The following is a 109,812-nucleotide window of genomic DNA, read 5'->3' as shown; positions in this document are numbered from 1 at the left end:
GCACCAGCCCGACCTGGCCGGCATCCACTTCACCGGCTCCACCGGCACCTTCCAGCACCTGTGGCGCACGGTCGGGGAGAACATCGCGAACTACCGGAGCTACCCGCGGCTGGTCGGCGAGACCGGCGGCAAGGACTTCGTCGTCGCTCACCCGTCGGCCGACCCCGCCGCCCTCGCCACGATCCTGGTCCGCGGCGCCTTCGAGTACCAGGGCCAGAAGTGCTCGGCCGCCTCCCGCGCGTACGTCCCGCGGTCGCTGTGGAACGGCATGCGCGACGACCTGCTCGCCACCGTCGAGTCGCTGACGATGGGCAACGTCGCCGAGGACCTGTCGGTGTTCATGGGCGCGGTCATCGACGACCGGGCGTTCGCCAAGCACCGCGAGGCGATCGAGCGCGCGAAGGCCCACGACGGCATCGACGTGCTCGTCGGCGGCGGCGTGGACGACTCCGAGGGCTGGTTCGTCCAGCCGACCGTGCTGGAGAGCTCCGACCCGGCCGACGACATCTTCACCAAGGAGTACTTCGGCCCCATCCTCGGCGTGCACGTCTACGACGACGGCGACTACGACACGATGCTGACGCAGATGGAGAACGCCGCGCCGTACGGCCTGACCGGCTCGATCGTCGCCCGTGACCGCGCGGCCATCGCGGAGGCCAGCGACAAGCTCCGCTTCGCGGCCGGCAACTTCTACATCAACGACAAGCCCACCGGCGCGGTCGTCGGGCAGCAGCCGTTCGGCGGCGCGCGGGCCAGCGGCACCAACGACAAGGCCGGCTCGATCTTCAACCTGACCCGGTGGGTCAGCACCCGGTCGATCAAGGAGACGCTCGTCCCGCCGACCGACCACCGCTACCCGCACATGGGCTGACCACGACACACGTGGACGAGGGCGATGCCGTGGTGGTAGCCGGTCGCGGTGGGGCTCCCACACGGCGTCGTCGTCCACCCCAGATCGTATGGGGCGGAGTATGTGAGGTGAGAAGGAATGGCTATGAACCGACGTACGTGATGAACTTCTGCATCTCATCGAGAGATTCATCGCTAGCGATCATCTTTGAGTAGAGCTCGGTGAGCTGACCCATGACCTTGTTGAAGTCTGCGAAGTTCCCCGCCACTGTTGAGTCGTAGGTCTTCTGCATTTTTTGGTCGAACTCCGCGACCATGGCGCGGGCGCGTCGGTCGATCTCCGCGTTCTTGTCCGAGAAAAACCAATCCGACACCAGCCAGGCCCACTTTTCGTTCTCGGCCAAGTCTTGCTGGAGTGGGATTAGTCGCGTGTATGCCAGACCTCGGTATGCGGCAATGGTGGATGCCACAATTTTAAAGGCGATGCCGATCTTCTTGAGTGAAGCCTTGATCTCGTCGATATTTCGTTCGGGGGTTTTCCAAAAGTCGAGGCAGCTATCGATCGCGGGCCCCTCATTGACCTTCTTCAAGGTTTTGACGCCATACCTCTGTTTTCCGTTGTCGGCCGCCTCCTTCAGGTCGCCAATAAGCTTTTCCGCTTGCGCGGGCGATGTCCCCTCTATCCCTCCCCATGCTGCTGCGGCTAGTGCGATCGCGTCGGTGTCATCGGCTGGCCACCGGAATTTCATCACTCCCTTGGATGTCCATTCCTTCAAAATGTCGCGGATGTCATCGGGCAATTCTTGTGTCATCGTCCTCATCACTTCTTTAGTTGTTTTGCGACGGTTTCGATATCGCCGATATTGGCTTCTTCGGCATTCTTGATGGTTTTGGCCATGTATCGGAGGCATGCGGCGACGTATTTCATCTCTACGACCGTTGATTGCATGGCATAGGATTGTTTTTGCTTCATGGTGCTGAACGGGGCGTTCAGTGTGCTTGCCATGTTTTGCTCATACGATTCACACTTGTCGCCGAGTAGGGCGTAGTAGCCGTCGGGGTTCTCTGCTCCTTCTCCCATGTCCACGCCTATATCGAGGTAATTTGTAGCTTGGTAATAGTGATCTAGTGCCGCGTTGACTCCGTCTGCTGCCTCTATTAGTGATGTTGAATTGTATTTCACTTCTTGGTGCCCTTCTGTTGTGATAGAGATTCAGCTCTCATGGCTATGCAGTTCGGCCATCATCTGGCGGAGCTCCTCCATGCGCCGTTCGAAGGTGGCTTCGACCTCTGCCAGATCCTTTCGGTGCCTGTCCTGACCGGGGCCTGCGCCGGGCCCCTTGGCGAGCTTCTCCCGGAACCAGGACGTCTGCGCCTCACGCACGGTCGCCAGAACCAGCTCGGCGAGCTCCTCGGATCCGTTTCTCATCGCTCGGGGAGCTATGGATATGGCGTTCACAAGGCCGTTTTCTTCGACAGTGACGCGAATCCGGCCGTCCTCGGTCTCGGCGTGGCTCCAAAGCGACGCTTCAGGCTCGCGATGTGGTTCAGGGGTCATTGCTCTCCCTTCTCTCCTCGCCCGTATCTCTTGCTGTCACCCTGCGTGCCGCATGGCGGGAACCGGACCGATGATTTCGTTGAGGCGATCGGAGAGGCTCGCGCGAGGCATCCGCAACTATCGGTGCGAATCAGAGTACCCCGGGTGATCGCGGCGGTCCCGGGAAAACTTCATTGGTTCGTGAAATGGCGGCGGGCCCGGCACTTTTCGGTGCGTGACCTCGCCGGAGCCCGGCCCGGTTCGGACGGTCTCCGGCGGCGCGCCCGCCATCAAGCCGCGCGACGCTGTGCGCCTTGGTCGTGGGTGGGGTGGCGTGAGCGGGCCGCGATGATGGCGCTGCTCTCCCCGGTTGAACAGCGGGTTTGCGCACACAGTGGCGTTACCACGACGATTGACCTTCGCCCCGATTCACCGCAGGAGTCCGTCATGCCCCGTCTCGTGCTGTGGAACGTCGATCACACGCTCGTCGACGTCGGCCGGGTGACGCGGGAGGCGTACGCCGAGGCCTTCCAACAGGTGACCGGGCGCCCGCTCGTACGCCTGGCGCCGACCGTGGGCCGTACCGAATCGGAGATCATCTTCGAGACGCTGGCGTTCAACGACGTCGTGACCACCGAGGACCACCTCGGGCGGTTCATGGCGGCGCTGGGCGAGGCGTTCACCGCCCGCCGCAAGTCCATCCGCAAGGACGGCCGGGTGCTGCCGGGCGCCCGCGAGGCCCTCGCCGCGGTGGCTCGCCAGCGCGACGTCGTCCAGTCCGTCCTGACCGGCTCGATCGAGCCGAACGCCATCGCCAAGCTGACCGCGCTCGGGCTGGACAAGCACCTCGACTTCAAGGTCGGCGGGTACGGCTCGGAGACCTATCCCAAGGCCGCGCTGGTCGAGCTGGCCCGCACCCGTACCGCCGAGAAGTACGGCGCCCCGATCGCGGAGTCCGCGACCGTGCTCATCGCCGACTCCGCGAACGACGTGCGCGCCGCCCAGATCGCCCGCGCCCGTACGATCGCCGTCGCCACCGGCAACGCCACCCAGGCCGAGTTGCGCGGCGCCGGCGCCGACGTCGTACTGCCCACCCTCGCCGAGACCGACCAGGTCGTCCGCGCGGTGGAGTCGCTGACCACCTCCTGAACGCGTCGCCACGATCGACGTGACCGGTCCGTACGACCGCGACTGACCAACAGGACCATTTTGGTCAGTTGGTACCGTGAGCCGACACGGCAGGAAGGGGTCGTCATGACGGACACGGTCGGGCATGGCCGCGCGCTGGTGGTCGGGCTCGGGATCGCGGGCATCGCCACCGCGTTGCGGCTACGGCAGGTGGGCTGGCAGCCGGTGCTGGTGGAGAAGGCCGCCGCCCGCCGCTCGAGTGGGTACTTCATCATGTTGTTCGGCACCGGCGTCGCCTCCGCGCGGCGGCTGGGCGTGCTGGACACGATCGGCGACCGCGGCCACCCCCGGCTCGTCAACCACGAGGTGAACCGGGCCGGGCGCCGCACTCCCGGCATCAACCCGGCCGCCCTGCCCGGCCGGCCCCGGCAGTTGCTGCGCGGTGATGTGGAGCAGGGACTGTTCTCCGCGCTGCCGGCCGACGTGGAGATCCGCTATTCGACCGTGCCCACCCGCATCGTCCAGGACGACTCGGCGGCGGAGGTCACGCTGCACGACACCGTCTCGGGCGCCACGGTCACCGAGCGCTTCGACCTGGTGGTGGGCGCCGACGGCCTGCGCTCGACCGTACGCGAGCTGGCCTTCGGCCCCGGGGAGTACCTGCGTCCGCTCAACTACATGATCGGCGTCACCGCGCTCGACGCGCCGATCGAGGGCTTCGGACCGCATGAGGGCCTGGTTCTGGCCGAGCCGGGCCGCTCGGCATGGACCTTCCCCTTCCACGACCATGCCCCGAGCCTGCTGTTCTCCTACCGCACCGACGACATCGACGCGGAGTTCACCCGTCCGCCGATCGAGTCCATCCGCGCCGCGTTCGGCCCGGAGCCACCGGGGCCCCTGCTGGAGCACCTGTTCACCCGGTTCGCGCAGGCCCCGGATCACCTGTTCGACTCGGTGCAGCAGGTCAGGATGCCCAGCTGGCACCGCGGCCGGGTCGTCCTGATCGGCGACGCCGCCTGGTGCGTGACCCTGTACGCGGGCATGGGCGCCTCCAGCGGCATCGCCGGGGCCGAGCTGCTGGGCAGCATGCTGCGGCGGCACCCAGGCGACCTGCCCGGCGCGCTCCGGGCGTGGGAGTCCCGGATGCGGCCGTTCATCCACACCGAGCAGCAAGGCGCACTGGCCATGCGCAGGCTCTTCACGCCCCACGACCGCAGGGAGAAGCTCGTGCGGACCGCGATGCTCCGCCTCATGCGAATGCCGGCCCTGGGGCCGACCATTGGCAGGATGGTGAACGGCCCCGCCATGCGGAACAAGCAGTTCGACGTCGCCGCCGTCTGATCGGTCCCGCGTACGAAGGAAGAGGACAGTCCCGGTGAGTCAGCTGATCGAACACCACTCGCGCAAGGCCGCCCGCATCCTGGACAGCGCGCGGGAGCTGGTGCTCGACCACGGCGTCCGCAAGGTCACCGTCGGCGAGATCGCCCGGGCGGCAGGGGTCGGCAAGGGCACCGTCTACCTCTACTGGCCGGCCAAGGAGAACCTCATCCTCGGGCTCTTCGCCCGCGAGCTGCTGACCTTCCTGGACGAGGTCATCTCCCGCATCAGCGCCGACCCCGCCGCCGTGCTGCCGCGCCGCCTGGCCCCGCTGCTGATCCGTACCGGGCGGGGCCTCTCGCTGGCGCCCCGTCTGAACGACGGAGAGCTGCGGACGCTCACGCCGCAGGCGGGCGACCGCGAGCTGTTCGCCCGCACCAGGCCCAGCGCGCTGTGCGACGCCGTCATGCCGATCCTTCGCCGGCACGGCCTGATCCGCGATGACCGCCCCCTGGCCGGCCAGGCGTACGCCCTGCACGCCGTGCTCACCGGGTTCGGCACGGCGATGTCCGACCCGGCCACCGCACCGCTGCACGTCGACGACCCTTACGAGGTCCTCGCCGACACCGTGGCCCAGCTGCTCGAACCCTCCGTCGCACCTGGTGAGGCGGCCATCGCCGCGGCCGCGGCCGAGACCGTCGCCGTCTTCCGCGAGACCAGGGACGCCGTCCTGGACCTCATCGGCCGCGGCCAGACCTTCCAGTAGCGCGCGTCATGCCCTCGCCACCGCGACCCGCGTCTCCGGCAGGCGGGTGGACACCGCCAGGGCGATGAGCGGGAGCACGAGCAGGAGGGCCAGCGCCGTGCGGATGCCGTACGCGTCGGCGACCAGGCCCAGCAGCGGTGCGACCATCCCGCCCACGGACACCGCGAGGCCCAGGGTCACGCCGCTGGCCGTGCCGATCCGGCCGGGCAGGTACTCCTGGCCGAGCGTGGTGTGCACGGCGAACGGCACGTACAGGCCGAGGCCCAGCACGAACGCGGCGGCGAACGCGACCGCCGGATCCGGGGCGAACAGCAGGCCGAGCAGGCCCGGAACGGTCAGGACGTAGCCGGTGCGCACGGCCCTGAGCCGCCCGGCACGGTCCGCGAGCCGCCCCCCGAGCACCGTGCCGACCGCACCCGTCCCGGTGAAGACCGTGAGGGCGGCCGACGCCGCGCCCTTCGACAGGCCGAACCGGTGGATCAGCAGGAGCGCCAGGAACGAGGAGATCCCGAAGTAGGCGACCGACCGGCACATGACGACCACCGTCAGCCAGCCGAACGCGCGCCAGTCGTCGGTCGCCGGGTCACCGGCGGCGCGTCCGCGGGCGGGCACGGGTTCGCGGCTGCGCCAGGCCGCCGCGAGGACCAGGGCGGTCACCACGGCCGGGAGGGCGAGCAGGGGAGTGCCGGCCAGGCCCGTCGCACCCAGGATCGGGGCGGCGATCAGCGGCGCGACCGCGATGCCCGCGTTGCCGCCCACCGCGAAAACACTCATGCCCTGGGCCGAGGCCCCCGCCGCCTGCCGCGCCGCCCGCGCGGCCTCCGGATGGTAGGCCGCGACCCCGACTCCGGACAGCGCCACCGCGAACCAGGTCGTCCAGTAGCCGCCGCCCAGCCCGCACAGCCCGATGCCGACGCCCGCGGTCAGCAGCCCGGCCCCGACCAGCCAGGGCGCGCGGCGCCGGTCGGTCAGCACGCCGAACCCCGGCTGCAGGATGCTCGACAGGAAGGTCGCGGCGAGCGTGATTCCGGTCGCCTGCGCGTAGCCGTAGTGCCGCTCGGCCACCAGGAAGGGCAGCAGCGCCGGCACCGCGCCCTGGTACAGGTCGTCGACGACGTGGGTTCCCACCAGCAACGTCAGCGTCCGTCGTCCCGAAGTCATGATCACGACGCTAGGAGACCAGGGCGATGACGGGAACAAGCCACCATGCCGATCCGTATCGCGATTCGGCCGTTCGTAGAGTGGCCCTGTGGAGCTCTGGGAGTACGCGAGCCACGACGCGGTCGGGCTGCGGGGGCTGATCACGTCCGGGCAGGTCACCGCCGCGGAGGTGGAGGACGCCGCCCGGCGCGCGCTGGAGGCGGCGAACGAGCGGGTCAACGGGCTGGCCCTGCCGATCTTCGACCCGGCGCTCGACCACGCGGACGACGGGCCGCTCGCGGGAGTGCCGTTCCTGATCAAGGACAGCGGGCCGATGGCCGAGGGCGTGCCGTTCTTCCTGGGCAGCCGGGCGATCCCGGGAGTGACCCCGCGGCACGACACCGACCTCATGAGACGCGTCCGCGCCGCCGGGCTGGTCACGCTGGGCCTCACCACGGTTCCCGAGCTGGTGGTCAGCTTCGCCACCGAGTCGCTGCGGTACGGCCCCACGCGGAACCCCTGGCGGCCGGACCGTGGCGTGGGCGGGTCGAGCGGCGGGGCCGCCGCGCTGGTCGCCGCCGGGGCGGTGCCGGTGGCGCACGCCAACGACGGTGCCGGCTCGGTCCGGTTGCCCGCCTCGTGCTGCGGGCTGGTCGGCCTCAAGCCGAGCCGCGGCCGGACGCCGTGCGGGCCGGACCTGGGCGAGCCGGGATTCGGCATGGCGGTCGAGTCGGGGCTGACGCGGACCGTCCGCGACGCCGCCCGCTACCTCGACGCGATCCGGGGCCCGGCGGCGGGCGACAAGTACACCGCGCCGCCTCCGCCCCGCCCGTACGAGGAGGAGCTCGCGGCCGATCCGCCCCGGCTGCGCGTGGCGGTGACCACGCGTGCCTGGCCGGGCGTCCCGGTCGACCCGGAGGCGGCCGAGGCGACGGCACGCACCGGCCGGCTGCTGGAGGAGATGGGACACGCGGTCGCGGAGGCGAGCCCGCAGGTCGACCGGGACGCCGTGCTGCGCACGATCATGACCCAGATGGTGGCGCTCGTCGCCCCGTTGCTGCTGGCGCCGAGACGGCCGGACCCCGCGAGGATGGAGGCCGTCTCCCGGCGGATCCTGCGGATGGCCGAGGAGCGGAGCGCGCTCGACTTGATCGCGGGCCTGGACGAGCAGAACCGCCTCACCCGGACGGTCGGCGCGTTCTTCACCGAGTACGACCTGCTGGTCACTCCCACGCTCGCGCGTCTCCCGGCGCCGCACGGCACGCTCCGCTACGACGACCCCGACCACACGGTGGAGAGCTGGCTGCGGACCGAGTTCGACTACGGCCCGTTCACCTCACTGTTCAACATCTCCGGGCAGCCGGCGGTCAGCCTGCCGCTCGCGCAGAGCCGCGACGGCCTGCCGATCGGCGTTCAGCTCGTCGCCCCGTACGGGCGGGAAGACCTGCTGTTCCGCGTCGCCGCCCGGCTGGAGGAGGCCGTGCCCTGGCGCGACCGCGTCCCGCCGGAGGGGATCAGGCGGGCCGGCGGGCGGTGAAGTGCGCGCGCCCGGACGTCGGGGTGACGCGTACGTCCGTCAGGCCGGCCGCCTCGCTCACGGGTCGTCACACCCATGCCGGGGCCGAGTTCCAGCACGTCGTCGCCGAGATCGACATCCTTGAGCACCACCGGGAACAGGCCCGTACGCATGGAGTTCGCCCACCCGGCCGAGCCACGGACCGGTTGTGAATCAGGTTCATGCTCGTGCAGATTAGGGACGGACGACGATGGCGGGAACGACCAAGGCGGTCAGGTGATATCGCGAAACAGCCAGCTTCGCGTGCGCGGCGACGGAGCGATCCTGGTCGCGGAGTTCTCTTCGGCGCGTCACCGCTTCGACACGCACTGGCACACCGGCCACCAGCTGGCCTGGGCCTCCTCGGGCATGCTCACCGTCTCCTCGACCGGCGGCACGTGGGTGCTGCCGCCGGCCCGTGCCCTGTGGATCCCGGCGGGCGTCGAGCACGCCATGGACGCCGACCGTCACACGACCGTCTGCTGCCCCTACTTCGCCGCCGACCGGGGGCCGGGCTGGACCGCCCCGACGGTGGTCGCGATCAGCCCCCTGGCGCGGGAGCTGATCCTCCACCTGGCCGCCACCGAGCCGCCCACGGCGGCCCGCCGCCGGGCCGAGAGTGTCCTGTTCGACCAGCTCGCGCCGGTGCCGGTGACCACCATCGCGGTGCCGATGCCGCGCGACCCGCGCGCCCTCGACGTGGCCCGCGCCGTGATCGAGAACCCTGCCGACGACGCGACGCTGGACATCTGGGCCCGGCGCACCGGCACGAGCACCCGCACTCTCGCCCGCCTGTTCACGGCCGAGACGGGCATGCCCTTCGGCCGCTGGCGCACCCAGGTACGCCTGCGAGCGGCGCTGCCGCTGCTCGCTGAGGGGCTGCCGGTCGCCACCGCGGCCCGACGCGTCGGCTACACGACCCCGAGCGCCTTCGTCGCCGTGTTCCGCAAGGCCACCGGCGTGCCCCCGGGCGCCTACTTCACCAGCCGCTGAGCCCGCACCGGCCTACAGCGGCGTGTCCGTGTCGATCACGGCGGCGCGGAGCGCGGCGGCGAGGCGGGCGGCGGGTTCGGGCAGCGGCCGGGGGAGGTGGGCCAGCAGGATGCGCCGCTGTTCGCTCGGCCCGCCGCGGACCGGCAGCACCCGGACCCCGGTGGGAACGGTGGCCGCGAGCGCGGCCGGGACGGTGGTGATGCCGCAGCCGGCGGCGACGAGATGCAGCTTGGCCAGCCAGTCGCGGGCGGTGTGGACGATCTCGGGCCGCTCGTCCAGGCCGGGCCAGACGCCCATCACCCGGTCCCCGCCCGACCCGGCGATCCAGCGCTGGCCGTGCAGGTCGGCGACGTCCACGAAGTCGCCCCGCGCGAGCGGATGGGCGGCGGGCACCGCCAGGCACAGGCTTCGTTCGGTGAGCGTGCGCAGCTCCAGGCTCGGCGTCTCGGTGTCGAGCGGGCGGAACGGCGGCGCCGACGCGACCAGCGCGAGGTCAAGAGTGCCGGCGCGCAGCGCGCGCACCAGGGCCGGGGTGCCGCCCTCGCGGCTGATCACGGTGATGCACGGATGCGTGCGGCGCAGCGCGGCCAGCGCCCGTGGGAGCAGCCCGGCCCCCGCGCTGGCGAACCAGCCCAGCCGGACGGTGCCGCGCTCGTCGGGCAGACCGGCCAGCTCCCGCGCGGTGGCGTCGACCTGGTCGACCACTGTGGCGGCGCGGCGCACGACGACGTGCCCGGCGGGTGTCAGCCGCACGCCGTCGTGGCGCCGTTCCAGCAGCGGCGTGCCCGCCGCGCGTTCCAGCGAGGCGATCTGGCGGGAGACGGCGGACTGGGTGTAGCCGAGCGCGGTGGCCGCGGCGGTGAGCGTGCCGCGCTCGGCCACTTCGCGGAATACACGCAGCGCGGTGAGCGAGGCATCGGTGAAGGCCATGACACTTACGCATACCCCACTTGAGGAACTTACGCTGGTGGAATGGGTTGCCGATTCCTAGCGTGGTCGGCATGAACCTCATCCAGACACCGTTCGGTTTCGCCGACACCGCGGCCGAGGTCGCGGCGGGTATCGACCTGACCGGCCGGCGCGCCGTCGTGACCGGCGCCTCCTCCGGCCTCGGCGTGGAGACGGCACGTGCCCTCGCCGCCACGGGCGCCGAGGTCACCCTGGCGGTCCGCGACACCGCCGCGGGGGAGCGCGCCGCCAAGGACATCGCGGACAGCACGGGCCGTACGGCGCCGCACGTCGCACCGCTGGACCTGACCGACCCGGCCTCGATCACCGCGTTCACCGCCTCCTGGCGCGGGCCGCTGCACATCCTGGTGAACAACGCGGGCGTGATGGCCTGCCCCGAGCGGTACACCCCGCAGGGCTGGGAGTGGCAGTTCGCCACCAACCACCTCGGCCACTTCGCCCTGGCCGCCGGGCTCCACGCGGCGCTGGCCGCCGACGGTACGGCGCGGATCGTGGTGGTCAGCTCCAGCGGGCACCAGCTCTCGCCGGTGGTCTTCGATGACGTGAACTTCGCCTTCCGCCCGTACGACCCCTGGCTCGCCTACGGCCAGTCCAAGACCGCGAACGTGCTCTTCGCGGTCGAGGCGACCCGGCGCTGGGCCGGTGACGGGATCACCGCGAACGCGCTCATGCCCGGCGCGATTCACACCAACCTGCAGCGCCACACCGGCGGCCGCGGCAGCGGCACGGTCCCGCCCGAGCTGATCAAGACGCCCGCGCAGGGCGCCGCCACCTCGGTCCTGCTCGCCACCTCGCCCCTGCTGGCGGACGTGGGCGGCCGCTACTTCGTCGACTGCCAGGAGACCGAGACCGTCGACCGCCGCGGTGAGGCGCCGCGCCTGCACGGCGTCGCCCGCTACGCCCTCGACCTGGCGGGCGCCGAGCGCCTGTGGGACCTGTCCCTCGCCGCCACCGAAGGAGCGGCATGAACACCACACCGAAGGTCGCCCTGGTCACCGGCGCCACCCAGGGCCTGGGCCTGGCCCTGGTCGAGGGACTCGCCGGGCGCATGGCCCCGCAGGACACCGTCTACCTCACCGGCCGCGACGTCGACCGCGTCACCCAGGCCGTCGACGCCATGCCCGGCGGCGGAGCCCGGGTCCGCGGCGAACTCCTCGACGTGGCCGACCCCGAGGCCGCCGGCCGGCTCGCCGCGCGCCTGAAGGAACGGCACCAGGGCGTCGACATCGTGTTCGGCAACGCCGTCATGCGGGTGGGCCCCGGCGACGACCCACGCGAGATCGTCGACGCCTACACCGAGGTCAACAACTTCGGCACCACCCGGGTGCTGCGCGCCTTCGCCCCGCTGCTGCGGGACGACGGGCGGCTGATCGTCGTGGCCAGCTCGCTGGGCACCCTGCACCACCTGGCGCCCGTACTCCACGACCGCTTCGACGGACCGGCGTCCCTGGACGAGGTGGACGAGCAGGTCGCGGCCTGGCGTGACGCGGTCAAGGACGGCAGCGCCCGCGGCGGAGCCTGGCCCGGCTTCGTCAACATCCCCTCCAAGATCGGCCAGGTCGCCGCCGTCCGCGCGCTCGCGCACCAGCGCCGCGAGCCGGACCTCGCCCGCGGCATCCTCCTCGCCGCCGTCTGCCCCGGGATGATGAACACGCCGACCTCCGGCCTGTGGTGGGACGTCAGCGGCGCCCCCAGCCCGGCCGAGGCGGCCCTCGCCCTCCTGGATCTCGCCCTCGACCCCGTCGACCCCGACCACTACGGCCGGCTCGTCCGCCATGGCCAGGTCCTGCCCTGGTCACCCTGAGCGCCGATTACCTTGGGCGGATGGTCAAGATGCACGCCGACGAGGCCGACACCGACCCGGATCTCGTCCGGCGGCTGGTCCGGGGGCGGTTCCCGCAGTGGGCGGACCTGCCGGTCGAGCGGCTCGCCTCCGGGGGCACCGTCAACGCCGTCTACCGGCTCGGCGAGGCGCTGACCGTCCGGCTTCCCCTCACCGCGGGCGGCGTCGCGGACCTGGAGTGGGAGGAACGGTGGCTGCCCAGGCTCGCGCCGGCGCTGCCCGTGACCATCCCGGCCGTCGTCGGGCGTGGCGAGCCCGCCGAGGGATACCCGTGGGCCTGGTCGGTGCACCGCTGGATCGACGGCGAGTGCCCGGTCGAGGGCCGGGTGGCCGAGCCCGACCTCCTGGCGCGTGACCTGGCGGCGTTCGTCACCGCGTTGCGGAAGTTCGACGCCGACGGCGGGCCCGCCGCCTACCGTGGGGTTCCGCTGGCGACCGTCGACGCGTCCACGCGTGCCGCGATCGAGGAGCTCCGCCACACCGACGAGCCCTTCGACGCCGCGGCGGCCACGGACGCCTGGGAGCGATCGCTCGCCGCACCGCCGTGGACCGGCGCGCCGTGCTGGGTGCACTCCGACCTCATGCCGAGCAACCTGCTCACCAGCGGCGGGCGGCTCACCGGCGTCATCGACTTCGCGACCGCCGGGGTCGGCGACCCCGCCTGCGACCTGATCGTCGCCTGGAACCTGCTGCCGACCTCGGCCAGAGAGACGTTCCGGGACGCCGTGGACGTCGACGAGGCGACCTGGGCGCGGGGCCGCGGCTGGGCCCTGTCCATGGCGCTCGGCCAGCTGCCGTACTACCGGAACACCAACCCGGTCATCTCCGCCAACGCCCGCCACGTCATCCGCGAGATCCGGAGAGACACTCGGCCCTGACGAGTCCCCACGGTATCGCCCGGTCACATGGTTCCCAGGCGTTTCGTGGTGGTGTTCTATGTTGCACAGCGTGGCCGCCGTGCTGAAGCTGGGATGGCCATCACTAGTGCTTGGAGGCCATGACGTGTCGGTGACCGAGGGTGACCTGCTGTGGGAGCCGTCCGAGGACGCGCGGCGGCGGGCCCGCGTCGGCAGGCTCATGGACGAGCGAGGCCTCGGTTCCTACGACGAGCTGTGGCGCTGGTCGGTCACCGAGGTCGACGCCTTCTGGGACACGGTGTGGTCGTACTTCGGCGTGCTCGGCGAGCGGGGCGACGGTCCGGTGCGCGAGGGCGCCGGGATGCCCGGCGTGCGCTGGTTCCCCGGTGCCACGATCAACTACGCGCGCAACGCCCTGCGGGCCGACCGCGACCAGGACGCCACGGCGGTGATCTTCCGGTCGGAGACCGGTGACCAGCGCACCCTGACGTACGGCGAGCTGGCCACGCAGGTCGCCGAGGTACGCCAGGGGCTCCGCGAGCTCGGCGTGACCAGGGGCGACCGGGTGGCCGCGTACGTGCCGAACATCCCCGAGGCGCTGGTGCTCTTCCTCGCGACGGCCTCGCTGGGGGCGATCTGGTCCTCCTGCTCGCCCGACTTCGGGGCGCCGAGCGTGATCGACCGGTTCACCCAGATCGAGCCGAAGGTGCTCGTCGCGGTGGACGGCTACCCCTACAACGGCAAGCGCTACGACCGGCGCGACGTCGTACGCGACATCCAGGCGGCGCTGCCCACGCTGAGCGCCACCGTGCTGATCCCGTACCTGGGCACCGACGGCCACGAGGGCACGATCGGCTACGACGACCTGCGCCGGCCCGGCGCCGAGCCCGGTTTCGACGACGTGCCGTTCGAGCACCCCCTGTGGATCCTGTACTCCTCCGGCACCACCGGGCTGCCCAAGCCGATCGTGCACGGCCACGGGGGCATCGTCCTGGAGCACCTCAAGTCCCTCGGCTTCCACCAGGACCTCGGCCCCGGCGACGTCTTCTTCTGGTTCACCACGACCGGCTGGATGATGTGGAACTACCTGGTCGGCGGCCTCCTCGCCGGCGCGACGATCGTCATGTACGACGGCGCGCCGAACGGCGACACGCTCTGGCGGCTGGCCGCCGAGACCGGGGTGACCTACTTCGGCGTCGGCGCGCCGTACATCCTGGCGTCGATGAAGGCCGGCCTCGACCCGGGCAAGACCTTCGACCTGTCGCGGATCCGCGGGATCGGTTCGACCGGCTCGCCGCTGCCGCCCGAGGGCTTCGCCTGGCTGTACGAGCACGTCGGCCGGGACCCGCTGGTCGGCTCGTTCTCCGGCGGCACCGACGTCGCCACCGGGTTCGTCGGGCCGTGCCCGCTGCTGCCGTTGCGCGCGGGCGTGATCCAGTGCCGGGAGCTCGGGGCCAAGGTCGAGGCGTACGGCGACGCGGGCGAGCCGGTCGTCGACGAGGTGGGCGAGCTGGTGCTGACCGAGCCGATGCCCTCGATGCCGATCTACTTCTGGAACGACGAGAGCGGCGAACGCTACCGGGAGTCCTACTTCGCCATGTACCCGGGCGTGTGGCGGCACGGCGACTGGATCAAGATCCTGCCCGACGGCGGCAACGTGATCTACGGCCGGTCGGACTCGACGCTCAACCGGGGCGGGGTGCGCATGGGCACCGCCGACTTCTACCGCGTCGTGGAGGCGTTCGACGAGATCGCCGACTCGCTGGTGGTCGACACGGGGCAGCTGGGGCAGGAGGGGCGGCTCCTGCTGTACGTGCAGCTCGCCGACGGCGTCGAGCTGTCGGAGGAGGTGACCGGGCGGATCCGGGCGGCGCTGCGGTCGACGCTGTCGCCACGGCATGTGCCGGACGAGATCCGCGCGGTGCCGGGCGTCCCGCGCACGCTGTCGGGCAAGAAGCTGGAAGTGCCGGTGCGCAAGATCCTGCTCGGCACCCCCGTGGAGAAGGCCGCCAACCCCGACGCCATGGCGAATCCCGAAGTGCTGACGCACTTCATGCCCACGTCAGGACACTAGTGCCACGGCGAGCCGTCCGTCCACGAGTCGGCGAAACCCGGTTTTCGAGTTAATGTGGCGCCCGTGAGCGCAACACCACAACGGCGTGGTGCGGCCGCTTCCGCGTCCGGTATGCCCGGAAACGGATATGGCGCACCGGGGCGTAACTTCGGTGAAGAAGGGGGGCGCCTCACCTACGGCGCCTACCTCAGGCTGCCGACCCTGCTCGACCAGCAGGTCCTCGAGTCCGAGCCCCCCGCCCGCGACGAACTGCTCTTCATCACGATCCACCAGGTCTATGAGCTCTGGTTCAAGCTGCTGCTGCACGAACTGGGCGAGATCCGCCGGGCCATGATCGACGACGAGGTCTGGCTGGCCCGGCACCTGTTCCGGCGCGTACACGCCGTCGAGCGGGTGCTGGTCGACCAGATCCCGGTGCTGGAGACGATGACCCCGCAGGACTTCATGGCGTTCCGGGAGAAGCTGGCGCCCGCCAGCGGCTTCCAGTCCGTGCAGTTCCGCGAGATGGAGTTCCTCTCCGGCCACAAGGACCCCGGCTTCGTCAAACGGTTCCGCGGCCTCACCGACGACGAGCGGGAGCGCCTCGACCGCCGGCTCGCCGAGCCGACGCTCTGGGACGCCTTCGTCACGCTGCTGCGCGGCCGCGGGCTCGCGGCCGGCGACGATGACGAGATCCGGGAGTCGCTGGTCACCGTGGCCCACGACCGGGAGCGTTACGACGATCTCTGGCAGCTGTCCGAGGATCTGCTGACCCATGACGAGATGGCGGCGCTCTGGCGCCAGCGCCACGTCCAGATGGTCGAGCGGCAGATCGGCACCAAGTCGGGCACCGGTGGCTCCACCGGCGCGCCTTACCTCCGAAGCAGGCTTGACCTGCGGTATTACCCGTTGCTGTGGGAATTGCGAACCCTGCTCTGAGAAGGCACTGAGGGAGATTTGTAGATGAGCGGCGAACCGACCGGCCGGCCGGACGACGAAGCGGAGCGGGCCAAGGACGATCTCCTGCGCCGTGCGGCGGAGGCCTGTGCCCACCACACGTACGGCGCCCGGCAGGAGACCGACGACATTCTCGGCTTCCTCCGGCTCTACTATCGGCATGTCGCGGTGGAGGACCTCGACTCCCGCGACCCGGCCGACGTCTGGGGCCCGGCGATGTCCCACCGCCAGCTCGCAGAGGACCGCCCGCAGGGCCGGGCGAACGTGCGCGCGTTCACGCCCACCGTTGACGACCAGGGCTGGGACCCCGGGCACAGCGTCGTGCAGGTGGTCACCGACGACATGCCGTTCCTGGTCGACTCGGTGACGATGGAGCTCAACCGGCACCAGCTGTCCACCCACCTGATCGTCCACCCGCAGCTGAACGTCCGCCGGGACGTGGCCGGCCACCTGTGGGGCACCGACGACGGCGACGGCCTGGTGCTCGAGGAGTCCTGGATCCACCTGGAGATCGACCGGCAGACCGACCGCACGCTGCTGCAGGATCTGGAGAAGGACATCCGCCGGATCCTCGACGACGTGCGCGCCGCCGTCGAGGACGAGGACAAGATGCGGTCCCTGTCCCGTACGATCGCGGCCGGGCTGCGGGAGAAGCGGCCGCCGCTGTCGGAGGAGGAGATCGGCGACGGCGTCGCGCTGCTCGACTGGCTTGCCGACGACCACTTCACCTTCCTCGGCTACCGGGAGTACACCCTGGAGTCCGGCGAGGACGGCGAGCGGCTGCGGGCCGTGCCGGGCACCGGCCTGGGCATCCTGCGCTCCGACCAGCCGGAGTCCACCAGCTTCGCCTCGCTGCCGCCGGAGGTGCGCGCCAAGGCGCACGAGCCGCGGCTGCTCGTGCTGACCAAGGCCAACTCCCGCGCCACCGTGCACCGCCCCGCCTACCTCGACTACGTCGGCGTCAAGCGGTTCGGCGACGATGGCAAGGTGGTCGGCGAGCGCCGCTTCCTCGGCCTGTTCACCCACGCCGCGTACAGCGAGAGCATCGAGCACATCCCGGTGCTCGACCGCAAGCTCCGGACGGTCCTGGAGCGCGCCGGGCTCGCCCCGGACAGCTACGACGGCAAGGACCTCATCGAGATCCTGGAGACCTACCCGCGCGAGGATCTGTTCCAGATCTCGGCCGACGAGCTGTTCCCGATCGCGACGAGCGTGCTGCGGCTGCGCGAGCGCAAACAGCTGCGGCTGTTCGTCCGCAAGGACGCCTACGGCCGCTACATGTCGTGCCTGGTCTTCCTGCCCCGCGACCGGTACACCACGCAGATCCGGCTGCGCATCCAGGAGATCCTGCGCAGCGCCTTCGACGGCACGAGCGTCGACTACAGCGCGATGGTCGGCGACTCCGCGCTCGCGCGCCTGCACGTCGTCGTCCGCGGCGAGCGCGGCCGCCCGCTGCCCGACGACGTCGACCTGGCCGAGGTCGAGGCTCGGCTCGTCGCCGCCACCCGCTCGTGGGCCGACGACCTGGTCGAGGCGATCGTCGAGCAGTGCGGCGAAGAACGCTCCGGGGCGCTGACCCGCCGCTACACCAACGCCTTCCCCGAGGGCTACAAGGCCGACTTCCCCGCCCGTACGGCCTGCGCCGACCTCAAGCGCCTGGAGGCGCTGACCGAGCCGGGTCAGATCTCCATCAACCTGTACGAGCCGTACGGCGGCGAGCCCGGCGAGCGCCGGCTCAAGGTGTACCGGCTCGGGCCGCCGATCTCGCTGTCCCACGTGCTGCCGCTGCTGCACGACATGGGCGTCGAGGTGGTCGACGAGCGGCCGTACGGCATCGACCCCGAGGGCGGCCGCCGCTCCTGGATCTACGACCTGGGCCTGCGGTACGTCCCGTCGCCCGATGTGGACGAGGCCGATGTCAAGGACCTGTTCCAGGACGCCTTCACCGCGCTGTGGCGCGAACAGGTGGAGAGCGATCCGTTCAACACCCTCGTGCTGCGGGCGGGGCTCGCCTGGCGGCCGGTCATGGTGCTCCGGGCGTACGCCCGCTACCTGCGGCAGACCGGCACGACCTTCAGCGAGCGGTACATCGAGCAGGTGCTGGTCGACAACCCGCGCATCGCGCGGCTGCTGGTGCGGCTGTTCGAGTCGCGGTTCGACCCGGCGCTGAGCGCGCGCTCGGACGCCGCGCCCGACGCGCACGAGGAGCTCGGCTCGGCCATCGCCGAGGAGATCGAAGGTGCGCTCGACGCGGTCACCAGCCTGGACGAGGACCGCATCCTCCGCAGCTTCCTGTCGATGATCCGCGCCACGCTGCGCACGAACTACTACCAGCGGACCGGGGGCGGCACGCCCAAGCCGTACCTGGCGCTGAAGCTGGACCCCGAGGCGATCCCGGACCTGCCGCAGCCCCGCCCGCAGTTCGAGATCTTCGTGTACTCCCCGCGGCTGGAGGGCGTGCACCTGCGGTTCGGGCCGGTCGCGCGCGGCGGCCTGCGCTGGTCCGACCGGCGTGAGGACTTCCGTACGGAGATCCTCGGCCTGGTCAAGGCGCAGGCGGTGAAGAACACCGTGATCGTGCCCGCCGGCGCCAAGGGCGGCTTCGTGTGCAAGCGGCTGCCCGACCCGAGCGACCGGGAGGCGTTCCTCGCCGAGGGCGTCGCGTCGTACAAGCAGTTCATCAGCGGCCTGCTCGACATCACCGACAACCTCGTCGGCGGCGAGGAGGGGGCGGGCCCCCGTAAGGGGGTCGGTGGAATGCGCGTGGTGCCCGCGCCGAACGTCGTGCGGCACGACGGCGACGACACCTACCTCGTCGTGGCCGCCGACAAGGGCACCGCGACCTTCTCCGACATCGCCAACGAGGTGGCCGCCTCGTACGGCTTCTGGCTCGGCGACGCCTTCGCCTCCGGCGGCTCGGTGGGCTATGACCACAAGGGCATGGGCATCACCGCGCGCGGCGCCTGGGAGTCGGTGAAGTACCACTTCCGCTCGCTCGGCGTCGACGTGCAGAAGGAGGACTTCACCGTCGTCGGCGTCGGCGACATGTCCGGCGACGTGTTCGGCAACGGCATGCTGCTGTCGGAGCACATCCGGCTCATCGCCGCCTTCGACCACCGGCACATCTTCCTCGACCCCGACCCGGACCCGGCCTCCTCGTTCCGTGAGCGCAAGCGGCTGTTCGAACTGCCGCGCAGCTCGTGGGCCGACTACGACACCTCGCTGATCTCCAAGGGCGGCGGGGTGCACCCGCGCTCCGCCAAGAAGATCCCGCTGACCCCGCAGGTGCGCGAGGCGCTCGGCATCCCGGGCGGCGTCAACGCGCTGACCCCGCACGAGCTGATCCACACGATCCTCACCGCGCCGGTCGACCTGATGTGGAACGGCGGCATCGGCACGTACGTCAAGGCCTCCGGCGAGACGCACGCCGAGGTCGGCGACAAGGCCAACGACGTGCTGCGGGCCGACGCGACCGAGCTGCGCTGCAAGGTCATCGGCGAGGGCGGCAACCTCGGCCTGACCCAGCGGGCCCGCATCGAGTTCGCCCTCGGCGGGGGCCTGGTCAACACCGACTTCATCGACAACTCCGCGGGCGTGGACACCTCCGACCACGAGGTGAACATCAAGATCCTGCTGGACCAGGTCGTCCGCGACGGCGAACTGACCGACAAGCAGCGCGACACGCTCTTCATGGAGATGACCGACGAGGTCGCCGGCCTGGTCCTGCGCGACAACATCGCGCAGAACGTCGCGCTCGCCGCCTCGCGCAGCCAGGCGTCGTCCATGCTGCACGTCCACGGCCGCTACCTGCGCAAGCTGGAGCGCGACGGCAAGCTGAAGCGGCGCCTGGAGTTCCTGCCGAACGACAAGGTGCTCGCCGAGCGCCGGCAGTCCGGGAGCGGCCTCACCGGCCCGGAGTTCGCCACGCTGCTCGCCTACACCAAGCTCACGCTCGAGGAGGAGATCCGCGACTCGGACCTGCCGGACGACCCCGACCTGGCCAGCCGCCTCGTCGAGTACTTCCCGACGCCGCTGCGCGAGCGGTTCCGCGACTACATGGACCGGCACCCGCTGCGCCGCGAGATCATCGCCACCTCCGTGGTGAACAGCATGGTCAACGACAGCGGCATCACCTTCGCGTTCCGCATGGGCGAGGAGACCGGCGCGTCCGCCTCCGACATCACCCGTGCCTACCTCGTGGCACGCGAGGTGTTCGGTATGGAGGCCTTCTGGCGGTCGGTGGACGAGCTGGACTACCAGGTCGACACCGCGACGCAGATCCGGATGCGGCTGGAGGCCCGCAAGCTGACCGAGCGCGGCGCCCGCTGGCTGCTGCACAACCGCCGCATGCCGTTCGACATCCGCGACACCGTCGACTTCTTCGCCGCCGGAGCGGCGGCACTGGCGGCGCACATGCCCAAGCTGCTGGTCGGCCTCGACCTGGACGGCTTCGAGGAGCGCCGCGACCGCTTCGCCGAGGCCGGCGTGCCCGACCAGCTCGCCGAGCAGGTCGCGATGATGGTCCCGGCGTTCTCCACGTTCGACCTGGTGGAGATCGCCCACAGTGCCGGCCGGCCGCCGGAGGAGGTCGCCGAGGTCTACTTCGACCTGGCCGAACGCCTCCAGCTGTCCCGCCTGCGCGAGCGCATCATCCAGCTCCCGCGCGACGACCGCTGGAACTCCATGGCCCGGTCGGCCCTCCGCGACGACCTGTACGCCGCGCACGCCGCCCTGGCCCGCGACGTGCTCGTCATCAGCGAGCCGGGGGTCGCGCCGGAGCAGCGGCTGGCCATCTGGACGGAGAAGAACAGCGCCGCCGTCGCCCGCGCGGCGCAGACGCTGAGCGAGATCTGGGAGAGCGACAACCTGGGCGTCGCCACGTTGTCGGTGGCCCTGCGCGCGATCCGTACGCTGGTGACCGCCTCGACCCTCCCCGCCTGACCCGGCGGAGACCGGCCGGCCCGCGTACGGGCCGGCCGGTCAGCGAGGCTCGACCGCCCGGCGCGGCCCCGGCAGGACGACCGGGTCGTCGTCGGTGCCGCCGGGCCACAGCCACAGGTGCGCCTCGCCCGGATCGCCGTCCTCCCGCAGGTGGTGCAGCACCGCCTCGCGACGGGGACGGAAGGCCAGCCGGGCCAGCCGCCGGCGCGCCTCCGCCGCCGGCACCCACGCCGCCTCCAGGACCGACCCGTCCGGGTCGGCGGGCGCCAGGTCCCGCACCGTCGTGGCGAACTCGAACGTGAAGACCGTCCAGACCCCGGCCCAGCCGGGGTCGTCGGTGACCGTGTACTGGCAGAGGAAGGCCAACCGGCCCGGCGCGGCCCGCAGGCCGGTCTCCTCCCACAGCTCGCGCACGGCGGCCTCGTCCACCAGCTCTCCGGGCTCCACCTGGCCCCCGGGAAGGACCCAGCCGGGCTCCGGATCGTCGCCGAGCCGCTCGCGCACCATCAGCACGTCCGTGCCGTTGCGGACCAGAGCCGCCACGAGCAGTCCACTGCGAGCCGCCTGGGGGAGTGGCACGACGGTGTCCTTTCTGATTGTGAATTCGCACAGTAGTGGATCAGTCACTGTGCGAATCTGTCGGCATGCGACGACGACTGGCCGCGCTGACGGCCGCCATCCTCCCAGTTTCCGCGTGCGGTTCCCTCGGGGCCGCGCATCCGGCCATCACCAAGAGCCAGGCCCAGCAGGTCCTGGCCAACTACCAGACCGTCAACAACCGGGCCAACGCCGGCCTCGACGGCGACCTCCTGGCCACCGTGGAGACCGGTGACCAGCTCGAGATGGACCGGGCCGGCTACCGCCTGCGGCAGGCCAAGAAGGACAAGTACACCCCGTTCACCTACTCCCACCCGGCGTTCTACATTCCGCGCCAGGACCGCTACCCCAAGTGGTTCGCGGTCGAGGCGGTCTCCGGGCAGACCCGCCACGCCCTGCTGTTCACGCAGGAGCGCGCGGGCGGCCCCTGGCTGCTGGCCGCCGACCCGTTCCCCTCATCGCCGCTCAGCGGCATCGCCCTCGACAAGGACGGCTTCGCCACGGCCGTGAACCCGGCCGACACCAACGCCGCGCTCCAGCCCCGCAAGGTGGCGAGCACGCACGCGGCGACGCTGTCCACCGGGGCCGGCGGCATGGCGCCCGGGCCGTACACCTCCGAGTCCCGCGACGCGCTGACCAAGGTCCAGGCCGAGCTGCGGCAGCGCGGCGTGACCCTGACCTCCGACTTCGCGCCCGACCAGCAGCGCACGTACGCCCTGCGGACCACGGGCGGCGGCGCCCTGGTCTGGTACGTCGTCCGGCAGAGCGAGCGCTACGACATGGTCGACCCCGGCACGGTCAACACCAACGGCGACCTCGCCGGGCTGGTCACGGGGAGGGTGGGCCACCACCTCAGCTCCGTCGCGCTCATCCAGTACCTCGCGGTCGTGCCCGATCACGGCGACACCCAGGTGATCGGCACCTACCGCAAGGCCGTGCAGGCCACGACGTCATAGCCGATGCCGGGCTCCATGCGGACCACGACACCCCGCGGGGGCGGTCTCTCGTACGGCCGGGGGTCGCCCCCGCGCTCACTTGGCGGGGACGTTCGCCTTGATCGTGCCGCCGTCGGCGGCGATGATCACGGCCTTCTCCTGGCTGGTCGCGCCCTTCTTGGGCGCGGGCGGCACCACCGTGGCGAACTGCAGCGTCTGGTTCACGTCCAGCTCGTTACGCACGAGGTGCGATTCGACGAACGGCGCCGCGTCCTCGGGCACCGGCACGTGACCGGGCTTCTTCTTGCTCTTGGTCGACACGGCGTCGCGGCTCAGCGCGTACAGGACGATGCCGCCGCCGTCGGTCGTGGCCAGCGGGAAGATCGGGAACGACGTCGTGGCGTACACCGTGTCGACCCGCAGCCCGGAGCCCTTCTTCGGCTTGGTCGCCTTCTGGTCGGAGGTGTAGTAGCCCGTGGTGTGCTTGCCGGCCGCCATGACCTTGGCGGCGACGTTCCCCGGGCCCTCCTCGGCGAGCGTGGCCTGGATGGAGGGCACGTCCCGCGGGGGGATCAGCAGGCCGGTGTCGAACGTCGCGAGCGGCTTGGCGTATCCCTGGTCATCGACGAGGATCTTGGGCGGCTTCTGCTTCTTGTCCAGCAGCGAGGCCAGGCTGAGGCGCCACCGCATGGTCGGCTTGCTCTTGACGAACCCCATCAGCACGGTGTGCGGGTCCTTGCCGTCGGCCAGGCTGCGCCGCACGCTCGCCACGAACCACTGCTGTCCCTCGGGTTTCAGCTTCGGGACGTACAGCGTCGGGGTGCCGTACCGGTAGCGGGGCACCGGGTCGCCGGCCGTCATCGCCCGGCGGAACGCCGCCGCGGTCAGCTGCGACTGCCCTTCGCTGGTCCACCACAGGGCCAGCCTCTCGTCGCCGCTGGCCCTCGCCACGTCGTCGTTGGTGACGAACGACTGGAACGCCTTGCGGGCCACATCGAGCGTCAGCGGCACGGGAGGAGGAGAGGTGTCGGGGCTGGACTCCGCCGCCACGGGCTTGGTGCGGGCCTGCTCGTGAGAGCCTCCCGAGCATCCCGTCAGCGCGGCGAGGGCCACTGCCGTCGCCAGAGCCGACGCAACCGCTGTCCTCATGCTCCCCGGCCGATCATGTGTCATCGATGTGGGGCAGAGTATGCCAGGCGCGCCGGAGTGCCCGAACGCGAGGCCGATCAGGTGGCGGCTCGCGTACCTCGCGGACCGTGCCCCAGGTAGGCTTTCGATCGTGGCAGCCATCGATCCGTCAGAAGAGATGAAGGAGCTCGGCGCGATGCTCGGCGGCGTCGAGGCCGTGCTCGACCTCGACGGCATGCGCCGTGATATCGGCGAGCTCCGTGAGCAGGCTGCCGACCCCGACCTGTGGAGCGACCAGGAGCGGGCCCAGGAGGTGACCCGGCGGCTGTCCTACCTCGAGGCCGAGCTGGGCAAGGTCGAGGGCCTGAGGGGCCGGCTGGACGACGCGGGCGTGCTGCTGGAGCTGGCCGCCGAAGAGGGCGACGACGACACCCGCGGCGAGGCGGAGCGCGAGCTGGGAGCCCTCCGCAAGGAGATCGAGCAGCTCGAGGTCCGCACCCTGATGTCGGGGGAGTACGACGCGCGGGAGGCGCTCGTCACGATCAACTCCCAGGCCGGCGGCGTCGACGCGGCCGACTTCGCCCAGATGGTGCAGCGGATGTACCTCCGCTGGGCCGAGCGGCACGGCTACCCGACCGAGGTCTATGAGACCTCCTACGCCGAAGAGGCCGGCATCAAGTCGACCACGTTCACGGTCAAGGCCCCCTACGCGTACGGCACGCTGCGCGGCGAGCACGGCACCCACCGCATGGTGCGCATCTCGCCCTACGACAACCAGGGCCGCCGGCAGACCTCGTTCACCGGCGTGGACGTCGTCCCGGTGGTGGAGCAGACCGACCACGTCGACATCCCCGAAGACGACATCAGGGTCGACGTCTACCGCTCCAGCGGGCCGGGCGGCCAGGGCGTCAACACCACCGACAGCGCGGTGCGCATCACCCACCTGCCCACCGGCATCGTGGTGTCCTGCCAGAACGAACGCAGCCAGCTGCAGAACCGCGCGACCGCCATGACGGTGCTCCAGGCCAAGCTCCTCGAGCGCAAGCGTCAGGAGGAGGCCGAGCGGATGAACGAGCTGCGCGGAGAGTCGACCAGCTCGTGGGGCACCCAGATCCGCAACTACGTGCTGCACCCGTACCAGATCGTCAAGGATCTGCGCACCGGTGTGGAGGCGGGCAACCCCACGGCCGTGCTCGACGGCGACATCGACGAGTTCATCGAGGCCGAGATCCGCTGGATGCGCCGCCAGGAGGCCGGCGACGGGCAGAACAACTAGCTCAGGCCGAACTTAAGCGCGATCAGAAGGGTCAGCGCCAGGATCAGGGCGCCGATCAGCACCGGAGAGATGCCGAACGTCCCGGGGTAGTGGACCTCCGCCCGGGCGGCCCTGCAGGTGGGGCAGCGGCCCTCGACGACCGGTCCCGCACACCGAGCACAGATCAGGTGTTCGCAGCTCATCTGGCTCCTCTCCATGTTGATCGGGGCTTGTGATGCTCGGTTGCACCTATGGGTGTACCCAAGTTGGACGTTTCATGCCAGTCTCCCCCTTAGACTGCTCCTTGGCCAATCGGCCCCTGAGCCGCGAAGCCGTTGCGGGGCGCCTGTCCCACGAAAGTTCAGCCGCCCCCGTCCCCCACCCCCTAGACTGACACGTCGTGATGCAGCCGTGATCCACTTTGATAACGTCACCAAGGTCTACTCGCACCAGAGCCGGCCGGCCCTGCAGGGTGTCAACGTGGCCGTCGAGAAGGGTGAGTTCGTCTTTCTCGTGGGTCCCTCCGGGTCCGGCAAGTCGACGTTCCTGCGCCTGATCCTCAAGGAGGAGCGGCCGACGCAGGGCGGCATTCACGTCGCCGGCAAGGAGCTGAGCAAGCTCACCAACTGGAAGGTCCCCCACCTGCGCCGTCGCATCGGCTGTGTGTTCCAGGACTTCCGGCTGCTGCCGAACAAGAATGTCTATGAGAACGTCGCCTTCGCGCTGGAGGTCATCGGCAAGCCCCGGCGCTTCATCCGCAAGGTCGTCCCCGAGGTGATCGACCTCGTCGGCCTCGAAGGCAAGGCGCACCGCATGCCGGACGAGCTCTCGGGCGGTGAGCAGCAGCGCGTCGCGATCGCGCGGGCGTTCGTCAACCGGCCGATGATCCTGCTCGCCGACGAGCCCACGGGCAACATCGACCCGGCGACCAGCATCGGCATCATGAAGGTGCTCGACCGGATCAACCGGACCGGCACCACCGTGGTGATGGCCACCCACGACGCGGCCATCGTCGACGCGTTCCGCAAGCGAGTGGTGGAGCTCGAGGACGGGCGAGTGGTCCGTGACCAGTCCCGCGGAGTGTACGGCCAGGCGTACGGAGGCGTGTAGCCTCTAGCCTCCGCGGGAGATCGAGGCTCCCCATATCGGCCCATAACGGACGACCAAGGACAGCGAGGCATGCGCGCACAGTTCGTTCTTCAGGAGATCTGGATCGGTCTCCGCAGGAACCTCACGATGACCATCGCGCTCGTCGTCACCGTCGCGATCGCCATGGCGCTGTTCGGCACCGGCGTGCTGCTCAAGATGCAGGTCGACAAGTCGAACAACTACTGGTCGGACAAGGTCGAGGTCTCGGTCTACCTCTGCAACAAGCTGAGCGCCAACCCCGCCTGCCACAAGACCGAGCCGACGACCGACGAGAAGAACCAGATCAAGTCGCAGCTCCAGTCGATGCCGCAGGTGGCCAAGGTCACTCCGGAGACTCAGCAGGAGGCGTACCAGCGGGCCAAGGAACGCTTCGCCAACACTCCGGGGTTCTCCGACACCATCCAGCTCGGTGACATCCCCGACTCCTTCCGGGTGAAGCTGAAGGACCCCAAGCAGTACGCCGCGGTCGTCGCCCAGATGACGAACCGCCCGGGCGTCGACCAGGTGATCAACGAACGGGCGATCCTGGAGAAGTTCTTCAAGATCCTCGGCGGTCTCCAGTGGGCGGCACTGATCATCGCCGCGATCCAGGTCATCGCGGCCGTGCTGCTGGTCGCCAACACCATCCGCCTCTCGGCCTTCAACCGCCGCCGAGAGACGGGCATCATGCGGCTGGTGGGGGCCTCCAACCTCTATATCCAGCTGCCGTTCGTCCTCGAAGGCGCCATCGCGGGCCTGATCGGCGGTGTGTTCGCGGCCATCCTGCTGGGCTTCTCCAAGGTGTTCCTCCTGGGGCGCCTGACGAAGAACCTGCAGTTCGCCACCCCACTCGACTGGTTCGCGGTCGCGGAGGTCATCGTGTTCGCGGTGTGCTTCGGCGTGGTGCTCTGTGCGCTGGCGTCCTTCCTCACCCTCCGCCGCTACCTGAAGATCTGAGGCACGATCGCGCGGTGATCGTCGGATCGCGTACCTTCGGGAGGGGACCGGTGCCCGGCCCGCCGGGATCGGCGGTGATCGTGGCCGGTCCCGACGTCGCGGCCGACCGCGACCGTCCGTACGGGGAGAAGGACCGAGGCTGAGTTCCAGTGCCACGCGAAGAGGGGCGCAAGCTCATCGCGCAGAACAAGCGCGCGCGCCACGACTACCACATAGAGGACACCTACGAGGCGGGCCTCGTACTCACCGGCACCGAGGTGAAGTCACTACGGGCCGGCCGGGCCAACCTGACCGATGGATTCGCGCACATCCGCGACGGCGAGGTCTGGCTCGAGGGCGTCCACATTCCCGAGTACACGATGGGAACGTGGACCAACCACGCCGCCCGGCGGCCCCGTAAGCTGCTGCTGCACCGGCGCGAGATCGGCAAGCTGAGCGGCGCGACGACCGAGTCCGGGCGCACCATCGTCCCGTTGTCCTTGTACTTCAAGGACGGAAAGGCCAAGGTCGAGATCGCGGTGGCGCGAGGCAAACGCGCGTACGACAAGCGGCAGGCCATCGCCAAACGGGATGCCGAACGCGAGATGCAGCGCGCTCGGGCGGCACAGCTGAGAAGGCGCTGAGGGTGGTCATGCGACGGGTCCGCGGAGTGGCGGCCATCACGGGGGCGCTGCTGGCCGTCTCCGGCTGCAGGATGTTCGCGGAGCCCTCGCCGCTGCCCACGGTGCGAAACTTCCTGGTGGCCTGGCAGAACGGCAACTACTCCGGCGCCGCCAAGCAGACCAACGGCGACCGCAAGGCGGTCGCCGGCGCGCTCCAGGCGCTGCCGGGCCAGCTCGACCTCGCCTCCCTCCACCTCGCGCTCGGCCACGTGCGCAAGGACGACGACGACGCGACGGCCCAGTTCGAGGTCAGGATCGACCTCGGCGACAACGGCCCGCCCTGGGACTACGGCAGCCAGATGCGTCTGCACCGGTCCGGCGGCCAGTGGAAGGTCGTGTGGAGCCCGTCGATCATCCACCCGAAGCTCGGCCAGGGTGAGCGGCTCGCCGTCGTCACCGAGACGCCGCAGCGGGCGTACGTCCAGGACTCCAAGGGCCGCGCCCTGACCAGGCAGACCAAGGTGGAGATCTTCGGCGTCCTGCCGGGCCAGCTGACCAAGCCGGACGCCACGCTCGACAAGCTCTCCAAGATCACCAATCTGGACAAGGACCGCGTCCTCGGGCGCGTACGCTCCGCGCCGCCGCAGGAGTTCCTGCCGCTGGTGACGCTCCAGCTGCCGGCCCAGGCCACGGTGGCCGCCCAGCTCCTGCAGGTGCCCGGCGTGCAGGCCCGCACGCGGTACCTGCCGCTCGCACCCGCGACCGCCGCCGACGTCGTCGGCCAGCTGGGCCCGGCCACGGCCGAGCTCCTCCAGCAGGTCGGCGCGCCGTACCAGCCGGGTGACACGATCGGCGTCTCCGGCCTGCAGGTGCTCGACCAGCGCCGCCTCGCCGGCACCCCGACGGTGAAGGTGGTCGCCCAGAACCCCTCGGGCGCGTCCAGCCAGGTGCTGTACGAACTGCCGGGCGCGCTGAGCCGGCCGGTACGGACGACGGTGGACCGGCGGGTGCAGGAGGCGGCGGAGAACGCCCTGAAGGGGCTGCACGCGCCCGCGTCGCTGGCCGCCGTGCACCAGGCGACCGGTGAGGTCCTGGCCGCCGCCGACCACCAGACCGACGGCAAGAACCAGGCGTTCGAGGGCCGCTACCCGCCGGGGATGACCTTCGGCATGATCACCACCCAGGCGCTCCTGGGCTATGACCAGAAGATGAACGCCGCCCTGTCGTGCCCGCCGACGTACAAGGTCGGCGACCAGGTGTTCCACAGCTCCTCCTCGCGCGGCAAGACGTTCCAGAGCAACTTCGTCCGCTCGTGCCCGACGGCGTTCGCGTCGATGTACCGGTCGCTGGCGTACCAGGACCTCCGTACGAGCGCGGCCCGCTTCGGGATCGGCCTGCCGTGGACCCTGCCGCTGCCGTCGTTCTCCGGCACCGTGCCGCCGCCGTCGAACGACGCCGAGCGCGCCGCGTCGATGGTCGGCCAGGGTCGCATCGAGGTGAGCCCCCTGGCGATGGCGCTCGCCGCCGCGACGGTGGAGAGCGGCACCTGGAAGCCGCCGAGCCTGATCAAGGACCCGGCGCCGCCCCAGGCGATCCAGCCGCGGTCGCTCGACTCGGACTCGATCTCGACGCTGCAGCCGCTGCTGCGCGAATCGGTCACCTCCGGCGCGGCCCGCTCGGCCAACCTGGCGGGCAACAAGGTCAGCGGCGTGGTCGCCCAGGTGCCGTACGGCTCGGGCAAGACGGTCTCGTGGTTCGTGGGCTTCCGCGGCAACGTGGCCTTCGCCCTGGCCGTCGAGGGAAAGGTCAACGCGGCGGCGGTCGCGGCGAGGTTCCTGCGGAACGTACCGGGCTGATCCGCCGTACGGGCAGGGCGTTCGCGACTTTGTCATCTCTTGACCCAACGGGCACAACCTTCGCCGGGGTCACCGACGTCTTAACAGATGACTGAGACACCGCTTGGGGGGTTGCGGACTCAGTCGCCGTGATGAGACCAGAGCCTCGTCTCGGGGGAGGCTCTGCCGTCCGGACCGGCCCGACCCTGCCGGTCACCCCCGTGGGTGTGCCTAGTCCACGCCCACGGGGGTTCTCATCTTCTCTCTCTGTGTTCGGTGTCCACGGCCGGGAATCACGTTGGCGTGGGGTGCGTTGTACGTGTACGGTCGGTCTGGTGGGTGCCTGCGGGTGCCCGTTGACAACTGAACATGGGGGTGATCGGTTTCGACTTCGGTATGTCGAGACATGGGGAAGCGGGCCGAGGGTTGCGGTTGTGACCTCGTAAATCCTGTAACCGCAAAACAACAAGTGCCAACTCTAAGCGCACTCAGTTCGCCCTCGCCGCCTGAGGCTAGGTAGCGAACTTGTCAGCCCGAGAGCGTCTCCGACTCGGGACCTGGCATCGTAAGGAGACTCAACCTGTAGTCCCGGCCGCGGGAACAACAGGGAAACCAAACAGCGGCTGAGCCTGTCGGCGACACGCCTGCGTGAGCGCCGGGGCTGAGAAAACGCCAAGCAGGCTGCGCCCGGAGAAGCCCTGTCTTGGTACCGAAGGACGCGGGTTCGATTCCCGCCACCTCCACCGACTTTGAAGCCGCTGGTCAGAGAAGATCTGATCGGCGGCTTCTCTGTTGTACGCCCGGTTTACGCCCACCTTATGAGTCCCTTCTGTCGAGGATCTTGGCCGCCTCGGCGGACGCCACGTTGCGCCCCATGTAGACGTCCTGAGTCATGGACGGCTTCGCGTGGCCGAGGTGATCGGCGATCGCGCGGGCGCTCAGACCCGCCTCGTCCAGCCGGGTCGCCACCGTCCGCCGGAAGGTGTGGGACGTCACCCACGCGAACCTCTCGGCGTCGACGCGGCCCAGCACTTCCTTCAGATCCCGGTTCGCGTTCGACGGGTTCCGCACTCCGCCGAACAGGCCGGGGAACAGCAGGCCCACGTCCCAGGCCGGCCGCTGCGTCGTCTCGTCGTCCGCGCCGATCACCGTGATCTCCCGGTCGGCGTGCGGCCACGACATCGCCATCCGACGGCGGCACAGCTCCACCAGGCGATCCGGCAGCGCGATCACCCGCCAGCCCGCCTCGGTCTTCGGCCGGAGCTGGAGCACCGTGCCCAGGCCCTTCAACCTCGCCACGGTCGCGTTGACCTCCAGCACGCCGGCGTCCAGGTCGACGACCTCGGCGCGGACCCCGAGGGCCTCACCGATCCGCATGCCCGTGCCGTCGAGGAACTCCACCAGGTCCGGGACGTCCAGCTCGCGCGCCTGCTCGTCCGCCGAGACCTTCAGCAGCATCGCGGTCTCGTCATCGACGGTGAGCGCCCGCGGCCGAGATCGTCGGCCGGCCGAGATCTTCGCGACGTCTCGGACGGGGTTCGCGGCCAGAGCGCCGTGGCGGACAGCCATCCCGAGCAGGAGTGACAGCACACCCTTGGCCGTCTTCGCCGCGCTGGGGCCGTGGTTCTTCCGCACAGCCTTGATGAACCGGTCGCATGTCGGCACGTCGACCTCGCGCATCAGCAGGCCGCCGAGCGCCGCGAGGACGCGGTCCAGTGCCCGCTCGTAGATCTCCTTGGTCTGCTTGCTGTGGTCCGCGGAGTCTTCCACCTCGGCCCACCACAGCTTGGCCGCGTCACGAAGCCTGGTGTCCGCCGTGATCTCCCCATCGGCCGGCGCCCCCGTGCGATCGCGTAGAGCTTCCTTCAGCCGCCGCTCGGCCGCCGCCTGGGTTGGGCCGAATCGGGTGACCTCGCGGGTTTCGCCGTCGTAGTCCCGGACGTTCACCCGGGCGCGTACCCGGTGCTTACCCAGCTTCTGGAAGCGGATCTTCCCGGCCGTGCCTACAGGGAGAGGGGGACGCGCCACGGTCAGCCCTCCCGGTTCCCGGCGTTCGCGTCAGAGTGGTGGTCGGATTCCTCGGAGTCTTTGAGCTTCCGCGCCTCGGCGATCATCTCTTCGACAACCGAAGGGACTTCTCCCAGCTTCTCGGCGATCGTTTCAACCGGCATCCCGGAAGCGTGAAGCTCGCGTACGGCAATGAGGTGTCGCTCCCACTTGAACAGAGCATCCTGCCTGCTGTCCTCGTAATTCGGTAGCACACCCACCCGGTAAGCGAATTCTATATTCGCCTTATCCCTTGCGGATCGCTCCCCTTCGCCCTCCTCCCATCGATGCCTTTCTTCATAAACGTTCTTCCCGTCTGAGATCATTCTCTCGACGTTTTCCGGATCCTCGTTGATCAGCTCCGCAATCTCTTCAGTCGAATACCCGCCGTCGCTGAGTGCCGCCACCATGACAAGGTGCCGGGCCAGGAAGGTACGCGGGTCTCGCCACAGACGGCGGTAGTCGTGAGTCAGGCTCGACAACATCCGGTTGAGCTCGCCCCCGAGCCATGCGAGCCGCTCGATCGGCACGCGAGTGCGACGAGGGTATGCGACCCCCATCTCGCGGTCGACATCTCTGTCATCTCGTGCGCGAATGGCCTCGGCCGATAGCTCCTCGATTGCTCTCGCCAACGCCGCATCCGGCGTCAACTCCAACGCGTTCCGCGCCATTCGGAGGTTCCGCTCTACCCTCAGCTTGTGGTCGCCGTCGTAGTAGTCACGTCGGGTTGCCATCCCAACGCGACTCCCCAGATCGGCTTGCAGGGTCAGCAGCTCCTTCGACTCGTCCACGAGTTTCTTGTAGAGCTCGCCGGCCTTCCTGCTCATGATGAAGAGTTCGCGTGCATCCAGGGCAGCCCGGCTCGGAAAGGCCAAGAGATCGACGTTGGTGTCGAGGATCCGGGCGAGCGCAACCGCCTCACCAAGGCGGACGCTTCGAGAGCCTTTCTCGATCTTCGCGACGGTCTGTTGATGGAACGGGTGACCGAACTCCTTCGACATGCGCTCGGCGACTTCCGTCTGCGAGAGACCCATCATCTCGCGACGTGTGCGGATGTTGTCCGCGAAGCGCTCATCGACCGTCTCGCGCGGCGGCTCAACCTCTGCGTTCTCGTCGATACCCACGGCAGCACACTACACCAAATCAGTGTAGTTGCCCAGAGTGATTCGGTGTGGCAAGCTTGGTGTGGCCAGCAACACCAAACGAATGTAGGCGTGAGATGGGGTGCGTCTGTGAACTGCGAGCCTGACTATCGGCGTCACCCCTCGCTGCGCCCTGACGTTCATGAGGCGGTGCCTTCGAGATCCCTCCTGGCGCTCGCGAGTCGCGCCTGGATCCCTCGCACGTGGGTGTCGATCCTCTCCAGATCGGTTGTGAGTTCTTGCACCCGCTGCCGGCTGGCAAGCAGCGCCTGCATGGCGTCATGGGCGTGCGCCTCATGCTCGGCGCGCTCGGCTTCTGCGTCCCTTAGCCTGGCACGCGCCTCTGTGCTCGCTTGGACATACGCATCGTGTTCGCGCTCTAGGGCCGCGATCACGGCCGGATCCGTCTCCGGCTGGAGAAGCCTCTCAAGCTCCGTGCTGAGGATCGCCGCGATCGACGCGGCCTCGCCGAGGCGAGCTGGGCGCTTGGCCGACTCGACGCGCTGGACCGTCGTGTGGTGCCACTCGAAGCCCTGGCTTCTCATGCGCGCCGCGAAGGTCCGGGTGCTGATGCCCAGCTCCTCGCGTCGGCGCCGCATTCGCCGCCCGAAGACCTCTTCGATGCCGTCTGGTGGTGCTGCCATGTTTCCACACTGACATCACTAATCGGCGGTGTCTAGTTGCCACCAACGATAGCCACATGGGATCATGTGTTCGAAGGAAGCTCTGCTGGTGTCCTACCACCGGCGAAGGCGTCCGGAGGACCGAAAGAAGAAAGAAGCCTCGGCCGGTGTCCTACCACCGACCGAGGCCATCAGAAGACCTGCCCCTCACCGCATCACCAGCTCAGAGAAGGCTTCGACGTTGAAGACTACCCAACGACAGCCAACGCCCTCACGCAAGGGTGACCGGCTTCTTCAGCTCCCCGAGATCAGCGAGACCTCCACGCTCACCGAGGCCACGCTCCGCTACATGCGCCACCGCGGCGAGGGGCCGCCGATCTTCAAGCTCGGCCGCCGCCTCGTCTGCTGGGAATCGGACCTGCACACGTGGATCGAAGGCGAGGCCGCGAAGGATGCCGAGGCCAGAGCGTCATGACCTCGCCTACCACGGCCGCCGGCAACGCCGGGCGACCTGATGACGCTGCCCACGACACGTTCGAGGCCTCGGTCGAGCACCTCGCCGACCAGGCCGTGACCGCGCGCAGCGTCGCGCTGTCCACACTGACGCACCACGTCTACTGCGCCGCCGAGGTGATCCACGCCCGGGTCACCGAACGCGGCGGCAGCAGCGAGGAGCGCGATGCCGAGGTCGCCGGGATGATCGAGGCGATCCGCGCCGAGGTCCACGCCCACCTCGACCGGCTCGCTGCCAAGAAGCCCGGGAGCTGAGCGCGTGGCCCGTCGGGGGCCAGACCGCTGGGATGTGGAGACCGCCGTCAAGCGGTCGACGCTCCCGGCGCCGTCACGCCTGCTCATCCACACCCTGTTGACACACGTCACGAACGGAACGCTGAAGGTGCCCGCAGAGTTCGCGCCGTCCCTGACCACCCTCGTGCAGGAGACCGGCCTGGGGCGCGGCACGGTGGCCGAGCATCTCAACCGCCTCGAAGCCGACGGCTGGCTGAAGCGCACTCGGCCGACGACGCGCGAGGCGCTGAAGCAGCACGCCCGGACGGGCTACACGATCTCCGCCCCCGTCCGGCTGCTGGACCAGTCCGAGAGCCGGACTAGTCCGGGAGCCGGACGGGGTGACGAGAAACCGCAGGACACGACTAGTCCGAGAGCCGGACTAGTCCGGGAGCCGGACGGGACTAGTCCGAGAGCCGGACACAATCCAATGTCTTTCCCAACGTCTTCTTCTCCTACGGAGAAGAAGACCGAGGGGGGTGTGGGGGGAACAACGATCCGCACCAAGGCCAACAGCGAGCACCCCGACTTCGCCGCCTGGTACGCGGAGTATCCCGCCAAGAAGCAGCGAGGGCAGGCCGTCAAGGCCTTCCCCAAGGCGCTCGCCAAAGCGGGCGGCGACGTCCAGGTGCTCATCGACGGCGTGAAGCGCTACCGCACCACCGACAAAGTCCGACGCGGCTACATCCAGAACCCCGCCACGTGGCTGAACGGCGAGTGCTGGCTCGACGAGCCCGAGCTGGCTGCCACCGGCACCGATGGCGTACCCGGCCACGGACCGCGCGCCCGGGTGAACGACCAATGGACCAACGGACAAGGAATCGAGCTGTGACCACCCCTGACGACTCGGCGGAGCTCTTCGAGCAGTGGCTCGCCGAGGACCGCGAGCGGCGGCTGAACCGCTTCTACTCCCGCCGCCCTGCCGCCTTCACGGCGCGCGGGAAGCTCGACGCCCGTGTGCATGCCTGGCTGGAGGCGCTCGTCGGCCGGCAGGCCCGGACGCTGCTGCTCGGCGGCCCGACCGGCACCGGCAAGAGCTGGTCGATCTGGAAGAGCGTGGAGACGCTGCTCGTCAATGGATGGCGGGGCGAGTGGGAGGTCGTCAGTGCGTACGAACTGAGCCGCATCATCGCCCCGCCGGTCGACGAGGAGCACCTCGACCGGCTCGCCGCCGTACAGCTCTTGGCCGTCGACGACATCGGCTCGGTCAAGGTCACTGACTGGGCCGCGGCCCACCTGCTCGGGCTCGTCGACCACCGATGGAGCCACCACCTGCCGACGATCGTCACGACCAACGCCCCGAAGCTCGGCGAGTTGCTCGGCGAGCGGATCGCGAGCCGTCTCGCCGACGGCGCGACCGTGGTCACCCTCGACGGCCCGGACCGTCGGAGGGCCGCCCAGTGACCACCGACCAGGACAACGGCAGTCTGCCCGGTCTCGCCCCGGCCGACTCCGTCATCGCCGCCGAGCAGGCCGTGCTCGGGCTCGCCATCCAGACCAAGGCCACCGGCGAGGCGATGGCCGACGTCCTCGCCCCCGGGGACTTCTGGCGCTCGGGCCATCAGACGATCGCGGAGACCATCACCGCGCTCGTCGAGGCGGGCGACCCGGTGAACCCGATCTCCGTGCTGGACCACCTGACGACCCGCGGCGTGGCCGGTGCGGTCGGCGGCGGGCTCACCCTGTCACAGCTCGCCGCACGCCGATCGACCAGCATGAGGTACGACGCGCAGATCGTGGCCGACGACGCCTTCCGTCGGCGCGTGCTGATGGCGCTCACGACCGCGCAGCAACTCGCCGCCGAGCCCGGGTTCGAGCCGGAGCGGCACGTCGACGTCATCCGGTCGGCGATCGACGAGGCGACCGCGAAGGTCACCGGCGAACAACCACCGACGATCGGTGAGGTCGTGCTCCGCCGCCTCGAAGACCTGGAGGCCGGCCAGCCCACGGTCGACGCCGTGCCGTTGCCGTGGGCCGATGTGCACCGCCTGCTCGCCGGCCTGCGCCCCGGCCAGCTCGTCGTCGTCGGCGCCCGGCCGGGCGTGGGGAAGTCCGTGACCGCCCTGGACATCGCCCGGTGTGCGGCCGTACGGAACGGCATGCCCGTCTTGCTGCACTCCCTGGAGATGACTGCGGCCGAGGTCGCCGACCGGCTCATGGCCGCCGAGGCGACGGTCGAGCTGGCCCGGCTCCGCGAGGAGAACCTCCAGCCGATGGACTGGGAGCGCATCGCCCGCGCTCAGGACCGCGTGCAGGAAGCCCCGCTCGTCGTCGACGATGACCCGCGCGTCACCCTCGCCCGGGTCCGCGCCCGGCTGCGCGGCATGGCCCGCACCGCCCCGGCGAAGCTCGTGATCATCGACTACTTGGGGCTGATGACGGCGCCGAGAGCCGAGTCGCGGGAGCGCGCGGTCGCGGAGTTGAGCAGGGGCCTGAAGCTCATGGCGATGGAGTTCGGCGTCGCGATCGTCGCGCTCCACCAGCTCAACCGGGAGTCGCTGAAGCGCAACGACAAGCGGCCCACCATGGCCGATCTGCGCGACTCCGGTGCCGTGGAGCAGGACGCCGACGTCGTGATCCTGTTGCACCGCGAGGACGCCCACGACAAGGAGAGCCCGCGCGCGGGCGAGCTCGACCTGATCGTGGACAAGAACCGATCCGGGCCCACCGGCGTGGTCTCGGTCGCGTTCCAGGGCCACTACGCCCGGACCGGCGACATGGCCGGTGGGCACTGGCCCACTGCCCCCACCGACGGCCGCCACCTGCGCGTCGTCGACTGACCGAAGGAGACCGCCCATGTCCACCACCGCCCCGCCGGCCGCGCCGGAGCGCAAGGCGCGGTGCCGGTACCGCGACCGCTTCGACAACCCGTGCGCCAACGAGGTCGCCGACGACGATCCGGCCAGCATCCAGCTCTGCCCGAGCCACGCCCTGCGTGCTGTGCAGATGCTCGCCGAGGCCGGAGTCATCCGCTACCAGCTCGCCAACCCCCGGAGGTCCGCGTGAGTCCCCAGTCCATCGAGAACATGACCGACCTGGCCGCCATCGTCATCGTTGCCGTCGTCGTCGTGATCAGCGTCGGCATGACCGCCCGCACCCGGATGCGCACCGACGCGGCCCGTCGTGCTGATGCCGACGGCAGGGCCGACGCCGCACTGAAGGAGGCCGAGCGGGTCCACCAGGAGTCCGTTCGGAAGCTCGCCGAGGCGCAGCAGCTCGCCGCCGACCTTCGCGCCCACCGCCAGTGGATCGAGGAGAACCCCGAGCGGTTCCTCGCCGCACTCCGCGCCCAGTTCACGACCACCGACCAGTAACAAGCCGGGCCGGGCGCATTGGAGCTGCGCCCGGCCCACGAAGGAGGATCTCATGACCGACACGACCGACCAGCAGCGCACCGAGGCTCTCGCCCGGTACGGCCAGCGCGTCACCGAACTCTGCGAGGCCCTGTACGCCATCGAGGACCCCGACGCCACCGCGACGTACCGCGTCCCCGAGGCGATCCAGAAGGAGGCCGCCTTCCTGGTCGAGGAAGGCCCGGCGGCGTACCTGCACTACGTCGAGAAGCTCGACGACGCGGCCGTCCGCGCCGACCTCGACCGCCACCTCGACGAGGTGCTCGGCGAGCAGGAAGCCACGGATCTGCCGATCGTCCTCAGCGGCGGCGTGCACCGCTGCGGACGGTGCCTGCTCTCCTTCAGCACGCAGACCTACCACGTCATCCACGACCTCGGCACCCGCGACGGCCACTGGCGATACGCCGACATCTGCCGCGGCTGCGCCACCGCCGATCCCGCGCTGTCCCACTGGCAGCGGCTCTGCGACGTCGCCGACGTCATCGACTCGCTGATGCAGGTCGCGCCCGACAAGCGCACCCGCAACCTGTTCGCCGCCCAGCTCAAGGGCACCGCCGACCACTTCGCCCGCTGGCGCTGGCCAGAAGACGACGACGAGCGCTGACCAGACCGTCCGGGGCGCTCGCACGCCGGGCGCCCCGGCCGCCGACTCTCAACCGTCCGACATGGGGGCACGATGACGACCGACCTTCACGAGCTTGGCGACCTGGTCGACGACGCTGTCGCCGAACTGCTGGCCCTGCTCCCCGCCCTCGCGGCCGCGCTCGAACGCGACAGCGGCGCCGGCGAAGGCGAACGCGTCGCCACGTCCACGAACGTCCACGTCCTACCCGTGAACGGTGACGTGCTCACCGCGGCGCTCATGCTCCAGGACGAGGCATGGCCGGCTGCGCACGCCGCCCGCTCGTGGCTGAACGAGCCCGGCGACAACCTCGGCCTGGAGCGCACCCTCGACTCTCTCGGCGTCCTGTACCGCCGTCTCGTCGGTCGGCAGTTCAACAGCCAGGCCCGCCGCCTCGCGGCCACCGTGCTGCGCTGGCATCGAGTCACCCGCCAGGCGATCGGCCTTTCCCGCCGCGCCGTGCCCCTCGCCGGCAGCATGGGCGCCATCACCTGCCCTCTCCACGACGACCCGCTCGTCCAGCTCCGACAGCGCGGCGACGAAGGCACCCTCGACGAGACCGCCCGCGGCGACCGCGAAGCGATCAGGTGGCAGCGCGGCGGCGGCCTCTACTGCCCCTCGCGCGACTGCGACGGCGAGTGGGGCCCGAGCGAGTATGCGTTCCTCGGCCGGCTCGTCGCCGAGCAGCGCCGCCGCCTCGCACCCCAGGAGACCGCATGATCGAGATGGCCGAGCTACGCCAGCGGCTGCACAAAGCGCTGACGCAGGAGCACTATCGCCGCGCGCATGAGCGCATCGAAGCCTCTCCTGAAGAGCACTGTGCAGCCTTCACCGACGTCGCCATGGCGATCTTCGGAGATGTCGTCCTCAACCAGACGGAGGAGCGGAGGACGTGACCCTCATCGACACCGAGTCCGCCGCGCTGATGCTCGGCACCACGCCCAACGCCGTGCGGATCTACGCCTGCCGCTACCCGGAGCGGCTGCCTCGCCGCGACCGGGACGCCCACGGCCGCACGCTCTACGCGATCGAGGACGTCGAGGCCATCCTCGCGACGCGCCGTAACCAGGCAGCTTGATCACCGCTGCTCACGCATGGTGAAATAGAGACCTGCCAGTGGCAGAGCTGTCTTCAGAGCCCGGTCCCCTGCCGGGCTCTTCGCATTGCTACAGGCGGAAACCGTTCGCCGTGCACCAGCTCTCCAGCCGCGGCACGCTCGGCCCGGCAGTCGCCGCCGGGTCCGTCGCGATCTGGTGGACATCCGGCACCGCCGTCTTCAACGCCAGCGTCTGCGCCTGAATCCGCATCGTCAACGCGCGGACATCGTTCACCTGCGCGTACTTCGCGTTCGCTTCCAGTGTCCTGGCCTCGGCCAGCTTGTGGCACATCTCGGTGGCCTGCTCGTCGATCGTCACCTTCGGCGTGGCCGTCACCGTCTTCACCGGCGAGGCTGCCACACCGTGCCCGCCGCACCCGGCCGCGAGCAGCAGCGCCCCCGCGGCGACACACACCCTGAGCATTCGACGTCCCTTCCGTTCGTGGATCCCCCGGTCGCACTGGGACGCTCACACCCGCGCGCCGGTTGCCGCACCTGCCCGGAGGTGGACAGCTGTGGGAAGTGACGGACGTACCGGCCGTCCATGGCGTAGGGCCAGGGCGCAGGTGCTCGCCGCCTCCACGGTGTGCGTGCTGTGCGGGCACGAGGGGGCGGGCGACGTCGACCACGACCCGCCGCTCACCGTGATCAGGGCGCTCGGCCTGGACCCGTGCGACCCGGCGCTGCTGCGTCCCGCGCATGGCTCGCTGTCCCGGTGTCCCACGTGCGGCCGGTGCTGCAACCAGATCAAGGGGAGCCGGGCGGCCATGCCGCCGCCCCTGAACACCTCTCGACGGTGGTAACAGCGCGTGACACTGGCCGGTGAGGCGTTCTCGCAGGTCACGGGCGATCATGGCGTTTCCGCAGGTCAGGGGCTTTTTGATCACCAGGGCGGACCACCCCGCGCCAGCGGCTCCCTTTTTCTCTCCCCGACCTAACAAACGCGCAGGTCAGGTGCCTGATCGGCCAGTTCCTTGATCGTGTACGCAGAGTCATTTTCTGGGGGTCGCGGTGGCTGCTGAAGGCGATTACGGGCCCATCGAAGCCAAGACGCGTGAGGCCGTCGACGAGCTCGGCTCGCTGGAGGGTTTCCAGGCGCCGCTGGCCGAGCTGGCGTTCGCGCTGGCGCAGCGGATCGACGGCGGCGCCACCGGTATGGCGATGTCGGCGAACGCCCGGGAGCTCCGGGACACCATCAAGGCGATGACGGAGGCGGCCGATGTCAGCGATGCCACTGCCGAGCTCCTCCGTCAGCTCGCCGCCCCTGTCGTGTCCCCCGAGGTTCGGGACCCCGCGACGTCTTGACCGGCCGACGCTCGGTCCGAAGGTCGCGGAGGTTGCGCGGCTGTTGGGCATGCCGCTCATGCCGTGGCAGCAGCACGTCGCCGACGTGGCGCTGGAGGTCGACCCGGACACGGGCCTGCTGGCGTACCGCGAGGTCGACCTGACCGTCCCCCGGCAGAGCGGGAAGACCTCGCTGCTGCTGGCCGTGATGGTGCACCGGGCGCTCGGCTTCGGCCGACGCCAGAACATCGTCTACACCGCGCAGACCCGCAACGACGCGCGCAAGAAGTGGGAAGACGACCATCTCCCGATCCTCGACGCCTCGCCGCTGCGGGCGATGTACGAGGTCCGCAAGACCAACGGCAACGAGGCCATCAAGTGGTCGAACGGCTCGATGCACGGCATCACCAGCTCGACGGAGAAGGCCGGCCACGGCGCCACGCTCGACCTCGCAGTGATCGACGAGGCGTTCGCGCATGAGGACGCCCGGCTCGAGCAGGGCCTGTCGCCGACGATGATCACGCGGCCTCAGCCGCAGCTGTGGGTGCCGTCGACGGCTGGCACGGCACGGTCGGCGTACCTGCGGCAGAAGGTCGACACCGGCCGCGTGCGCGCCGAGCTCGGCCTGACGGACGCGGTGGCCTACTTCGAGTGGTCCGCGCCGCCCGACGCCGACCCGGCGGATCCGGCGACGTGGCGCGGCTGCATGCCGGCGCTCGGCCACACGATCAGCGAGGCCGCGATCCGCGCGGAGCACGAGCGGCTGCCGCTGGCGGAGTACCGGCGGGCGTACCTGAACATGTGGCCCGATGACGCGCCGGAGGAATGGCAGGTCATCCCGAAGGGGCCGTGGGAGGACCGGTGCGATCCGGAGTCCCAACCGGCCGGCCTGTTCGCGTTCGCCGTCGACATGACCCCGGACCGCTCGTACGCCGCGATCGGTGTGGCCGGGTACCGCGCGGACGAGCTGCTACACGTCGAGGTCGCCGAGCACCAGCGCGGCGGCGGCTGGGTGGTCGAGCGGATCCGGGAGATGCGGGACCGGTGGCGGCCGTGCGCGGTCGTCGTCGACGGTGCGGGGCCGGCCGGTTCGCTGATCGCCCCGCTGGAGGCCGCCGGCATCGAGGTCGTCAAGCCGAGCGCCCGTGACGTGATGCAGGCCTGCGGCCAGTTCTACGACGCGGTGTGTGACTCCGGTGAGCTGCGGCACCGCGGGCAGGCGCCGTTGAACGCCGCGCTGGCCGGCGCGGCGAAGCGACCGCTCGGCGACGGGTGGGCGTGGAACCGGCGCGGCCTGTCCGTCGACATCTCGCCACTCGTTGCGGTGACGAACGCCGCCTGGGGCCTGGCGACCCACGCCCACCTGGCCCGGAACTCCGATCCGCTGGAGAACATCTGGTGAACCGTCTGAACAGGCTGCGCCTGCTGGCCGCGACCGCCGCGGGGCACGCCGTCCGGGCCGCGCCCGGCATCGGCGGCCTGGCGCTCGTGTCCTACGGCGCGTGGCTGGCCTACCACCCGGCCGGGTTCATCATCGCCGGCGGCGGGCTGCTCGCCGACCGCGTCGCCGACGCCCGGCGCACCGCCCGACCCCGGGAGCAGTCATGAGCGTGCTGTTCGGTACGCACGCCCGCGAGCAGCGGGCACTGAGCTTCATCTCGCCGCCGATCCCGCGCAACTCCGAGGTCGGCCCCGGCAACGTCGGGTTCGACACCCACACCACCGAGGCCTCGCTGCAGAAGGTCGCCGTCTGGGCGTGCGTCAACCTGATCGCCACGTTCGCCGAGTGCATGCCCCTGGACGCCTACACCGGCCAAGAGCAGGACAAGCGGCAGGTGCCGCTGCCGGCCTGGCTCGCCGACCTGGGCGGTGACGGGCACGGCCTGCCCGACTGGCTCTACCAGCTGGTGTTCTCCCTCATGCTGCGCGGCAACGGCGTCGGTATCGTCGGCGCCCGCGACCAGCGCCTGGGAACACCGACGCTGATCACCCTCGCGCACCCCGACGACGTGTCCGTGCGCCGCGAGCAGAACGGCGCGCTGGACTGGCGCATCGCCGGCCGCCACGTCGACGCCGCGGAAGTCTGGCACGCCCGCGTCCACCCGGTCCCCGGCCGCGTGCAAGGCCTGTCCCCGATCGAGATGCACGCCCTGACGATCGGCACCGGCATCTCGGCGCTGCGGTTCGGCGCGCAGTGGTTCACCGACGGCGCGCACCCCTCCGGCATCCTGGCCAACGAGAACGACCTGAACAAGGCACAGTCCGACACCGCGAAGCGGCGCTTCATGGACGCCGTACGCGGGAACCGTGAGCCGGTCGTGCTCGGTAACGGCTGGTCGTTCAAACCGATCCAGGTCAACCCGAACGAGTCGCAGTTCCTGGAGACGAACAACTACACCGCCGCCGAGTGCTGCCGGATCTTCGGGCCCGGCTTCGCCGAGGTCTTCGGGTACGAGACCGGCGGGTCGCTGACCTACGCGAACGTCGAGCAGCGCTCCCTGGACCTGCTCACCTACGCGGCCGACCCGTGGCTGGTGCGGCTGGAACGGCTGCTGTCCAAGCTGCTGCCCCGGCCGCGGTACGTGAAGTTCAACCGGGCCGCGCTGGTCCGCACCGACCTGCTCACCCGCTACCGGGCGCATGAGATCGCGCTTCGCAACCGGTTCGAGACGCCGAACGAGGTCCGCGAGGTCGAGGACATGCCGCCCGTCTCCTGGGGCGACGAGCCGCTCACCAACCCGACGCCGGCCCCGGCGCCCGTGAGAGTCGAGGAGTAACGACCGTGGACACCAAGGCCGACCGCGGCGCCAAGCGCGGCATCGAACGCCACTCCTACCCCGTGCAACTTCAGGTCCGCGCGGCGAAGGCCGGCGGCGCGACGACGATCGAGGGCTACGCCTCCGTCGTCGAAGAGGTCTTCGAGATGTGGGACATGTTCGGCCCTTACGGCGAAGTCGTGCGCTCCGGCGCGTTCACCAAGACCCTCGCCGAGAACCCCCAGGTGCAGCTGCTGCTGAACCACGGCGGCCTGGCCATGGCCTACACCAAGGCGGGCACGCTCCGGCTGGCTGAGGACTCCACCGGCCTGCACATGTCCGCGGACGTCAACCCGGCCCGCGGCGACGTCAGCGACATGCTCACGGCCCTGAGCGACGGCGACGTGGACGAGATGTCGTTCGCGTTCCGCGTGACCCGCCAGCAGTGGTCACCGGACTACGACCAGCGCGACATCCTCGAGGTCGACCTGCACCGCGGCGACGTGTCCGTGGTCAACTTCGGCGCCAACCCCGCCACCTCCGTCACCCTGCGCGCGCAAGACCTGGACCGGCTCGGCGAGGCGGACGCACGCGCCCTGGTCGAGCGGCTCCAGCGCCGCCTCGCCCCCAAGCCCCCAGCGACCGGCGGGACACCGCTGTCGCTGGCCCTGGCCGAAGCCGAAGCGCTCGGCCTGTAACACCGCCTGCACAACCCCTGACGCGCCGGAGCTCACGCCGGAACGCGCCGCCGCGCGCCACCACCTGAGCCACCACCCGAGCAGGCCGCAGGCGCGACCCACCATCGGCAACGAAGGAAGGACTCCCATGCTGGAGTTTCTGCGGCAGCAGCTCGCCGAGCTGCTGACCAAGCGGGCCGCGCTCAAGACCGAGCTCGACGCGGTCCTGGCCAAGCCCACCGAGGAGAAGCGCAACCTCACCGACGAGGAAACCAAGACGTTCGGTGAGAAGCGCGACGCGATCAAGGCGCTCGACACCGACGCCGAGGGCCTCCAGGCACGCATCGCCGAGCTCGAGGAGATCGAGCAGCGCAGCGAGAAGGCGAACGAGCTGCAGGCCAAGTACGGGCAGGACAAGCCCGGCACCGAGGCCCGCCGCGCCTCGGGCGTGAAGGTGACCCGCGAGCCGCTCACCTACGAGCGCGGCAACGGCCACTCCTACTTCCTGGACCTGGCCAAGGCCCAGCTCCGCAACGACGCCGGCGCGGCCGAGCGGCTCCAGCGGCACGCCGCCGAGCTCGACGTCGAGATGCCCGCCCGCGAGGCCCGGCGCCGCGAGCGCGCGGAGAACGAGATGCGCGGCCTGGACGCCGAGCTGCGCGCCCGCGGCGAGATCCGCAACGGCCAGGCGTCAGCGTTCGAAAAGCGCGTCAACCCGAACCGCACGGACGGCCAGGGCGGCTACTTCGTCCCGCCGCTGTGGCTGATCGACGAGTACGTGGACCTGCCGCGCTTCGGCCGGGCGTTCGCCAACACCGTCCGAAACATGCAGCTCCCGGCCGGCACCGACTCCATCAACGTGCCGAAGATCGCGACCGGCACCGCGACCGGCGTGCAGACCGCCGACGCCGGCAACGTCACGTCCCAGGACATGACCGACACGTTCGTGTCCGCGAACGTCCGCACCATCGCCGGCCAGCAGGACGTCGCGATCCAGCTGCTCGACCAGTCCCCGGCCAGCTTCGACGAGATCGTCTTCGCCGACCTGATCGCCGACTACAACATGCGGCTCGACACCCAGTGCCTCAACGGCTCCGGTTCGTCCGGGCAGCTGCTCGGCGTGCTGAACGTCTCCGGGATCAACGCGGTCACCTACACCGACGCGTCGCCGACGCTGCCGCTGATGTACCCGCCGCTGATGAAGTCGCTCTCGCAGGTCGCCAAGAACCGCAAGATGATGCCCTCGGCGGTGTTCATGACGCCGTCGCGGTGGTTCTGGGCGGCCTCGCAGCTCGACAGCCAGAACCGGCCGCTGATCCTCCCCGAGACCAACGCGCCGTTCAACCCGCTCGCGCTCCAGACCGGCGGCGACGTCGAGGGCCCGGTCGGCCGGCTGCTGAACTTCCCGATCATCGCGGACGGGAACATCCCGACCAACCTCGGCGCCGGCACGAACGAGGAGCGGATCATCACGACCCGCACCTCCGACCTTTACCTGTGGGAGGGCAGCATGCGCACCCGCGTGCTGCAGGAGGTCCTGTCCGGCACCCTCCAGGTCCGCTTCCAGGTCTACAACTACGCCGCGTTCATGCCGAACCGGCGCCCGGAAGCGATCTCCGTCATCTCCGGTACCGGCGTCATCGCCCCGACCGGGTTCTGATCCACCGGGGCGGGCCCGTGCGGTAGCGGGCCCGCCCCGGCCAACCACGAGGAAGGAGACCGGGCGATGCACGACCTGGGCGCCGAATTGCAGGGCTACAAGGACGAGCTCGCCGTCGTCGACGGCGACCGGGCGAAGGCTGTGCGAGGAGAGATCGACCGCGTGTCCAAGGCGATCGAGGAGCGCGCCGCCGAGCTGGAGAACGGGGCCAGCGAGCATGAGGAGGCCGGCCAGGACGTGCCCGCCGCCGAGGCGCGCGTCGAGGCCCGCCGGTACCGCGCGATGCTCGACGACGGCCAGGAGGACACCGCCGAGAGCAAGCCGACCGAGAAGGCCGTACCGGCTCGCGGCCAGGGTCGCAAGCGGGGATGAGCGTCACCAACGGCTACTGCACGGTGGCCGACGTGCGCGAGCAGCTCAACGACGTCGTCAACGAGCAGCTGAGCGAGGCGCTGCTGGAGCGGGCGGTCAACGCCTCCTCCAGGGCGGTCGACCGCTTCTGCCACCGGCGGTTCTGGCTGGACGCCGAGCCGGTCGCGCGCACCTACCGGCCATGTGAGCCGTACCGCGCCGACGTCGACGACATCGGCACCACCGCCGGCCTGGTCATCAAGACCGACACCGGCGGCGACGGCACCTGGGCGACGACCTGGCAGACCGGCGACTACGACCTGGAACCGCTGAACGCCGACGCTGATGGCCCCGCCTACGCCTGGTGGACGATCGTGAGCGTCGGCAACCAGCAGTTCTTCTCGCTGCCGCTGCGTCCCAGCCTCCAGGTCACCGCACGCTGGGGCTGGTCGATCGTCCCGGATGACGTCGAGACCGCGGCCCTGCTGAAGGCGGTCAGCCTGTTCAAACGCAAGGACAGCCCGCTGGGCGTGGCCGGCTTCGCCGAGTTCGGGGCGGTGCGGATCAGCAGGTCCGACCCCGACGTGGTCTCGCTGTTGCAGCCCTACGTGCGGCCGGAGTTCGCGTGAGTACCCCCACGCTCGGCGAGCTCCGCGCGGCCATCGCGGCGACGTTGCAGGTCGAGCTGCCCGAGCTGCGCGTGTATCAGCGGGTCGTCGACTCGCCGAACCTGCCGTGCGTGATCGTCCTGCCGGTCGGCGCCGGGTTCGCGACCGGCCTGGGCGGTGACGACGACTGGGACTTCGACCTGTACGTCCTGGTGTCCAAGGGCGACACCACCGTCGGTCAGGACGCGCTGGACGCCTACATCTCCTCCGACGGCGACAAGAGCATCCGGCGTGTGATCTGGCGCTTCGACGACCTCGGCATCGAGGGCGCCGAGGCGTCGGTGCGGGCCCAGCTCACCACCATGAGCAACTACGGCGGCCAGATCGAGGCGGCCGGCGTCGACCACATCGGCGCGACCCTGCGCCTCAACGTGGCGATCAGCGGCCCGTCGTGAGCGTCGACCGCAGCCAGCTGCAGGTGCTGATCCGGGATCTGCACGAGGTGCCCCCGGCGATCCGTAAGGAGTTCCGGCCGCTGCTGAAGAAGGCGGCCGAGCCGACGCTCGCGCGGATGAAGGCGAACGCGTCCTGGTCCTCACGGATTCCCGGCGCGATCACGATGCGGGCCGCGAACACCACCGCCGGCGTCCGGTTCCGCGTCAACGCCGGCCGCGCACCGCACGCCCGCCCGTACGAGAACCAGGGCGACCCGGGCACGTTCCGCGCGCCTTTGTGGGGCGACCGGGAGCACTGGTTCCCGCACCGCGCACGGCCGTTCTTCTACCGCGCGGTAGAGGCGACCGCCGATCGGGTCCGCGACGACATCGCCGACGGGCTCATGGACATCGCGGCACGACACGGCTTCTGAATCGAGGAGAGCATGGCACTACCTACCCAGGTGATCGGCCAGACCGGAACGGCGATCATCTTCGGCAACGCCAACAGCGGCGGCGACCAGTGCGTGACCGGCGCGGACGTGAAGCTGCTGGTCAAGAACGGCAGCGGATCCAGCATCACCGTCACGCTCGTCACGCCCGGCACGGTCGACGGCGATTTGGCGATCGCGGATCGGCAGATGACGGTCGCCGCGGGGGCGACGAACGGCATCCCCGTCACTGACCGGTACCGCGACCCGGCAACGGGTCTCGCATCCATCACCTACAGCTCGGCGACGACCGTGACCGTGGCGGTGATCCGCTGATGAAGCTCGTCACGATCAAGCACCCCGAGGCCGGGGAGGCGCAGGTCCCTGAGTCTGCCGTATCGCACTGGCGCTCGTCGGGCTGGGAGGTCGCCGAGGACAAGCCGGCCGCGCCGAAGCCGAAGACCGACGAGGACCCGGCCGACAACGAGGCCGGGGCGAGCAAGCCGAGCGGGAAGACGCGTCGGCGCACCAACGAGGGAGAGTGACATGGCGGCTACGCCTCTCGCGACGACCGACCGGTTCTACGCCAAGAAGGTCACAAAGATCGTCTTCGCTGCGACCGTGGCGAACAAGAACAGCCCCACCCGCAGCGAGATCAACGCGGGCAAGGAGCTGTCCGGGCAGTGCAGCGAGGTCAACGGGTTCAACACCACTTCGAACCTGATCGACACGCCGGACTACGGCAGCGACTTCACCGGCAAGATCCCCGGAGACGTCCAGGCCGCAGACTCGAGCCTGAAGTTCTACCAGGACCGCGCGACGGCCGACATCCGCACGCTCCTGCCGCGCGGCACGACCGGCTACATCCTGATCATGTGGGGCGGGGATGTTCCGACCCAGCTCATGGACGTCTTCCCGGTCACGGTCAGCTCGGTTTCCAAGACCATCCCGGACAACGCCGCAGCGGACATGACCGTCTCGTTCGCGATCACGTCCGAGCCGGCCGAGGACGTGACGATCCCGGCATGAGCAACACAAAGAAGGCCGGCCGCCGGGAACGGCTCCTCGCCCGGCGGCGGCCGACGTTCGACTACCAGCTCGCCGTCGAGGACGACACGGCCGCGGTGGCCGAGCTGGCCGCGGCGAAGGAGTCGCTCGAGCTCGCTCGGTTCCGCGAGGACGACGCCGCTGAGCAGGCCGTTGCCGAGGCAGAGGAGCGGCTGGAGAAGGCACGTGCGGCGGTGGCGGCCTGCTATGAGCCGGTGCCGCTGGTCGCGCTGGAGCCGAAAGCGTTCGAGGCGCTGCGGGCCAAGCCGGAGCACGCGCCGAGGGAGGGCGAGGACGAGAAGTGGAACGCTGAGACGTTCCCCCGCGCCTGCTTCCTCGCCAGCGTCGACACTGCCGACCTGTCGGCCGATGAATGGGCCGGGTTCATCGACTCCAACCTGTCGGCGGGCGAAAAGGAGTCGCTGTTCCTGGCGGCCGTCGGGCTGAACGCCCGCTGGCCCTCCGGGAGCATCCCAAACGACTGAAGGCAGACCCGGAGCTGCAACTCGAGCTCCAGGTCTGCCACCACTACCGCATCCCACACTCCACGTTCTTGGAGTGGTCGCAGGACGACCGCGACAAGGCGATCTGGATGCTCGTCCGCGAACGGCAGACCTGCCCGTCGTGCGGCACCCGAGCTGAGGAGTGGGACCCCGAGCAGGGCGGTGACCGCGCCGCTTACCGGGCCGTCGTGGACGTGTGCCGCGGCTGCCAGGAACGCGAGTCCCGCGAAGACACCCTGACCGATGACCAGCGAGGCCGTGGCGTGTTCGTGCGCCTCGAACCGTACGGGAGGTGAGGAATGGCGAACCGTCGCGACCTCACGATCGGTATCGACGGCGACAGCCACGGCCTCGAGGGCGCCTTCGAACGGTCGGAGGAGAAGGCCCGCGGCCTGGACCGCGAGCTGGCGAAGCTGGAGCGGCAGCAGGCCGCCAACGAGAAGGTCACCACCCGCGCCGCGGCGGCGGTGGACAAGTTCGGCCGCGCGGAGGACAAGGCGGCGCTGGCAGCTCGCAAGCTGGGGATCGAGGCCGAGAAGGCCGCCGAGAAGGCGGAGAAGGCGGAGGTGCGCGCCGCCGCTGCCGCCGAGGCCGCCGCCAAGGGTCTCCTCGATGAGGAGAAGGCCGCCCGGGCCGCCGCCCGGGCCGAGGAGCAGATCGAGCGCGCCGCGCTGAAGGCGGCCGAGGCGCAACTGGCCGCCGCGGCAGCGGCCGAGCGGCAGGCCGAGGCGGAGAAGAAGGTCGCCCGCGAGGCCGAACTTGCCGCCGCCAAAGAGCGTCTCGCGGTGATGAAGTCGCGCGGGCAGGTCGAGGCCCACAACGCGACACTGAAGGCCTTGCAGAACCGTTTCGGTGACCTGTCCCGCGAGGGCGATGTCGCGTTCACCGAGATCGAGCGCAGCGGAAGCAAGGCTTTCGGACAGATTGACAAGGTCGGCGTAGGCACGATTCTGAAGGTCGCCGCGGTCATCACGGCGCTGCCGTTCGCGGCCCTCGGCGCCGAAGTTGCGGTCGCCGGCGGCCTCGGCGCCGCTATCGCCGGCCTCGGCCTGGCCGCGACCAAGAGCGACGCCCAGGTCCAGTCCGCTCTCGGCAAAATGACCTCGCACATCAAGGCCGAGACGAAGCAAATCGCGGCGCCGTTCAAACAGACCTGGCTCGCGATCGCCGACGACGGCACACGCGCGTTCGACACGCTCGCCGTCGAACTGGGCTGGGACTTCAAACAGCTCGCACCGGTCATCACCGGTTTCTCGCATGAAGCCAGCTACGCCGTGACCCTGCTCACGCCGTCCTTTGCCGCGGCCACCGATGCCTCAGACAAGCTCTTCACGGCGTTGGGCGGGAAGTTGCCCGAAATCGTGCGCAGTCTCAACAGCGCCATCGTGACCATGTCGAATTCGGCCGGTGACAACGCCGAGGCGTTCGCGAACATCGCCGCGGCGACGGCCGGCGTTCTGCCGCCGCTCGCACGCCTGCTCGCTCTATCGGTGAAGATCGGCCCGTCGATATCGCCGCTGTACGCGCTCATGTCGAGCGGCACGGCGAGCGTCTCCGCGTTCCATGATGGCCTTTCGAAGCTGACGGACGGCCTGGTCAAGATGGACCACAGCCTCCATATCGGCGGCGGCAGCTTCCCGTCCTTCAGCCAGAAAGCCACCCTGGCGGCGGCCTCGGCCGGTCAGCTCATGACCGCCGAGCAGGCCGCGGCGCTCGGCGCCAACCAGCTGAAGACCGCGATGGACGCCCTGACCGGCAAGACGCTGACCGAACGCGAGGCGCTGTATGAGGCCCGCAAGAGTGCTGACGATCTCGCCAAGGCGTTGAAGGCGAACGGCGCCGCGCACGGCTTCAACTCACTGAAGGGCGCCGAGAATGAGCACGCCCTGACGCAGTACGCCGCGGCCGCCCAGGCGGCCGCCCAGAAGATGAGAGACAACGGGCGAGCCACTAAGGACGTGTCGGCGTACCTGGATCAGGCGCGGCAGCGGATCATCGCGGCGGCCGAGAAGATGCACTATTCGGCGGCAGCGGCCCGCGACCTGGCCAACCGACTACTCGGCATCAAGCCGCCGCCGCCTATCAAGCTGTCGATGGACGACGCCGACTTCATGTCGAAGCTCCACAAGGCGCAGGGCCTGCACATCGACCCGAAGACGGGCCTGCTGCTCGGCAACAACTCCGACTACTTCAACAAGTGGTTGAAGGCCAAGGGCCTGAAGATCGATCCGAAGACGGGTCTGTTCCGCGGCAACAACAGCGACTACTACAACAAGTGGCTACAGGCCAACCACCTGCACATCGACACGAAGACCGGAAAGATCACCGGCAACACGTCGGCGTTCTGGTCCGCTGTTCACGCGATTCCGCAGACGGTCGGCACGCGGAAGATCGGTGTCTACTACGTCCCGCTGAACAGCGCGAACGAACCAGGGAAGACGCGTCACGCGGCCGGCGGCATCATCCACCGGGCGGCCGGTGGCCCCGTGCGGCGCTTCGCCGACGGCGGCCCATCTGGTCCGGTTGTCGGCCCAGGCTCCGGCACGTCCGACGACATCCCCGTATGGCTGTCGAACGGCGAGTACGTGATCCGGGCGAAGCAGGCCAAGAAGTACGGCGGGCTGCTGGAGGCGATCAACCAGGGCAAGAACGGCTTCGCCGCTGGCGGCATCGTCGGCTACGCCAGCGGCGGCGACGTGACCTCGATGTCGCTGGCCGACGTCCTTCAGCACTGGACCGAGACCAAGAGCCCGACCACCAAGAGCGATGTGGACAAGGCGATCAAGGCCCGCAAGACGCAGCTCAACCAGCTCAAGAACGCCGAAGACGCGCTGTACCGGGCCCGGCACGCCCGGCACCGCTCCGCCCGCGACATCGCGGCGGCCGAGCGGCGGGTCGCGGCCGAGCGCGACGACGTCGCCGCGGCGACCAAGAAGCTCGCCGACGTCGAAGCCAGGTACAAGTACGGGAAGCTGTCCCCGGCCAACCAGCTCGGCTCGGCGCTCGCCCTGTCGATCAAGGACACCGGCGCGTTCATCAAGAACCTGCAGACCCTCGCCGACCGGGGCTACGGCGTGCTCGCCCAGCACCTGCTCGCCCAGGGCGACACGACCGCGGAGAAGACCGCAGCGGACGCGGTGAAGATGTCGGGCAGCAAGCTCGGCGCCCTGCAGAAACAGGTCCAGCAGGCCGACCAGCAGCAGACCACCCTGGCCGGCCTCGGCAACATCCTGACCGTCAAGACGGCGATGAAGGGCGGCTCGAACACCTGGGACCAGCTCATCAGCGCGACCGGCCTGGCCCCGAACGACCTGGCGGCCACGCTCAAGCTGATGAGCACCGACCTGGCCAAGACCGCGGCCGGCCAAGCACTGCTGGCGATGATGAAGGCGCACGGGTTCGCCCGCGGTGGGCCGATCACCGGCCCGGCCGGTACCGATCAGGTGCCGCTGTGGGGCACCGCCGGCGAGTGGGTCGTCCCGAAGGGCCCGGCGGCCGAGCATCGCCAGCTCCTGGCCGCGCTCACCTACGGCCGCCCGCTCCCGGCCGGGACCGTACGAGGTGGGGACGGCGCCTCAGCGGGCCGGCCGATCGAGATTCACGTGCACGCCCGCGACACCGCCTCGGCGGTCGCGACCGCCAAGGCCGTCTCGCACGAGCTGGGCTGGAAGCTCAAGCAGGGCGGTGTGTCGTGAGCACCCCGCTCGCGGCACACCGCTTCACTCTGGACGGGTGGGCATGCGGAGTCGTTGACGAGTCCGGCGTGCAGTGGCGGCTGCTGACCGTGGACGGCTGGCACGGCCGCTCCGGCGTCGGCGCCCGTACCGCGCGGGCCGACCGGCCCGGCCGGGATGGGCAGTTCCGCGGGCCGGCCTACCGGTCCGAGCGCATCATCACGCTCGGCGGGCTGGCGTACGCGCCGGACGCCGCGTCGCTGGAGGCCGCCGGCGAGACGATCGCCGCGCTGTGCGACGACGCGAGCGTGCTGCACACCCTCGTCGGTACGGACGCCTCCGGCATCGACAAGCAGGCCCTCGTCGAGCTGAACGCCGAATCCAAGTTCGAGCACCAGACCTCCCGGGTCGCGGCCTGGCAGATCCAGCTCGCGGCCCCGGACCCGCGCCGCTACGCCACCACCGCCTCCTCGGCGAGCTGCGGCCTGGCGACCGTCTCCGGCGGCCTGGCCTTCCCGCTGGCGTTCCCGCTGGACTTCGGGTCCGCCGGCGGCGGCGCCATGACGCTGACGAACACCGGCACCACGTCGACCTGGCCGACGTGGACGATCACCGGCCCGGCGCCGAACCCCGTGATCATCAACACCGACACCGGCGAGCGTCTGGCCCTCGCCGGGTTGACCGTCGAGGCAGGTCAGACACTCGTCCTGGACACCGACGCCCGCACCGTCCTGCTCGCCGGCGTCGCATCCCGCCGCGGCGCGCTGGCCACCGCCGACTGGTTCCCGCTGCGCAAGGGCGTGACCCGGGTCGCGTTCCAGGCTGCCGCGTACGACCCGGCGGCGTCGCTGACGGCCACCTGGCGGTCGGCATGGTCATGAACACCAACGAGGAGGGGCCGGATGGCCGAGCGTAATTCCGGGTGGGTCGGCGGTAGCGTCGTCACCGCCCAAGAGGCCCGCCTGGCAACCGGGGCCCTCGCCCAAGCCGGCGCCGGGCCGATCCAGGCCCGCTCGGGTATCAAGCCCGCGGCCGGCACACCCGGCCTGGTCAAGCAGACCGGCACCGCGTCCAAGTCCGTGACCGTCGAGCCGTTCCAGGCGGTCATCCAGGGCAGCCGCGCGACCGCCGCCGGCCCGTATCTGGCCACCCTGGACGCCCAGAAGACTCTGGACCTGCTGACGGCGACCCCCGCTGATGGGACGAACGCCCGCCGTGACCTGATCATCGCCCGCCAGAGCGACACCCAGTGGTCGGACGCCTCCACGGCGATGGTCGTGCAGCAGGTCGTCGGCGCGCCGTCCGGGTCACCGGTCGACCCGACGCCTACGGCTGGGGACTACCTCACGCTCGCGCGGGTCACCATCCCGGCGAACGCGACGACGATCACGGCCGCGATGATCACCGACCTGCGGCCGTACGCCGTGGCGACCGGCGGCATCCTGCCGGTGGCGTCCCAGGCCGAGCGAGACGCGCTGGCCAAGTTCGTCGGGATGAGCGTCTGGCGGATGGACACCAGCCCGAACCAGCTGGAGACCTGGAACGGCACCAGCTGGGTCGTCGTCGGCCCGCAGCCACAGCCGGCCTACGCCGCCGACTTCACCTCCACGGCCCGGACGATCAACACCACCGGCGCCTACAGCGACTACACCGGCCAGCCCTCGGTGACCGTTACCGTCCCGGCCAGCGGCGCCCTGTGGGTGCAATGGGGGTTCCGCGGCTACAACAACAACTCCGCGACCAGCACCGCGCGGCTGGCCCCGGCGATGAGCGGCGCGAACACCGTTAACCCCGTCCCGAACGACAGTGGTGGCGCGACGGTCATCGTCGGCACCACCACAGGCGCGCAGGCGACGAGCCCGCAGTCGGCATCGGCGGCACGCCTGTACACCGGGCTGACGCCCGGCTCGACCACCGTGAAGCTGGTCGCCTACATCTCCTCGGGCAGCTCGTCCACCAACGCATTCGTCGACTCCTGGCTGATGGTGGCCCCGCGGCCATGACCGGCGTCTACACCTACCTCGCCGCGGACCTGGCGACGGGGAACGTCGCCGCTGAGCTGCCCCTCACCGGCGTGTCCTTCTCCCGGGTCCTGAACGACGCCGGGACGTTCTCTGGATCGCTGCAGCTCGGCGATCCCCGCGTCGCGGCGCTGAAGGCCGTACGGGCGACCGAGCCGGCCCGCTCGACCATCCTGGTCTGCCGCGACGGCGTCATCGTCGGCGAGTACATCATCTGGACCACCACCTACGACTCGGCCAGCCAGGTCCTGCAGATCGCCGGCGCCGACCTGCTGTCTTACTTCGACCACCGCAAGATCTTGCCCGTGCTGCCGCCCGTGCTCGACATTCAGACCGTCGCGCGCCAGCAACTGGCGTTCTCCGCCGCCGACCAGCTCGCCATCGCCCGCTCGCTGGTGACCACCGCCCAAGCCCACACCGGCGGCTCCATCGGCATCACCGTAGACGCCACCGTCGCCTCGACGACGCTGCGGGACATCACCTACAACGGGTATGAGCTGAAGAACGTCGGCGACGGGTTGCGGGACCTGTCCACGCTCGCTGGCGGCCCCGACCTGTACTTCGACACCGTCTACATCAACGGGACCGCCACCCGCCGCCTCGTGCTCGGCAATCCGCGTCTGGGCGTGGTCGACCCCGGCAACCTGGTCTTCGAGTACGGCACGAATCTGACCAAGTTCACCGAGCCCCGCGACGGCAGCCAGATGATTACCCGAGCGTTCGCGGTCGGTGACGGTTCCGACGCCGACACCCCCATCGGCATCGCCGAGGACGCCACCCGCTACACCGACGGCTGGCGGCTCACCGAAGACTCCACGTCCTACTCCGGCGCCATCACCCCGGCCGACCTGACCGGCCACGCCGTCGCCGACCAGGCCGCCCGCCGCGGCCCCGTCGTACTGCCCGCCCTGACCGTCCTCGGCGCCGGACCACCGGCCGTCGGGGAGTACCTGCCTGGTGATGCGATCCGCCGCGTCATCCCGCGCGGCGCCGACCCGTACCACCCCGGCGGGGATGACCGGACGCTGCGCCTCGTCTCCTTCGAGGTCACCCCCCTCGGAGACGACGACCTCGAAACCGCGAACCTGACTGTCTCGAACGTCCTGGAGGCCGCCTAGCCATGGGCAAGACCAACCGGCCCGACACGCTGCTGAGCGAAATCGCCGAGCTGAAACGCCGCGTCGCGCAACTGGAGACTCAGCAACGCCTGTCGTCCGCGCGGATCTCCAGCGGCCAGCTCACCGTCGGCGCCGTCGACGCCCCGGACCAGATCGAGATCAGCGCCACCGAACGCCACATCCGGTTTGAGAACGCCGATGGGCCCGCGTGCACGCTGACCTCATACGGGGCTGGTGGCGCGGTCCTGGAAAGCTCCAGCGATGCCGGCACCACCTTCTCCTTCGGGACCCGCGCACTGGTCTGGGACGGCCCCTATTTCACGAACCTCCAGGTCAGCCGAGTCGACGGCGACACCAGCACCGTCCAGGCCGAGGTCTACGCCGACGTCCAGGACTCCGGCGGCGGCAACTCCCGCGGCACCGTCAGCCTCCGGGCCGTCGGCGACGGCGACGCCAACGGCAGCATCATCGACATCAGCGCCGACGGCGGAATCATCTTCGACTCCAACAACCGGACCACCGACCCGCCCGCCCCGCCCATCGGCAGCATCACGCTGTATGTGAAGGGCAGCCCTAGCCGGCTGTACTACCGCGACCCCGGCGGTACCGTCCACGGCCCTCTTTGACGACGGAGGTCTAGATGGCCGATGAGAACGCCGAACTGCGCCTTCTCCGTGAGCGTATCGACCGCAATCACGCCGAGACCTCGGCGGATATCGCACGCGTCGAGGCGCAGGTCGCGGCGATCCCCGCTTCGATGGATCGGTACGTGCTCGCCCAGGTCTACGACGCCGACGAGAAACGGCGTGCAGCCGAACGCGACGCCGACCGCGCCCGGATCAAGGCGCTGGAGACGACCGACACGACGCAGGCCGCGAACGGCAAGGCATGGCTGATCGGCATCAGCTTGATGATCGGCGGCGCCGCGCTCGGCTACATCTCCCAGCTCATGCAGGCAAGGGGCCGCTGAATGAGAACCACCACCGCACTCAAGACCGGCGCGACGTTCGGCGGCCCGGCCGTCTTCGGGGCCGGCGCCGCGATGCTCGCCGCGGCGCTCGTCACCTCAGGCCACGGCCAACGTGAGGCAGCCGTCTCTCCGGCTCGGACCGTCACGGTCACCTCGACGCCCGCGCCGGTCGCTGCGCCACGCCACGGCCGTACGACGGCGCCCAGGCCGAGAGTCTCGGCAAGGAGCCCGAGGCCGACTTCGGCGGTGGCCGTCAGCGACCGCCGGGCGGCGATGCCGCGCACCAGCAGCGGCGGCATGAGCCACGCCGAGGCCCGGCCGCCGTCCGCTCCGCAACCATCCCCGTCCGCTGCGTCGTGCAGTGACGGGGTCCTGTCCGTGCAGGCGCTCCACGCCCTGTGCGTATCTCTTGGGAGGTGACGTGACCGACGTCCTTGACGTGTGTGATGCCCAGCTCGGCCAGCATGAGGCCGCCGACGGCACGACGAAGTTCGGGAAGTGGCTGGACGCCCAGAGTCCCGTGACGCACGTGTACGCCAAGGCGGAGTGGTGCGCGGCCTCGGCGATCTACTGCATCGCGCAGGTCCCCGGCGGCCTGGAGGCGATCGGTGGCCTGCACAAGAGCGACGCCTACGTTGAGAACTGGCACCGCCGCATGTCCGCCCTGGGCCGCGTCTCGATGACGCCGAAGCTGCGCCGGATCGTGTTCTACGACTGGCGGGGCACCGGGCCGGACGACAACCACGTCGGCATCCTGAAGGAGCGGAAGGGCAGCAAGCTCTACGTCTACGAGGGCAACCACCGGAACCGCTACGAGCTCGTCGAGCGGCCGTTCGACAGCCAGGTCGTCGGGTTCGCCGAGTGGTGGTCGTTCGTCGAGCAGCCGGCCGTGGTCGGCGGCGACACGGATTGGTTCATCGAGTCATGAGTCTCCTCCGCGGACACGACATCTCCGCCTACCAGGGCCCGACCGCGCCGGCCGTCGACTTCGTCATCGTCAAGGCCACCGAGGGCCGGAGCTACACCAGCTCGCGGTTCGCCGCCCAGTGGAAGTCTGCGAAGAGCCGGGCGAAGCATCGCGGTGCGTACCATTTCGCCAGGCCAGAGGAGTCCACGGCCACGTCGCAGGCGGCCCGGTTCCTCGACGTGGTGAAGCCGGTCCCTGGTGAGTCGGTGTGGCTCGACCTCGAAGCTTCCGATCTGAGCCAGACCCGCACGAACGCGTGGGCGAAGACGTGGGGCGACTACATCCGCGAGCACGCACCGGGCGTCACGTCCGGTGTCTACATGGGCTCCGGGTACGCCTCGAACGGCACCGGCCGCGATCTCGACCAGCACTTCGACCTGTGGTGGTACGCCCAGTACCCCTCGGCGGCGCGCACCTCGACGTGGCGCACGACCTTCGACCCGTGGCTCCCCTCGGGGCTCACGTGCGGGTGGAAGACACCGCACATCTGGCAGTGGACCGCGAACCTCAACGGTCTCGACGCCAACCTCTCAACTCTCACCCTCGACCAGCTCGCCGGTGCTGCTTCCGGTGACCTGCAACCAGCCGTCAAGGAGGCTGCCGTGTACGGAGGAATCCCGCCGCTCAAGGTCGGCGAGCGGTACACCCGGACCTGCCCGAAGGGTTCGATCAACATCTGGGGCATCGCCTACGACTCGACGAACACCCTGACCTACCGGATCGCCGCGCACTCCAAGAAGGGCGGCGGCGAGGTCAAGGCCGACCTCGTCGTCGGCGGCCCGGCGTCGACCAGAGACAGCTGGCCGGCGAAGCAGACCTGGCAGACGAAACTCGACGACGTCGACTGGTTCTCCATCGAACTGGTCAACGGCGACCCGTCCCAGCCCGACGCCAACGGCCGGGTCGTACAGCCTGGGTGGGACGCCTCCCACACCGCCTGACTGCCCTCGACCTCTGACGCCCGGCCAGCGCGCCGGGCTTTCGCATCTCGGGAGACCTCGTGAAGAAGTACGCCAAGTTCATCGGCGCGGCAGTCGCGGCGGCCGGTGTCGTTGCCTCGTCCGGGCTGCTGCACGGCACGGCCGAGCTCGTGCTGAACACGGTCATCGCTGCGGCTGGGGCCGCGTGGGTGGTGCTCGTGCCGAACGCTCCGGCGGCCGCGCGCCGCCGGTAGACCCTGCCGCCCCCGTCCGCAGGGGCTCACCAGAAAGCCGTCCGGCCCTCGGAAGAGGAGCCGGGCGGCTTTCGTGTTTCCGGGCGCGAACGTGGCTATGTGCTGATCAGGACGCCCGTACGGCGCCGCCGCTGCCACGCACAGTGACATCTTGACCGACGGGCCCGAGCGTCTGGGCGGGCTCGTCGAGCCATAGCGTCTGTCCCCCGGCCGCGACGGTGAGGCCGAACCGGTCGACACCCGGCCGGCCGAGCTCCACCCAGCGCGCGTACGCCGTGGCGTACTCCTCCCACAGCCGGCGCGGTCCGTACTGGGTCACCTCACAGGATCCGTCGCTCGGCTCGTAGTCGCACGCCGCCCAGGAGCCCTCGGGGTGTCCCACCTCGTACATCAGCAGCGAAAACGAGCCGTCCTGGCCGACGCTGCGGAAAGCGCCGACGCCGGGTGCGAGCGCGGTGGCGAGGAGGATGAGCCCGTCGCCGGCGTGGTCGATGGCTCTCGGGTCGGTCGTGGTCGTGGTGACGTCGGCCTGCTCGGTGTGGTGCGCCTTCCACCGGGCCTCGGCGCGGTCACCGCGCAGCATCATGTAGCTGCACCGGCCGTGGAACCGGCCGAACGCCGCCCCGCCGGACCGGGTGAGCCGGACCTTGAACCCGTCACCGCGGCCCGGCTGCCACGGCGCGGCGATGACCCCGCCCTGCCGAGTCTGTTCGACCCAGGCGTACGGGATCTCGGCGACTCCGCATGTGGCGTGGACGTGGGTGAACGGCGCCCGGTCCGGGCAGCCGGCCGCCCCGTCACCGACGACAACGTGCGGCGCGTACCCGGCGGCCGTCAGGTTGACTACGGCCTGGGCGGAGACGTCCGGGTCGACCTCGACGGTCGTCACGTTCTCCTCCCCGACCCGGGCCGCCAGGACCGCCGAGGTGTAGCCGGTGCCGGTGCCGATGTCGAGCACCCGGTCCCCGTGGTTGATCGGGGACAGCAGCGACAGGAAGCCGAAGGCGACCCCGGGCGCGGACAGGCTGGAGGTCGCCAGGCCGGTCGAGTCGTCGACCGGGTCGCCGTGGCCGTCCGCGCGCTGGGTGATGATCGCGGTGTCGGAGTAGACCGCGTCCTTCCACTCGTCCGGCCGGGCCTGCCGGTCGATCGGGTACGGGCTTCCGTCTTCGGGGCACGCCAGCGCGATGGGCGGGACGAACGCCTCGCGCGGAACGCTCAGCATGGCCTCGCGCCAGTCGGTGAGTCCGAGCAGGTCGGCGAGTTTCTCGTTGCTCATGCGACGCCCTTCTCCAGCAAGTCGGCGACCGTCGAGGCGATCGGCGCGCCGGTCTCTGCGGTAAGCCAGCCCCACTCGCCGTTCTGGTTCGTTTCCAGGAACACCCAGTGCTCCCCGTCGAAGATCAAGTCGACGGCGCCGAAGATGAGCCCAAGCCGCTCGTGCACCTCCACCAGCGCCGAGCATAGGTCAGACGGCAGAGTCAGGTCCGTGTAGCTGAGCGCGTCGTAGTCGGACCGCCAGTCACCTCGGGCGGATTCGGACCCGGCGTCGATACGGACCGCGAACACCTCCTGGCCGACGACCACGGCACGCGCCTCGAACTCCTTGGTCACCTTCTCCTGGAACAGCTGCGCGGTCCGGGCAAGACCCGGCTCGAGCAGTTCCTGACGGTCGGTGACCTCGGTGGTGTAGAGCATGCGGAGCTGGTTCTCGTCCGCATGCCAGACGCTGCCCATCGGCTTGTAGATGATCGGCCTGCCCAGGTTCGTCGCCCAGTCGTACGCGCGCTGGGGATCGGAGGTGATGAGCGTCTCCGGGATGGTTAACCCGCAGGCGCTGGCCGCTTCCAGCTGCACAGGTTTGTATTCTGTCCGTGCCGCGGCGATCGGATCATTCAGCCACAGGCAGTGGCGGAGGGCTTGGATGACGCCGCCGAACCCGCGGCGGGCCTCGCGGTAGGCGAAGACCTGTTCCGGGCCGGACATGCCCTCTTCCAGGCGGAACTGGGTGGGGCGGCGGTAGTAGACGGCGCGGACATCGTCGAGCTGGACGAGGTCCTGGCCGGTCTCACGGTCCACGATGACGCCGGACCACGGCCGGGCGGTGCCGACTCCGGCGGTGAGGCTGACCCGCGTGGGGAAGTCGGCAGGGTCGAGCCTCACTGCCGGAACGCCCCGCCCGGCGAGCTCGACGGCGACGCGGTCGCCGGTCCAGTCGCGCTCGTCGGTGAGGATGAGGACGGTCATCTCAGTCGGAGCCCATCTCTTCCGGGTTCTGGCCGTCGCCTTGGGAGCTGGTTTCCGATGTGGCGCCTTCGTGCTTGCCAGCGCGCGGAGTCAACGGCCGCAGGTACCGAAGGCCCCACGGGCGTACGTCGGTGGCGGCTTCGCCGCGGGCCTCGAGCAGGTGTCCCGTCGGGCTGAGGGGGAACAGGTCGCCGACGCGGAACGGAAGTCCGCGCGACTCGCCATCAGGCGAATGGGTCACCAGGTCAGGTCTCGTCGGGGTCATGAGCATGGCGTGGTCCTGCCTTTCTGGTCGCCTCGCGGTCCAGGTGCCGTCATCGTGGCGCGCGCCCCGGCCGCGGGGCTATGTACGGGTCGAATAGACCCATCTGACTTGCGGGGACGCCTCCTCTCCTGATCGCTCGTTGTGGCCGCGGCCCCGGCACCCCCCGCAGGGCAAGACCGGGGCCGCGGGTTTAGCACCCCAGCGGCGGCTGTGGCGGACGACCGGAGGCATCGCCGCCGGGGCGGTCTGGAGGTGCCGGTTACGGCTGCTGGATCATCACCTTGACCTCGATGCACTGGTTGTTGGCCATGCTGCGCGCGCTCTTGCGCCAGTCGAGGTCGAGGTCGGTGGTGGTGTCCGGCATGGCTTTCTCCTTGCTCGGTGTTCGGTGTGGTGCCGCGGCCCCGATGCATCCCGCAACGCACCGGGGCCGCGGGTCTAGTAGGCGCCGCGCCTCTTCAGCCGCGCGGCGATCTCGTCGGCCTTCTCCGCGTCGCCGGCCTTGACGGCCTTCGCGAGTTCCAAGGCGTCCGCGACGTTCTGCTCGTCGGCGGCGTCCAACGCTGCCTGGAGGCGCTCGGCGTTCTGCTTCTGCTTCTTGCTCAGGCCCATCAGGCGTCTCCTTCTAAGGGGCCGTGGCCCCGGCTGGTTGGTCACCGCGGCCCCGGGCACCTCTCCCCAAGGGCTCGGGGCCGCGGCGTCTATGGGCCGCCGGGCGGGCGCAGTGTCGGGGGGGCCGAGTCGCCCGCCCGACGGCCAGGGCTACGGTCGCCGGGTGCTGGCGCCGTCGCCCTCCTCCCCCTCATCCCGCCGTACGGCGGGGGGTTCGCCGGGGCGGGGGTCATGGTCGATCTGGCTGGCCGTCCTGGGGCGCTGGTGAAGGATCGCCATCGCCTCGGCGTACTGCTCGGGTGTGGCCGAACCGCAGGTGCCGGAGTTGCTCATCGCTGACCGCCGCGGGTCAGCGCCTGGGCGATCCGCTCGACCGCCCCACCGATGTCGTTCTCCGCGCCGATGAGTTCCGTCTCGGGGATGCCATCGGCTGCGCCCGGCAGAACGAGATGCCAGCTCAACGCCAGCTCACCGGACGGGTCGGGGGCGAGCTGCACGCGACGTGTACACGCTGGTGCGGCCACGCTCGCAGCGGCCCGAACTTCCAGACTCCAGAACATCACGTCGACCGCGGTGACCGTGAATCCATGCGCGGTGAGGGCTGTCTCCAGCTCGTGCAGGCGGGCGGCCACCTGCCGGCGAACGTCCGCGATCGGGTCGGTTTTTGCGTGCACCGCCCGCCTCCAATGTCTGTGGTGTTTGGACTACAGCCAGTGAAGTGCTGCAAAAGGAGCCGCGACAGGGGACAATCCGGAGCACGACGGAGCACACAGAGAGTGCTCTGAAATGCTCGGCAAGGGTGCACGCAACATGTCTGCCGACGTTCGTAGGGTGTGGGTTGACCGCATCCGAGAGGAGCGCAAGGCGCGGGGCTGGGACAAGCCCGAAATGGCGCGCCAGCTCGCGCATGCCGCCGGTGAGGACCGCAGCAGTCTCCCGAGCCACGAGAGTCTGCTGTCGTACGTCAAGCGCTGGGAGCGCGGCGACGTGGAGCAGATCAGCGAGCGCTATCGGCTCCTGTACGCCCGCGCGTTCGGGACCACCGAAGAGGCGATCTTCGGAGAAGACGAGGACGAGGTGAACCGTCGGGGTTTCGTAGGGTCGTCGCTGGCCGCAACGTTTGGCCTCGCCGTACCGGCCGGCGCGGACACCGCATCCGGCCGCCGCATCGGCGCCGACACGGTTGCGCGCCTACGCCGTCGTACGGCCCGGCTGCGCCGCCTTGACGACGTCTTGGGTGGCGCCGACACCTACCGGGTCTACCTCGCCGAGCTGAAAGCCACGAGCGCGCTGGCCGACGAGGCGAGCTATACCGACGCGACCGGCCGTGCGCTGATGGCGGTCGTCGCCGAGCAGGCGCAGCAGGTCGGATGGTCGGCCTTCGACGCCGGCTGGCACCCGCTCGCGCACCAGCATTTCAAGGACAGCCTGGCCGCAGCGTCCGATGCGGGCGACACGTCGCTGATCGCGAACGCGTTGGCATACCTGGCGTACCAGAAGGTCAGCACCGGCCAGCCGGGAACCGGCGAGGCGGACGCCTCATGCCGCGTCGCCGACAGCAGCGCGACGCCCCGGACCGTCCGGGCACTGCTGTACGAGCGAGCAGCCTGGGCGCACGCGGTCGCCGGGGACAGCGCCGCCGCCGACGAGGCGCTGGATCGCGCCCAGGACGCTCTCGCCGACGGCGGGCGCGCGGCGAGCGAGCCGGATTGGGCGGGATGGGTCGACCAGACGGAGCTGGAGATCATGTCCGGCCGCTGCTGGAGCGCTTTGGGCGACCACGCTCGAGCCGTACCGGCGTTGACGCACGCCTTGGGGCGCTACGACGACACGCACGCCCGGGACAAGGCGCTGTACCTGACGTGGCTGGCCGACGCTCACCTCGATGCGGGCGACGTCGAGCAGGCCGCGGCGGTCACCGGCCGGGCGCTCTCGCTCTGCGCCGACGTCGCATCGGTACGGCCCCAGCGGCGCATCGACGCAGCGCTTCAACGACTTCGGCCGCACCGTACGGTGTCGGGTGTCGCCGACGTCATCGAGCAGGCGGAGGAGCTTCTCAAGAGGTCGCCCGGGTCACCCAGTCCAGATATGCGGCCGAGCCGCCGAGAGGCGTGAAGGACACTTCCGGGTTGTCCCATGGGTGCGCCTCGATCAAGTGGGCTTCCAGCTCGGGGTAGCGGTCCTTGGTCGTCTTCAGGGTGAGGGTCCACTCTTCGCCGTTGCCGAGCTCGCCGAGGTGCCAGAACGCCGTGACGGCCGGGCCTGTCACCTGGCCGCCGGCGGCGAGCCGCGCCTTCACTGCCGAGTTCAGCAACTCGACGGCCGCCTCACGCGTGGGCGCTGCGGTCGATACCTGTACGTGATCCGCCATACGCGGCAGCGTAGTCGGACGTAAGATCGACCTGCGTGCACCACGACGCCCCGCACGGTCCAGGCGACCGGCGGGGCGTCTCTCGTTCAGAGCCGGAACGCTGAGACGTCCCTCCCAGGTTGGGCCAGGGAGGGACGTCTCGGGAACACCCTGCAAGCCGCGACCGAGCAGGGGGTTCGCTGTCGGGGGGCCGTGCCGCGCTCCGGTCGGCGCGGCCTCCGAGTCTCTACAGCGGGTCGCCACACCGCCAGCACGCCGCGCGGTCGGGCTCATTGGTCGTCCCGCACCCGCAGGGCTTGAGTGCGAGGGCCCGCGCGTGGAGCTTCTCGATGCGCTCGAGCAAGTCGTCGAGCTGGTCCAGGGTCCTGTCCGGGTTGGCCTTCAGCTCCTCGAACTCGCGGCGGAGGGCGTCGGATTCGCGCACGAGGTGCGCGGGAGCGGGCCGGTCGGCGGCTGAGGCGGTCATCGCTGCGCCGCCTCGACCTCGGCGACCATCAGGTGCGCGCGGGCGGCCTGCTCGGGGTAGCCCGCACCGCCCCAGACCTCGGCGAGGATCTCCCAGAACGTCAGCGGGTCGCGCTCGCGGACGTCCCAGAGCCAGCAGAACACCTCGACGGCTTGGTCGGTGTCGATGTCGGTGTCGGCGAAGGCCGCGCGGACCTCGTCGGCGAACTGGTCGCGCGTGCGCCCTGTCGACCAGGTGAGCTGGCTCGTAGACTGTTCGGCCATGGGGGTGGCCTCCTATCCAGGTTGTCCCCGTAGGCCCCGGCCGGTGTTGCAGTCACCGCGTCCGGGGCCGCCCTCGTTAGAGGGGGTTTCCGTATGACAGAAACCCTATTGATCGGAATGTAGATACGCAAGTGGTCTAGGGTTCCTGTATGACGAAAAAGAAACCTGGGCGCCCTGCGACCGGAGAGACGAAGGCGCGTAGCGTCCGCATCCCCGACGGCCGTTGGAAGGCCGTGAACGACATCGCCGAGCGCGACGACAAGACGGCCTCGGACGTCGTCAACGAGGCCATCGAGGAGCACATCCAGCGCGACGCCAAGCGCCAGAAGAAGTAGCGGGCCAACCATGGAATCGGACCGATCTGGGCCCTGCGGGACGATGCCGGCCAGTTAGATCCGAGTGAGATTTCGGGGTTAGATCGCCGCGGCCGAGTTACGTTTCTCACTCGGGGGTTCACTCGCCGTCTCGGCCGCTTGACCTGCTGAAAGTCCGGCAAGTTAGGTCGATTAGCCGAGTGGCCGCACCCCTCGCACCCCTCCGTACGGGCTGTTTTCGCAGGGTGCATGTTCGGGCCTAACTGCTAACTCGCCATGGGGAGGCAGCACGCGGCCCAGGGAGTTTTCCCTGGCCTGCTTCCCCGGCCGCTTCCCCGCGCTGACGTGCTCGGCGGTCGCGTTAGGGAGGCGGGGAGGCGGCCGGCGCCGTACTCCATAGGTGCTCTGCCCGTACCTCAGCCCGTACCTGCGCCCGCCTCCCTGCGGTCGCTGAAGCCTGACGGAGTGCGTGACGGGAACGCCCTGACGGGGTCCTCGCCAGGTACCCGTACCGGCGTGCCGAGGCCCCCGAGGTATACGTACCTGGGGGGGCTCGCGGCGGCCTAGGGCCTGTTTTGTGGATCTTGGTTGAGCCACAAGATGAGGCTGGCGATGGTCACCACACTCCGATAATGAGCAGCGAGTTTTTCATAGCGGGTGGCGAGTCCGCGGAAGCGTTTGAGCTGGTTGAAGCAGCGTTCGACGACGTTACGGCGCCGGTAGATCTCCTTGTCGAAGCCGCAGCGGCGCCATCCGCGGCGGGCACGGGCGGCGAGCTGGTCACGGCGTTCGGGGATGGTGTGGGCGATCCGGCGGCGGCGCAGGTAGAGGCGGATCTTGTTGGTGGAATAGCCCTTGTCGGCGATGAGGTGCAACGGCCGGATGCGAGGCCGCCCCACGTGCTTACGGGGAATCCGGATCGCTTCGATGACCTCGATCAGACGGGTGCAATCGTTGATGTTGCCCCCCGTGATCACGAATGACAGTGGCAGGCCGCGGCCATCGCAGGCCAGGTGGATCTTGGTGGTCAGCCCACCGCGGGATCGTCCGAGCGCCCGGTCCGTTTGGTGATCTTGCTGCCCGTTCGTCCCGGCGGTGTCCCCTTTTTGCGGGCGCCGGCGGCGTGCTGGTGAGCGCGCACGATGGTCGAGTCCACGCAAACGCCCGTCATGTCCACTTCACCGATCGCGTCGTCGTGGACCTGGACATGTTCCAACAGGCGATCCCATGTCCCATCGGCTGACCAGCGGCGGAACCGTTGATAGACCGTCTGCCAGGGCCCGTACCGCTCCGGGATGTCCCGCCAATCAGCGCCCGTGCGGATCTTCCACACGATCCCGTTGACCACCTGCCGGTGATCCCGCCACCGTCCGCCCTGACGCGGATGAGCAGGCAACAACGGCTCAATCCGCGCCCACGCGGCATCACTCAGCTCATGACGACGCACCATGACACGCCATCAACCCACACTCCTCGCCCAAGATCCACAAAACACGCCCTAGCAATGGCCGGTCACCTCGCGGCCGGGGTCGCTAGGTCTAGCGGGTGCGCTAGCGACCCCGGCCGTGTTCGTACCTGTTCCTACCTGCGGTGACTCCGATTCCTAGCGCCTAGCGGACGATCTCAGGTATGGCCCGCTTCTCGGCCAGATCGGCGAGGTACGCCTGTACCTCGTACGCACGGCCCTGGCTGCCGCCGAGCGTCCGCTGGAGGCGCTTGATGCCTGGCACGCGGCCGGCTCGTACCTCGTCGGCGAAGAGCCGTACCGCCCGTACCTGATGCGGGTCCGAGGGCACGGGTACGCGCGGCGGTTCCTCGCCGCGCAGCCACGCCATGATGGCCGGGGAGACGTCGTCCGGAAACGGGTCGACGGTCGGCGGTGGCTCGGCCGGCGGCGCGGTCTCGAGCGCGAGTGACCCCGGGTCGGCGATGGCCCACGGCGCGGGCACGTCCATCTCGGCGAGCTCCCGCGCGTGCGCGAGCGCGCCGATCTGGGCGAGCAGCGCCTCCTGACTGTCCTCGTCGTCGGCGAGGTTGGTGTACTCGATCGCGGCCCGCATCGTCGCGTCCAAGCGCCGCTCGGCCCGCCGCAGACGCCGCCGCCGGGCGCCTGCCGTACGGAGCGTACGAAGATGCTGCACGGCCAGCGCGACCCGCGTGAGGCGCCGGTGCGCGTCGACCTCGCCCGCCGTACGGTCGGTCGCCTCGGCGAAGCCCAGGAACACCAGGACACGCTCGGGCGTGACGCGCCAGTTGATCCGGCGCCGCGGCTTGCGCTCGCCGTCCTTCCGCGCCCGGCGCCGCTCACCGGTCAGGCCCCGTTCCCACAGCCACGCCGAGACCGCGGCAGCGGTGTACCGCAGCAGGATGATCCACAGAGAGTCGCCGGCGGTGGACGCGAGCGTCGCGGACCCGAAGGCGATCACCCAGACGGCGGCACCGTCCGCCCCTGCCGTGTGCTCGGGCGTCTCCCGGATGTTCTGCCGGGCCCGCAGCCCGGACACGAACATCGCGATCTCCAGGAACGCGAAGGACTCGATTCGCAGTAGCACGGGGGCGTGCACGATGTCGCGGAAGAAGATCCACATGCCGTCGGCCTGAACGGTCGTCGCGATGAGGGCGGCGATGACCGTTAGGACGTTCTCGGCCCGCTTGCCGCGCACTAGGCGCAGGGCTGCCCGCCAGGCGAGCACGAGCACGAGCAGCGCGAGCACCGCGCCGGCGATGACGTACGCCGGCTTGTCGGTGGGCACGTCTACGATGTCGCCGATCTTCACCGGCCCGCCTCCCTGCACTCGGTGCGCGCCTCGCCCCAGGTGCGATATCCGGTCGCCGGGTACTCGGCAAGCTTCTCGCGCAGGTAGGTCAGCGTCCACGCCGCGCCCCTGCTGGGATCGTCGCGGAGCGCGCGCAGCGAGACGACGAGCTGCATGAGCCGCTGGTCGAGGATCTTGGCGCGGATCTCGTCGTCGCCGGCGGTCGCGGCGTAGGGGATGTCGAGGGCGTCGAGCACGACGTCGAGCACCTCGCGGGCCAGGTCGCTCACGCGTCCACCTCCTCGTCGTCGAAGACGCGGGAGATCTCCCGCTCGATGGACCTGGTCAGGTGGTAGGACCCGAAGTCGGGCGGGGCGGAGTCCGGGTCGAGCAGCATCAGCGCCTCGGCCGCGGTGCCGAGGTCGATGGCGATGTCGCCGGTTCCGGGGCCGTACGAGGAGGAACGCACGCCACCGACGGTGAGCACGCGCGTCCAGGACACGGCGTCGCTCGGCGACATGGTGAGGGTGGCCCCGTGGAACGTGAGCTCGACGTGGGCGGTCGACAGGTCGCCGTCGATCCAGTGGGCGACGACGCGGTACTCCTCGTGCGCGTCGGTGATGACCCGGTGGTGGCGGATCGGGCCGGGGGTGTTTTCGTCATGGTCGGCGCCGCACAGCTCGTGGCGGCATGAGATCGTGCTCATCGGGTTCGGACCTCTCCGTTACAGGGGTTCGGATCAAGGCCCTGGGCGAGCGGTGAGGTCGCTTCGCCCGGGGCCGCCTTGCGTCAGGGGTGGACGGTTGTGGTGTGCACCTCCGGAACAGCGGGCGCCGAGGGGTCGAATGGCGGGGCGAACTGGCCCACGACGACCAGGCCAACGGCCGCGATTACGAGGTACGCCAGAATCCAGAAGAGGCACGTCCGCCAGAGGCTGGAGCCCCGGTGTCGCACCGGCGTTGGCCTTGCGGACGGCTGGAGAGGCGGCGGCCAGTCGGGGCCGTAGTCCATGAAGTAGCTCGGCCGGCAGCGTTCCGGGCTGTACGAGGAGCCGCTCCGACGATGCGTGCCGGTGGGCGTGGACGCGCCCGCTTTACGCCCGAAATATGGCCGAAGGTGACCAACTTTGATCAACGGCGACCAACGGTGAAATGATGCTCTTACGCTGGTCAGGCCGCATTTTCCAATGACGCCCAACGGCAGCCAACCGTGCCGCTTGGAAGGACGCGGGTTCGATTCCCGCCACCTCCACGCGTGCTGGCCCGGGGGGACGACCCCCCGGAACCCCCCGATGTGAGGGGCTCCGCCCCCCACAGCCCCCCGCGGGTTGTTGTCGGAGGAGGGTCACATTCGTTCGACGGCGTTGTTGTCCACTGCTCGTGAGGGCGGTGGGGAGCAGCGCCGTTGTCGTGTGGTTCGGCTCCTGCGCACTGGAAGAGCTAGCGAAAGCGCTGGCCCACAAGCCACGCGCCGCGATCGCGGTACGGTGCTGACCGGCAGACGGTTTGGGGGGGCGGCGTGGCGTGAGCGGAGCGTTCCGAATGGACGCGGTCCAGATGGGGCTGCGCCGGTACTGGCTGGCCCGGGGCGCGTTGAACGGTGGGCGTTTCGAGGTGCCGGACAGTGACCTCGATGTCAGCTTTGCTCGTGCCCGGATGGTCGATGTCGACTTTTCCGGGCTGAGGCTTTTCCGCTTTGCGGCGCACGACTCCGTGTTCGAGCGCTGTGACTTTTCCCAGGCCGCGTTCGACAACGTCAGTTTCGGCGCCACTGCCGCTGATGGGCGGTGGGACCGAGGCACCTGGCCGGCGACGTTGTACCGGGAGTGCGTCTTCGCTCGCACACGGATACCTCCGCAGGCCTTTTTTGGCAACGCCCGGTTCGAGCGTTGCGTATTCGACGGCGCCCGCCTGCGCGACTTGATCCATACACATACGGCGCAGTTCGTCGAGTGCAGGTTCCGCGGCAAGATCCAAGACGCGAACTTCTGGGGTAGACCCACAAAACACACTGCGGCGCTCGGCCGAGACCGCAACGCCTTTACCGGTAACGACTTCACGGGCGCGGACCTGATCGATGTTGGGTTCAGACACATCGACCTGCATGCCCAGAGATTTCCCGGCCTACCCGACTACGCCGTCTTGGATCGCGTTGATCAGCGTGTAAAGGGCGCGCTGGCCGCGATGGCGGATTGGCCGGACGGCGAGGTCAAGACTAAGGCGGCACGGTCTCTGCGGTTCCAGGCCGACTGGGCGATCGCGTACAACAACGGGCACGCCGTGGTGTCTCGGAATTGGGTCGATCGGCGGCTGCCACCCGACGTCCGAGATCAGATCTTCTGGATGCTCGTCGGCGACAGCGAAGAGCAGTAGTAGATATCCCGACCGTTCGCCCTTGCCGCCCTTGCCAGGTCCCGTACCTGGACACGCCAGAGGGCTACCTGCCCGTTCATAAGCTCATCCTCGGCCAACCGCTCGCCGGAAACGCCGGCTAACGCCAAGGCGAACTGCGGCCGCATCCGCGTGAGCCACGGCCCGTCAGCATCGCCGGAGACCGCGGCGTCGTCACCGAAATCGCTGGGATCCCGAAGATGGGCGCCTCCTCGCCACCGGCAGCCGCGACGAGACCGCCCGGTTGTGGAATCCGGCGACCGGCGAACCGATCGGCAATCCCCTCACGGGGCACGCTAAGCCCGTGCGGGCGGTGGCGTTCAGTCCGGACGGGCGCCTCCTCGCCACCGGCAGCCATGACGGGACCGTCCGGTTGTGGAATCCGGCAACCGGTCAACTGATCGGCAACCCTCTCATGGGCCACACCAAGGGGGTGTGGGCGGTGGCGTTCAGTCCGGACGGGCGAACTCTGGCCGTCAGCAGCTTCGACGGGAACATCCGTTTGTGGCGCCGAATACCTCCATGATCCAGAGGCTTTGGGCTTGCGGGCACAAAACCCGATATTCGGGCGGCTCGGCGGCTGGACGGTCGCTATCGCGTCATGTTGATCTTGATTTGCTGAATGGGTGCGGCCTTCGGGGCGCGGGCATTGCCGATCTTGATCGCTTCGCGGTTATAGGTGAGACCTCATGCGGAATGCGGAGGAAGTCTCTCAATATGTGCTCGAAGACCCCTGGCCGGGTCGTTCGTGTTCGAGTAAGCGGTCGTCAGGTCCACGCGGACCTGGGATCGGTGTGGTCGGCGACTTTGTCGCCTTCCATCCGGTCCTTCGTCATTTCTGCCCAGGGGGCGACCCCCTGGAACCCCCGCTGTGAGGGGCTCCGCCCCCCACAGCTCCCCGCGGGTTGTTGTCGGAGGAGGGTCACATTCGTTCGACGGCGTTGTTCGGCCACGGCTTGTGAGAGCGGTGGGGAGCAGCGCCGTTGTTTTATTTCTGCCGGGCACGGCCGTGGCCGCGCCCGTGTGCTCGTTCGCAGACGGTCAAACGCGTTGAAACTGGCGGGTTGCCGCGATCAGGGTGAGCCCTCCCAGTGCGAACCAGGGATTCCACAGGATGAGGCTCCAGTGTGTTTCCAGTGGGCCGACCGAGGACGCGATTCCGCCGGCCCCGGTGAGGAGGACGAGTTCGAGCAGCAGCGCGCGAGCGAGCAGGACGGTGCCGACCAGCCAGCCGAGAACCACCATCCCGCGGCGCAGCCCGCCGGAGGGCCGCCAACGAGCAAGCCCGACGCTGAACGCCACTCCAGCCAGGAGTACCAGGGCCACACCCCACAATCCGATCAGGACGAACGCATCTGGCCTGCGGGCTGCGAGGTCGGGTCCGGCCGACGATGCCAATCCGACGTCTCCGCCGACCGCCCAGTAAATGTGCACCACCGCGAACAGTGCACACCAGGCACACGAGGCATAACCCCACGTCCTCGTATGCTGACCAGCTCCCGGATTGATCTTCACACCCGACCAACGCACGGTCAGGCCAAGGGAGTTCCGCCTGGCGACCACGACCCGGCATACCCACCAACGGCGCAGGCGGGGGCACAGCGCCCCTGCCTGTCCGATGGTCGACCCGAGTGTTGAGCAAAGCCGTTGTGCCCACCGGGTCGCGTCACAGCCGCCGTGGTCGTAGAGGAGCGTCGAGCTTCGCTGGCAGCTCTGTGACCTGGCCGTTTTTGTTCGAGTAAGTGGTCGTTCGGTCCACTGGTGCTGGCCCGGGGGGCGACCCCCCGGAACCCCCCGATGTGAGGGGCTCCGCCCCCCACAGCCCCCCGCGGGTTGTTGTCGGAGGAGGGCCGCATTCGTTCGACGGCGTTGTTCGTTCACGGCTCGTGAGAGCGGTGGGGAACGGCGCCGTTGTTTTGTTTCTGCTGGTAGTGGTCGGCGTTGTCAGGAGAGAGGAGCCGTCGAGGCATGGTTCGGCTTCACCGCAGCGGTTCGTCCTGCTGATGCTCATCGGAGGGTGTGACGGGCGCTGCCGCCTCCCACAACACCCCACGCGGTTTGTTGTCGGGCTTTGGTCGGCCGGTCCATCAGTCGATTGGGTCGGCCCGTCGTAGCCACTGCTCCCCTTCCTCCACGCGTCCGGTCTCATTGAGAAGGCGGCCGAGACTGCGCATTGCCGTAACGTCACCGGCATCGGCGGCACGGCGGTATTGCACCTCCGCCTCCTGAATCAGGCCGCGTTGCCGAAGGAAGTCGCCGAGATTGCCCGCCGCAGTGGTCTCGGTGCGAGTGGCGCGGGTCCACCACGTCTCGGCCTCACCGATACGACGGGTTTCGCATAGTAGATTGCCGAGATTCCTCATCGCGTCGGTATGGCCGGCGTCGGCTGCACGGCGCCACCAGGTCTCGGCCTCGTCGACCCGGCCGGTCATCTCCGCCACGAGGGCGTTACCGCTCTGGTCTTCGACCAGGAGCGACTCGAGCTTCGATCGCAGCGCGGTGACCTGGCCGTTTATGTTCGAGCAAGTGGTTGTTAGGTCTACGAATACTCATTACGGCCCGACTGAACACGTTTTCGGTCGGGCTGTTCTGTGGTTTGGCGCCTGGACCCAGTTGATCCACCTGGTACGACCGTTGCCTGCCTCGGCCGACGGTGTCCTCTTCTGCCGATGTGAGGATGCCGTAGTTTGCCGGGTCAGCGACGTTCCCACACGCACGGCCAAGAGGGACGCCGTCTGCGGCCCACGTTGACGAACTGAGTGGTGTGCGAGGCGAGTTCGTGATCGCGGATACGGTTGGGCGGTGACGACCGACCGCCCGGGCCGGGCCGGCGATCCGTGGCAGCGGCGGTGGACGTGGGATCGGCGGGTTTCGCCGCGTTGGCTGCTCGTCGGACACACCGGCACGCCGCAGTACCCCGACGAGGACGCCTTGGCGTTGTGCGCCGACATCGACGGGCTGTTCATCGATCTGCCGCCCCGGCCGCGGGAACGCTTCACCCTTCTCGGCTGTACGCCGGACGGCGCGCTCGCCTCGATACTCGACAGCGTGACCACTGGGACCGCCGGTTCCGAGCGAGCGTGGCTGGGCGACCTTCGGGTATCGGCGAGACGCGACGACCCGGCGACAGGGGGCGGCTGGATGGGCGAGGAGCTGCTCGATGTGACCGTGCTGGCCCACCGGCCGTCACAGACCTCGCCGGGGTGTGTCGACGTCGAGTTGGAGGGCTTGGTCGGTGGGTACGACCGCACGGACGGCGTCGATCGTCCTGGTGACGTCACCGGGTTCGTGCTGAGCGGTCCGGACGACACGCGGTGTGGTGTCTGCGTCGACGTCACCGGCGTCTTCCGGGAGCGCGCCGAGCCGCTGGTGCCGCACGTCGTCCTGGTCGGCTGCCGGCCCGAGCCGTCGCTGCTGGCCGCGATCGCCGCAGTACCACAGTCGACGAAGGCCGGCCTGCGCCGCCGCCGGGTGTCCGCCCAGGTGGGAGCCGTCGCCGCCGACGGTTCGGTGGTTTGGCTGGTCAATGGCATGGTGTCCGGGACGATCGTGTCGAGCGTGCCGTCCGCGCTCGGCGACGGCCTCCTCGACGTCACCATCGCCAGTGACGCATGTGAACCGTGTCCGGCGGGGACGCGCGGCATTCTGGACCTGTGGTTCACCGGCCGACCCATCGAACCCAACCTGTGGGCCCGCTATGACCGGACGCTGCGGCACGAGTGGGCCGGCGTCGCACTGGCTCATCATCGCTCCGATGTCCCGGACCAGCCGGCAGGGACCGTGTTCGACCTCGACGGCCGCTTCGTCACCGACATCGAGGGCTTCTACTGCGCCATCGGGGAGGCGATCAACGGCCCAGGCGGCTACTTCGGGTGGAACCTCGGCGCCCTCGATGACTGCCTTGGTGGGAAGTGGGGTGCTCGGGCGCCGTTCCGACTGGTCTGGCACGACTCGGCGGTGGCCGGTGAACACCTCGTCGCCGGCTACGACCGGCATCGGTACGCGCCGGCGGTCACCCTCGACTATCTCCTACAGATGTTCGCCGAACACGACGTCGAGGTCGAACTGCGCTGAGCTCCTCACCTCAGCCCTTCGGCCCGCACATGCTCCCAGCCCGGCCGACAACGGCCAGAATGTCGCCGCCTTCCTGCCAGCGCAAACCTTTGAGAGCGGGGGCCGGACTGCGACAGCGCTGCCAGCGATCCGCCACTGCACGCAGACGGTTTCCGCCCTTCCCTGATGGTTCGGTCGTGAGCTCGGCCGGGGTTGTGGATGGGACCGGTACCGGGACGATCATGGTTCATGACTGGGATCGAACGAGTGGGACAGCCGGGGTGGTGCGGACCGCTGGCCTGCGCCGGCGCGACAGGACCGGTCTACGTTGTGTGCGGTGCGACGTCGGGGTCCGTTCTGCGTGCGGTCGACCTGGACGGCCGGTTGCGCTGGAGCCGGTCCGTTGGTGGGCTGGGCGGCCAGATGCGCGTCGCGTCGGACGGTGGTGTCTGGCTGGCTGACGACGCTGCGCTCGTGGAGACGACGGTGTGGGGTGCGCCGGGTCGGCGGGTGGAGTTTTCGTGTGCGCCTGACGAGCGGATCGGGACGTTCGTCGTTCTGCCCGATGGGTTCGTCGTGGCGTGGCGGACTAATCCGTACCGCAGCGTGCGCGTGGAGCGCACCGACGGGTCGGGCGCAGGACGCTGGTCGGCCGAGTTGCCCGATGTGCACCTGTCTCATGCGGGCGTCGTCGAGATGAGCGCGGCGAACGGCTGGCGTGCGGAACCCATGCCGCCCTGGCGGCCGCGGGATCTGGCTCCCGAGCGCCGCGCTGGGCTGCTCGTTTCGGCGGACCGGGTATTCGCCACCTACACCGACTGGTCCAGCGGTATCGGCATGGGCTTCTGCCTCGACCTGGCGACCGGGGACCTGGTCTGGGTGACGCCGCCGCACCCGACAGGGGAACGGGCGATCGCTGGGCCGGGCCGTTTCCTGGTCGGCAGCCAGGGGTATGGCGCGTTCTCGACACGGTTGTACGACCGGGACGGCGCGACGGTGGCCGAGTGGCCCAGCCACGGGGGCCTGATGGTCAGTAGCCGGGGCAGGATCCGCGTCGTCGAACTGGACAACGACCTGTCCTCGGCCCGGCGGGTCCGGCGGCTGCATCGCGACGGCAGCATGACTGATGGCCCATACCTGCCCGGCTACTACACCGTCGGCCCGGTGTTGAGCAGCGACGGCCGGGCCGCGTTCTGGCGCGACGGCAAGCTGCAAATCATCGATCCTGACCTGTCCGTCCACACCTTGTGCGAAGGAGAAGGGGAAGGCGTCGACCGGATGCTGCTGTTGGAGGGGGGACGGCTGTTCTTCGTCCTCACCACAGACTGGGCCAAGGGCGAAGACAGCCTCGTCATCGCCGACACCGATCTGGCTCCGCTGGACACCGGTGTGTGGTCCTGCGGCGAGAGCGATCTGCACGCCAACCCTGTCCGCTGCTGGTAGAAGCAGCGCCTGGCGGTTTCAGGACCGCTCATGCCGACGAGCGGGCGCGGTGGAAGCTTGTCGCGGTGGCGTCTGTCCGGGTGCGGGAGACGGGTGGCAGGGCGGGTGTGAGGATGAAGGCTCAGCCTGGTGATCTCGTTTCATGTCGCAACGAAATGATCGCGCGGAGCTAGCCAGGGCGGTCATGGAGCTCATCGACCAGGGGCACCGCCGGATCTCCCAGCGCCTCAACCTGACCCGGGTTCGGGTGTTAGGGATGGTGGCCGCCCAGGGGCCTGTCCGTCCGAGCGTGATCGCCGCCGAGCTCGGTCTCACCGCGTCGGCGACCAGCCGCCACCTCGCCGCGCTGGAACAGGCGGGGCAGGTCACTGTGGAGCCTGACCCATCCGATTCCCGTACGTTCCTGGTCCGGCAGACCGAACGCGGCCGCGCCGAGGTCGACGCCACCGTCCAGGCCGGCGCGGCCGTGTTCGCGGAGGTCGTCGCCGACTGGACGGACGAGGACATCGCCACCGCCCGGATGCTGGTCACCCGCCTCAACCAGGCATGGGCGCGGCGCGGCGACGACGCCGCGAGTGCGGCGTCGTCCGGGGGCGGCCCCCGGTGGCGGCGAACACGCCGGCCGGCGAGGACCGGGGAAGGGGAGGACTAGAGATGGACTCGACCACTGTCATCCAGGTGTCGCGGGCGCCGGCGCCCGTCCAACTGGCGCGGGCGCTGCTGGTCCTCGTGGCGGTCAGTCACCTGGTGACGCCCATGGTGATGCGGGCCGGCCAGAGCGCGCTGCGCGACCAGATCGCGTCCCAGCACCCGGACTTCGGCGCGGCAGAGGTCAGGCGCTCCGCCGACATCGCCGTGACGTCCGGCGCGGCGTTCCACGGCCTCCTGCTCGTGCTGTGCGTCGTGCTGGCGTGGAAGCTGGCCACCGCGCGGCCGTGGACCCGTCGGCTGGCCACGGCCTCCCAACTGCTGTCTGTGGTGTTCAGCGTCGTCTCCTGGTCGTCCTCGCCAATGTTCCACGCGGTCATCCCGATCATCGGCGCCGCTCAGATCCTCATCGTCGCCCTGCTCTGGGCACCCCGGCCGGCCCGGGAGTTCTTCGCCAAGCGTCGTTGAGCGATCGCGAGGCCCGAGCTTGTCCGGCAAGGGCACAGGCTCAGCAGATAACCGGCGGAGAGGCGCAGGCGCTCGCCGACGTAATGGTGGCCGATCGGGCCGGATGACCGAACGCCATACCCGCACTAACTTGCCGCAGACCGCGCGCTCGGTCCAGCCGTCTGTTTAGGCTGGCTGTCAACGACTCTTTTCGTCGTGTTGGGCGCCTTCGCCTGTGGAGGTGACGGTGGGGAGAAGGCTGCCAAGAACACGCCTCCGACCACGACCGCACCCCGGACGAGCGCCGCGACCGGTCCGTCCGCCGACGAGAAGGTCGTCTATCACGACGCGGTCGTCGGCAACGACGTGACGGTGAGGACTTCTTCCTCCGGAGCTGTAAGCAGGTGCCGCGGAAGTAGCGCCGGTACCCGGCGGCCGTGCCAGAGGTACCCGCGACGTACCTGAGTCCCAGGGTCTGTCCGGCGGATCATGCTGGTCGGCCCACCGGGCTGAATCGCTGTATCGGCCCGCCGGGCAAGGAGCTGGATGAAGCAGGTTGGGGCCGTCGATAAATCCCTCGACATGGGCCGCGGTGATCGGGGACGCTTCACGGGATGACAAGAATCGATGACACACCGTCTGCGTGGGACGAGCGCACCCAGCTCACCACGTTTCTCGACTACGCGCGTGACACCGCCCGCGCCAAATGTGAAGGCGTCTCTGCGGAGAACGCACGCAAGGCGCTCCTGCCGGGCTCACCGCTGATGACCATGAGCGGAGTGATCAACCACCTCCGCTGGGTCGAGTACTACTGGTTCCAGGTGGTCTTCCTCGGCGAGGAAGACCGGGGCCCCTGGACCGAGGAGGACCCCGACCGCGAGATGCGTATCGCCGTCGACTTCCCGCTCACGCAGTTGCTCGACGAATACGCCGATCAGAGCGCCCGCTACCGCGAACTGGTCGCCGGGAACGGCCTGGACGAGCAGGCGCAGCGAGCCATCCGCAACGGCCTCCACGTCGACTTGCGCTGGATCCTCCTCCACCTCACCGAGGAGACGGCCCGCCACAACGGCCATCTGGACATCCTGCGCGAGATGCTCGACGGCACGACCGGTGACTAGATCTGGCGGAGATCACGGGCGGAGCCAGAGTCGGATCGAGGCGACGGTGACGGCGCCGTGAAATATGTAGCCACGCTTGTCGAACCTTGTGGCCAGAGCTTGGGCGTTCTTCAACGCGTTGATCGTCCGCGCACTTCGTTCGTTCGCCTGTAGATCGTCTTGTCGAAGCCGGCGGGTCGACCGCCTTTGCTACCCCTTCGTTGGCGGTTGGTCCGCTGGTTCTTCGGTTCGGGGATGGAGTGCTTGATCTGGCGTCGTCGCAGGTAGCGGTTGCGATGCGCTTGCGCGAGCTTGTGTTCCAGCCGGGCGCGTTCGTCGCGGGTCTTGCGGAGGCGTTCGGGGATCTTGTGTTTGGGCCAGTCGGGATCGCCGATCGCGTCGAGGTACTGATCTTCCTGGGCGTCGAGTTTGGGGCTGTCGATGAGTTCCGCGCCGGTCGTCTCGGTGGCGCTGAAACCGGGGTCCAAAAGTGCTGTTTCGGCGGTCTGTTTTGGTCTGAGCGACAACCGTTATTTTCGGCATAGTGGCGTTATCGCCAGGCAAAGCCTCGGATTCCGACTGCCTGACCGCCATCCATCCCACTTTGTGCCGGTCGCACAATCGCAGCGGCGGCACTTTTCCCTGGCGGTTCAGTCAGCCTGCTGACGCTAACTTCACCGAAAGATCGTGTGCTCTACTAAACGCACTCATCACACCATCCTGGGTAACAGGGGGCCAGTATGCCGTTAAAGCGCAACTCGGATCCAGTTGACCATGCCAGGTTGCTGAGTTCGCAGGGACTCGATCCAGCCGCCGGCTTCATGCTCGACGTTGGAGACACCAGCCATCCTGACAACTTCGTCGCCCCGGCCTACCGTGTGGAGTCCACCCAGGCGAGCGGTCAGCACACGGCGAAGATAGTGATGGAACGACGTGCCGCCGAGGGTGACAACACCTCGATCTACTTACGAGCCGGGGTCTTCGAGACCAACTACGCTCTCTCGACCAAGATGTTGGCGGACGACCGCGCGGAGGGCGACGTCGCCTCTATCGGCAGCTACCTCACGGACTTCGCAAGCGACCGGACCAATCGGGTCTATCTCTACATGCCCGCCGATATGGCGGAGCGTAACCGGCGTGCTGAGGTAGAACACTGCCAGGACCTGATCTACGCCTACGAACAGACCCTCCTCGTGCTTGACGCCGCCTTGGTCTCGCTCGCCCCGGTCACCGCCGGGACCGAGGAGGCCGCCCGCAACCAGCTGCTGGCCAATCTGCAGGCCGCACTCCCACGAAACCGGGCCCACCTCGGGACCGACCCCGCCAGCTGGGTCAACGAGTACAGGCGGCTGCGTGACCTTACCCGGATGCGCGATCAGGGCTGGCACAGCTTCGGCGCCGAACTCGTCGACGCCGGGACCGTACCAGGTCGCGACACTCCCACGTACCTGACAGGCGTGCGGCGCGACCCCCCAAGCTTCCCCGCCTACTATCTGGCCTTCAACAGGGGCACCACCGAGATCGGCGTCCACGGAACCGCCGGACTGATCGTCTGATCCGCCGGCTGCGCTGGTGGGTCGGCGGACTGATCCCGGAGCGGTCTCCGGCGTCCGGCTCGATGGCGATCCGTAGATGTCAGGTCCACTCGTGCCGGCCCGGGGGACGACCCGCGGAAGCCCCGATGTGAGGGGCTCCGCCTCCCGGTCGGAGGAGGGCCACATTCGTTCGACGGCGTTGTTCGTCCACGGTTCGTGAGAGCGGTGGGGAACAGCGCCGTTGTTTTGTTTCTGCTGGTAGTCGCGAGGGTGATGCGGCGTCGACAACCTCTTATATCGGCCAGCCGTCTTATCCAGGTGAGAACAGCGATGTTCGGCTTCGGCCTGGTCTTTTTCGTCGTGTTGGGCGCCTCCGCCTGTGGAGGTGACGGTGGGGAGAAGGCTGCTGAGAACACGCCTCCGACCACGACCGCACCCCGGACGAGCGCCGCGACCGGTCCGTCCGCCGACGAGAAGGTCGTCTATCACGACGCGCTCGCGGGCAACGACGTGACGATGAAGACCTTCCCCGCGATCATCGGCGCGATGCCCGCCAAGCTGACCTGCGAAGATATCCTCAGGGGCGGCAAAGTGCTGGGCAACACGTACCCGAACGGTGAGGACTTCTTCCTGCGGAGCTGCAAGCAGGTGCCGCGGAAGTAGCGCGAGAACCCGGCGACCGTGCCAGAGGTACCCGCGACGTCCCTGAGCGCCGCGTGATCGCCGGGCGTGGACCGCCTACGACGCCGTCGCCCTTTGATGTGCGGATTTTCCGTCCGTAGCCCGACGTGCGGGGGCGCGCACTGATTGGATCATCGGTATGCAGATGGTGGAACGGCCGTGGGGTGTGGCCGCCTACGGCGCGGCGAGCGTGAAGGCGATGCCCGACCTGGTGCGGGCCAGGTTCAAGGTGATCCGGGTGGAGCAGACGCCGTCTGAGGCGTTCGCGGCGGCCAGCGACGCGGTGCACGCGGTGCGGCAGACGCTGCGGCGGCATGAGGTATCGGACGCGGCCGTTGAGCGGTCACGGCTTGACCTGAAGAGTTCGTGGAGTTACGGCGGGTCGGAACGTAAGTTCATCGGGTACCAGTGTCAGGCGTCGTTCGCCGTCGAGTCCGGTGATCTCGATGATGTCCAGCCTTTGCTCGTCGATCTGGTCGCCGCCGGCGCCAACGAGATCGAGGCGGTCGACTTCGACGTGACGGGCAAGGGGGAGTTGCGAGCGGAGGCCCGCCGGCAGGCGGTCGGCGCGGCGCGGCGCAAGGCCGAGCTGTACGCCGAGGCCGCCGGGGTGCGGCTGGGGGCCGTTTTGCACATTGACGACGTCGACCCTGAGCAGGTCGGGTTCGAACGCTATCGCGGGCACGGCTCGAGCAGCGAGGCGTCTCCTCAGGATCTGGCCCCTGGACATGTCGTGGTATCCGCCGCGGTCATCCTGGGATTCTCGATCAACCACGACTGACCCTGAGGTTCGTGCAGATCGGGTCGGCAAAAGCGTGGCTTTGAGCAGCCGCCGCCGATCTGACGCGTACCCGGTATCTGGGCCGCGATCATCGTGGCGGCGTTTCGGTTCTGCGGCGGTAGGCGGTCATCGTGCTGTGGGTGTGCCGCCAGGTGATGTGGTGGATGCTGGAACCGATCGGCGTCCATTCTCGGGTGAGAAGCCGGAAGAAGCCGTCATCGGCACAGCGGCCGCCCGCGACTTGCCCGATGTAGATCAGTAGGTCGCCTGTGTAGGCGCGGAGGGCGTTGTTCGCCCACGGGTCGCCGTGAGATGGCCAGCACAGCAGCAGCGCCCGGTCGGGATGGCGCCGGGCGGCCGTGGGACCGTCTCGCCGGATGACGGAGTATTCGGTGCCGTCGGTGAATGTGTTGGTGGAAGAGCTGACGGGCTCGTAGGCGATGGCGTCGATACCGGCTTGTTCTGCTTGCCACGCCCAGTAGCCCGAGCCCGCACCGATCTCGACCAGGCCACGACCGGCCAGGACCTGGGTGAGCCAGACGATGTCGCCCGGTGAGGGGATCGCCCATGAGTAGCGCTTGGTCAGCAGGTGATGCCCGACGGGGAGTCCGCGGGCGAAACCATCAGGACAGATACTCTCTCCGGCTACGCGCACCGACGGTAGCTGCCGGACGATTTCCCAGTACGGGTTGTCCACACCGGAGGGGGTGACCTGGTCGTAGGCGCTGTCGGCGATCCGGAAGGCTGTCGTGAGGCCGGATCGTCGTGCCCACCATTGGTGGATCTCGGCGAGCTCTGCTGACACCGTCACCGTGACCTCCTTGGCAGGCTCATGCCGAATAGCCGATATTCACCGTGGCTGAACACGTGCGTCGCGACGTCGCGTAGAGGTCCGCGCGGCCTTGCCGTGCAGCGGCGACCGGTTGCCGCCAAGCCTTACGCGGTCTTCTGCGGTTTGGTCGTTGGGCGTGGCGGGGTCGGTGGCTGGGTGACGGGGTGGCCGTAGAGGGTTGAAGTCCACGCATTGGTGAGGATGTCGACGAGGACCTCTTCGTTGTCGAAGGGAGGGACTTTGGCTGCGGCGAGGTAGTAGAGCCGTTCTCCCATCCAGGTCAGCGAGGCGGCCACGGCGTGTATGTCCACATCGCAGAGTCGTTGGCGGGCATGGGGGTCCGATCGGATGCGTGCCGTGGCGGCGTCGGTGAAGAGGTTCATCTGTTCGAGCCACAGGGCTCGTAGGTCCTCGTCCGAGCCCCAGTTCTCCACGATCGCCATGAGAACGCCTGCGTTGGCCTGCCACAGACGGGCGCCGTCCTGCACGCCTGCCCGAAGCGCGGTGACCGGGTCCTGTTTCCCGTCGATCCAGGGTTGTGCCGCCTGTTGGCCCTGCGACACGGCCTCGCGCACAAGGTCGCCCAACACGGCCTGTTTGCTCGGGAAGTAGAAGTAGAAGCTGGCCCTGGAGACCTCGGCGGCGGTCAGAATGTCGGCCACGCTGAGGGTGTCGAAGCGGCGCTGCCGCAGCAACTCGCGCGTCGCGGACAAGATCCGCTCCCGTAGTTCGGCGGAACCCGGCGCCGCGCCGGATCGACGGGCGGAGCGCGCGGTGCGCTTGGAAGGCATACGAACCAGGATACGACCGTCTGTACGGACACATTGTATGGACTACCTGTCCATACAACGTGTATGGTCCGATCATGACGCAGATAGAGATCCATTTGATCGTCACCGACCCGGACCGAGCCGCCACCTGGTACGCCGAGGCTTTGGGTGCACAAGAGACGAACCGCATCACGCTTCCCGACGGCCGTACGCTGACCGTGGACCTCCGGCTCGGCGACACGGTCCTGGCGGTAGCCGGTGAAATGCCCGCCCGGGGCATGCGTGCGCCCGCCGGCCTCGGTGGCACCTCCGCCGCCCTGCACCTGCGGGTCCCGGACGCGGATGCGGCCTGGGCGCGGGCGCTGCAGGCGGGAGCCACGGTATTCGAGCCGGTGCACGATGCCTTCTGGGGTGACCGCACCGGTCAGCTACTGGATCCGTTCGGGCATCGCTGGGCGCTGGACGAGCATGTACGAGACGTCTCGCACGATGAGATCGTCTCCCGGGCCGCAGAGCTGTTCAGCGGATCGGCGACGGCATGAGGTACCGCACCTTGGGCACGAGCGGGCTGCGAGTCTCTGACCTGATCCTGGGCGCGATGACTTTCGGCGAACAGGGTGGGGTCGGCGCGCCGCTTCCGGAGTGCCGGCGAATGCTGGACCTGTACGCCGAGGTCGGCGGTAACGTGATCGACACCGCGATCAACTACCGTGCCGGGGCCAGCGAGGAGTTCCTCGGCGAGTTGTTGAAAGGTCGGCGAGAGTCGTTCGTGCTCGGCACGAAGTACACCGTGTCCCGCGACCGCGCCGACCCCAACGCCGCTGGAAATCACCGTAAGAACCTGCGGGCGTCGCTGGAGACGAGCCTGCGTCGGCTGCGCACGGACTACGTGGACCTGTACTGGGTGCACATGTGGGACCGTGCCACGCCGATCGAGGAGACGATGCGCGCGCTGGATGACGCGGTGCAGGCGGGCAAGGTGCTGTATGTGGGGATCTCCGACGCCCCCGCGTGGATCGTGGCCCGCGCCAACACGCTGGCGCAGTGGCACGGCTGGAGCCCGTTCATCGGCCTGCAGGTTCCCTACAGCCTGCTGAAGCGCGACATCGAGCGTGAACTGCTGCCGATGGCCGAGTCCCTCGGACTGGGCGTCACCGCGTGGAGCCCGCTGGCCGGCGGGGTGCTGTCCGGCAAGTACACCCGCCCGGACGGGCCCACGGCCGGTGGCCGGCTGGCCGCAGAGTCTGTCTCGGCTCACGACCATGCCGTCGCCCGAGTCGTCCAGGAGGTCGCCGACGACCTCGGTGCCACGGCTTCACAGGTGGCGATCGCCTGGACGATGAGCCGCTCCCGCGCCATCCGCCCGATCATCGGCGCACGCCACCTCGACCAACTCCGCGACAATCTCGCCGCCATCGACCTCACCCTCCCACCCGAAAGCATCACCCGCCTGGAGCAGGCCACCGACTTCACGCTCGGATTCCCGAGCGACTTCATCACCCAGACCACGTCATGGGTCTTCGGTTCGGCGTTCATCGAGCCACGTCCGGCCACGACCACGCAATGAGGGAAGGACTTACTCGGATCAGAGTGCCGAGGGGGCGGGCTTTCGGTGCATGCGGTAGTGGAGCACGAGGAACGGGATCCCGAAGACCCAGAAGGAGTGCTCGGCCCGCAATTCGTCATCTCTCACATAGACGTCGAGCTGCTCCGCGAAGCCGTGGACCGCCATGGCGGTGAGGTCTCTGGTGTCCGGGTCGACGTAGGTCAGGTAGTGACCGGGCTGGTCGAGGTCGCTGCGGCTGGTCAGAACCAGGCCGCCACCGGGGCGAGCGCGCGGCAGGAGGGTCGCGGTGAAACTGGCCTGGGGGATCGGGAAGCCGACACTGACATACCCGCGACCCTCGTGGCGGTAAGTGGTGTAGATGCCCACATAGATCGGCTCGTCATTGTCGGCGAAGGACCGGATCCAGCCACGGATCGCCACGTCGTCGTCCTGCTCGGGAGTAATGGTGTCGATACGGCCCCGGACACCGCGTAGTGCCTCTCGCTGGTTCATCGGCACGCTGGCCTGACCGAGAGGGCGGGCGATCAGCGTCCGGTACACCAGGTACCCCGGACGCACCCACAGCCGCCACTGCGGGACGATGTCGAGCGTGAACCGTGTCGTGTGTTCGTAGAACTCCCGGACACGCGGATCAACCCGCGCTGGATCAAAGTCCGGGCCGCGCAGCTGATCGAGGGAGGCGACGATACCGACGTCGGTTGCGTCTTCGACGTATGTGCCGCCCAGCACCCTGGCCAACTCGCGGACATAGCCGGTGCCGACGTACCTGGTCCGAGCTTCCAGCGGCACGACGAAGGGGAGCTCTTCTGGGCGGACCCGCTCGGCCAGCAGGCTCACCTGCGGGTCCCGGAACAGCAACGACGACAACACCCGGAAGGCGACCACCGTGGTGCTCGCCACCACCGGCGCCGGCGCGGACCGCTGCCGAGCCGAGAACCCCAAGCCGACCGCGGCGCCGACCAGCGGCCCCAACCCCACCTTCTGCGGCCGCAGTCCCATCGCGCCGACGGCGGTGCCGGTCACCGTTCCCACAGCGACCGGTCCAGCGCCGGTGAGGCGTCCGGCCGCCCAGCCAAGCGGAGCGGCCAGTGCACCGCTGGCGGTGATGCGCGCCCAAAGCGCTGGGATCTGGCCAGGACGTTGCCGTGCCCGGGCCACTGCCTCCGCGGCCCCCAGACCGATGGCGCCGACCGTCGCGCCTACGAGGGCCGCCTTCACACCCCGGTGACCGGCCAACGCCGCACCGGCCAGACCACCGATGGCACTTGCAAAGCTGATCTGCTGTATCCGGCCGGGCCCCGACGGATGATCCTCTACCACTCCTAGAACCTACTCTCAGAAGAGGGCATTGCCGCCTGGGGGTCTTCAACGAGCGAGTCGAGCGTCGCTCGTAGCGCGGTGACCTTCTGGCCTGTGTCCGAGTAAGCGACAGTCAGGTCCACTCGCGCTGGCCCGTTTCTGCTGGCAGTGGTCGCAAAACCATATGAATGTGGGTCCGGGCGTATGTGGGATGGCCCTCTATAATCACAGCGCCGACGTTTGGGGGCACCGTTTCAGGTACCGCCACGCGCCGATCCTAGGAGGGCGTGAGATGCCGCCGTGGTGGTTGATCCTGATATGGCTCATCATCGTGCCGATGTCCCTCGTCATGTTGGTAAAGCCGCAGAGGCTGTGGAGCCGACCGGCCCTCGCATGGGCGCGAGATCACCCGGATGACCAGTACACGCGGGGGTGGGACGCCGCCGGGGTGCTGCGCGCCGTCACGGGACTGTTGATCGTCGGTATCAGCACGGTCGTCTGGTTGCAGCGTGCGCACGCCACGGCGCGGCCGCGCCTTCCCGGCACCGACTCCACGGAGAAGGTGACCGCACACCCGGGGCCGCCCCCTCTCGTCGCGATCGCCCCTGACACGTATGCCCGCCACGGCAAGGGGCTGCGCGTAGTTTGGCGATCATGGGCCGAGCGTCTCAACTGCCGACTCGACCACATGCAGGTGAACGAGTCCTCCTCGCGGGTTACGGTCATCGTCTACGAGGCCGGCGTCGAATGCGCGAAGAGGCACGACGCCTACGGCGCGTTCGGCCCCTTCACCACGCGATACACCGACGTCGCTCTGCGTTCGCCGCTCAGGGACCGCGACGTCGCGAACGCCGATGGCGCGGTGGTACCGCCGCTCCCGAAGAAGAGAGCGGCACCGTGAGCTGATCGTTCGTGTTCGAGGTAGTCGGTGTACTGGGAAGGTGTTCGTCATCGCGGACGGCTCCAAATCCACGCTTTTACCGGTGCCTGCGCGGGTTCTCAGGTCTCCAGCACGATGTGCACGGTGTGATGGCCGGTTGTGGCTGCGGGGATCGCCGGTCGGCTCGAGCGGCCGTCGACGGTGCACGAGCGCACCCGGTTGCCGGTGCCGGTCAGGGTGATGTCGAGCGTCGCGTCGCGATAGGGCACGCCGTACAGGCTGACGTCGCCCCAGGCTGAAGGCAGGGTCGGGGAGATGCTCACCTGGTCCGTCGCGCGTCGGCGACGCCGCACAGCACCGCGAAGGCGAGGCCGGCGCCTTCCTGGGACGGATCGAGTTCGCCGGCGCGGGTGTCGCCGCCATGGATGAGATAACCGTAGCTGCCGGGATCCTCACGCCAGAGGTGACGGTTGATCGCCTGCCGCAGCGCCTGCGCGTCGTTCCGGTACCCACGGGCCTCGCCGGACCGGCCCACCTGGTCGGCCTGGGGTCGCGTAGACGGTGTTGATGCCGATCAGCCCCGTCAGCGCCGCATCGTAGAGCCTGCCCAGCGAGTTCTGCCGACCGGCGTCGCGGAAGGACAGCGCGGGCATGCTGAACTCCACCCTGCGTTCCCGGCCGGTCGGGGGTGATTCGGCCGCGCATCGGGATCATTTTGCCAATCCGGAAGCTTCCGGAGCAAAGCACTCACGGGAGATGGCCCCCAGCGCCTGCTCAGCACGTGAGCGACCGCTGGATCGGGTGGCGCCGGAGCAGGGCGCGGGCCTGTGCACGGGACAGGTTGAGGCCGGTCCATGAGTCGCCGTGCTGGAGGGCGTCGGCGAGGTGGTGCAAGGCGCAGGAGCGCTGTGGCTCGGGCAGGCGGTCGAGGGCGGGGGCCGCGTCGGCGGACAGGCCGGACAGGTAGGCGAGGTCGGCTGTGCCGGTGTGTCGGAAATGGTGTACGTCGCGGGCGGCGATGAAACCGTCCGGGTTGAGCAGGCCCAAAGCCAGCAGGCCGATCGCTCCGCTCGTGGCGATCGCGCGGGGCAGCCAGGTCGCCCTGAGGTTGATGCCGGCGATGGCGATGAGCACGATGACCAGACCCATCCAGAGCTCGAAGGCATGCACCCACAGTCGCAGCCTGGTCCAGCCGTACGCCTCCTCGTAGAGGTACAGCCGGCGCAGTGCCACCGCGACGATCACCAGGGTCAGCGTGCACAGCAGGCCGAGGAGTGTACGGACGGTGGTGCGGTCCGTCCGGTTCTTCATCGGGGCGTATCTGACGGCGACGGCCACGACCATCAGGACCAGGCCGGTGACGATCAGAAGCTGCCAGAAGCCCTGCCTGGCGTACTCCGCGTACGACAGGCCGGTGGACTGCAGCAGGCGGTCCTTGTCGGAGGTCAGCAGCACGTCGGCCTGGACCGCGACGAAGCCGAGAAACAGCAGGTCGAGCGCTGCGATCGGGACGACCCAGGGAGCACGGCCGACGTGGGAGGCGGCGGGCAGCCGGTTGAACCGTGGCGGGGCGACGGCGAGGAATGCTCCGGTCAGGACGGTGGCGGTGATACAGCCGAAGATGAGGACGCGTAGGAGCAGCGGCCCCACCGAAAGATCGGGAATCAGCCCGCTGATGGCCCGGCTGAACGCGACGTCCGCAGTGGCGAACAGCGCGCCGAACACCCCGAGCAGCGTGCCGGCGATGAGGAGGGAGCCGACCATTCGCCGGGTCGGCCGCCTCCCGGCTCCCGCGAGCCCGGCCAGGCCGCGACCCGCCCAGGGCACCGAGTGCGGGGCGGCCAGCAGGAGCGCGAACCCCCCGCCGAGCAGATCGATCCAGGAGCGACCGCCGGTAAGGGCGTACGAGCCGAGCGGGACGGCCAGCGTGATCGCCAGGGCGGTCACCCAGCCGGCGTCCACCAGAGCGGGCAGCGCCAGCAGCGCGACCGCGAGCGCGCCGAACGCCAGCGACGTACGGCTACGGCGAGCCACCGGGAACAGCGTGGCCAGCATGGCCACCCCCACGATCAGCACGTTCAGGCCCGGTCGTCCGGGGAAACACATCGCGGCCAGCGTTCCCGCCACCGCCGCCCCGGCCGCCGTCGCCGCAGAGACCGGCCGTGGTGCCTTGGGCCACTCCACCAGCAGCGGCCGGATCGGTGGCCGGACGGCCGGCTCGGACCAGGCCACCCTGGACGGCATGGGCGGAACCGGGCCGGCGTGGGCCTGGTCGGGCTGTTTCCACGGGGGCGGCGCGGATGAGGAATGTGGCCCAGGGGGTGGCGGGAGATCGGTCATGACGATCCTCCGGGAGGTTGCGGAAGTACGACGCGGATGAAGCAGCCGGTCGGGGAGTCGGCCACGGCGATCTGTCCGCCGTGCAGGTCCACCGCCCAGCGGGCGATGGCGAGTCCGAGGCCGGTTCCGCCCCCAGGGGAACCGACCTGCGAGGCGGAGCCTCGGGAGAAGCGTTCGAAGACCCGTCCCCGTTCTTCGGCCGGGATACCGGGGCCCTCGTCCCGTACCTGCAGGAGAAGCGCGTCGGCCTGCGGCCTGGCGGTCACCGTGACCGCGCCGCCGGGCGGGCTGTGCCGGGCCGCGTTGTCGAGCAGGTTGGCGACGACCTGGTGCAGGCGGTCGCGGTCCGCGCGGACGGTGAGACCGGATTCGGCCCGTACCGTGAAGACCGGATCGGGATGGGCGGCCTTGGCGTCCGCGACGGCGGCCTCGAGGAACGGGCCGATCTCGAAGCACGCCAGGTCCAGAGAGACCGCGCCGGCCTCGACACGGGACAGGTCCAGTAGCTGGGTGACCAGACGGCCGAGGCGTTCGGTCTGCGCCAGGGCTCCTTCGATCACCTCCGAGGTGGCGGGGGTGATGCCGTCCGCGACGTTCTCCAGGACCGCACGCAGGGCGGTGATGGGAGTGCGAAGCTCATGGGACACGTTCGCGACGAATTCCCGGCGGTGTTGTTCCACCTCGGCGAGGTCGGCGGCCATCCGGTTGAAGGCCCGGCCCAGCTCGCCGACCTCGTCCCGAGAGGTCGCCCGCACCCGGCGGCGGTAGTCGCCACGCGCCATCGCCCGGGCCGCGGCCGTCATCTCGCGCAACGGCGAGGTCATACCGTGCGCCAGGATCTGGGTCACCAGGACGGAGATCAGCAGCGCGACGGGCAGCGTGATCCGGCCCCGGAACCCCAGGCCGTACCCCCACACCATCATCAGCCCACCGACGCAGGCGTTGCAGACGGCCAGGAGACCGAGCTTGATCTTGATGGACCGCATCGGGTCCAGGGGCCGGGGCAACGCCGTCCACAACCGCCGGAGGAGATTCATGGTGTGGTCTCCAAGGCGTAGCCGACGCTGTGGACGGTACGGATGAGGTCCGCGCCGAGCTTTCGGCGCAGCGCCTTGATGTGGCTGTCGACCACCCGGGTTCCGGAGCCGTCGGCCCAGTCCCACACCTGTTCGAGCAGGACCGCCCGGGTCAGCACGGTCCCCGGTGTACGGGCCAGGATGTCGAGCAGTGCGTACTCGGTGGGCGTGAGGTGCACGGGGACCCCGTCCACCGCGACCTTGCGGGCGGCCCGGTCGATCTCCAGCGGACCGAGCCGTACGACGTCCCGGACGGGGGCCGCTGCCGCCAGCGCGGCGGCGTGTTCCACCCGGCGCAGCAGCGTCCGGACCCGAGCCGTCAACTCGCGCATGCTGAAGGGCTTGGTCAGATAGTCGTCGGCTCCCACCGCCAGCCCGACGAGCAGATCGGTCTCATCGTCCCGCGCGGTCAGCATCAGGACCGGGACCGGCCGTTCGGCCTGGATGCGACGGCAGACCTCTAGCCCGTCCAGGCCGGGCAGCATGAGGTCGAGGAGCACCAGATCGGGGCCGTACGCCCGAAACTCTTCGACCGCGGCCGGGCCGTCGGCCACCACCCGCACCTCGAAGCCTTCGGCACCCAGGCGGGCGGCGACCGCCTGGGCGATCGTGGGCTCGTCCTCGACCACAAGGATCCGTTGCATGACCGCGAGACTAGAAGCCCGTCGCGGAGACCACGCGGACGATCTGTGGGGATTCTGTGAAGATTGCGTCCGTCGCCGCTGCGCAAATGCCGGCCCAGGAGATCACCAGGTCACCGCCGGGCCGGAGAGGATCTGCAGCTTCCCGGTCCTAGCGGATGATCATGTCAATTCCGGCGTCGGCTCACGTGAGGTTCGCGCTCGGGTCGAGGCCGGTCAGGTCGACGGTGGCGGTCCACAGGCGCGCCGCGAGTGCGGCGTCGGCCAGGTGACCTTGGACGGGTTCGAGAACGGGCAGGCCGCGGATCCCGAACATCCGGGGTCCCCAAAGCTGGCCACCGCGCACAGACGGGTCGAGGGCGGCTCGGACGGCGGGCCAGGCGGCAGCCTCCTTACCCTGCAGGAGCAGGCCGGCGGGCAGGGCGCGCAGTCGTTCGCCGGTGGTTCGGACGTGGACCGGCGGGCGTGACGGGGTGAGGGAGTCGAGTGCGCCGCCGGGGTGGGTGACCACACTCAGCGTCGTGCTGCCGGCCGCGCGCAGGCGGCGATCGAGTTCGAAGCCGAACAGCATCTGCGCGAGTTTGGACCGTGCGTAGGTGCGCTTCGGCCGGTAATCGTGGGTGCTCTGCAGATCGTCGAGGTCCAGGCTCTCAGACTTCGCCGTGAAACTGCCGGTGGTGACGATGCGGCTCGCGGGTGTCGCCGTCAGCAGGGGCGCGAGCCGCGCGATCAGCGCGAAGTGTCCCAGATGGTTGGTGGCGAACATCAGTTCGTTGCCGTCCCTGGACTCGCGACGTGGCGGCTGGTCGAGCAGCACGCCGGCGTTGCAGACGACCGCGTCCAGCCGTTCCAGCCGCAGGGCGTCCGCGGAGGCTTTGAGCGAGGAGAGATCGGCGAGGTCCAGACGGACGTGACGAACGTGTGCGCCGACGACGCGGGCCTGAATCGACACCTGTGCGGCCTCGGCCTTGGCGGGGTCCCGGCTGGCGAGGATGACGGTGGCGCCGGTGGCGGCGAGCTGCTCGGCGACGAAGTATCCGATGCCCGCGTTGCCGCCGGTGACGAGGAAGTTCTTGCCCTCGGCGCGCGGCAGGCGCCGTACGTTCCAGGGGGCTGGACTGCGGAGGGAGGACATCGTCCGGCTCCTTGGGTTGATGGCCGATGAAACCTGAACTGAGTTCAAAACTATAATCACTATAGATACAGATGCGTTCTAGGGTACAGCTACGATGGAGAGATGCCGACGACCGGGCGCCGTGAGCGCAAGAAGGCACAGACCCGCCGGGCGTTGTCGGAGGCCGCGTTGCGGCTGTTCAGCGAGCACGGGTATGACGGGGTCACCGTCGCTCAGATCGCCGACGAGGCGGACGTGTCCATCGCCACCCTCTTCGCGCACGTGCCGGACGGCAAAGAAGCGCTGATCTTCGACGACGGCGCCGAACGACGCGTCTGGCTGGTCGCCGCGGTCCGCGATCGGCCCTCTGGCCAGTCGGTACTGGAAGCGCTGCGCCGCTGCATGGCGGCCCGGGGACCCTTCACCGACGATCTGTCGCCCGAACTGCGGCACAAGCGCGACCTGATCGTCCGTACACCCGCCCTGCGGGAGTACTCACGCAAGCTCTGGATAGCCGGCGAAGGAGCCCTGGCCGAGGCGATCGCCTCCGAGAGCGGCCGGGACCCCTCCGACATGACCGTCCGCGCGCTCGCCCGCTACGTCCTGGAGATCCCCGAACTCGCGGGCGCGGAACCCGACCCCCTGGCCGCGCTGAACGCCATCTTCGACCTCCTCGAATCCGGCTGGGGCGGTGGATAGTGTCGACATCGGCGAGTCCGCACCGACGTCCCAGTCGAGCGACGGAGCGGCCGTCGTACGAGACGAGAGCTGACAGCCATGAAGTACGTGATCCTCATCCACTCCAATCCGCAGCCGTGGGGGCACCCCACCAGCGACTACCTCGCCGCTCACCAGGGACTGCCCGACGACGTGCGCAAGCGGCTGAACGCCGAGTTCGAGCAGGTGATGTCCGAACTGCAGGCCAACGGCGAACTGATCGGCGGCGAGGCGCTCGGCGACCCCGCGGCCGCACGGCTGTACCGGTGGCAGGACGGCTCCCCGCTGGCGAGCGACGGCCCGTACTCGGAGGCCAAGGAGCACCTGGCCGGGTTCTTCCTCGTCGATGTCGAGAGCCGGGCTCGCGCGGAAGAGGTCGCCGCGAAGTTCGCCGGCCCCGGAGAGACGGTGGAACTGCGGCCGGCGATGTGGCCGGGCGGCGACGACCAGTAGCGATCTCAGGCAGATCGTATGGTGCAGCGGACACTCGCGGACGTGTGGCGTCGGGAGGCGCCACACGTCCTCGGCGCGCTCCTGCGGAGGTACGGCGACCTCGGCGACTGTGAGGACGCGGCCCAGGAAGCCGCGGAGGCCGCTGCTTCTCAGTGGCCTGTCGACGGGGTTCCGGACAATCCGAGGGCGTGGCTGATCCGGGTCGCGTCGCGGCGCCTGATCGACCGGACGCGGGCCGAGTCGGCCCGCGCCCGCCGCGAGGCGCTGGACCTGGCACGACGGCCGGATGACGCCGGCCTGGCGCCTGGAGCGGACGAGGTCCCCGGCACCGAGGTCGACGACACGACCCGCCTGCTCTTCCTGTGCTGTCATCCCGCGCTGAGCAGGCCGTCGCAGGTGGCGCTCAGCCTGCGGGCGGTGGCCGGATTGAGCGTGGCGCAGATCGCGGCCGCGTACCTGGTACCGGTCCGCACGATGACCCAGCGCCTCAGCCGCGCCCGCGCGACGCTGCGTGACGCGGGCGCACGGTTCGCGATGCCGTCGGATGAGGAACTGCCGGCCCGGGTCGCGGCCGTGCTCGACGTCTGCCACCTGGTGTTCACGGAGGGCTACACGCGCACCTCCGGCGAGACACTGGTCGACGTCGAGCTCGCCGAGGAGGCGATCCGGCTCACCCGTCAGGTGCACGTCGCACTGCCCGGCCACGACGAGGTGACCGGCGCGTTGGCGCTGATGCTGCTGACGCACGCGCGGCTGCCGGCGCGGACCGACTCTGCCGGTGATCTGGTGCCGCTGGCCGAGCAGGACCGCTCCCGCTGGCGGCGCGGTCTGATCGCCGAGGGCGTCGCGCTGTTGGAGGAGACACTGCCGCGGGGGCACGTCGGCCGTTACCAGCTCCAGGCGGCGATCGCCGCGGTCCACGCGGAGGCATCGACCTACCAGGCCACCGACTGGATGCAGATCAGCGTCCTCTACGACATGCTGAGCCGAGTCGCTCCCGCCCCGACCGTGACGCTCAACCATGCCGTCGCCGTCGCGATGGCCCACGGCCCGACGGTCGGCCTGGCCCTGCTCGATCCCCTGCTGACCGATCCCGCGATGCGGCGGCATCACCGGCTGTACGCCGTGCGTGCCCATCTGCTGGAGCTGAACGGCGAAGTGGAGGCCGCGGCCGAGAATTACCGGCGGGCCGCGCAGGTGACGACGAGCCTGCCGGAGCAGCGCTATCTCAACCGGCGACTGCGCCGGCTAGGCCGGTGAGACGCGGAAGATCGGCCAGCCGACCTCGGTGCGCCATGAGTCCGGGTCGGGGTCGTCGCGCGGCCCCACGAGGTACGTCTCGTGTACCGGGCCGTCGACGACGAGGGCGTGGTCGGTGACGTAGGCGCCGAGCCGTCCGTACGTCACGTCGATGTCGTCATGCGGCCCGGGATGCACGGTGACGGCGAGTTCGACGGCCGGCAGGATGACCGGCCGTACACGGCCGACGGTGGGCGGCTCCGTGATCGGACGATAGATCAAGACGTCACCGCGGCCGTCGGTGAACAACTCGCCCGCGTACCTGCCTCCCGGCGGTCCGGTCACCCGCCGTCCGGCCAGCGCGGCGTCGAGTTCGTCCATGGCCGTGTCGTACCACTCCAGCACCCGCGCCCGGTCGACCGTCTCTCCGACGGCGGCCACCGTCATCGGCGGCGCCGACCGCAGTTCGACGTCCAGCCGTCCCGGCTCCGGGCGCAGCAGTCGCCGGAGCGACGTCACGGCCATCCTGGTCCGGTCCAGCTCGGATTCCAGCCGGCTCAGATGCGCGGCGACCAGGGACGCGCGGGCATCCGGGTCCGTCGCGTCCATCACCTCGCGAACCTCGCGCAACGGCATGTCCAGCTCGCGCAGCCGGTGGATGACCTGCGCGGCGGGAATCTGCTCGCTGGTGTAGTAGCGGTATCCGCTGTCCGGATCGACGACGGCCGGTTCGAGCAGGCCCCGCTCGTGATATCGGCGCAGCGTACGGACACTCAGACGAGTGATCTGCGCGAACTCGCCGATGGTGAGACCGGGTCGCATGACAACACTCTGCACCCTCTCCCCGGGAGAGGGTCAACGCGGCCCGGCCGGACTTGACCCTCTCCCAAGGAGAGACCGCACGGTGGGCCTCATGACGGACAACGCCCAGGCCATCGACCTGACCGAGCTTCCACCAACGATCACGGATTACCTCACGGCACACCGCACCCGTGACGCGGACGCGGCCATCACCCACTTCACCGACGACGCGGCGGTGATCGACGACGGGAGGACCTACCGCGGACCCGCCGATATCCGCGGCTGGCTGAAGCGGTCATCCGGCGAGTACACGTACACCATCGAACTCATCGGCTCCGAGCGGATCGATGACGAGCACTACACCGCCATCAACCATCTCGAAGGCGACTTCCCCGGCGGCGTCGTCGACCTGTACTTCCGGTTCACTCTGCGCGACGGGCGCATCGCCCGCCTGGTCATCGAGGCGTAGCGGCATGTCCCTGAGGCTCGGCACTTTCGGGGCGTGGTTCAACCCGTCCTACGACGATGACACCCGCGTGCGTTTCGTGGCCGAGGCGGAGTCGCTCGGATTCGGTACCGCGTGGCTGGGCCTGGGGCGGAAGGCCGTTCCCGGCCTCACCCTCATCGAGCGCGCTCTCGACGCCACCAGCGAGATCGTCGTAGCGACCGCGATCGTGAACATGTGGACCAACGACGCGGCGTCGATCGCGAGGTCCTATGAGCGCATCGACGCCAAGCATCCCGGACGGTTCCTGCTCGGCGTCGGCATCGGCCATCCGGAATCGATCACGCGATTCCACTCACCGTACGACACGATGGTGTCCTACCTGGACGAACTCGACGTCGCCGTCCCTGCCGACAGGCGAATCCTCGCCGCGCTGGGTGATCGGTCCCTGCGCCTGGCCAGGGACCGCGCAGCGGGCGCCCATCCCTATCTCGTCGTCCCCGGCCACACCCGTCACGCCCGTGACGTCCTGGGCCCCGGCGTCCTGCTCGCGCCCGAGCACAAGGTCGTCGTCAGCGCCGACGCCGGTCACGCGCGCGCCATCGCCCGCGACTTCGTCGCCGACCCGTACCTCGGCCTGCGCAATTACGTGAACAACCTGCTCCGCCACGGCTTCAGCGCCGCCGACATCGCCGACGGCGGTAGCGACGGACTCATCGACGCCCTCGTCATCCATGGCACGCCGGAGGCCATCGCCGCCCGCCTCACCGCCCACCTGGAAGCCGGCGCCGACCACGTCGGCGTACAGGTACTGGTGGACCCGGGCCACGACCCGATGCCCGGCTACCGCCAACTGGCGAAGGCTCTCTTCTCAGATCGTGCCGGTACCCCGCGCCGGCGAAATCTGCGGAGCGTTCTCGGTTGATCTCACTCGGCGTCCGCTCATGGCTCGTGAGAGTGAGGGGAGAGCCGCGCCGTCGTTCGCTCGCGGGCATCCTCGGTGTTCGAGGATGCCCGCGAGCGAACACTCGTTCAGCCGGCCCTCGCGGGGTCCCGCCTGTCCCGGCTCTTGGCCGGTGCGACGGACGCGTGTACGGGGGCAGGCGACTGAACCAACATGGGGATGGTCCCCAGGTTGACCACTGTTCCACCGCAGCTGGTCGGGAAGTTGTTCAGCGTGCACCCGACCTCAAGGAGCTGATCGGTGCTCGTGCGCACGGTGACGAACACGTTCGCGTTGCCCTGGATCGCCACCGACGCACAATCCACCGTGACGGCGCCGAACGCTGGGGTGAAGTCGGTGAGCGGGGTGGGCGTAGGCGGAGTGGTGGCCTCGTTGACCGTTTGGCCGAACACCTTCCCATTACGAACGGCCACGACGGCCTTCGTCTGGCCTTGGGCCGCCGCTGTGCCGACGCACTTGGACGGTCCCACCGGCCCCGTCCCCCCGGTGGCGCCGGTCGGTCCGGTCGGGCCGGTGGGACCGGTAGCTCCGATGACCCCTGTGGCGCCGGTGGGGCCGATCGGGCCTGTCGGACCGGTAAATCCTGTAGCGCCGGTGGGACCGGCAACTCCTGTGGGACCGGTAACCCCTGTGGGACCTGTTGGGCCCGTGGGTCCGGTAGCCCCGGTGACCCCGTCAACGCCATTGGGACCAGTTGGACCCGTGGGACCGACAGCGCCAACGCCTGTGGCTCCGGTGGGACCTGTCGAGCCTGTCGGGCCTGTGGGTCCAGTAGCGCCGGTGGACCCCGTTGGGCCTGTCGGCCCGGTGGATCCAGTAGCGCCCGTGGGACCGGTTTGCCCTGTCGGGCCTGTAGGACCGGTAACGCCGCTGGGCCCTGTCGGCCCTGTCGGGCCGGTAGGTCCGGTAGCGCCGGTGGGGCCAGTAGCGCCGGTGGGGCCAGTAGCGCCGGTGGGGCCAGTTGGTCCTGTGGGTCCGGTAGCGCCGGTAGCGCCGGTGGCGCCCGTAGCGCCGGTAGCACCGGTGGGAGCAGTTGGGCCCGTAGGGCCGGTTGGTCCAGTAGCGCCAGTTGGTCCGGTGGCGCCCTCATCGCCTTGCGAGCCCTGCGGCCCTCGCAAGCCTTCTACGGCTACTGAGGGAAGATTGTCATCTCCATCTTCTGCGTCACCGTCGTCATCGTCATCGATGGCATCGAAGCAGTGAAGACTCCCAAAGAGCCCACGGTGGCAGTAGGTGGGTAGTGAGCTCAACGTGTACCCGGCGGGCGAGTTCGCAGACATCTTGTGCTCTGCATGAGTCGACACCGGGGAGGACGTCACTACTGCGAGTCCGCCGACCGCCGTGGTCGCCGCGAAAGCCAGCGAAAGTACCTTGGCGAGCGCGTTCGCGGGCCGTTGTTTCTTATATCGTGCCAATTTGTGCACCTGCATATGAGTCGAAATCGGGATTTCCTGCCTTGCCGCACGACCGCGGCGCAATGCGTATACCCGTCCATCGACACGTGAACTACATAATCTAGTTCACAATCAATTAATGCGCGGTGTTGGTGGCGGTGTGGGTTCGCCCCTCTGGGGTGGATTGTCGGATCAGTGATAGCCGTCGTGTCGAGCAGCGGTAAGAGGTCACTTGGTCCAGGACGCGAGTTGCTTGTGCGATCGCACTTTCCACAGTGCGCCCTCGTCCCCGTCCGCGGTGACCAGTGTGGCGCCGTCGCGGCTGAAGGCCAGCGTCTTCGGCGTGTCGATGCGCCGCAGCGTCGTGGCCTTCTTCCCGCCGGGGAGCTTCCAGATATCGACGGTGTCCTCGCCGGCGCTCGGGTCGTAGGAGGGAACGGCGAGACTTTTGCCGTCCGGGCTGAAGGCCATACCGGACGGCATGTGTGAGGCGTCCAACTCGGCGGTCATCCGGTGAGAGGCGATGTTCCACAACTGCAGGCTGTCGTCTTCTGAGTCGGGGAACGCGAGAGTCTTGCCGTCGGGGCTGAACGCCACTTCGTCAGCCGTTTCGGCGGGCCATGAGGCGCGCCGCTTGTGCTTCTTGACGTCCCAGACGAGCATGCCGCCCATATTGCCGTCGTAGTAGCCGCAGGCGACGTCTTGCCCGCTCGAACTCACCGCCATGGAGATACAGACGGTGGTGTCGCCGCCGAGGGGGATGGCACTGGAGGCGTACTTCCCCGTACCGACAGTCCAGACGCCGATGCGGCCACCCGAGCCCAGCGCGGTGAGGGTCCGGCCGTCCGGACTGAACCCCAACGCGCCGATCGCATCGTGGAGCTGGGCGAACTTGCGCCTCTTGTGAGTGCTGACGGTCCAGAGGTCCACACCCTCGTCACTGCTCGCGGCGACGGTCCGGCCGTCCGGGCTGAAGGTCAGCGCGGTGACCCCCTCGCCGGACCGAGGCGTCTTCCAGGAGCGCCTCAGCTTGTGGGTGGCGGTGTCGTACAACCGCACGACCCCGGAGTCCCCGCTGAACGCGACGAGGTCCCCGTCCGGGCTGAGCGCCGTCACGGCGAAATCCTCGTCGGGCGGCACGTCGTCCGGCGGCTGGCTCGGTGTGGGTTGCGGGAAGTCGGATGGCAGACCGTCCAGTGGGTCGGACGGCACCGCGGAGGGAGCGGCCGCGGGCGAGCCGGTCGAGCCGGCGTGGGTGCCGAGATACAGCACGGTGACGCCCAGGATCACGAGCACCGCGATGCCCGCGACTCGTCCGGGCTTGACGGTCGGCGGCGATGGACGGCCGGTACGGGCCGGAGCGGTCCGGGGACCCGGGCTCGGCGGATGGAGCGGCCGTGCGGCTCTCCGTACGGGGTCGGCCGCGCTCGGGCGGGCCGGGACGCTGCTCTTCGGCGGCGACGGCGCAGCCGGCTTCTCGGTGGCGGCGGGCACGATGGCCGGTCTTTCGGCGGCGGCCATGTCCGTCGCGCCGCCGGGTTCCCCGCGCAGGATCTCCGCGAGCTGTTCGGCGGCCTGTTCCGCGCTCGGGCGCCGTTCCGGGTCCCGGCGCAGCAGTGCCGTGATCAGTGGTGCGAGGGGGCCCGCGCGTACGGGCGCCGGCGGGTCCTGGGTGAGCAGGGTGAGCAGGACGGTGGCGTAGTCCGGGCCTTCGTACGGTGGTCTGCCCTCGGTCGCGTTGAAGAGCGTGGCGCCGAGGGCCCACAGGTCGGCGGTGGGGCTGGCGGCGGCGTTCTCGGCCTGCTCGGGGGCCATGAACGCCGGGGTGCCGGTGACGTCTCCGGCCTCTTCGGCGCGCTCACCGACCCGTTGGGCGACGCCGAAGTCGGTGATGACGATCCGTCGTTCGCTGATCAGGATGTTGGCGGGCTTGAGGTCACGGTGGACGACGCCGGCGGCGTGCGCCTCCCGCAGCGCCTCCAGCGTCGCCGCCCCGATCTCGGCGACGCGCCGGTACGGCAGCCGTACCTCCTCCTTGAGGATGTCGGCGAGTGGACGACCATGGAGGAGTTCCATGACGATGATCGGGACGCCGTCGTCGTCGATGACGTCGTGGATCGTGATGATCCCGGGATGGTTCAGCCGGGCGGTGGCACGCGCCTCCTGCAGCGCGAGCGCGCTGAGCTCGGCCCGTTCGTCATCGTCGAGGTCGGGCGACAGGGTGACCTCTTTGATGGCGACCTCACGGCCGAGCATCTCGTCATGACCGCGCCAGACCGTGCCCATGCCGCCCTGGCCGATCACCTCGACCAGGCGGTACCGCCCGTTGACCAGCTGGTGCCCATCGTCCGGCGTAATCCCGTCCACGATTGGTTCCGATGAGAACGGGCCGCCCGTGGTTCCCGTACCGGCGGCCTTCCGCGGCGGCGTTACGGGCGGCCGGCGCCGACGAAGTGTGAGACCCAGTAGGAGTTCGACATGCTGGCGTACTGGACGTCCGTGCCGGTGTGCGGGGCGTGGATGAACCTACCGCCGCCGACGTATATCCCTTCGTGGCCAAGGCTGTCGAAGAAGACCAGGTCACCGGGTTGCAGATTCGACTTGGCGACGTGGCGGATGGCGTTGTACTGGTCGGGGACGACGCGGGGGAGACTGACGCCGGCAGCGCGCCAGGCCATCATCGTCAGCCCGGAACAGTCGTAGCCGTTCGGGCCCGTACCGCCGAAGACATAGGGCTTCCCGAGTTGGGCTTTGGCATAATTCACGGCTTTGCCGGCCTGTCCGGAGGCGGACGTGGTGGCGCCGCCGCTCGAACCGCCACGCGTGCTTCCGCTGGAGCTGTTGGTCTTGGCCAACAGCGCTTTCTGCTTCGCGATCGCCTTCTCGACCACGGCTTTCTTCTTCTTCAACGCGGTCGCGGTCGTGGTGATGCTCTGCAGCGTCGAACGGGCTTCTTCCTGGCCCCGCTGGAGGCGTTGGGCGGATGCCAGGAGCGCGGTCATCGCCTGGTTCTGGTTGCGCGAGAGCTCGGCGAAGGTCGACATGTCCTGCAGTGCCGCGTCAGGGTCCTTGGAGGCGGCGAACGTGGTGCTGTCGAGGGTGCCGTTCTTGTACGCGGCGACGGCCATCTGCGCCACCCGTACGCGCAGGTTCTGATACTGAGGTTTTTCCATTTTCAGCTGCTTATTGATCACGGCAAGATGCTTCTTGGCCGCGGCCAACTGGGTCTCGGCCTTGTCGTACTGGTTGGCGAGTTCGTCCACCTGGCTGTTGAGCTTGTCCAGTTTCTTCTTCGCGGTGGCCGCTGACGACCCGCCGGTCGCGTTCGCGCCGCTCGCGGGAAGAAGGAGGGCGGCGCTCACCATCAACGCCGTGATACCTCCCAGGCGGCCGGAACGTGTTAGCCGCGAATATGAAGATGGCACGTACGAACTCCTCTCCTGACGCCTACCGGGTTAGCTGTCGGGTTCGGGCGGGAGATGCCCTACCGAGCGCCGGGCGCTGCGGATTCACCCCGTACTACGTGGGTCCCCGGTTCCCTGAGCTGCAGGGATTCGGCCGACGGTCGTGTTTCTGATGGGGAGTCTGGGACCGTCGAGTCCTGTGGAGTGTAGGGGGTCAAACGGTGCAAATCTACCGAATCGTGATCAAAGGTACGCTTCGTGTATGGCTGATCGCGGCGCGCAGAACTTCGCGATGAGCCTCAACGTCGGCATCGAGGGTCGTATGGCCGACCGGGTCGGCCGCCACGAGGTACGCGTGGACGAGGGGCTCTGGCGGCGCCGGTGAACTCCCGCCGGCCGGCCTTCAGGCGCGGCATGACGGTGGTACCGGCGGCCGGTGCGAGAGCCGGCCGCCGGTACTTGTCACGTCAGACGACGGCTACGTCCGGTACCGGAAGAGGATCCGGCCGCGGGTCAGGTCGTACGGGCTGAGTTCCACGAGCACCCGGTCGTACGGCAGGATCCTGATGTGGTTCCTCCGTATCTTTCCGCTGATGTGGGCGAGCACTTCGTGCCCGTTCTCCAGCTCCACCGTGAAGGTGGCATCGCGTAGACACGTGATGACGGTGCCCTCGACTTCGATTCCTTTTGTTGTTCTGGCCATGTTCTCGCCCTTCTCGGTGACGGTGAGGTAGGAGGCGAGGCGTCAGCGGAGAACCAATTCCAGGTTGCTGTTGACGCGCCGGGCGCCGATGCCCTCGAACAGCGCCATGGCAGCCTCGTTGGATTCATTGACTTCGGCCGATGCCGTCTCGACCCCGGAGTGGTGCAGCGCGCCCAGCACGTGGGCCAGCAGTGATCGGGCGATACCGCGGCGGCGCTGGTCGGATCGGACCGCGAGCAGCCCGATCCGCGGCTGCAAGGCCACCCGTCCCGTGACCCGGACCAGTCCCACGTATCGATCGGCCTGTACCGCGACGGCGTACTTCGACGGGTCCAGCGGCAGCGGAGTCCCGTCCGGCCGGACCGGTACTTCGACCGGCATCGACGCCCAGCCGACGGTGGCGTCGACTTCGGCGCGGATCGCGTCGTACACCTCGCGCAGCGGGTCCTCCCGCGCCGCGCCGACGGGCACCGTCGTCACGCCCTCCGGCGAGAGCACCGAGCCGAGCCCCGTGACCCGCGGATCGGTGGGGAGGACGTACTCCCATTCGCGGCGTCGGGTCGTGAAGCCGGCTCGCTGCCAGCAGGACGTCAGGTCGACGTCAGGCTCGTCGACCACCGTGTACAGCGGCCTCGGCAGGTCCGCCAGCATGGCATCGGTGAGCCGGTCGAAGACCGCGTCGTGCCACGCGTCGATACTGAGGAAGATCCGCCCGTCGGGCCGGTGTGAAGTGTCTCCGCGGCCGACCACCCGGTCGTCCTCCACCGCGTGCCATTGTCGCTCCGCGACCCGCGCGATCACGATTTCGTGCATAGGTTGTCGCCTTTCGGGAGTGCCCTGTTATCGAGGCGCTCCCGGCGATCCCTCTGTCGATCACCCGACCGTGACGGCGAAGGGGAGCACCCACTTCGATACAGCGTTCATGGGTCTCACCTCCTCGCGTGACGTCACGGTGCCGCGCACGCTATCAACCGAACGCCATCCGGCCCAACCTGTTTTTTCGGTATCCGGAGCCGGAACATTCGTCCAAGACACCAGGGCGGTTCGCCTGTGATGCTCGCAGTCCCCACCTGACAGCGCGGCAGGAGACGATCCCATGGCAGAGCAGCCTTCCGGCGCCGCGAACGCCGGTTACCGGTTCGTTCAGCCTGACGATGGTGAGGTGCACGTCGTGGAGAACGGCAGGCCGGGCGCGCCCGCCCTGCTTCTGCTCTCCAACGCGGCGGCCCCTCCGGCCTGCTGGGACCCGGTGGTTCCCCTGCTGGCGGACGCGCACCGTGTCATCCGTGTCGACCTGCTACGTCACGAGAGGGGAGCAAGCCCGCTCGGCGGCTACGACGTCGCCGCTCAGGCACGTCGGGTCGCCGCCGCGCTGGACGGGCACGGCGTGGGCCGGGTGACGGTGGTCGGGCATTCCTCCGGTTGTACGGTCGCCACGGCCCTGGCCGAGCAACGGCCCGACGCGGTCGCCGCCCTGGCGCTCATCGACATGGGCCCCGGTCTCGACGCCAAGGTCCCTGAACGACTGCTCGTCCGGCTGCTGCTGACCCGGTTTCCCGGGCGGTTGCTGTGGAGCCTGCGTACCGAGGCGACCATCCGGAAGGCCGCCCGCACCGGGTTCACGCGTCCCGTGGACCTTCCCGACGCCTGGATCGAGCATGTGCGGGGGATGACACACCGGGACTTCGTGGGGGCGATGCGTGCCCCCTTGGCCTACCTCGGGCAGCGGAGCCTGCCCGATCGGCTCACCGGATTGGGCCTACCGGTGCTGGTCGTCTTCGGCACCGAGGACCAGCGGTGGCGTTCCTCGTCGGCCGCCGACTACCGCGTCGTGCCCGGCGCCCGCGTCGAGCTGCTGCCGGGCGTGGGACACACCCCGATGATGGAAGATCCCCGAACGACCGGCCGATTGCTGCTGGAATTCGCCGCGGCCGCCGAGCGGCCCGGCTGAGAGCGCCGTCGTCGCCGGACCGGAGCTTGAGGCGACTCGTAAAATCACGGTGTGCGATCCGCCGAGGTGCCTGCGTGGGACATCGCGGTCCCGTCGCGGTCGGGCCGGCCGGCGGGGGTCACCATGGCGGGCTTCAGCGGTCGAGAGGATGACCTCGTCGAGGTCGGGATCGTCCCCCGCCCGGCCGTCATGGTGATGTTCAACCTCGGCGACGTACCACTCGTCGTCGACTACGGCAGTGGTGAGCAGCATCGAGAGCGCGTCGTCGCCGGACTGGCGCCCAGCGGCGCGCGAGGGCGGGGGCCGGCCGGGAGCTTCGAGTGCCTTGAGGTGCGGTTGTCGCCGGTGGCCGCGCACGCGATCCTGGGCGCCTCTTCGGAGCTGGGCGGGGCAGTGATCACCCTTGACGACCTCTGGGGACGCGACGCCGTACGGATCGAAGAGCGACTGCGCGCCGCCGGAACGTGGGCCGACCGGTTCGCGATCGTGGAGACCGCGTTGGCTCGGCGTCACGAGGCGGGCCGTGAGGCCGACCCGGAAGTCGCCTTCTGCTGGGACCAGATGGTGGCCGGCCGGGGGCGGGTACGGATCGAGAGGCTGGCGACCGAGGTCGGGTGGAGCCGCAAGCGTCTGTGGTCCCGGTTCCGGTCCCAGATCGGCCTCAGCCCCAAGCGCGCCGCCCAGCTCATCCGCTTCGACGACGCGGTCCACCGCCTCGCCGCGGGGCACACCGCCGCCGCGGTGGCGGTGATGAGCGGCTACGCCGACCAGTCCCACCTGCATCGAGACGTCATGGCCTTCGCCGGGACGACGCCGACGGCCGTCGCGATCGAGCCGTTCCTCGCCGTCGACGACGTCGCGTGGGCCGCCCCGGGCCGCACGTGAGACGACGAGGTCGTCCGGCGCCACCGGCGCGGCCTCAGCGGAGGGCGCGACGGACCTCGGCTCGATGGTCACCTCATCCGCGACGTCCCGGCCGATGATCAGTTCACGGCCCGGGGCCGTCACGCGCACCTGCGCGCCGGTGTGGTCGAGCAGGAAGAGGTAGGAGTCGGTCGCGGGCCTCCTGCGCACCGCCTCGGCCCCGGGCGGGGCCTCGGTCAGCGGGGCCGTGGCCCGCGACTTCGCCCACCTCAAGAACCGCCTGATGCCGTACCTGTACGGCGCGGCCGTGGAGGCCACCCGTACCGGCGTGCCGGTCATGCGGCCGAGGGTGCTGGAGTTCCCGGACGATCCGCCCTGCGCGATGCTCGACCGGGCGGTACATGCTCGGCGGCGACCTGCTGGTGGCCCCGGTCTTCCAGGAGTGCGGCCGGAAGGCGGGGAGACCGGGGCGTGCGTCTCCGACCAGAACGGACGTACGGCGGCGGAGTTCACCGTCCGGCATGAAGGCGACCGGGTGCGCATCACCGCCCCGGGAAGTGGCGGCTCCGCACCGATATCTGTGACGTCAGGACGGTGACATGGCGGGCTCTGATGGCGGCGTGAAATCGGGCCTCGTACATCGGGACTCCGCGGGAGGTGAGCGGGGTGATCCTGGGTTCGATCGCCGTCCCGGCCGTTCCAGTGGGAATGGATCTTGCGGGCTGTAATGGGCCATGGGAGCGGCAAAAGGCGTGAGGTTCGCCCGCGTGGGTTCAGCGAATTCTGCTTTCGAATTTCGTAGATCGACGAATGGCGCGATCGTCCGACGACCGAGAGCCGGACCGTACGGCGAGTGGTCGGTGTCGAGCTCCGGACAGGTGCTCCTGGGATCGAAGATCCACCGGCCTCTTCGCCGAACACTTCCCGCACGATCTGCCCTCCAGACCGCGGCATCGCCGGGGGCGCACAGACGCCGGCCGGCGCTCTCGGAGGCGCTTGCCGCGTTCGCTTGGGCAGGTCAGCGGCGGCTCGGGACATCGCGGGGGTGCTGTGACACATGGGGACGCAGTGGTGCGCGCCGCCGATTTGACCAAGGTCCGGGACGAACGTAATGTTCTCTTCGCCCCAAGGGGAACGGGAAGCCGAAAGGCTCCCGGACCTGGCGGGGAGCCGACATCGAATCAGCGAGTTCGGGGCGCAAGCACCGGAGCGAGCGGATAAGATGTGGATCTCCCCGACGAACGGGATGCAGGACGCCTGCTAGGTGGCCGGCCCGGGTGGGGTCCCTTCGATGAGTGATCATCCTGGTGGATGTTGTTTGTCTGCTGGGTGGTCGTGTCGCGGGGTCCGTCTTCTGCTGGTGGGTTGATCTTTAAGATCTTCGGATCTGGGGGTTGACAAACTAGCTGAGGGTGGTAAGTTAGAAGGGTTGCCCCGGAGAGAGCCCGGAAGGGTTCACGAAGGTGGTGTCCGTTTCTTGAGAACTCAACAGTGTGCTAAAAGCCAGTGCCTTTTGGTCCTCGACCAGGCTGGTTGGCCCATCGTCTGGTGGGTTGGTCGGTTTGGTTTTGGATTCCTTTGGCAAGAATGATTCTTGCCGGGATTGTTTTTCTCTTCAGGTTTGGCAGTCGCCTTCGGGTGGTTGTCGTTTTGACCTTAACGGAGAGTTTGATCCTGGCTCAGGACGAACGCTGGCGGCGTGCTTAACACATGCAAGTCGAGCGGAAAGGCCCTTCGGGGTACTCGAGCGGCGAACGGGTGAGTAACACGTGAGTAACCTGCCCTTGGCTCTGGGATAAGCCCGGGAAACTGGGTCTAATACCGGATATGACCCTCCACCGCATGGTGTGAGGGTGGAAAGTTTTTCGGCTGAGGATGGACTCGCGGTCTATCAGCTTGTTGGTGGGGTGATGGCCTACCAAGGCGACGACGGATAGCCGGCCTGAGAGGGTGACCGGCCACACTGGGACTGAGACACGGCCCAGACTCCTACGGGAGGCAGCAGTGGGGAATATTGCGCAATGGGCGGAAGCCTGACGCAGCGACGCCGCGTGGGGGATGAAGGCCTTCGGGTTGTAAACCTCTTTCACCACCGACGAAGCTAACGTGACGGTAGGTGGGGAAGAAGCGCCGGCTAACTACGTGCCAGCAGCCGCGGTAATACGTAGGGCGCAAGCGTTGTCCGGAATTATTGGGCGTAAAGAGCTCGTAGGTGGTTTGTCGCGTCTGCCGTGAAAACCCGAGGCTTAACCTCGGGCCTGCGGTGGATACGGGCAGACTAGAGGTAGGTAGGGGAGAATGGAATTCCCGGTGTAGCGGTGAAATGCGCAGATATCGGGAGGAACACCGGTGGCGAAGGCGGTTCTCTGGGCCTTACCTGACGCTGAGGAGCGAAAGCGTGGGGAGCGAACAGGATTAGATACCCTGGTAGTCCACGCCGTAAACGTTGGGCGCTAGGTGTGGGGTCTTTCCACGGACTCCGTGCCGTAGCTAACGCATTAAGCGCCCCGCCTGGGGAGTACGGCCGCAAGGCTAAAACTCAAAGGAATTGACGGGGGCCCGCACAAGCGGCGGAGCATGTTGCTTAATTCGACGCAACGCGAAGAACCTTACCAAGGTTTGACATCACCGGAAAACTCGCAGAGATGCGGGGTCCTTTTGGGCCGGTGACAGGTGGTGCATGGCTGTCGTCAGCTCGTGTCGTGAGATGTTGGGTTAAGTCCCGCAACGAGCGCAACCCTCGTTCCATGTTGCCAGCACGTAATGGTGGGGACTCATGGGAGACTGCCGGGGTCAACTCGGAGGAAGGTGGGGATGACGTCAAGTCATCATGCCCCTTATGTCTTGGGCTGCAAACATGCTACAATGGCCGGTACAAAGGGCTGCGAAACCGTGAGGTGGAGCGAATCCCGGAAAGCCGGTCTCAGTTCGGATTGGGGTCTGCAACTCGACCCCATGAAGTCGGAGTCGCTAGTAATCGCAGATCAGCAACGCTGCGGTGAATACGTTCCCGGGCCTTGTACACACCGCCCGTCACGTCACGAAAGTCGGCAACACCCGAAGCCGGTGGCCCAACCCTTGTGGGGGGAGCCGTCGAAGGTGGGGCCGGCGATTGGGACGAAGTCGTAACAAGGTAGCCGTACCGGAAGGTGCGGCTGGATCACCTCCTTTCTAAGGAGCATCACTGGCCACACGCACCAGGCGATCGAGTCTGGGGTGTTGGTCCATGACTCATGCCACGGGCGAATGTCTCGTGGGTGGGTTTGCTCATAGGTGGAGCACTGGCTATTCGGTTCTCTCTGGTTGGTTTCAACGGTTAGTACTGCTCGTCTTGTACGGGTTCAGGAACGCGGTTCGAAGTCGGTCGGCGGGGCCGGGCACACTGTTGGGTCCTGAGGGAACGGGCACGGGAGCTCTTGGAGCTTTTCGGGTTCGTCTCTTCGGGCCGTCTCGGATCTTGTCTGCCATGGTTGGTGGGTGGGGTTTGGGCGGGCGGGCCGGCTGAGCCTCACATACCGCATCAGGTTTCTGGTGGTCGTGGTGGTGGTTGTTGGTTGGTGTCCCGTTCGTGTTTTGAGAACTGCATAGTGAACGCGAGCATCTTTTTTCTTGTGTTGTGTTCAAGTTTTTAAGAGCACACGGTGGATGCCTTGGCATCAGGAGCCGATGAAGGACGTGGGAGCCTGCGATATGCCCCGGGGAGTTGGCAACCGAGCGTTGATCCGGGGGTTTCCGAATGGGGAAACCTAGCACCCGTCATGGGGTGTTGCCGCCACCTGAATGTATAGGGTGGTTGGTGGTAACGCGGGGAAGTGAAACATCTCAGTACCCGTAGGAAGAGAAAACAACATGTGATTCCCTGAGTAGTGGTGAGCGAAAGGGGATCAGGCTAAACCATGCGCGTGTGATAGCCGGCGGGCGTTGCGTGTGTGGGGTTGTGGGAGCATTCTTGTCTGGTCCGCTGACTGGGCGTGGAGTAAGAAAACAATGAGGTAGTCGAACGATCTGGAATGGTCGACCGTAGTCGGTGATAGTCCGGTAGGTGAAACCTTGTTGTCTCCATTGGGTGTTTCCCGAGTAGCACGGGGCTCGTGAAATCTCGTGTGAATCTGCCAGGACCACCTGGTAAGCCTAAATACTTCCTGGTGACCGATAGCGGACTAGTACCGTGAGGGAAAGGTGAAAAGTGCCCCGGTGAGGGGTCGTGAAAGAGTACCTGAAACCGTGTGCTTACAAGCCGTCAGAGCCTTGCATTCCTTGTGGGTGTTGGGGTGATGGCGTGCCTTTTGAAGAATGAGCCTGCGAGTTATGGTGTGTGGCGAGGTTAACCCGTGTGGGGGAGCCGTAGCGAAAGCGAGTCTGAATAGGGCGTTTGAGTCGCATGCTGTAGACCCGAAGCGGAGTGATCTACCCATGGGCAGGTTGAAGCGCGGGTAAGACCGTGTGGAGGACCGAACCCACCAGGGTTGAAAACCTGGGGGATGACCTGTGGGTAGGGGTGAAAGGCCAATCAAACTCCGTGATAGCTGGTTCTCCCCGAAATGCATTTAGGTGCAGCGTCACGTGTTTCTTGCCGGAGGTAGAGCTACTGGATGGCCTAGGGGGCCGACAAGCTTACTGAAGTCAGCCAAACTCCGAATGCCGGTAAGTGAGAGCGTGGCAGTGAGACTGCGGGCGATAAGGTTCGTAGTCGAGAGGGAAACAGCCCAGATCATCGGCTAAGGCCCCTAAGCGTGTGCTAAGTGGTAAAGGATGTGGAGTTGCCGTGACAACCAGGAGGTTGGCTTAGAAGCAGCCACCCTTGAAAGAGTGCGTAATAGCTCACTGGTCAAGTGATTCCGCGCCGACAATGTAGCGGGGCTCAAGCACACCGCCGAAGCCGTGGCATCCCAGCAATACTCAGGTGAGACTCCTTGTGGGTCGCATCCAGGGGTTGGGGTGGGTAGGGGAGCGTCGTGTGGGCGGTGAAGCGGCGGCGTGAGCCAGTCGTGGAGGCCACACGAGTGAGAATGCAGGCATGAGTAGCGAATGAGGGGTGAGAAACCCCTCCGCCGGATGACCAAGGGTTCCTGGGGCAGGCTAATCCGCCCAGGGTAAGTCGGGACCTAAGGCGAGGCCGAGAGGCGTAGTCGATGGACAACGGGTTGATATTCCCGTACCCGCTGACACGCGCCCATGCTGAACCCACTGATACTAACCACGCGGACTCCGTTTGGTTCCTTCGGGGACCTTGCCGGGGCGAGTGCGGGACCTGAGGTGGTAGTAGGCAAGTGATGGGGTGACGCAGGAGGGTAGCTCAGC

122 protein-coding genes, 2 rRNA genes, 1 other RNA gene, 3 pseudogenes and 1 riboswitch (2 of these 129 cut by a window edge) are annotated in these 109,812 nt (G+C 69.1%); of the genes and pseudogenes, 83 read left to right on the top strand and 45 right to left on the bottom strand.

Annotation, left to right across the window (positions count from 1 at the left end; all coding sequences use genetic code 11):
• Positions 1–871, top strand: partial view of an L-glutamate gamma-semialdehyde dehydrogenase gene (gene pruA / locus ACQEV1_RS47905; RefSeq protein ID WP_433404370.1) — the 3' portion only. The gene continues 758 nt to the left of window position 1, outside the view; 871 of the gene's 1,629 nt are visible here — the last part of the coding sequence; the start codon falls outside the window, past its left edge; the stop codon is at positions 869–871.
• A gap of 121 nt (positions 872–992) precedes the next feature.
• Here the strand turns inward: pruA and ACQEV1_RS47900 are convergent, their stop codons facing one another.
• From ACQEV1_RS47900 to ACQEV1_RS47890, 3 genes are read right to left on the bottom strand one after another with little or no spacing between them, the layout of a single operon-like run.
• A complete protein-coding gene (locus tag ACQEV1_RS47900) occupies positions 993–1,661 on the bottom strand; it encodes a hypothetical protein (protein WP_433404367.1) in 669 nt (222 codons plus the stop codon).
• 8 nt (positions 1,662–1,669) lie between these two features.
• Entirely contained in the window at positions 1,670–2,032 is a 363-nt protein-coding gene (locus ACQEV1_RS47895; protein ID WP_285626001.1) for a hypothetical protein, read from the bottom strand.
• A 30-nt stretch (positions 2,033–2,062) separates the two neighbouring features.
• A complete protein-coding gene (locus ACQEV1_RS47890) occupies positions 2,063–2,407 on the bottom strand; it encodes a YbaB/EbfC family nucleoid-associated protein (protein WP_285626003.1) in 345 nt (114 codons plus the stop codon).
• A 426-nt stretch (positions 2,408–2,833) separates the two neighbouring features.
• Here ACQEV1_RS47890 and ACQEV1_RS47885 point away from each other — a divergent pair, with 426 nt between their 5' ends.
• From ACQEV1_RS47885 to ACQEV1_RS47875, 3 genes are all read left to right on the top strand, one after another.
• Positions 2,834–3,535 (top strand): HAD family hydrolase, encoded by a 702-nt coding sequence (locus tag ACQEV1_RS47885; protein WP_285626005.1) that lies wholly within the window; start codon positions 2,834–2,836, stop codon positions 3,533–3,535.
• Between the two features lie 105 nt (positions 3,536–3,640).
• Complete coding sequence (locus tag ACQEV1_RS47880) at positions 3,641–4,855, top strand: FAD-dependent monooxygenase (protein WP_433404362.1); 1,215 nt, start codon at positions 3,641–3,643, stop codon at positions 4,853–4,855.
• Between the two features lie 34 nt (positions 4,856–4,889).
• On the top strand, positions 4,890–5,597 hold the full coding sequence (locus ACQEV1_RS47875; protein ID WP_433404359.1) for a TetR/AcrR family transcriptional regulator: 708 nt from the start codon (positions 4,890–4,892) through the stop codon (positions 5,595–5,597).
• 6 nt (positions 5,598–5,603) lie between these two features.
• Here the strand turns inward: ACQEV1_RS47875 and ACQEV1_RS47870 are convergent, their stop codons facing one another.
• On the bottom strand, positions 5,604–6,758 hold the full coding sequence (locus ACQEV1_RS47870) for an MFS transporter (RefSeq protein WP_433404356.1): 1,155 nt from the start codon (positions 6,756–6,758) through the stop codon (positions 5,604–5,606).
• Positions 6,759–6,846: 88 nt separating this feature from the next.
• On the opposite strand from ACQEV1_RS47870, the gene ACQEV1_RS47865 reads away from it, so the two are divergent.
• Both ACQEV1_RS47865 and ACQEV1_RS47860 read left to right on the top strand, forming a co-directional pair.
• Positions 6,847–8,274: an amidase gene (locus tag ACQEV1_RS47865; protein WP_433404355.1), complete on the top strand. Its 1,428-nt coding sequence runs from the start codon at positions 6,847–6,849 to the stop codon at positions 8,272–8,274.
• A gap of 255 nt (positions 8,275–8,529) precedes the next feature.
• A complete protein-coding gene (locus ACQEV1_RS47860; RefSeq protein WP_433404352.1) occupies positions 8,530–9,285 on the top strand; it encodes a helix-turn-helix domain-containing protein in 756 nt (251 codons plus the stop codon).
• Between the two features lie 12 nt (positions 9,286–9,297).
• Here ACQEV1_RS47860 and ACQEV1_RS47855 read toward each other — a convergent pair whose 3' ends face one another.
• Positions 9,298–10,215 (bottom strand): LysR family transcriptional regulator, encoded by a 918-nt coding sequence (locus tag ACQEV1_RS47855; RefSeq protein WP_433404349.1) that lies wholly within the window; start codon positions 10,213–10,215, stop codon positions 9,298–9,300.
• Positions 10,216–10,286: 71 nt separating this feature from the next.
• Between ACQEV1_RS47855 and ACQEV1_RS47850 the strand changes: the two genes are divergently transcribed.
• The 6 genes from ACQEV1_RS47850 (at position 10,287) to ACQEV1_RS47825 (ending at position 20,905) form a co-directional block, all read left to right on the top strand.
• The gene (locus ACQEV1_RS47850; RefSeq protein WP_433404347.1) at positions 10,287–11,222 is read left to right on the top strand and encodes an SDR family NAD(P)-dependent oxidoreductase; all 936 of its coding nucleotides are present in this window, start codon (positions 10,287–10,289) and stop codon (positions 11,220–11,222) included.
• On the top strand, positions 11,219–12,058 hold the full coding sequence (locus tag ACQEV1_RS47845) for an SDR family NAD(P)-dependent oxidoreductase (RefSeq protein WP_433404344.1): 840 nt from the start codon (positions 11,219–11,221) through the stop codon (positions 12,056–12,058). The genes ACQEV1_RS47850 and ACQEV1_RS47845 overlap by 4 nt, the downstream gene beginning before the upstream one ends.
• Before the next feature lie 20 nt (positions 12,059–12,078).
• Positions 12,079–12,975, top strand: a complete 897-nt coding sequence (locus ACQEV1_RS47840; RefSeq protein ID WP_433404341.1) for an aminoglycoside phosphotransferase family protein — start codon at positions 12,079–12,081, stop codon at positions 12,973–12,975.
• A gap of 124 nt (positions 12,976–13,099) precedes the next feature.
• Positions 13,100–15,028 carry an acetoacetate--CoA ligase gene (locus ACQEV1_RS47835; RefSeq protein ID WP_433404338.1) on the top strand — a complete coding sequence of 643 codons (1,929 nt, stop codon included), beginning with the start codon at positions 13,100–13,102 and terminating at the stop codon, positions 15,026–15,028.
• Positions 15,029–15,139: 111 nt separating this feature from the next.
• On the top strand, positions 15,140–15,946 hold the full coding sequence (locus ACQEV1_RS47830) for a tryptophan 2,3-dioxygenase (protein WP_433404335.1): 807 nt from the start codon (positions 15,140–15,142) through the stop codon (positions 15,944–15,946).
• 24 nt (positions 15,947–15,970) lie between these two features.
• Positions 15,971–20,905 (top strand): NAD-glutamate dehydrogenase, encoded by a 4,935-nt coding sequence (locus ACQEV1_RS47825; RefSeq protein WP_433404333.1) that lies wholly within the window; start codon positions 15,971–15,973, stop codon positions 20,903–20,905.
• Positions 20,906–20,944: 39 nt separating this feature from the next.
• Here ACQEV1_RS47825 and ACQEV1_RS47820 read toward each other — a convergent pair whose 3' ends face one another.
• Positions 20,945–21,484: an NUDIX hydrolase gene (locus ACQEV1_RS47820; RefSeq protein WP_433404330.1), complete on the bottom strand. Its 540-nt coding sequence runs from the start codon at positions 21,482–21,484 to the stop codon at positions 20,945–20,947.
• Positions 21,485–21,549: 65 nt separating this feature from the next.
• On the opposite strand from ACQEV1_RS47820, the gene ACQEV1_RS47815 reads away from it, so the two are divergent.
• Complete coding sequence (locus ACQEV1_RS47815) at positions 21,550–22,458, top strand: hypothetical protein (RefSeq protein WP_285626037.1); 909 nt, start codon at positions 21,550–21,552, stop codon at positions 22,456–22,458.
• A gap of 75 nt (positions 22,459–22,533) precedes the next feature.
• On the opposite strand, the gene ACQEV1_RS47810 is transcribed toward ACQEV1_RS47815, so the two are convergent.
• Positions 22,534–23,586, bottom strand: coding sequence for a hypothetical protein (locus ACQEV1_RS47810; protein ID WP_285626040.1), 1,053 nt, complete (start codon positions 23,584–23,586; stop codon positions 22,534–22,536).
• 130 nt (positions 23,587–23,716) lie between these two features.
• Here ACQEV1_RS47810 and prfB point away from each other — a divergent pair, with 130 nt between their 5' ends.
• Complete coding sequence (gene prfB, locus ACQEV1_RS47805) at positions 23,717–24,841, top strand: peptide chain release factor 2 (protein ID WP_285626042.1); 1,125 nt, start codon at positions 23,717–23,719, stop codon at positions 24,839–24,841.
• On the opposite strand, the gene ACQEV1_RS47800 is transcribed toward prfB, so the two are convergent.
• Positions 24,838–25,023, bottom strand: a complete 186-nt coding sequence (locus ACQEV1_RS47800; RefSeq protein ID WP_285578978.1) for a hypothetical protein — start codon at positions 25,021–25,023, stop codon at positions 24,838–24,840. The two genes, prfB and ACQEV1_RS47800, sit on opposite strands and share 4 nt — an antisense overlap.
• Before the next feature lie 208 nt (positions 25,024–25,231).
• On the opposite strand from ACQEV1_RS47800, the gene ftsE reads away from it, so the two are divergent.
• From ftsE to ssrA, 6 genes are all read left to right on the top strand, one after another.
• Complete coding sequence (gene ftsE / locus ACQEV1_RS47795; protein WP_285578975.1) at positions 25,232–25,930, top strand: cell division ATP-binding protein FtsE; 699 nt, start codon at positions 25,232–25,234, stop codon at positions 25,928–25,930.
• A 69-nt stretch (positions 25,931–25,999) separates the two neighbouring features.
• Positions 26,000–26,905 (top strand): permease-like cell division protein FtsX, encoded by a 906-nt coding sequence (gene ftsX / locus ACQEV1_RS47790; protein WP_285626049.1) that lies wholly within the window; start codon positions 26,000–26,002, stop codon positions 26,903–26,905.
• A 14-nt stretch (positions 26,906–26,919) separates the two neighbouring features.
• A complete protein-coding gene (locus ACQEV1_RS47785) occupies positions 26,920–27,048 on the top strand; it encodes a hypothetical protein (protein WP_433404324.1) in 129 nt (42 codons plus the stop codon).
• 6 nt (positions 27,049–27,054) lie between these two features.
• On the top strand, positions 27,055–27,528 hold the full coding sequence (gene smpB / locus ACQEV1_RS47780) for an SsrA-binding protein SmpB (protein WP_285626051.1): 474 nt from the start codon (positions 27,055–27,057) through the stop codon (positions 27,526–27,528).
• Positions 27,529–27,536: 8 nt separating this feature from the next.
• Positions 27,537–29,363 carry a penicillin-binding transpeptidase domain-containing protein gene (locus ACQEV1_RS47775; protein WP_433404320.1) on the top strand — a complete coding sequence of 609 codons (1,827 nt, stop codon included), beginning with the start codon at positions 27,537–27,539 and terminating at the stop codon, positions 29,361–29,363.
• Positions 29,364–29,713: 350 nt separating this feature from the next.
• Positions 29,714–30,088: a transfer-messenger RNA gene (gene ssrA / locus ACQEV1_RS47770) on the top strand.
• Between the two features lie 70 nt (positions 30,089–30,158).
• On the opposite strand, the gene ACQEV1_RS47765 is transcribed toward ssrA, so the two are convergent.
• The 3 genes from ACQEV1_RS47765 to ACQEV1_RS47755 all read right to left on the bottom strand — a co-directional run bounded on the left by ACQEV1_RS47765 (position 30,159) and on the right by ACQEV1_RS47755 (position 33,174).
• Entirely contained in the window at positions 30,159–31,370 is a 1,212-nt protein-coding gene (locus ACQEV1_RS47765; RefSeq protein WP_433404317.1) for a site-specific integrase, read from the bottom strand.
• A gap of 2 nt (positions 31,371–31,372) precedes the next feature.
• Positions 31,373–32,512: a helix-turn-helix domain-containing protein gene (locus tag ACQEV1_RS47760; protein WP_433404314.1), complete on the bottom strand. Its 1,140-nt coding sequence runs from the start codon at positions 32,510–32,512 to the stop codon at positions 31,373–31,375.
• 158 nt (positions 32,513–32,670) lie between these two features.
• Positions 32,671–33,174, bottom strand: coding sequence for a helix-turn-helix domain-containing protein (locus tag ACQEV1_RS47755; protein ID WP_433404311.1), 504 nt, complete (start codon positions 33,172–33,174; stop codon positions 32,671–32,673).
• Positions 33,175–33,262: 88 nt separating this feature from the next.
• Here ACQEV1_RS47755 and ACQEV1_RS47750 point away from each other — a divergent pair, with 88 nt between their 5' ends.
• The 11 genes from ACQEV1_RS47750 to ACQEV1_RS47700 all read left to right on the top strand — a co-directional run bounded on the left by ACQEV1_RS47750 (position 33,263) and on the right by ACQEV1_RS47700 (position 38,992).
• Positions 33,263–33,628 carry a helix-turn-helix transcriptional regulator gene (locus ACQEV1_RS47750; protein WP_433404308.1) on the top strand — a complete coding sequence of 122 codons (366 nt, stop codon included), beginning with the start codon at positions 33,263–33,265 and terminating at the stop codon, positions 33,626–33,628.
• A complete protein-coding gene (locus ACQEV1_RS47745) occupies positions 33,625–33,921 on the top strand; it encodes a hypothetical protein (RefSeq protein ID WP_433404306.1) in 297 nt (98 codons plus the stop codon). The genes ACQEV1_RS47750 and ACQEV1_RS47745 overlap by 4 nt, the downstream gene beginning before the upstream one ends.
• Positions 33,922–33,955: 34 nt before the next feature.
• Positions 33,956–34,771, top strand: a complete 816-nt coding sequence (locus ACQEV1_RS47740; protein WP_433404303.1) for a hypothetical protein — start codon at positions 33,956–33,958, stop codon at positions 34,769–34,771.
• The gene (locus ACQEV1_RS47735) at positions 34,768–35,343 is read left to right on the top strand and encodes an ATP-binding protein (RefSeq protein ID WP_433404301.1); all 576 of its coding nucleotides are present in this window, start codon (positions 34,768–34,770) and stop codon (positions 35,341–35,343) included. The genes ACQEV1_RS47740 and ACQEV1_RS47735 overlap by 4 nt, the downstream gene beginning before the upstream one ends.
• Entirely contained in the window at positions 35,340–36,719 is a 1,380-nt protein-coding gene (locus ACQEV1_RS47730) for a replicative DNA helicase (protein WP_433404298.1), read from the top strand. The genes ACQEV1_RS47735 and ACQEV1_RS47730 overlap by 4 nt, the downstream gene beginning before the upstream one ends.
• 16 nt (positions 36,720–36,735) lie before the next feature.
• A complete protein-coding gene (locus ACQEV1_RS47725; protein ID WP_433404297.1) occupies positions 36,736–36,945 on the top strand; it encodes a hypothetical protein in 210 nt (69 codons plus the stop codon).
• Positions 36,942–37,253, top strand: a complete 312-nt coding sequence (locus tag ACQEV1_RS47720) for a hypothetical protein (protein WP_433404294.1) — start codon at positions 36,942–36,944, stop codon at positions 37,251–37,253. Before ACQEV1_RS47725 ends, ACQEV1_RS47720 begins: the two co-directional genes overlap by 4 nt.
• Before the next feature lie 52 nt (positions 37,254–37,305).
• On the top strand, positions 37,306–37,896 hold the full coding sequence (locus ACQEV1_RS47715; RefSeq protein ID WP_433404292.1) for a hypothetical protein: 591 nt from the start codon (positions 37,306–37,308) through the stop codon (positions 37,894–37,896).
• Positions 37,897–37,968: 72 nt separating this feature from the next.
• Complete coding sequence (locus ACQEV1_RS47710) at positions 37,969–38,634, top strand: hypothetical protein (RefSeq protein WP_433404289.1); 666 nt, start codon at positions 37,969–37,971, stop codon at positions 38,632–38,634.
• Complete coding sequence (locus tag ACQEV1_RS47705) at positions 38,631–38,810, top strand: hypothetical protein (protein ID WP_433404286.1); 180 nt, start codon at positions 38,631–38,633, stop codon at positions 38,808–38,810. Before ACQEV1_RS47710 ends, ACQEV1_RS47705 begins: the two co-directional genes overlap by 4 nt.
• Positions 38,807–38,992 carry a hypothetical protein gene (locus ACQEV1_RS47700; RefSeq protein WP_433404283.1) on the top strand — a complete coding sequence of 62 codons (186 nt, stop codon included), beginning with the start codon at positions 38,807–38,809 and terminating at the stop codon, positions 38,990–38,992. Before ACQEV1_RS47705 ends, ACQEV1_RS47700 begins: the two co-directional genes overlap by 4 nt.
• Before the next feature lie 88 nt (positions 38,993–39,080).
• On the opposite strand, the gene ACQEV1_RS47695 is transcribed toward ACQEV1_RS47700, so the two are convergent.
• Positions 39,081–39,434, bottom strand: coding sequence for a hypothetical protein (locus tag ACQEV1_RS47695; RefSeq protein WP_433404280.1), 354 nt, complete (start codon positions 39,432–39,434; stop codon positions 39,081–39,083).
• Positions 39,435–39,525: 91 nt separating this feature from the next.
• On the opposite strand from ACQEV1_RS47695, the gene ACQEV1_RS47690 reads away from it, so the two are divergent.
• From ACQEV1_RS47690 to ACQEV1_RS47570, 25 genes are all read left to right on the top strand, one after another.
• Positions 39,526–39,813, top strand: a complete 288-nt coding sequence (locus ACQEV1_RS47690) for a hypothetical protein (RefSeq protein WP_433404277.1) — start codon at positions 39,526–39,528, stop codon at positions 39,811–39,813.
• 208 nt (positions 39,814–40,021) lie between these two features.
• Complete coding sequence (locus ACQEV1_RS47685) at positions 40,022–40,315, top strand: hypothetical protein (protein WP_433404275.1); 294 nt, start codon at positions 40,022–40,024, stop codon at positions 40,313–40,315.
• A gap of 49 nt (positions 40,316–40,364) precedes the next feature.
• Positions 40,365–41,696 (top strand): terminase large subunit domain-containing protein, encoded by a 1,332-nt coding sequence (locus tag ACQEV1_RS47680; RefSeq protein WP_433404272.1) that lies wholly within the window; start codon positions 40,365–40,367, stop codon positions 41,694–41,696.
• Positions 41,693–41,902, top strand: coding sequence for a hypothetical protein (locus tag ACQEV1_RS47675; protein ID WP_433404269.1), 210 nt, complete (start codon positions 41,693–41,695; stop codon positions 41,900–41,902). The genes ACQEV1_RS47680 and ACQEV1_RS47675 overlap by 4 nt, the downstream gene beginning before the upstream one ends.
• Positions 41,899–43,071: a phage portal protein gene (locus ACQEV1_RS47670; RefSeq protein WP_433404266.1), complete on the top strand. Its 1,173-nt coding sequence runs from the start codon at positions 41,899–41,901 to the stop codon at positions 43,069–43,071. Before ACQEV1_RS47675 ends, ACQEV1_RS47670 begins: the two co-directional genes overlap by 4 nt.
• Before the next feature lie 5 nt (positions 43,072–43,076).
• Positions 43,077–43,748, top strand: a complete 672-nt coding sequence (locus ACQEV1_RS47665) for an HK97 family phage prohead protease (RefSeq protein WP_433404263.1) — start codon at positions 43,077–43,079, stop codon at positions 43,746–43,748.
• A gap of 127 nt (positions 43,749–43,875) precedes the next feature.
• Positions 43,876–45,387 carry a phage major capsid protein gene (locus tag ACQEV1_RS47660; RefSeq protein ID WP_433404260.1) on the top strand — a complete coding sequence of 504 codons (1,512 nt, stop codon included), beginning with the start codon at positions 43,876–43,878 and terminating at the stop codon, positions 45,385–45,387.
• 66 nt (positions 45,388–45,453) lie between these two features.
• Entirely contained in the window at positions 45,454–45,759 is a 306-nt protein-coding gene (locus ACQEV1_RS47655; RefSeq protein ID WP_433404257.1) for a hypothetical protein, read from the top strand.
• A complete protein-coding gene (locus ACQEV1_RS47650; protein ID WP_433404254.1) occupies positions 45,756–46,367 on the top strand; it encodes a hypothetical protein in 612 nt (203 codons plus the stop codon). Before ACQEV1_RS47655 ends, ACQEV1_RS47650 begins: the two co-directional genes overlap by 4 nt.
• Positions 46,364–46,801, top strand: coding sequence for a hypothetical protein (locus tag ACQEV1_RS47645; RefSeq protein WP_433404251.1), 438 nt, complete (start codon positions 46,364–46,366; stop codon positions 46,799–46,801). The genes ACQEV1_RS47650 and ACQEV1_RS47645 overlap by 4 nt, the downstream gene beginning before the upstream one ends.
• Positions 46,798–47,214: an HK97 gp10 family phage protein gene (locus ACQEV1_RS47640; RefSeq protein ID WP_433404248.1), complete on the top strand. Its 417-nt coding sequence runs from the start codon at positions 46,798–46,800 to the stop codon at positions 47,212–47,214. Before ACQEV1_RS47645 ends, ACQEV1_RS47640 begins: the two co-directional genes overlap by 4 nt.
• A 12-nt stretch (positions 47,215–47,226) precedes the next feature.
• Positions 47,227–47,547, top strand: a complete 321-nt coding sequence (locus ACQEV1_RS47635) for a hypothetical protein (RefSeq protein ID WP_433404246.1) — start codon at positions 47,227–47,229, stop codon at positions 47,545–47,547.
• Positions 47,547–47,756, top strand: coding sequence for a hypothetical protein (locus tag ACQEV1_RS47630; protein ID WP_433404243.1), 210 nt, complete (start codon positions 47,547–47,549; stop codon positions 47,754–47,756). The genes ACQEV1_RS47635 and ACQEV1_RS47630 overlap by 1 nt, the downstream gene beginning before the upstream one ends.
• 1 nt (position 47,757) lies before the next feature.
• Positions 47,758–48,240 (top strand): hypothetical protein, encoded by a 483-nt coding sequence (locus tag ACQEV1_RS47625; RefSeq protein ID WP_433404241.1) that lies wholly within the window; start codon positions 47,758–47,760, stop codon positions 48,238–48,240.
• Positions 48,237–48,743, top strand: coding sequence for a hypothetical protein (locus ACQEV1_RS47620; protein WP_433404238.1), 507 nt, complete (start codon positions 48,237–48,239; stop codon positions 48,741–48,743). The genes ACQEV1_RS47625 and ACQEV1_RS47620 overlap by 4 nt, the downstream gene beginning before the upstream one ends.
• A 68-nt stretch (positions 48,744–48,811) precedes the next feature.
• Positions 48,812–49,057, top strand: coding sequence for a hypothetical protein (locus ACQEV1_RS47615; RefSeq protein ID WP_433404235.1), 246 nt, complete (start codon positions 48,812–48,814; stop codon positions 49,055–49,057).
• A gap of 3 nt (positions 49,058–49,060) precedes the next feature.
• Entirely contained in the window at positions 49,061–52,456 is a 3,396-nt protein-coding gene (locus ACQEV1_RS47610) for a hypothetical protein (RefSeq protein ID WP_433404232.1), read from the top strand.
• Positions 52,453–53,316 (top strand): phage distal tail protein, encoded by an 864-nt coding sequence (locus tag ACQEV1_RS47605; RefSeq protein WP_433404229.1) that lies wholly within the window; start codon positions 52,453–52,455, stop codon positions 53,314–53,316. Before ACQEV1_RS47610 ends, ACQEV1_RS47605 begins: the two co-directional genes overlap by 4 nt.
• Before the next feature lie 21 nt (positions 53,317–53,337).
• On the top strand, positions 53,338–54,438 hold the full coding sequence (locus tag ACQEV1_RS47600; protein WP_433404226.1) for a hypothetical protein: 1,101 nt from the start codon (positions 53,338–53,340) through the stop codon (positions 54,436–54,438).
• A complete protein-coding gene (locus ACQEV1_RS47595) occupies positions 54,435–55,574 on the top strand; it encodes a hypothetical protein (RefSeq protein WP_433404223.1) in 1,140 nt (379 codons plus the stop codon). Before ACQEV1_RS47600 ends, ACQEV1_RS47595 begins: the two co-directional genes overlap by 4 nt.
• 2 nt (positions 55,575–55,576) lie before the next feature.
• Positions 55,577–56,200 carry a hypothetical protein gene (locus tag ACQEV1_RS47590; RefSeq protein WP_433404220.1) on the top strand — a complete coding sequence of 208 codons (624 nt, stop codon included), beginning with the start codon at positions 55,577–55,579 and terminating at the stop codon, positions 56,198–56,200.
• 14 nt (positions 56,201–56,214) lie between these two features.
• Entirely contained in the window at positions 56,215–56,544 is a 330-nt protein-coding gene (locus tag ACQEV1_RS47585) for a hypothetical protein (protein ID WP_433404217.1), read from the top strand.
• Between the two features lie 421 nt (positions 56,545–56,965).
• A complete protein-coding gene (locus tag ACQEV1_RS47580; protein ID WP_433404214.1) occupies positions 56,966–57,472 on the top strand; it encodes a hypothetical protein in 507 nt (168 codons plus the stop codon).
• A complete protein-coding gene (locus ACQEV1_RS47575) occupies positions 57,469–58,452 on the top strand; it encodes a glycoside hydrolase family 25 protein (protein WP_433404212.1) in 984 nt (327 codons plus the stop codon). Before ACQEV1_RS47580 ends, ACQEV1_RS47575 begins: the two co-directional genes overlap by 4 nt.
• A 59-nt stretch (positions 58,453–58,511) precedes the next feature.
• A complete protein-coding gene (locus tag ACQEV1_RS47570) occupies positions 58,512–58,685 on the top strand; it encodes a hypothetical protein (RefSeq protein WP_433404209.1) in 174 nt (57 codons plus the stop codon).
• A gap of 106 nt (positions 58,686–58,791) precedes the next feature.
• Here ACQEV1_RS47570 and ACQEV1_RS47565 read toward each other — a convergent pair whose 3' ends face one another.
• The 7 genes from ACQEV1_RS47565 to ACQEV1_RS47535 all read right to left on the bottom strand — a co-directional run bounded on the left by ACQEV1_RS47565 (position 58,792) and on the right by ACQEV1_RS47535 (position 62,483).
• Complete coding sequence (locus ACQEV1_RS47565) at positions 58,792–59,964, bottom strand: methyltransferase domain-containing protein (RefSeq protein WP_433404206.1); 1,173 nt, start codon at positions 59,962–59,964, stop codon at positions 58,792–58,794.
• Positions 59,961–60,932 carry an ATP-grasp ribosomal peptide maturase gene (gene tgmB / locus ACQEV1_RS47560; protein ID WP_433404204.1) on the bottom strand — a complete coding sequence of 324 codons (972 nt, stop codon included), beginning with the start codon at positions 60,930–60,932 and terminating at the stop codon, positions 59,961–59,963. The genes ACQEV1_RS47565 and tgmB overlap by 4 nt, the downstream gene beginning before the upstream one ends.
• A 1-nt stretch (position 60,933) precedes the next feature.
• Positions 60,934–61,203: a hypothetical protein gene (locus tag ACQEV1_RS47555; RefSeq protein WP_433404202.1), complete on the bottom strand. Its 270-nt coding sequence runs from the start codon at positions 61,201–61,203 to the stop codon at positions 60,934–60,936.
• Between the two features lie 253 nt (positions 61,204–61,456).
• Positions 61,457–61,561: a DUF397 domain-containing protein gene (locus ACQEV1_RS47550; RefSeq protein WP_433404199.1), complete on the bottom strand. Its 105-nt coding sequence runs from the start codon at positions 61,559–61,561 to the stop codon at positions 61,457–61,459.
• Between the two features lie 74 nt (positions 61,562–61,635).
• Positions 61,636–61,809, bottom strand: coding sequence for a hypothetical protein (locus ACQEV1_RS47545; protein ID WP_433404196.1), 174 nt, complete (start codon positions 61,807–61,809; stop codon positions 61,636–61,638).
• A 150-nt stretch (positions 61,810–61,959) separates the two neighbouring features.
• Entirely contained in the window at positions 61,960–62,142 is a 183-nt protein-coding gene (locus ACQEV1_RS47540; RefSeq protein WP_433404193.1) for a hypothetical protein, read from the bottom strand.
• Entirely contained in the window at positions 62,139–62,483 is a 345-nt protein-coding gene (locus tag ACQEV1_RS47535) for a hypothetical protein (RefSeq protein ID WP_433404191.1), read from the bottom strand. Before ACQEV1_RS47535 ends, ACQEV1_RS47540 begins: the two co-directional genes overlap by 4 nt.
• Before the next feature lie 112 nt (positions 62,484–62,595).
• Here ACQEV1_RS47535 and ACQEV1_RS47530 point away from each other — a divergent pair, with 112 nt between their 5' ends.
• Positions 62,596–63,924, top strand: a complete 1,329-nt coding sequence (locus ACQEV1_RS47530; RefSeq protein WP_433404189.1) for a transcriptional regulator — start codon at positions 62,596–62,598, stop codon at positions 63,922–63,924.
• On the opposite strand, the gene cutA is transcribed toward ACQEV1_RS47530, so the two are convergent.
• The 3 genes from cutA to ACQEV1_RS47515 form a co-directional block, all read right to left on the bottom strand.
• Complete coding sequence (gene cutA / locus ACQEV1_RS47525) at positions 63,866–64,180, bottom strand: divalent-cation tolerance protein CutA (protein ID WP_433404186.1); 315 nt, start codon at positions 64,178–64,180, stop codon at positions 63,866–63,868. The two genes, ACQEV1_RS47530 and cutA, sit on opposite strands and share 59 nt — an antisense overlap.
• Before the next feature lie 226 nt (positions 64,181–64,406).
• Positions 64,407–64,646, bottom strand: coding sequence for a hypothetical protein (locus tag ACQEV1_RS47520; protein ID WP_433404183.1), 240 nt, complete (start codon positions 64,644–64,646; stop codon positions 64,407–64,409).
• Entirely contained in the window at positions 64,643–64,909 is a 267-nt protein-coding gene (locus tag ACQEV1_RS47515) for a hypothetical protein (protein WP_433404180.1), read from the bottom strand. The genes ACQEV1_RS47520 and ACQEV1_RS47515 overlap by 4 nt, the downstream gene beginning before the upstream one ends.
• A 149-nt stretch (positions 64,910–65,058) precedes the next feature.
• Between ACQEV1_RS47515 and ACQEV1_RS47510 the strand changes: the two genes are divergently transcribed.
• Positions 65,059–65,244, top strand: coding sequence for a hypothetical protein (locus ACQEV1_RS47510; protein WP_433404178.1), 186 nt, complete (start codon positions 65,059–65,061; stop codon positions 65,242–65,244).
• Positions 65,245–65,786: 542 nt separating this feature from the next.
• On the opposite strand, the gene ACQEV1_RS47505 is transcribed toward ACQEV1_RS47510, so the two are convergent.
• From ACQEV1_RS47505 to ACQEV1_RS47490, 4 genes are all read right to left on the bottom strand, one after another.
• Positions 65,787–66,673, bottom strand: a protein-coding gene (locus ACQEV1_RS47505) for an IS5 family transposase (protein ID WP_433395192.1) whose coding sequence is annotated in 2 segments (ribosomal slippage) — positions 65,787–66,304 and positions 66,304–66,673 — 888 coding nt in all. Because the reading frame shifts where the segments join, the coding sequence is not laid out codon by codon here.
• Between the two features lie 160 nt (positions 66,674–66,833).
• Positions 66,834–68,000 carry a hypothetical protein gene (locus ACQEV1_RS47500; protein ID WP_433404175.1) on the bottom strand — a complete coding sequence of 389 codons (1,167 nt, stop codon included), beginning with the start codon at positions 67,998–68,000 and terminating at the stop codon, positions 66,834–66,836.
• Positions 67,997–68,269 (bottom strand): hypothetical protein, encoded by a 273-nt coding sequence (locus ACQEV1_RS47495; protein WP_433404173.1) that lies wholly within the window; start codon positions 68,267–68,269, stop codon positions 67,997–67,999. The genes ACQEV1_RS47500 and ACQEV1_RS47495 overlap by 4 nt, the downstream gene beginning before the upstream one ends.
• A complete protein-coding gene (locus ACQEV1_RS47490) occupies positions 68,266–68,685 on the bottom strand; it encodes a hypothetical protein (RefSeq protein ID WP_433404172.1) in 420 nt (139 codons plus the stop codon). The genes ACQEV1_RS47495 and ACQEV1_RS47490 overlap by 4 nt, the downstream gene beginning before the upstream one ends.
• Before the next feature lie 835 nt (positions 68,686–69,520).
• On the opposite strand from ACQEV1_RS47490, the gene ACQEV1_RS47485 reads away from it, so the two are divergent.
• The 3 genes and pseudogenes from ACQEV1_RS47485 (at position 69,521) to ACQEV1_RS47475 (ending at position 70,895) form a co-directional block, all read left to right on the top strand.
• A complete protein-coding gene (locus ACQEV1_RS47485; protein WP_433404169.1) occupies positions 69,521–70,351 on the top strand; it encodes a pentapeptide repeat-containing protein in 831 nt (276 codons plus the stop codon).
• A gap of 214 nt (positions 70,352–70,565) precedes the next feature.
• A pseudogene (locus ACQEV1_RS47480) lies at positions 70,566–70,763 on the top strand (WD40 repeat domain-containing protein); the annotation flags it as partial.
• Between the two features lie 21 nt (positions 70,764–70,784).
• Positions 70,785–70,895, top strand: coding sequence for a hypothetical protein (locus tag ACQEV1_RS47475; protein ID WP_433406131.1), 111 nt, complete (start codon positions 70,785–70,787; stop codon positions 70,893–70,895).
• A gap of 515 nt (positions 70,896–71,410) precedes the next feature.
• Here ACQEV1_RS47475 and ACQEV1_RS47470 read toward each other — a convergent pair.
• Positions 71,411–71,806, bottom strand: a complete 396-nt coding sequence (locus ACQEV1_RS47470) for a DUF3995 domain-containing protein (RefSeq protein ID WP_285626064.1) — start codon at positions 71,804–71,806, stop codon at positions 71,411–71,413.
• A 650-nt stretch (positions 71,807–72,456) separates the two neighbouring features.
• Positions 72,457–72,801 carry a tetratricopeptide repeat protein gene (locus ACQEV1_RS47465; protein ID WP_433406129.1) on the bottom strand — a complete coding sequence of 115 codons (345 nt, stop codon included), beginning with the start codon at positions 72,799–72,801 and terminating at the stop codon, positions 72,457–72,459.
• A gap of 370 nt (positions 72,802–73,171) precedes the next feature.
• Here ACQEV1_RS47465 and ACQEV1_RS47460 point away from each other — a divergent pair, with 370 nt between their 5' ends.
• The 5 genes from ACQEV1_RS47460 to ACQEV1_RS47440 all read left to right on the top strand — a co-directional run bounded on the left by ACQEV1_RS47460 (position 73,172) and on the right by ACQEV1_RS47440 (position 78,081).
• Complete coding sequence (locus ACQEV1_RS47460; protein WP_433404166.1) at positions 73,172–74,443, top strand: barstar family protein; 1,272 nt, start codon at positions 73,172–73,174, stop codon at positions 74,441–74,443.
• A gap of 228 nt (positions 74,444–74,671) precedes the next feature.
• Positions 74,672–75,865 carry a hypothetical protein gene (locus ACQEV1_RS47455; protein ID WP_433404164.1) on the top strand — a complete coding sequence of 398 codons (1,194 nt, stop codon included), beginning with the start codon at positions 74,672–74,674 and terminating at the stop codon, positions 75,863–75,865.
• Positions 75,866–76,049: 184 nt separating this feature from the next.
• Complete coding sequence (locus tag ACQEV1_RS47450; protein ID WP_433404162.1) at positions 76,050–76,517, top strand: MarR family winged helix-turn-helix transcriptional regulator; 468 nt, start codon at positions 76,050–76,052, stop codon at positions 76,515–76,517.
• A 2-nt stretch (positions 76,518–76,519) separates the two neighbouring features.
• Complete coding sequence (locus ACQEV1_RS47445; RefSeq protein ID WP_433404159.1) at positions 76,520–76,981, top strand: hypothetical protein; 462 nt, start codon at positions 76,520–76,522, stop codon at positions 76,979–76,981.
• Positions 76,982–77,574: 593 nt separating this feature from the next.
• Positions 77,575–78,081 (top strand): DinB family protein, encoded by a 507-nt coding sequence (locus ACQEV1_RS47440; protein ID WP_285626070.1) that lies wholly within the window; start codon positions 77,575–77,577, stop codon positions 78,079–78,081.
• A gap of 12 nt (positions 78,082–78,093) precedes the next feature.
• On the opposite strand, the pseudogene ACQEV1_RS47435 reads toward ACQEV1_RS47440, so the two are convergent.
• Positions 78,094–78,353 (bottom strand): annotated as a pseudogene (locus ACQEV1_RS47435) (IS5/IS1182 family transposase); the annotation flags it as partial.
• Positions 78,354–78,842: 489 nt separating this feature from the next.
• Between ACQEV1_RS47435 and ACQEV1_RS47430 the strand changes: the two are divergent.
• The 3 genes from ACQEV1_RS47430 to ACQEV1_RS47420 all read left to right on the top strand — a co-directional run bounded on the left by ACQEV1_RS47430 (position 78,843) and on the right by ACQEV1_RS47420 (position 81,057).
• The gene (locus ACQEV1_RS47430; protein WP_433404156.1) at positions 78,843–79,616 is read left to right on the top strand and encodes a hypothetical protein; all 774 of its coding nucleotides are present in this window, start codon (positions 78,843–78,845) and stop codon (positions 79,614–79,616) included.
• Positions 79,617–79,925: 309 nt separating this feature from the next.
• The gene (locus ACQEV1_RS47425) at positions 79,926–80,258 is read left to right on the top strand and encodes a hypothetical protein (protein ID WP_433404154.1); all 333 of its coding nucleotides are present in this window, start codon (positions 79,926–79,928) and stop codon (positions 80,256–80,258) included.
• Between the two features lie 163 nt (positions 80,259–80,421).
• Positions 80,422–81,057 carry an SIMPL domain-containing protein gene (locus tag ACQEV1_RS47420; protein WP_433404151.1) on the top strand — a complete coding sequence of 212 codons (636 nt, stop codon included), beginning with the start codon at positions 80,422–80,424 and terminating at the stop codon, positions 81,055–81,057.
• An 88-nt stretch (positions 81,058–81,145) separates the two neighbouring features.
• On the opposite strand, the gene ACQEV1_RS47415 is transcribed toward ACQEV1_RS47420, so the two are convergent.
• Both ACQEV1_RS47415 and ACQEV1_RS47410 read right to left on the bottom strand, forming a co-directional pair.
• Positions 81,146–81,868, bottom strand: coding sequence for a hypothetical protein (locus ACQEV1_RS47415; protein WP_433404148.1), 723 nt, complete (start codon positions 81,866–81,868; stop codon positions 81,146–81,148).
• A 125-nt stretch (positions 81,869–81,993) separates the two neighbouring features.
• Complete coding sequence (locus ACQEV1_RS47410; protein WP_433404145.1) at positions 81,994–82,680, bottom strand: TetR/AcrR family transcriptional regulator; 687 nt, start codon at positions 82,678–82,680, stop codon at positions 81,994–81,996.
• Between the two features lie 74 nt (positions 82,681–82,754).
• Here ACQEV1_RS47410 and ACQEV1_RS47405 point away from each other — a divergent pair, with 74 nt between their 5' ends.
• Positions 82,755–83,201 carry a VOC family protein gene (locus ACQEV1_RS47405; RefSeq protein WP_285626086.1) on the top strand — a complete coding sequence of 149 codons (447 nt, stop codon included), beginning with the start codon at positions 82,755–82,757 and terminating at the stop codon, positions 83,199–83,201.
• Positions 83,198–84,226: an aldo/keto reductase gene (locus ACQEV1_RS47400; RefSeq protein WP_433404142.1), complete on the top strand. Its 1,029-nt coding sequence runs from the start codon at positions 83,198–83,200 to the stop codon at positions 84,224–84,226. Before ACQEV1_RS47405 ends, ACQEV1_RS47400 begins: the two co-directional genes overlap by 4 nt.
• Positions 84,227–84,244: 18 nt before the next feature.
• Here ACQEV1_RS47400 and ACQEV1_RS47395 read toward each other — a convergent pair whose 3' ends face one another.
• Positions 84,245–85,546, bottom strand: a complete 1,302-nt coding sequence (locus ACQEV1_RS47395; RefSeq protein WP_433404141.1) for a hypothetical protein — start codon at positions 85,544–85,546, stop codon at positions 84,245–84,247.
• A 271-nt stretch (positions 85,547–85,817) separates the two neighbouring features.
• On the opposite strand from ACQEV1_RS47395, the gene ACQEV1_RS47390 reads away from it, so the two are divergent.
• Positions 85,818–86,426 carry a hypothetical protein gene (locus tag ACQEV1_RS47390; protein WP_433404138.1) on the top strand — a complete coding sequence of 203 codons (609 nt, stop codon included), beginning with the start codon at positions 85,818–85,820 and terminating at the stop codon, positions 86,424–86,426.
• 98 nt (positions 86,427–86,524) lie between these two features.
• On the opposite strand, the gene ACQEV1_RS47385 is transcribed toward ACQEV1_RS47390, so the two are convergent.
• The 6 genes from ACQEV1_RS47385 to ACQEV1_RS47360 form a co-directional block, all read right to left on the bottom strand.
• Entirely contained in the window at positions 86,525–86,728 is a 204-nt protein-coding gene (locus ACQEV1_RS47385) for a glycosyl hydrolase family 65 protein (protein WP_433404135.1), read from the bottom strand.
• Entirely contained in the window at positions 86,725–86,940 is a 216-nt protein-coding gene (locus tag ACQEV1_RS47380) for a hypothetical protein (protein WP_433404132.1), read from the bottom strand. Before ACQEV1_RS47380 ends, ACQEV1_RS47385 begins: the two co-directional genes overlap by 4 nt.
• Before the next feature lie 239 nt (positions 86,941–87,179).
• Positions 87,180–88,649, bottom strand: coding sequence for a DUF4153 domain-containing protein (locus ACQEV1_RS47375; protein WP_433404130.1), 1,470 nt, complete (start codon positions 88,647–88,649; stop codon positions 87,180–87,182).
• Positions 88,650–88,741: 92 nt separating this feature from the next.
• The gene (locus ACQEV1_RS47370; RefSeq protein ID WP_433404128.1) at positions 88,742–89,782 is read right to left on the bottom strand and encodes a HAMP domain-containing sensor histidine kinase; all 1,041 of its coding nucleotides are present in this window, start codon (positions 89,780–89,782) and stop codon (positions 88,742–88,744) included.
• A complete protein-coding gene (locus ACQEV1_RS47365) occupies positions 89,779–90,465 on the bottom strand; it encodes a response regulator transcription factor (protein WP_285626105.1) in 687 nt (228 codons plus the stop codon). Before ACQEV1_RS47365 ends, ACQEV1_RS47370 begins: the two co-directional genes overlap by 4 nt.
• A 181-nt stretch (positions 90,466–90,646) precedes the next feature.
• Entirely contained in the window at positions 90,647–91,597 is a 951-nt protein-coding gene (locus ACQEV1_RS47360; RefSeq protein WP_433404126.1) for an SDR family NAD(P)-dependent oxidoreductase, read from the bottom strand.
• Positions 91,598–91,699: 102 nt separating this feature from the next.
• On the opposite strand from ACQEV1_RS47360, the gene ACQEV1_RS47355 reads away from it, so the two are divergent.
• The 3 genes from ACQEV1_RS47355 (at position 91,700) to ACQEV1_RS47345 (ending at position 94,006) form a co-directional block, all read left to right on the top strand.
• Positions 91,700–92,275, top strand: coding sequence for a TetR/AcrR family transcriptional regulator (locus tag ACQEV1_RS47355; RefSeq protein WP_433404124.1), 576 nt, complete (start codon positions 91,700–91,702; stop codon positions 92,273–92,275).
• A 78-nt stretch (positions 92,276–92,353) separates the two neighbouring features.
• A complete protein-coding gene (locus ACQEV1_RS47350) occupies positions 92,354–92,746 on the top strand; it encodes a YciI family protein (RefSeq protein ID WP_433404121.1) in 393 nt (130 codons plus the stop codon).
• 18 nt (positions 92,747–92,764) lie between these two features.
• On the top strand, positions 92,765–94,006 hold the full coding sequence (locus ACQEV1_RS47345) for an RNA polymerase sigma factor (protein ID WP_433404119.1): 1,242 nt from the start codon (positions 92,765–92,767) through the stop codon (positions 94,004–94,006).
• Here the strand turns inward: ACQEV1_RS47345 and ACQEV1_RS47340 are convergent.
• Positions 93,995–94,807, bottom strand: coding sequence for a MerR family transcriptional regulator (locus tag ACQEV1_RS47340; protein ID WP_433404116.1), 813 nt, complete (start codon positions 94,805–94,807; stop codon positions 93,995–93,997). The two genes, ACQEV1_RS47345 and ACQEV1_RS47340, sit on opposite strands and share 12 nt — an antisense overlap.
• Positions 94,808–94,898: 91 nt before the next feature.
• Between ACQEV1_RS47340 and ACQEV1_RS47335 the strand changes: the two genes are divergently transcribed.
• A complete protein-coding gene (locus ACQEV1_RS47335; protein WP_433404114.1) occupies positions 94,899–95,255 on the top strand; it encodes a nuclear transport factor 2 family protein in 357 nt (118 codons plus the stop codon).
• A gap of 4 nt (positions 95,256–95,259) precedes the next feature.
• A complete protein-coding gene (locus tag ACQEV1_RS47330) occupies positions 95,260–96,156 on the top strand; it encodes an LLM class F420-dependent oxidoreductase (protein WP_433404111.1) in 897 nt (298 codons plus the stop codon).
• Positions 96,157–96,263: 107 nt separating this feature from the next.
• Here ACQEV1_RS47330 and ACQEV1_RS47325 read toward each other — a convergent pair whose 3' ends face one another.
• From ACQEV1_RS47325 to ACQEV1_RS47315, 3 genes are all read right to left on the bottom strand, one after another.
• The gene (locus ACQEV1_RS47325) at positions 96,264–96,608 is read right to left on the bottom strand and encodes a hypothetical protein (RefSeq protein WP_433404110.1); all 345 of its coding nucleotides are present in this window, start codon (positions 96,606–96,608) and stop codon (positions 96,264–96,266) included.
• Positions 96,609–97,817: 1,209 nt separating this feature from the next.
• Positions 97,818–99,956, bottom strand: a complete 2,139-nt coding sequence (locus tag ACQEV1_RS47320) for a WD40 repeat domain-containing serine/threonine protein kinase (RefSeq protein WP_433404107.1) — start codon at positions 99,954–99,956, stop codon at positions 97,818–97,820.
• A 62-nt stretch (positions 99,957–100,018) separates the two neighbouring features.
• The gene (locus ACQEV1_RS47315) at positions 100,019–100,954 is read right to left on the bottom strand and encodes an NlpC/P60 family protein (RefSeq protein WP_433404104.1); all 936 of its coding nucleotides are present in this window, start codon (positions 100,952–100,954) and stop codon (positions 100,019–100,021) included.
• 65 nt (positions 100,955–101,019) lie between these two features.
• A riboswitch (cyclic di-AMP (ydaO/yuaA leader) is annotated at positions 101,020–101,159 on the bottom strand.
• A gap of 96 nt (positions 101,160–101,255) precedes the next feature.
• Here ACQEV1_RS47315 and ACQEV1_RS47310 point away from each other — a divergent pair.
• Complete coding sequence (locus ACQEV1_RS47310) at positions 101,256–101,378, top strand: hypothetical protein (protein WP_433404101.1); 123 nt, start codon at positions 101,256–101,258, stop codon at positions 101,376–101,378.
• A 93-nt stretch (positions 101,379–101,471) separates the two neighbouring features.
• Here ACQEV1_RS47310 and infA read toward each other — a convergent pair whose 3' ends face one another.
• Together infA and ACQEV1_RS47300 are read right to left on the bottom strand one after the other, a co-directional pair.
• The gene (gene infA / locus ACQEV1_RS47305) at positions 101,472–101,696 is read right to left on the bottom strand and encodes a translation initiation factor IF-1 (RefSeq protein WP_433404099.1); all 225 of its coding nucleotides are present in this window, start codon (positions 101,694–101,696) and stop codon (positions 101,472–101,474) included.
• Positions 101,697–101,738: 42 nt separating this feature from the next.
• Positions 101,739–102,509 carry a GNAT family N-acetyltransferase gene (locus tag ACQEV1_RS47300; protein ID WP_433404098.1) on the bottom strand — a complete coding sequence of 257 codons (771 nt, stop codon included), beginning with the start codon at positions 102,507–102,509 and terminating at the stop codon, positions 101,739–101,741.
• 283 nt (positions 102,510–102,792) lie between these two features.
• Here ACQEV1_RS47300 and ACQEV1_RS47295 point away from each other — a divergent pair, with 283 nt between their 5' ends.
• Together ACQEV1_RS47295 and ACQEV1_RS47290 are read left to right on the top strand one after the other, a co-directional pair.
• A complete protein-coding gene (locus tag ACQEV1_RS47295) occupies positions 102,793–103,647 on the top strand; it encodes an alpha/beta fold hydrolase (protein ID WP_433404096.1) in 855 nt (284 codons plus the stop codon).
• Positions 103,648–103,698: 51 nt separating this feature from the next.
• Positions 103,699–104,532, top strand: coding sequence for an AraC family transcriptional regulator (locus ACQEV1_RS47290; RefSeq protein ID WP_285626143.1), 834 nt, complete (start codon positions 103,699–103,701; stop codon positions 104,530–104,532).
• 57 nt (positions 104,533–104,589) lie between these two features.
• Here ACQEV1_RS47290 and ACQEV1_RS47285 read toward each other — a convergent pair.
• A pseudogene (locus ACQEV1_RS47285) lies at positions 104,590–104,850 on the bottom strand (Beta-galactosidase C-terminal domain); the annotation flags it as partial.
• Between ACQEV1_RS47285 and ACQEV1_RS47280 the strand changes: the two are divergent.
• The 3 genes from ACQEV1_RS47280 to ACQEV1_RS47270 form a co-directional block, all read left to right on the top strand.
• Positions 104,759–105,109 carry a hypothetical protein gene (locus ACQEV1_RS47280; protein WP_433404094.1) on the top strand — a complete coding sequence of 117 codons (351 nt, stop codon included), beginning with the start codon at positions 104,759–104,761 and terminating at the stop codon, positions 105,107–105,109. The pseudogene ACQEV1_RS47285 and the gene ACQEV1_RS47280 sit on opposite strands and share 92 nt — an antisense overlap.
• Positions 105,110–106,167: 1,058 nt before the next feature.
• A 16S ribosomal RNA gene (locus ACQEV1_RS47275) occupies positions 106,168–107,682 on the top strand.
• A 447-nt stretch (positions 107,683–108,129) separates the two neighbouring features.
• A 23S ribosomal RNA gene (locus ACQEV1_RS47270) occupies positions 108,130–109,812 on the top strand; it runs 1,455 nt beyond the window's last position.
• The 16S and 23S rRNA genes sit together here, the layout of an rRNA operon.

It is taken from the genome of Actinoallomurus sp. CA-142502 (genome assembly GCF_050936355.1).
Taxonomy (GTDB): Bacteria; Actinomycetota; Actinomycetes; order Streptosporangiales; family Streptosporangiaceae; genus Actinoallomurus; species Actinoallomurus iriomotensis.
Note: the sequence above shows the minus strand (reverse complement) of the source record. Positions and strands in the feature narration are given on the sequence as shown.

Coding starts and splice junctions, on each gene's coding strand:
- ACQEV1_RS47405 (WP_285626086.1), top strand. CDS start 82,755: ATGACGCAGATAGAGATCCATTTGATCGTCACCGACCCGGACCGAGCC.
- ACQEV1_RS47830 (WP_433404335.1), top strand. CDS start 15,140: ATGCCCGGAAACGGATATGGCGCACCGGGGCGTAACTTCGGTGAAGAA.
- ACQEV1_RS47845 (WP_433404344.1), top strand. CDS start 11,219: ATGAACACCACACCGAAGGTCGCCCTGGTCACCGGCGCCACCCAGGGC.
- ACQEV1_RS47485 (WP_433404169.1), top strand. CDS start 69,521: ATGGACGCGGTCCAGATGGGGCTGCGCCGGTACTGGCTGGCCCGGGGC.
- ACQEV1_RS47745 (WP_433404306.1), top strand. CDS start 33,625: ATGACCTCGCCTACCACGGCCGCCGGCAACGCCGGGCGACCTGATGAC.
- ACQEV1_RS47655 (WP_433404257.1), top strand. CDS start 45,454: ATGCACGACCTGGGCGCCGAATTGCAGGGCTACAAGGACGAGCTCGCC.
- ACQEV1_RS47810 (WP_285626040.1), bottom strand. CDS start 23,586: ATGAGGACAGCGGTTGCGTCGGCTCTGGCGACGGCAGTGGCCCTCGCC.
- ACQEV1_RS47625 (WP_433404241.1), top strand. CDS start 47,758: ATGGCGGCTACGCCTCTCGCGACGACCGACCGGTTCTACGCCAAGAAG.
- infA (WP_433404099.1), bottom strand. CDS start 101,696: ATGGCCAGAACAACAAAAGGAATCGAAGTCGAGGGCACCGTCATCACG.
- ACQEV1_RS47855 (WP_433404349.1), bottom strand. CDS start 10,215: ATGGCCTTCACCGATGCCTCGCTCACCGCGCTGCGTGTATTCCGCGAA.
- ACQEV1_RS47670 (WP_433404266.1), top strand. CDS start 41,899: ATGAGCGTGCTGTTCGGTACGCACGCCCGCGAGCAGCGGGCACTGAGC.
- ACQEV1_RS47705 (WP_433404286.1), top strand. CDS start 38,631: ATGATCGAGATGGCCGAGCTACGCCAGCGGCTGCACAAAGCGCTGACG.
- ACQEV1_RS47360 (WP_433404126.1), bottom strand. CDS start 91,597: ATGTCCTCCCTCCGCAGTCCAGCCCCCTGGAACGTACGGCGCCTGCCG.
- ACQEV1_RS47350 (WP_433404121.1), top strand. CDS start 92,354: ATGAAGTACGTGATCCTCATCCACTCCAATCCGCAGCCGTGGGGGCAC.
- ACQEV1_RS47650 (WP_433404254.1), top strand. CDS start 45,756: ATGAGCGTCACCAACGGCTACTGCACGGTGGCCGACGTGCGCGAGCAG.
- ACQEV1_RS47850 (WP_433404347.1), top strand. CDS start 10,287: ATGAACCTCATCCAGACACCGTTCGGTTTCGCCGACACCGCGGCCGAG.
- ACQEV1_RS47565 (WP_433404206.1), bottom strand. CDS start 59,964: ATGAGCAACGAGAAACTCGCCGACCTGCTCGGACTCACCGACTGGCGC.
- ACQEV1_RS47880 (WP_433404362.1), top strand. CDS start 3,641: ATGACGGACACGGTCGGGCATGGCCGCGCGCTGGTGGTCGGGCTCGGG.
- ACQEV1_RS47520 (WP_433404183.1), bottom strand. CDS start 64,646: ATGACCGCCTCAGCCGCCGACCGGCCCGCTCCCGCGCACCTCGTGCGC.
- ACQEV1_RS47555 (WP_433404202.1), bottom strand. CDS start 61,203: ATGCTCATGACCCCGACGAGACCTGACCTGGTGACCCATTCGCCTGAT.
- ACQEV1_RS47715 (WP_433404292.1), top strand. CDS start 37,306: ATGACCGACACGACCGACCAGCAGCGCACCGAGGCTCTCGCCCGGTAC.
- ACQEV1_RS47390 (WP_433404138.1), top strand. CDS start 85,818: ATGCCGCCGTGGTGGTTGATCCTGATATGGCTCATCATCGTGCCGATG.
- ACQEV1_RS47885 (WP_285626005.1), top strand. CDS start 2,834: ATGCCCCGTCTCGTGCTGTGGAACGTCGATCACACGCTCGTCGACGTC.
- ACQEV1_RS47530 (WP_433404189.1), top strand. CDS start 62,596: ATGCTCGGCAAGGGTGCACGCAACATGTCTGCCGACGTTCGTAGGGTG.
- ACQEV1_RS47370 (WP_433404128.1), bottom strand. CDS start 89,782: ATGAATCTCCTCCGGCGGTTGTGGACGGCGTTGCCCCGGCCCCTGGAC.
- ACQEV1_RS47510 (WP_433404178.1), top strand. CDS start 65,059: ATGACGAAAAAGAAACCTGGGCGCCCTGCGACCGGAGAGACGAAGGCG.
- ACQEV1_RS47540 (WP_433404193.1), bottom strand. CDS start 62,142: ATGAGCAACTCCGGCACCTGCGGTTCGGCCACACCCGAGCAGTACGCC.
- ACQEV1_RS47455 (WP_433404164.1), top strand. CDS start 74,672: ATGACTGGGATCGAACGAGTGGGACAGCCGGGGTGGTGCGGACCGCTG.
- ACQEV1_RS47475 (WP_433406131.1), top strand. CDS start 70,785: ATGGGCCACACCAAGGGGGTGTGGGCGGTGGCGTTCAGTCCGGACGGG.
- ACQEV1_RS47365 (WP_285626105.1), bottom strand. CDS start 90,465: ATGCAACGGATCCTTGTGGTCGAGGACGAGCCCACGATCGCCCAGGCG.
- ACQEV1_RS47725 (WP_433404297.1), top strand. CDS start 36,736: ATGTCCACCACCGCCCCGCCGGCCGCGCCGGAGCGCAAGGCGCGGTGC.
- ACQEV1_RS47400 (WP_433404142.1), top strand. CDS start 83,198: ATGAGGTACCGCACCTTGGGCACGAGCGGGCTGCGAGTCTCTGACCTG.
- ACQEV1_RS47450 (WP_433404162.1), top strand. CDS start 76,050: ATGGAGCTCATCGACCAGGGGCACCGCCGGATCTCCCAGCGCCTCAAC.
- ACQEV1_RS47425 (WP_433404154.1), top strand. CDS start 79,926: ATGTTCGGCTTCGGCCTGGTCTTTTTCGTCGTGTTGGGCGCCTCCGCC.
- ACQEV1_RS47610 (WP_433404232.1), top strand. CDS start 49,061: ATGGCGAACCGTCGCGACCTCACGATCGGTATCGACGGCGACAGCCAC.
- ACQEV1_RS47295 (WP_433404096.1), top strand. CDS start 102,793: ATGGCAGAGCAGCCTTCCGGCGCCGCGAACGCCGGTTACCGGTTCGTT.
- ACQEV1_RS47840 (WP_433404341.1), top strand. CDS start 12,079: ATGGTCAAGATGCACGCCGACGAGGCCGACACCGACCCGGATCTCGTC.
- ACQEV1_RS47695 (WP_433404280.1), bottom strand. CDS start 39,434: ATGCTCAGGGTGTGTGTCGCCGCGGGGGCGCTGCTGCTCGCGGCCGGG.
- ACQEV1_RS47410 (WP_433404145.1), bottom strand. CDS start 82,680: ATGCCTTCCAAGCGCACCGCGCGCTCCGCCCGTCGATCCGGCGCGGCG.
- ACQEV1_RS47710 (WP_433404289.1), top strand. CDS start 37,969: ATGACGACCGACCTTCACGAGCTTGGCGACCTGGTCGACGACGCTGTC.
- ACQEV1_RS47330 (WP_433404111.1), top strand. CDS start 95,260: ATGTCCCTGAGGCTCGGCACTTTCGGGGCGTGGTTCAACCCGTCCTAC.
- ACQEV1_RS47870 (WP_433404356.1), bottom strand. CDS start 6,758: ATGACTTCGGGACGACGGACGCTGACGTTGCTGGTGGGAACCCACGTC.
- ACQEV1_RS47890 (WP_285626003.1), bottom strand. CDS start 2,407: ATGACCCCTGAACCACATCGCGAGCCTGAAGCGTCGCTTTGGAGCCAC.
- ACQEV1_RS47310 (WP_433404101.1), top strand. CDS start 101,256: ATGGCTGATCGCGGCGCGCAGAACTTCGCGATGAGCCTCAACGTCGGC.
- ACQEV1_RS47800 (WP_285578978.1), bottom strand. CDS start 25,023: ATGAGCTGCGAACACCTGATCTGTGCTCGGTGTGCGGGACCGGTCGTC.
- ACQEV1_RS47545 (WP_433404196.1), bottom strand. CDS start 61,809: ATGGGCCTGAGCAAGAAGCAGAAGCAGAACGCCGAGCGCCTCCAGGCA.
- ACQEV1_RS47375 (WP_433404130.1), bottom strand. CDS start 88,649: ATGCCGTCCAGGGTGGCCTGGTCCGAGCCGGCCGTCCGGCCACCGATC.
- ACQEV1_RS47420 (WP_433404151.1), top strand. CDS start 80,422: ATGGTGGAACGGCCGTGGGGTGTGGCCGCCTACGGCGCGGCGAGCGTG.
- ACQEV1_RS47635 (WP_433404246.1), top strand. CDS start 47,227: ATGGCACTACCTACCCAGGTGATCGGCCAGACCGGAACGGCGATCATC.
- ACQEV1_RS47680 (WP_433404272.1), top strand. CDS start 40,365: ATGCCGCTCATGCCGTGGCAGCAGCACGTCGCCGACGTGGCGCTGGAG.
- ACQEV1_RS47515 (WP_433404180.1), bottom strand. CDS start 64,909: ATGGCCGAACAGTCTACGAGCCAGCTCACCTGGTCGACAGGGCGCACG.
- ACQEV1_RS47900 (WP_433404367.1), bottom strand. CDS start 1,661: ATGACACAAGAATTGCCCGATGACATCCGCGACATTTTGAAGGAATGG.
- ACQEV1_RS47575 (WP_433404212.1), top strand. CDS start 57,469: ATGAGTCTCCTCCGCGGACACGACATCTCCGCCTACCAGGGCCCGACC.
- ACQEV1_RS47490 (WP_433404172.1), bottom strand. CDS start 68,685: ATGAGCACGATCTCATGCCGCCACGAGCTGTGCGGCGCCGACCATGAC.
- ACQEV1_RS47630 (WP_433404243.1), top strand. CDS start 47,547: ATGAAGCTCGTCACGATCAAGCACCCCGAGGCCGGGGAGGCGCAGGTC.
- ACQEV1_RS47335 (WP_433404114.1), top strand. CDS start 94,899: ATGACGGACAACGCCCAGGCCATCGACCTGACCGAGCTTCCACCAACG.
- ACQEV1_RS47550 (WP_433404199.1), bottom strand. CDS start 61,561: ATGCCGGACACCACCACCGACCTCGACCTCGACTGGCGCAAGAGCGCG.
- ACQEV1_RS47815 (WP_285626037.1), top strand. CDS start 21,550: ATGCGACGACGACTGGCCGCGCTGACGGCCGCCATCCTCCCAGTTTCC.
- ACQEV1_RS47590 (WP_433404220.1), top strand. CDS start 55,577: ATGGGCAAGACCAACCGGCCCGACACGCTGCTGAGCGAAATCGCCGAG.
- ACQEV1_RS47620 (WP_433404238.1), top strand. CDS start 48,237: ATGAGCAACACAAAGAAGGCCGGCCGCCGGGAACGGCTCCTCGCCCGG.
- ACQEV1_RS47595 (WP_433404223.1), top strand. CDS start 54,435: ATGACCGGCGTCTACACCTACCTCGCCGCGGACCTGGCGACGGGGAAC.
- cutA (WP_433404186.1), bottom strand. CDS start 64,180: ATGGCGGATCACGTACAGGTATCGACCGCAGCGCCCACGCGTGAGGCG.
- ACQEV1_RS47660 (WP_433404260.1), top strand. CDS start 43,876: ATGCTGGAGTTTCTGCGGCAGCAGCTCGCCGAGCTGCTGACCAAGCGG.
- ACQEV1_RS47355 (WP_433404124.1), top strand. CDS start 91,700: ATGCCGACGACCGGGCGCCGTGAGCGCAAGAAGGCACAGACCCGCCGG.
- ACQEV1_RS47825 (WP_433404333.1), top strand. CDS start 15,971: ATGAGCGGCGAACCGACCGGCCGGCCGGACGACGAAGCGGAGCGGGCC.
- ftsX (WP_285626049.1), top strand. CDS start 26,000: ATGCGCGCACAGTTCGTTCTTCAGGAGATCTGGATCGGTCTCCGCAGG.
- ACQEV1_RS47345 (WP_433404119.1), top strand. CDS start 92,765: ATGGTGCAGCGGACACTCGCGGACGTGTGGCGTCGGGAGGCGCCACAC.
- ACQEV1_RS47585 (WP_433404217.1), top strand. CDS start 56,215: ATGGCCGATGAGAACGCCGAACTGCGCCTTCTCCGTGAGCGTATCGAC.
- ACQEV1_RS47465 (WP_433406129.1), bottom strand. CDS start 72,801: ATGACCGGCCGGGTCGACGAGGCCGAGACCTGGTGGCGCCGTGCAGCC.
- ACQEV1_RS47775 (WP_433404320.1), top strand. CDS start 27,537: ATGCGACGGGTCCGCGGAGTGGCGGCCATCACGGGGGCGCTGCTGGCC.
- ACQEV1_RS47340 (WP_433404116.1), bottom strand. CDS start 94,807: ATGCGACCCGGTCTCACCATCGGCGAGTTCGCGCAGATCACTCGTCTG.
- ACQEV1_RS47315 (WP_433404104.1), bottom strand. CDS start 100,954: ATGGTGAGCGCCGCCCTCCTTCTTCCCGCGAGCGGCGCGAACGCGACC.
- ACQEV1_RS47755 (WP_433404311.1), bottom strand. CDS start 33,174: ATGGCAGCACCACCAGACGGCATCGAAGAGGTCTTCGGGCGGCGAATG.
- ACQEV1_RS47300 (WP_433404098.1), bottom strand. CDS start 102,509: ATGCACGAAATCGTGATCGCGCGGGTCGCGGAGCGACAATGGCACGCG.
- ACQEV1_RS47600 (WP_433404226.1), top strand. CDS start 53,338: ATGGCCGAGCGTAATTCCGGGTGGGTCGGCGGTAGCGTCGTCACCGCC.
- ACQEV1_RS47445 (WP_433404159.1), top strand. CDS start 76,520: ATGGACTCGACCACTGTCATCCAGGTGTCGCGGGCGCCGGCGCCCGTC.
- tgmB (WP_433404204.1), bottom strand. CDS start 60,932: ATGACCGTCCTCATCCTCACCGACGAGCGCGACTGGACCGGCGACCGC.
- ACQEV1_RS47440 (WP_285626070.1), top strand. CDS start 77,575: ATGACAAGAATCGATGACACACCGTCTGCGTGGGACGAGCGCACCCAG.